Raw genomic sequence first — 92,645 nt, forward strand, 5'->3', positions numbered from 1 at the left:
TCGGAACGAAAGCGATTAATGGTACGGAAGTCCGGCTGTTGGCGCGCGGCGAGCCACATGAACATGATATTTTCGCGAACCGCCTTGGCGATTTGCCGGGAAGAATAGATGCGCTGGGTGTAAGCGTAGATGATGATTTTGGTGAGCATTTTGGGATGGTAGCTATGGCGTCCACCGCCAGGGTATGCGGCGTTGAAAATGGAGTCGCTCAAGTGGTTAACCGCGTCATTCACGACACGCACGAGGTGATTTTCGGGGATATCTGTCTCCAAATCCATTGGCAAGAAAAGTTGATCCATGGTATATTGAATGTACAAAGAAACCGTCTCCTTTCAAATGGTGGGTCGCACTTCCATTTTACCAAGGAACGGTTTCTTTTTGTTTTACAATTTTGAAAACAGAGCTGTCCCTAGCCATTTATGACTTATGGGACAGCCCCTTTTTGCATGCCATTGGGCTAAAGTTTTGCCATGATGTCCAATGATCGTCTGATTTGGTGCATAGGAACGAAGTATGCTTGTCATAATAACCTTAGCGATTCTGTTAATCCCACAAGAGAAAGGTAGAGCTCAGTCGATGCGAAAAATGAACATATGGCTTTTCACTGCTATTTTGCTGATGTCCGCATTGGGAATTCGTTATATGCTTCCTGGGAATACAGCAACCGAAAGTCTAAACCAAAGTACCCCGCAGGTCGAAGAGAAGTCCTTACCCACTTTTAGCACCAATGCTGTGAAATATGGAAGTTATGGCCAAGATGTATATGAGCTTCAAGGCCGACTGAAGTATTTGGGATTTTACAATGGTAAAATTGACAGTAATTTCGGCAGCACCACACTGAAATCGGTAAAATGGTTTCAATCTGAATTCGGGATGAAGGTAGATGGTGTGGTTGGAGCCAAAACCAAGCTGAAACTTTACAATGCTTCAAAACAGTGGTCGCCAACAGAAACGCCGTTGCATAAGGATCAAGGTTCAGGAAATGGTGGCAACAACAACAATACGGCAGACAAAGAGCAGGACAATATGGGCTCAGCCAATTCCATGGGGCTGTCGGAGAACGAAATCAAAATTATGGCTAACGCCGTATATGGTGAATCTCGCGGAGAGCCATTCGAAGGTCAAGTGGCCGTAGCGGCTGTTATTCTGAATCGCGTTAAATCGCCGAGTTTCCCGAACACACCGTCAGGAGTAATTTTCCAGCCAGGTGCATTTACCGCCGTTGCAGACGGCCAGATTTATCTGGAACCGAATGCCCAAGCTAAAAAAGCAGTTGAACAGGCGATAAATGGTTGGGATCCATCCGGTGGATGCCTCTATTATTTTAACCCGAAGACAGCTACATCCAAATGGATCTGGACTCGTCCTCAGGTGAAAACAATCGGGCAGCATATATTCTGTATGTGATGATCTTGGAAGCAACCAGAAGGCGTGACTTCGGTTGCTTCTTGCCTTTTGAATGGGTTAAAATGGTTGTTACGTTTAAGCTTCACTTATTGCACGACAAATGACGCCGTAAAGGGGTTTTGACATTTGAATACATCAGGATTTGAACGAGGAAATCGGAAAGAATTCCGCATACATGTTCTTCCTACGAAGCGGTTTAAGACATATGCGATATCACTTTACGCAGGGGTTCCTCTGCAAGAAGATACGGTTACCAAAGTAGCCTTAACACCTTTCGTACTTCGGCGCGGGACCGAATCCTATCCGGAAACAACGCAATTTCGTGAACAGTTGGAACATTTGTATGGAGCGGGTTTTGGCTTTGATGTTTATAAACGTGGAGATTACCAGATCGTACAGTTCCGTATGGACACCATTAATGATTCCTTTGTTGGCGGGGACGAGCAGTTGTTGGATCGTTCTTTTGCTTTCCTTGGAGAGGTGCTTACACGCCCCGCACAGGAGGATGGACATTTCCGAACCTCTTACGTACATGCTGAGCGGGAGACTGTTCGCAAAATGCTGGAGTCTATCGTCAATGACAAAATGCGTTATGCTGCTGAACGCAGTATTGAGGAGATGTGTAAAAACGAACCTTACCGCCTGCACCCGCTTGGTGAACGCAAAGATTTGCCGGGCATAGATCCAGAAACATTGACAGCTTCGTATCAGGAATGGTTGCAGCAGGCAAGTATGGACTTGTATGTGGTGGGCGACACCACGCTGGAAGAGGTAGAAAGCCTGGTTCAGCGATATTTCAATGTAGACCGTGTGACCTCTTCCGATTATCACACACAGGAAGCGGTTCGTGGAGATAAAGAAGTGCAAACCGTTGTAGAACGGCTTAATGTTAATCAGGGGAAGCTGAATATGGGACTTCGTACGTCCATCACTTATGGTGATCCGCAGTATGCAGCAGCTTTGATGTATAACGGCATTCTCGGCGGATATCCTCATTCCAAGCTGTTTGTTAATGTTCGTGAAAAAGAAAGTCTGGCGTATTATGCCTCTTCCCGTTATGACGGACATAAAGGTATTGCAACGATCCAATCCGGGATTGAAATTCCCAATTACGAAAAAGCGGTCAAAATTATCAAGCAGCAGCTGGATGAAATGAAGAACGGGAATATTACTGATTTGGAAATGTCCCAGACCAAGGCAATGATCCGGAATTTGCTTAGGGAAATGCAGGACTCTGCATTTGAGCTGATCGCTTATGATTTCAATCGGCAGTTGTCCGGCAAAGAGAGAACCGCCGAGGAACTGCTGGACCAGGTAGAACAGATCAGCAAAGAAAATGTTCGTGAGGCGGCAGAAAAATTCCGTCTGGATACGATTTATTTCTTGCGTGATGAGAAGGAGGAATAGTCGGTGGAGAGCATAACTTACGATCGTTTGCAGGAAACGCTTTATTACGAAGTAATGGATAACGGGCTGCATGTTTATATTTTGCCTAAACCGGGTTTCCAGAAAACATATGCCACATTTGCAACCAAATACGGCTCGGTCGACAATCATTTTCAGGTTGAAGGAAAGGAAGAAGTGAAGGTTCCGGACGGGATTGCTCATTTTCTGGAACACAAAATGTTTGAAGAACCAACGGGTGATATTTTTGCCACATTTGCTTCTCATGGAGCGTCTGCCAATGCTTTTACCAGTTTCGACCAGACCGTTTATTTGTTTTCGGCGACGGAACACGTCAATGAAAATATACAAACATTAGTTGATTTTGTGCAAAATCCTTACTTCACCGATCAGAATGTGGAAAAGGAAAAAGGGATTATCGCCCAGGAAATTAATATGTATGCTGATAATCCGGATTGGCGCGTTTATTTTGGCTTGATTGAGGCGATGTATCAGAAACATCCCGTTCACATTGATATCGCAGGAACCGTTGAATCCATTGGCACCATAACCAAAGAAACGTTGTATACGTGCTACAACTCTTTTTATCATCCAAGCAACATGCTTCTGTTTGTCGTGGGTGGAGTAGACCCGCAGGAAGTGCTGGATATGGTTCGTTCGAACCAGGCGGAGAAAAATTATAAGCCTCAAGGTCGAATTGAGCGGATATTTGAACAGGAACCTGAGCAGGTGGGGGAAGCGAGACGTGAATCCAAATTGGCTGTGTCCCTGCCCAAATGTTTGTTTGGTTTCAAGGAAACCGATGTGGGACTTACAGGAGAAGAGCTGTTACGTCGGGATATGACAACCAAATTGATGATGGATTTGCTCTTTGGTTCCAGTACCCCGCTATTTCAAAAACTGTATGATGAAGACCTGATTTCGGACAGCTTTGGACATGAATATAACAGTTCACCGCAATATGCTTTTTCTGCTATTGGCGGGGACACCAAAGACCCGGATCAGCTGCTTGCCCGCATCCGTGAAGAAGTTGATGCTATTGTGGAAAAAGGGTTCGATGCAACCGATTTTGAGCGCGCACGCAAAAAGAAAATAGGTGGATATTTGCGCATGCTTAATTCACCGGAAAACATTGCAAATGAATTCACGCGGCAGCAATTCCGCGGTGGTGATTTTTTCAATATGCTCCCGTTGTATGAATCGCTCACGCTGGAAGAGGTAAACCGCAGATTGAAAGAGCATATTCGTTGGGATCAGCTGGCGATATCGCTTGTCGTGAGTCCTTAATATGGAGAGGGGAACAGGACAATTGAAGCCAATCGGGGAAATGACGGTACTTGTAACAGGCGCTAGCGGAGGCATTGGAGCAGCCATTGCGGAGCGCTTTGCCAAGGTGGGCATGAATGTCGTAATTCACTATATGAAATCGCATGAAGCAGCTAATGAAGCTGCGAGAAGATGTATGGAACAGGGCAGTGGTAAAGTCATGACGGTGTCTGCTGATCTTCGCAGCCGGGAACAGATCGAACGTATGCGTGAGAAGCTGGAATCACATGGGCTGATGCCGGATATTCTGGTGAACAATGCAGGAATATCACATTATGGATTGCTGTCCGACGTTACCGAAGAGATCTGGGATGAAGTTATGGCGATCAACCTGAAAGGCACGTTCTTGTGTACACAGGAAATGATGCCTCACATGATCTCTCAAAGATACGGTCGAATCATTAATGTGTCGTCGATCTGGGGACTGTCAGGTGCCTCTTGTGAAGTGTTGTATTCTACGACCAAAGGCGGTGTAAATGCATTCACCAAAGCTCTTGCCAAAGAGTTGGCTCCCTCTGGAGTGACGGTGAATGCTGTAGCTCCGGGTGCCGTTCAAACATCCATGTTAAACCATCTGGATCAGGATGAACTAAAGATGCTGGAAGAGGAAATTCCTGCAGGAAGACTTGCCCAGCCAGATGAAATCTCATCACTGGTCTACTTCCTTGCACTTCCTGAGTCAGGCTATATTAACGGGCAGATTATAAGTCCAAATGGGGGCTGGCTCACGTAATAACTGAGTCAAATTCAATGTTGATTACTCTTCGGGGTAGTGTACTGATGGAAATTGTTGATTTGAAGCAGATCTTCGATGAATTCAAAAATGCTCGTATATAAAATGGCCGGGAAGCACATATTACAACTGTTGATTTTAAATCTCATGCGACAGCAAAGGAGGATTTATCATGTCAACAGAAAAAACGGTGCTCACGAGTTTTGATACTTGGAAGAAGTTTTTGGGTGACCGCGTACAGCAAGCAGAGAAGATGGGGATGAATGAAGAAACCATCAACAAACTTGCGTATGAAATTGGTGACTTCCTGGATGAGAAAGTAGATCCGGCGAACCCTTCCAACCGGGCGTTGAAAGAACTATGGGAAGTCGGCGACGAGAACGAACGTCGTACGATTGCGTGCCTGATGGTCAAATTGGCCAAACAAAACGCATAGGATTTTCAGATGGAAAGCTCCCGCAAGGGGGCTTTTCTCTAATGATTACACAATGATTACAGACCTGTTCTTGTAATTCATTTTCATTTTATATATCATTAACGTGACCCATTTTTAGAAGATATCTCAGATTGTTGTCCAATGGACACGTTCTGATACTGTCGAATAATGTGGAATAATGCTTTACGGGGTGTTTAAATGGAATCTAAACAATGGTATATGGAGTATAAAATACATAAGAACAGACCTGGTCTATTAGGGGATATTGCCTCAATGCTGGGGATGCTTGAAGTAAATATATTGACCATTAACGGTGTTGAAGGCAAAACCCGGGGCATGCTGCTTGAATCGGACGATGACGAGAAGATTCGTCTGCTGGGTGAAATGCTTGGCAAAGTGAACAGCATAACTGTGTCTGCTTTGCGTCAACCGAAACTGGTGGATATTCTGGCTGTACGCCACGGTCGATATATTGATCGTGATTCTGATGATCGCAAGACATTTCGTTTCACTCGGGATGAACTTGGGTTACTTGTGGACTTTTTGGGTGAAGTATTTAAGAGGGAAGGCAATCAGGTTATTGGTTTGCGTGGAATGCCGCGTGTGGGTAAAACGGAATCCATTATTGCAGGTAGCGTATGTGCAATGAAACGGTGGACATTTGTTTCCTCCACACTTCTTCGTCAGACCATAAGAAGTCAGCTATCCGAGGACGAATTGAACCCAAACAATGTTTTTATCATTGACGGAATTGTGAGTACCATTCGTTCAAGCGAACGTCATTATAATTTGTTACAGGATATCATGACGATGCCTAGCACGAAGGTCATTGAACATCCAGATATTTTTGTTCAGGAGTCCGAATATGATTTTAACGATTTTGACATTATTATTGAACTCCGCAACAGTCCGAATGAAGAAATTATTTATGATACGTTTACGGCCAGCTACACCGACGAACTGTAACGCTCCGTACGGGATCATGAAATAGATAAGCAACAACTATAGAGATAAACATAAGGAGGAGATGGCATGTCTGAACTGGGTCAGCAGTTAAGAGAGGCCCGGCTGCAAAAAGGGATGAGTCTTGACGATGTGCAGGAAATGACTAAAATTCGCAAGAGGTATTTGGAGGCAATAGAGGCAGGAGACTACAAAGTGCTGCCTGGAAGCTTCTATGTTCGTGCATTTATCAAAACCTATGCGGAAACGGTGGGGCTGAATCCTGATGAGCTGCTGGAGGGACATAAGAAAGATGTACCTGCGGAAGAAGCGGAAGCAACAATGGAGCCGGTTATTCAGAAGCGTTCAAGTCGTCCGGTAGAGCGCAGTAACCGCTGGATGTCTGTTGCACTGATGTGGACTTTCCCGGTGTTGATTCTTGTGCTGTTGTACGTGTATATGGTGATGAACAAGGATGATTCCGATACACAAGGGCTGGATCAAACGAAGATCACAGACAGCCAGCAGCAGCCTCAAGATAAACCGGATGAGCCTACAGATAACGGTCAGGCTTCTAATCCTCCGGCTGAATCAGGTAGCGAAGGCCAGGCCGGTGGTAACGGTGGTGGAACGGCAGAGGGACAGAGCGATGGACAAACGGATGGTCAGACAGATGGACAAACAGATGGGCAAACGTCTGATGAAAATCAGAACCCAACGGATACGCCATCAACTGCTGTAACTGTTGCTGAAGACGGGAAATCAGGCAACATTACCAACTTTAAAGTGAACGGCAGCGCAGGACAGCCTGTGACGGTTACGATTAAAGCAACGGGGCATAGTTGGCTGGAAGTGTACAAGGGCGAGAACTCTAGCGGAGAAAAGTTGGAGTACGGCAACACCGCTGAGGGAGACAGCTATACCTTCGAATTGGATAGTGCAGGAATGTACATCAAGTCGGGTTACGCTGCCGCAACTACAATTGAGGTTGCAGGGCAGGTTGTGACAGACGGAAAAGCGACGAACCGCATTCGGTTAAGACTTGGTGAGGATACGTCTTCCACTGGTACAACTGAAGGCACTACGACGAACGGAACAGGAAGCACTACCGAAGGAAGCTCTGGCACTGGCGGCGAATAACCAAAGTTTCTGCGGGAGACACTAACCTTGTCTTAACTTGCAGTCAACTTTTGGTGAAGTGAGGTGGATGGCTGTGACAGTCAGCTGGATCGTAACAGGTTTGGGGATCATTGTCAGCCTCCTGGGTTATTACTTGACTCCAACTGCCTGGGGTTACGGAATTTTGGGTTTTGGACTTGCACATGTGCTTCTGGGTGTGCTCGACATGTTCAGACAGCCTAATCGCAGCCGTTATTAGAATGGCAGCCGCACGGAAAGCATTTTTGGCAACCATCTCAAGTGGCAGCCAAAAATGCTTTTTTTAATTTGAAAACCCTCGTAAAATTAGACTTTTGCTTGGCGTATCCTCTATAATGTTACATAACATATGATTACTGAAAGGGTGACTGGTTTGAGTTCAGAAAATTCATTTGATATCGTGTCCAAAATGGACTTGCAGGAATTGACAAATGCCGTTACACAAACGGAAAAGGAAATTGGCACGCGTTATGACTTCAAGGGCAGCAAGAGCAGTCTGAAACTGGATAAGGATGCGTTAACGATCGTATCTGATGATGAGACCAAACTCAAGGCTGTTATCGATGTGCTTCAATCCAAGATGGCTAAGCGGGGTTTACCTTTAAAAAACATTGATTATGCAAAAGTAGAGCCGGCTTCTTCAGGCACAGTCCGCCAGCGTTTGAATTTCAAGCAGGGAATTGATCAGGATATCGCTAAAAAAATCAATATTTTGATTCGTGACTCCAAGATGAAAGTGAAGAGTCAGATTCAGGGAGATCAGCTCCGGGTAACAGGTAAAAGTAAGAATGATTTGCAAGCAGTGATGCAGTTGTTGAACGGGGCCAATCTACCTCTGGATCTGCAATATACAAACTTTAAGTAATATTTACTCATTGTAACTTGCATGTTTTTTGACACTGCAATTGGCGTATATTATACTAAGTGTGCATTGCTGGCAGATAAGCATCAAAGCCCAGTCATCATCGTTTGCTGACTTTGTGAAAAGCAGTACATCTTCTGAAAGTCACCGGAACGTTTAAAACGGTTTTGCGTTTGAACGGTTGACTTTATTTTTGCGTTTTTACATAGTGAGAGCACTTTAGTGCTGATTTGACAGTGAAACTGTAAATTTCATGTTCCGGATGATGAACACGGGATTAAGATGAATGTTTGGAGTAATGAAGGATAAGAGGGAGGGCGTCTTGTGAATTTACCCAACCGGATTACGCTTGCACGAATTTGCTTAATCCCTTTTTTGATGGTGTTCCTGCTCGTAGATTTTCCGTTCTATCCAGAGCCGTTGCAATTGGGGAGCTTATCGCTTCCGTATAATCAATTGATTGCTGCTGTCATTTTTATCATTGCGGCAAGCACGGATGGAATTGACGGTTATCTGGCGCGGAAAAATAATATGGTCACCAACCTGGGAAAATTGCTTGATCCGCTGGCTGACAAATTGTTGGTTACTGCGGTGCTGATTTCTCTTGTAGAAATGGGTAAGTTGGATTCCTGGATTGCTGTGGTTATTATTAGTCGTGAGTTTGCGGTTACCGGCCTGCGTCAGATTGCATTACTGGATGGTTCGGTTGTTGCGGCAAGTGCCTGGGGCAAACTGAAGACTGTCGTGCAAATTGTCGCGATTGTGCTGCTGCTGTTGAATAATTTCCCGTTCTCATTCACGGGTATTCACATGGACGTTATCGCCGTTTGGGCTGCAGCAATTATTACGATTTGGTCAGGTATTGATTACTTTATCAAAAACAAAAATTTGCTTCATTTATCAAAGGTGTAACGGTTTGCGGTTAAATGGGGAAGCATGAAGAAATGATTTGTACGAAGGGCAATAGGAAATTATCCTATTGCCCTTTGATCACTCACCACGTGTACAGGAGGATGCTGAATGAAGGCAGAAATCATTGCAGTTGGCACAGAATTGTTGCTTGGACAAATTGTGAATACCAATGCCCGATATCTATCCCGTGAATTGGCTGCGATCGGGATTGATGTATATTTCCAAACGGTGGTTGGTGATAATTTAAATCGACTTAGTGACGCGATACGCATCGCTCAGGGTCGTGCAGATGTCATTTTATTTTCAGGAGGCATCGGTCCTACACAGGATGACCTGACTAAGGATGCGATCGCGGCGGTATTGAACCGCAAGCTGCATATAGATCGAATGGCTATGGACAAAATTGAGGGCTTCTTCCGAGATCGAAATGTAGATATGACGGAAAACAATCGTCGTCAGGCAATTGTTATAGAAGGCGGGACACCGCTGGCGAATGAAACAGGCCTTGCCGCAGGAAATGCGATCACTGATAATGGTAAACATTACGTTGTGATGCCTGGACCACCGAAAGAGCTGATTCCAATGTTTGAACAGGAGGTTAAGCCCTGGTTGTTCCAGCATGTACTGACTGAAGAAATGCCCATCTATTCAAAAATGCTGAAATTTGCAGGAATCGGTGAATCGGCATTGGAAGACCGGCTCCTTGATCTGATTGATACACAGACAGATCCTACCATTGCACCGTATGCAAGTGAGGGAGAAGTTACGGTACGTGTATCCACAAAGGCTCCAAGTGAGAGTGAGGCGAAGCTGAAGCTGGATGCAATGGAAGTGCAGATTCGAGAACGATTGCCAGAGCATCTCTACGCGAATGAGGACGTGCCTATAGAGTACACAATTGTGACCATGATGTCTGATATGGGTCTGACCCTTAGCGCGGCTGAGAGCTGTACAGGAGGGCTCGTCATGCAGAGCCTGACATCCGTTCCTGGCAGTGCGTCGATGCTTAAGGGCGGAATTGTATGTTACTCCAATGAAATTAAGGAAAAGCTGCTCCATGTGCCGCATGCCTATCTGGAAGGTGAAGATGCACCGGGCGCAGTGAGCCCGGAAGTGGCCAAAGTGCTGGCAGAGCAGATTCGCATGATTGGGGATGCAGATTTCGGTTTGTCAGTTACAGGGGTTGCGGGACCTGGTTATTCCGAGCGCAAACCGCCAGGACTTGTATTTATCGCTCTGGCGGAGCGTGGTAAAGAGACAGAAATTCATGAACTGCGTATTAATGGCAATCGCGAGACGGTTCGAATCCGTTCAGCGAAAGCGATTCTTTACCGTTTGTGGCGCAAGCTTGTGGAGATGGACTAGTTCACGGCTCGGATTGCATTTGCTAAGCCAAGCAAGTATAATAAAGGAAGACGGAAGAACCGTAGAATTAGGCTTTACAGCCTTGTTTACGGTTCTTTTTTCTGTTTAATGGAAAGTTTCCTTGAGGAAGAGGCGCCTCGGCCTTCACAAAAAAAACGAATGTATGTTCGAAAAAAAGCTTGGCAAACGTGTTAAAACAAGGTATCATTATCTTATAAACAGTAAAGGGTGTGAGCTTATTGTCAGACCGTCGTGCCGCGCTTGATATGGCGCTCCGTCAAATAGAGAAGCAATTTGGTAAAGGATCCATCATGAAACTGGGTGAGTCGACTCACATGAATGTGGAAATTATACCCAGCGGTTCCTTGGCTCTGGATATTGCATTAGGAACAGGCGGCTTGCCTAAAGGCCGTATTGTTGAAATATATGGACCTGAATCATCTGGTAAAACAACTGTTGCATTGCATGCGATTGCTGAAGTACAAAGAGCGGGTGGACAAGCTGCATTTATCGATGCAGAGCATGCTCTTGACCCGCAATATGCAAGCAAACTGGGTGTTAACATTGATGAGTTGCTTCTGTCCCAGCCAGATACGGGTGAGCAAGGGCTTGAAATTGCAGAAGCGCTTGTACGTAGTGGTGCTGTGGATATTGTCGTTATTGACTCGGTTGCTGCATTGGTACCAAAAGCAGAAATTGAAGGCGAAATGGGTGATTCCCATGTCGGTTTGCAAGCGCGTCTGATGTCTCAGGCGCTGCGTAAACTGTCTGGTGCAATTAGCAAATCCAAAACCATCGCAATCTTTATTAACCAACTTCGTGAAAAAGTCGGTGTTATGTTTGGTAACCCGGAGACAACACCTGGTGGTCGTGCCCTGAAATTCTACTCTACAGTACGTCTGGATGTACGTCGTATTGAGAGTATTAAATCAGGCAATGACATCATCGGTAACCGTACCCGTATCAAAGTTGTAAAAAATAAAGTGGCACCGCCGTTTAAACAAGCGGAAGTGGACATTATGTACGGTGAAGGTATTTCGAGAGAAGGCAGTATCATCGACATTGGTACAGAGCTGGACATCGTTAACAAAAGTGGTGCGTGGTACTCTTACGAAGGCGAACGTTTGGGTCAAGGACGTGAGAACGCGAAGCAGTTCATGAAAGAGCATGCAGATATTGCTCAAGTCATTGAGCAAAAAATCCGTGTAGCCAGCAACTTGACTACTGCAGTTCCTGCGCCTACTAGTGAAGATCAACAAAAAGAAGCGGCAGAAGAACAAGAATTATTTGAAATTAACGAATAAGCCCTCTTGACTCCCAAAGCTAGCCTGATTGAGCTTGGCTCAATCTAGCTGCTAAGGTGTTGGGTGTGTACTCTCGCTGTCCAACAGCCTCTGTCCAAATGGACAGGGGCTGTTGGCACGCTTACTGTTAGTGTGAGGCCGGACATCGTTTCCGGCCTTTTGTATTAGCGTTAGATGTCTTCAGTGAGATAGCAGAGCGTTTAGTGAAGCTGCGTTTCCATCGGAGACATGCTAGGCGTATGTAAAGAAGTCTTTTGTTTTGCTGTGTGCTTTCACTTAGGTCATGCAGTTCAGACACAAAATGATGGAAGGGGAGAACTGAATGGATCAACATGATGAAGAATTATACGAAGAAGCAGAACTTGAAGGAATATCGCAATTCCCGGATAACGAAGAACTTACCATCACACGGGTCGAACGAACGAAGAGCAGAGAAGCTCGTTACCGGATTACCTTTGGTTTATATTCAATCACGGTGCTTGAAGATGTAATGATTAAATATCGGATGACCCGAGGAAATACATTTCTGAAGAAGGACTTGGAAGATATCATTGTAGCGGATGAGCGACAGCGGACGTATGTGCAGTCTTTACGATATCTGGAACATAAACCCCGCACTCGTCACGAATTAAGTCAGAAACTTCGTCAAAAAGAGTTTGCTGCACCGTTGATTGAAGAGGCCCTGGATCGGCTTGAGAGGGAGAATTTGGTCGATGATGAACTGTTTGCGAAGGAATGGACACGTCAGCGTATGGAGGGCCAGCGGAAGGGGAAACTGTGGATAAGGCAAGAGCTGCGTCAGAAGGGCATTGCCAGTGAGCTGATTGCTGAAGCGCTGGAAGGTGTAAGTACGGATACAGAATTTGAGACAGCTTTGACCGCCGGACGCAAAAAATGGAATCAGGTCAAAGGAGACATCCAGGAGAAGAAACGTAAAACGCTTCCCTTCTTGATGCGACGAGGTTTTTCCATGGATATGGTGCGTCGGGTCGTGAATTGTTTAATTGAAGAAGATGAGGCGGGGGACCCCGAAGATGACGAAGCATTGTTATGGGATTAGCAGGCTGGACTTACTATACTGCATTCTCTTGACAATTTCTTTCGTCAAATACTAAAATGGACATGAGTCTGTAAGAAATGGACAACCCTTTTTCCTTCCAAAAAAGCGGTTTCTGTTTTTGAAGATTTATACCATTCATGATTATGGGTTTGCCGGAAACGGTGAATAGTGCGTGGAGACATGTACACTTGAAATGAAAATCGGCGGGGGATCGCCGTAAGTATTCGTTATTCCCAAAAATATGTAAGGTTTGAAAACTGCAAATTGACCCAAGGAATGCCTTGGAGGAACCAACGAGGAGGTGAACAGTATGCCAACTGCAATCATGATCGTTCTCGTTGTTGCCGCGCTATTCATTGGGTTCGGAGTAGGATATTTTATTCGCAAATCTCTTGCAGAAGCTAAGATCTCCAGTGCGGAAGAAGCTGCCGTACAAATCGTGGAGAACGCGAAGAAAGAGGCAGAAGCACTGAAGAAAGAAACGGTGCTGGAAGCGAAGGACGAAATTCATCGCATTCGCGCTGAAGCTGAAAAAGACACTCGTGAACGTCGGAACGAAATTCAACGACAAGAAAGACGATTGTTGCAAAAAGAAGAGTCGCTGGATAAAAAATTGGAATCGCTCGAACGCAAAGAAGAGCAAGTGGCTAACAAAGAGAAACGAATTGATGAGACACAGCAGCAGATCGAGATGATCTACAAAAACCAGGTGACGGAGCTGGAGCGCATATCCAACCTCACCATGGAAGACGCACGCAGTATCATACTGTCCAACGTAGAACAGGAAGTTCGTCATGAGACGGCTCAAATGATCAAGGACATTGAACAGCAAGCGAAGGAAGAAGCGGACAAAAAGTCCCGCGAGATTATTACACTCGCCATCCAACGCTGTGCGGCTGACCACGTGGCAGAGACAACGGTATCCGTTGTTACCTTGCCAAATGAAGAAATGAAAGGCCGGATTATCGGTCGTGAAGGACGTAACATCCGTGCGCTTGAAACCCTTACCGGGATTGACCTCATTATCGATGATACGCCAGAAGCAGTTATTCTGTCGGGCTTTGACCCGATTCGCCGTGAAATCGCCCGTACTGCCCTCGAAAAATTGGTGGCTGATGGACGTATTCACCCGGCACGGATTGAAGAGATGGTGGAGAAATCCCGCAAAGAAGTGGATGAGCGTATCCGTGAATACGGTGAGCAAGCTACCTTTGAAGTGGGCGTGCATGGTCTGCATCCGGACTTGATTAAAATTTTGGGCCGGTTGAAGTTCCGTACAAGCTATGGTCAAAACGTCTTGAAACATTCGATGGAAGTCGCTTATCTGGCTGGACTGATGGCTGGCGAACTCGGAGAAGACGTAACCCTGGCAAGACGTGCAGGTCTATTGCATGACATCGGTAAAGCGCTGGATCACGAAGTGGAAGGATCACACGTCGAAATCGGCGTGGAACTAGCGAAGAAATACAAAGAACATCCGGTTGTAATCAACAGTATCGCGTCCCATCACGGGGATTGCGAAGCGACTTCGGTTATTGCGATGTTGGTTGGCGCAGCAGATGCGCTCTCCGCAGCAAGACCAGGCGCACGCCGCGAAACGCTGGAAACGTATATCAAGCGACTGGAGAAGCTGGAAGAGATTTCGGAGTCGTTCGAAGGTGTCGAGAAATCGTACGCTATTCAGGCCGGACGCGAAGTTCGCGTTATGGTACAGCCTGAGAAAATCGACGATGCCGAAGCATTCCGCCTCGCGCGTGACATTACGAAGATGATTGAGAACGAACTCGATTATCCGGGTCACATCAAGGTCACCGTCATCCGGGAAACCCGTGCGGTTGAATACGCAAAATAGAGCATTACGGAAAAGTGGCCGCAGTAGTGGGCCACTTTTCCTGTTGATAGCCTGTTAAAGGCATTTTCATAATAAAATGATGAGCAAGAGATAGAGGTCCTGCGAAGTTTTGGATGCTTTGAAGAAGGCTGCGCTTGGTAGGGATTAAGGAGGCAGTAAAATGAAAGTTTTGTTTATTGGTGATATTGTAGGGAATGTGGGGCGTAAGGCGTTAAAGGAAAACTTACCCTACCTCAAAACGAAGTATAAGCCACATGTAGTCATTGTAAATGGGGAAAATGCAGCGGCAGGCCGGGGCATTACCGGTGCAATTGCGAATGAATTTTTCAACTGGGGTGTGCATGGCATCACCCTTGGTAACCATACCTGGGACAATAAGGACATTTTTGATTTTATAGATGATGAACCTCGCATGATTCGTCCTGCGAACTTTCCTCCGGGAACACCGGGGCGCGGTTACACGGTAGTCAAAGGCGAAGGCAAGGAGCTGGCGATTGTCAATCTGCAAGGGCGTACGTTCCTGCCTGCTCTGGATTGTCCATTTCGCGCTGCCGATGAAATTGTGGATGAACTACGTCAAGATCATAAATGCATTCTCGTCGATATGCATGCTGAAGCAACGTCAGAGAAGATTGCCATGGGCTGGCATCTGGATGGACGTGCATCGCTGGTCGTGGGTACACATACACATGTGCAGAGCAATGATGATCGTATTTTGCCAGGAGGAACAGCTTATTTAACCGATGCGGGCATGGTAGGGCCGCGTGACGGCATACTGGGCATGGAGCGTGAAGCGGTGCTTCGCAAGTTCTATACCCAGCTTCCGGTACGTTTTGTCGTTGACGATGGCAAATGGCATTTCCACGGTGTTTTTGTGGAGATTGATGAAGCCACAGGCGCTGCAACTCGCATTGAGAAAATTCGTCTGATGGAGGACGAGTGGCGCATGGAATAGGGGTAATGTCCCATTTTGCAGGGAAACCCGTCTAAAAAGAAGGAATTTTTTTGCCTCCCGCGAATAACATCTAGTAAGTGGAAACAAACTTTCAACATTCCCAGGGAGGTACTTACCATGGATGTATTAAAAGTTTCAGCAAAGTCCAATCCTAATTCTGTAGCCGGCGCTCTTGCAGGGGTTCTTCGTGAACGTGGAAATGCTGAACTGCAGGCAATTGGAGCGGGAGCACTGAACCAAGCCATTAAAGCGGTAGCGATAGCCCGGGGATTTGTAGCACCAAGCGGGGTTGACCTGATTTGTATTCCAGCTTTTACAGACATTGTGATCGACGGCGAGGACCGAACGGCCATTAAGCTGATTGTGGAGCCCAGATAATACATGCACTTATGCATTGAACCTGTTTACAAGTAGACAGGTTTTTTTGCGTTTTGTTTTTCATAACCGTGTAGAAGGAGAGATTGTGATGCACAACTGGCGAGTAGCCGATTTTCATTGTGATGCTTTGAGTAAAATGCAAATGAACCCTAGCTGTTCATTTGAAAATGCTTCACAGCTGGATGTGAATCTGGAACGTATGAGAGCAGGCAACATTGGTTTACAGGCCTTTGCCATCTATTTGCCCGAAGTGCTGGGCAGAGGCAAGTTTGAACATGTGATGGGCCAGTTGGACATCTACCGCAAACGAGTGGAGATGACCAAAGAACGATCTGAAGGCACACATAGCCTATTATGGCGGGAACAGCTTACGCAGGTAGGGCAGACGGACAAACCATGGGGACTGCTTACACTGGAAGGTGTCGATGGGCTGGAGGGTAATCTTTTTTATCTGGAGTTATGTTATCAGATGGGTGTGCGGATTGTTGGGCTGACCTGGAACTATGCCAATTGGGCAGCGGATGGTGTATTGGAGAAACGCGGGGCTGGACTGACAGAGAAGGGCAGGGAGCTGGTTCACCTGTGTAACCAAATCGGCATGCTGCTGGATGTATCACATCTGACCGAAAAAGGGTTCTGGGAACTTGCTGACCTAAGTAAGCGTCCTTTTATCGCTTCTCACTCCAACAGTTATGCCATATGCCCGCATGTCCGCAATCTGAAGGATGATCAGATTCGAGCCATTATTGCCCGGGAAGGACGTATTGGACTGACGTTTGTGCCTTGGTTTGTGAAGCAGGAAGGCGAAGTGCGTATCGAAGATCTGTTGCCACATATTGAGCAGATTTGTTCCCTGGGTGGGGAGCATCATCTGATGATGGGGTCTGATTTTGACGGGATATCTACGTATATTCATGAGCTTGAACATACCGGGCAATATCCGAAGCTAATTAATACGCTGCTTAAGCATTACAACGAATCACTGGTTCACGGTTGGATGTGGGGCAATGCGATGCGTTATTTAGGAGAAAACCTGCCGGAGAAAAACTTGAAGATGGAACATTCAAAATGAAGAAGCTGTTGGTAAGTTGAAGAGTCTCCTGAAGAGTCTTCTGAAGAAAACGGAATGAAAGCAGAAAAGTCTAAAGTCTATGTTACAGCAGTGAAATTACTAAATTCAGGATATAATGACTGCAAAATAAGTGTATTTCATGAATTTTCAGCAGTTCGTTTTCATTTCACTTCAAAAAGGGGTATAATACCATAGGATTGTTAAGAGCCTGTCTACAGGCCATAGATAAACAAGGAGTGAAATTCACAATGAGCAAAACAGTATCTGTGGGCGTATCTGCCCGTCACATTCATGTATCTCAAGAGCACGTTGAAATTTTGTTTGGTAAAGGCTATGAATTGACTGAGTTTAAACCTCTGTCCCAACCTGGACAATATGCTGCTAACGAAACCGTAGCGGTTATTGGTTCGAAAGGACAGTTTGATAAAGTGCGTATCCTTGGACCTGTTCGTCCTGAAACACAACTGGAAATCTCGATGACAGACTCTTTCGCTATTGGTGTTAAAGCACCTGTACGTGAATCCGGAAGTATCGAAGGTACTCCAGGTATCACAATTAAAGGACCTGCTGGCGAAGTAACCATTGATAAAGGGGTTATCGTTGCTGCTCGTCACATCCACTTCCATACTTCTGATGCTGCTAAATGGGGTATCGAGGACAAACAAATGCTGAAAGTTCGCCTGGGTGGAGATCGTGGTCTGGTACTGGAAAATGTACTGGCTCGTGTATCGGATTCCTTTGCACTGGACATGCATATTGATACGGATGAAGCTAACGCAGCTGGCGCGCGTAACGGCGATACTGCTGAAATCATCGACTAATCACATGGAACAATCTTCAGCCCTGACTATGGGGCTTGAATAAACGTATAAACCTGAGTATATCCACAGCGTCGCTACATTCGACCTGAGGATAGCTCGGGTTTTTGTGTGTTTTCGGGCTGTTCAGCAGACCTGCGCAGATTTCGGGATAGGCGAAGGGGCAGCGGCTTTGGATGTGGAACTACAGCCCAATTCATGTTATAATTTGCTGTAATGCTCTTTTGATGTATAAAGCGTGCAAATCACGTGAAACAAGATGAAATAACGATTTTTTATTAATAGAGGCTGTAAGGAGTGACCGAAGGAAATGGCTAAAGACTCAAAAAAGGATTACTCCCAATATTTTGATTTCTCCGATGCCAAAGTAATTTCGCAAGATGAATTCAGCAAAAAGATAAGAATCCGGGGCCGGGAGATTAACATCAAGTCGGAACCCAATCATCGTCAGGAGAAACAACGGGGCAAGGAAGACGTCCAGGTGCTTTACGAAACGGCCGTACCCGATGAACTGAAAAACGTGGGGAAAGGCAAACACTATATCGTATATACGTATGGATGCCAGATGAACGAGCATGATTCAGAGACCATCAAAGGATTGCTTGAATCGATGGGGTATCAGGCTACTGAGGATCGCAAAGAGGCAGATATTATTCTGTTAAACACGTGTGCAATCCGGGAAAATGCGGAAGATAAAGTGTTTGGTGAGCTGGGCCACCTGAAAACCCTGAAAACTGAGCGTCCAGGCTTGTTGCTGGGTGTGTGTGGTTGCATGTCACAGGAAGAGGGCGTTGTGAACCGGATCATGCAGAAGCATGGCTTTGTGGATATGATTTTTGGTACACACAATGTACATCGGCTGCCACATCTGATTCAGGAAGCGCTGTTTAGTAAAGAAATGGTTGTTGAGGTATGGTCCAAGGAAGGCGATATCATCGAGAACCTGCCGAAAAAACGTGAGGGCATGCGCGGCTGGGTGAACATTATGTATGGTTGCGACAAGTTCTGTACATATTGCATCGTCCCGTTCACACGGGGGAAAGAGCGCAGTCGACGTCCGGAAGATGTTATTGCCGAAGTTCGTGAACTGGCAAGACAAGGCTTCAAGGAAATCACACTGCTTGGTCAGAACGTTAACGCCTATGGTAAGGACTTCACGGATCTTAAGTACAGCTTCGGTGACCTGATGGATGATATCCGCAAAATCGATATTCCACGAGTCCGGTTTACGACCAGCCATCCACGTGACTTCGATGATCATCTGATTGAGGTGCTTGCGAAGGGCGGGAATCTGGTGGAACACATCCATCTGCCTGTGCAGTCTGGCAGCACGGAAGTGTTGAAACGTATGAGCCGCAAGTACAGTCGGGAACACTACCTGAAGCTTGCTGACAAAATCAAAACTACGATTCCGGATGTCGTGTTAACCACGGATATTATCGTTGGTTTCCCTGGGGAAACGGAAGAACAGTTTGAAGATACGCTGTCACTGGTCAAGGAAGTCGGTTACGACTTTGCCTATACATTCATCTACTCTCCGCGTGAAGGTACACCTGCTGCGGTGATGGAGGACAACGTGCCAATGGACGTGAAGAAAGAACGTTTAAAACGCTTGAACGAGACGATTAACGCATACAGCCACAGCAGCAATGAAAAGCAGCGTGGCAAGGTTGTTGAGGTGCTCGTCGAGGGTGAGAGCAAACGGAATTCCAATGTTCTGGCAGGGCGTACACGCAGCAACAAGCTGGTGCATTTTGAAGGACCTAAAGATTTGATCGGTACTTTCGTACATGTGGAAATCACCGATCCAATGACTTTCTATATTCGAGGCAACCTGCTCTCAGAGCCAGTAGCCGCCAATCAGTAATACACAAACCTAATAAGATGAATGTCTTTTTGCACTTAGCGGGTTACGGCCTAGCGTAGCGAAGGTGACGGAATCGATTCTACAGAAGCGAAGCGTTCGCCTTTGTCTCCAAATTTTAACCACAGACCATTACAATCTGAAAAATTTGGAGACAACAGCGATCGAAAGAACGATCCGTAACCGCAGCGGTCACTCAAGCAGTCAACTAAGCTTAGTGCAACATCGAGTATTCATCTTATATCATCTCATAGAATGGAGCGATTTCGAGTGGCGCAGGAAGAAGTGCAGTACAACCAGTATGGAATGCCTACCTACGATACGCGCAATCTGGTCATACGCGACGACATTATGGGAAAAGCCAAAGAATTGGCTGATATGCTTGGAACGAGCGAGGAAGTGAAGCAGTTCCAACAGGCAGAGTCCAAAATTCGTGATCATGAACGCATTCAGCAATTAATTGCAACGATCAAGAAGAAACAAAAAGAAATCGTTGCTTTTGAAAGCTTCAAAAATGCAGACATGGTCAGCAAAATTGAACAGGAAATTGAGGATCTGCAGGAAGAGCTGGACAGCATTCCGCTGGTTACAGAGTTCCAGCAAAGTCAAAGCGATATCAATTATTTGCTTCAGCTTGTTATTTCTGTAATTCGGGATACCGTCTCCGAGAAAGTGAACGTGGAGGCAGGAACGGATTCACCTCCGACCAGCTGCGGGTAAATGAAGTGAAGGGTGCGGACGCAGTCCGTACCTTTTTTGATCATATCATGCTCCACGTTGTGGGGTTATTTTGTGGTGGGCTGTTCAAGACAACTTCACTGGATAAGACCTGTTCCGTAAGAGCAGGCTTAATATAATGACGAAGCACTTTAGATCAACTACGAAGAGAACCAATGCTGGGAATCATCATCATAACAACATACATCATGGGCTTTATACTTAAAGTGCACTAAAGGGGAAATCAATAATGGGTATTTTGGACAAAATGGTTGAAGAAGGAAGCGGAAGATTTTGGGGTTTTCTCGGTTGTCGTTTTATTAAAGGCGACGGGAAAGAAGTTCAGATCGCGCTGACAGCGGGCGAACACCACACCAACTCCATGGGGATTATTCATGGGGGTGTGTTGACATCCCTGATGGATCAGGCAATGGGCATGGTAGCTACAGCCGCAATGGAGGTAGACAGTTGTGTGACGACCAATCTGAATGTACATTTTTTGGCACCTATGAGACAAGGCGAATTAATCGTGACGTCCACAATACTGCATCAGGCTGGTCGCAGTGTGACGGCACAATCCGAGGTGCGTGATGCATCGGGTACATTGGGATGCATGGCAACCGCAACATTCCGCGTAGTGCGGGCAAAAACGCCAAGCACGGAATCTCAAGGTTGACAAAAGATATTATTATGTCATAATGAAAATATCAAAATGAGAATAGTCGGTGGTGCCCATGAGCGAAAACTACGAACAATTCAATGCTGAAAGCGATGAACAGGCAGCACGTGCCTATAGTTCCAAGAAATATCGTACCCCCGATGGTGTTCCCGCAGATATCGTCATGTTCACCTTGACCAAGCGGGAGCGCAAGACGGTAACCAAGACACTTCCCATTCGGGAGTTGAAGGTGATGCTGATCAAACGCAAAGGTTGGCCTTTTGCCGGAAGATGGGCATTGCCAGGTGGATTTTGTCAGGAAAATGAATCCATCTATGGTGCTGCAAAGCGCGAGTTAATGGAAGAAACAGGTGTGGATGGCGGACATCTGGAGTATTTGAATGTATATAGTCAGCCTGGGCGTGACCCCAGAGGATGGATTATCTCACATGCGTTTTTTGCGCTGGTAGAGGAATGGATGCTGGAACACCGTCAGGCGGCGGATGATGCCGAGGATGTGGGATTGTTTACAATTCAGGAAGCCTTGCAAGAGCTTGAGCTTGCCTTCGATCACCGGACAATTATAGAAGATGCGTACCGACGTATTCAGCAGCAAATGCTGGAAACGACGATTGCACGACAGTTCCTGCCTCGTGACTTTACACTAAGCGAGCTATACCAAGTGATTCAGAGTGTTGTACCTGATTTTGAAGAGCCAAACTTCATTCGTAAGATCACTTCAACTCGCAGTCGTAAAGGCATTGTGGAAGAGGTTCGGGATGAGGAGGGCAACCTGTTAAGCTCCAATCAGTACTCACAGCGTCCGGCACAGTTATATCGCTTTACGGAGCTTGTACCTCGTCTTTCGATCTATACTTAATTTGCAAGGGAATCATAATGGATTGAATCAGGATCAACCTATTCTCAAAAAGGGAGTGTGGACGATGAAAGCACTGATTGTAATCGATTTTACACGTGATTTTGTGACAGGTTCGTTGCCTGTAGGGCAGCCTGCTGTGGAGATTGAGGAGACGATCGCAGCATTAACGGAGGCTTATTGCAATAATAAGCATGAGGTTATTATGGCTGTGGACTTGCATGAAGAGAGTGATCCTTACCATCCGGAAACGGTCCTTTTTCCGCCCCATAACATCAGGGGTACGGAGGGAAGACAGCTTTATGGTCGTCTGGCTCAGGTCATGGAAGAACGGAAAGCTCAGATCCGATGGATGGATAAAACAAGATACAGCGCATTCTGCGGTACAGATCTGGAGCTGCGACTGCGTGAACGTGGAATAACAGACATTGCACTGATCGGTGTATGTACGGACATTTGCGTACTGCACACGGCAGTGGATGCTTATAATAAAGGTTTTCACATAACGGTATATGAAGATGCCGTAGCGAGCTTCAATCAAGCGGGACATGATTGGGCGCTTGGGCATTTTCGTTCCAGCCTTGGGGCTCAGGTGATCCAAGCGAGGGATACCGTTCTCGCAGGCTTGAACCTGTAAACGAACCTTTGATCCTATCCTCATATCCTGTTAAAACAACTGTTATGTTGCTGGGGAATATGGTGAATAGGAATAAACCGGAGACTTATGCAATGGTACGTTTACGTTTACCAGAATCATGAATCCTGAGCAATGAGTCTCCACATGTTGACCCGTGTCTGCAGGCTGGGCCTGCTGGCACAAGCGGAAGTCAGAGAGGATGAGACAAATGCAGACGACTAGCCTGGCTTTACATACGGATAAATATCAAATCAATATGATGTACGCCCACTGGGTGAATGGAACTCACAAACGAAAAGCGGTGTTTGAAGCCTATTTCCGCAAGCTTCCTTTTGGTAACGGATATGCCGTATTTGCCGGTTTGGAACGGATTGTGAATTATATCAGCCAGCTTCGTTTTACGATGGAGGACATCAAATATTTATCCAAACAAGAGGAAAATTACGATCCGGTCTTTCTGGAAGAGTTGCTCCAGTTTTCATTTCAGGGGACAATTCATTCCATGAAGGAAGGGGCGCTCGTTTTCCCTGATGAACCGCTCATTCGGGTAGAAGGCTCCATTATGGAGACACAACTGGTGGAGACGGCGATACTTAACTTCATGAATTATCAGACGTTAATTGCAACGAAGGCATCCCGGATTAAACAGGTGGCGAGTCAGGACACATTGCTCGAATTCGGAACACGACGTGCACAGGAAGCCGATGCGGCCATTTGGGGCGCGCGTGCCTCGTATGTGGCCGGATTCCATGCTACGTCCAATATGCTGGCTGGAGAGCGCTTCGGAATTCCGACAGCAGGAACACATGCCCATTCATGGGTGCAAAGTTTTATGAGTGAGCAGGAGGCGTTTGACGTCTATGCCAAAGTACTGCCAGATCAAGTGACACTGCTGGTAGATACCTTCGATACATTGAACAGTGGTGTTCCCCATGCCATCAACACAGCCAAGAAGCTGGAGAGCCAAGGCAAAAAGATGAACGCGATTCGTCTGGATAGCGGTGACCTTGCGTATCTATCCATTCAAGCCCGGCAGATGCTGGACGACGCTGGACTGGATTACGTCAAGATTGTAGCTTCTAACGACCTGGATGAAAATACAATTTTCAACCTTAAAGCTCAAGGAGCTCGCATCGATACATGGGGAGTGGGTACACAGCTAATTACCGCTTCCGACCAGCCTTCTTTGGGTGGTGTGTACAAATTGGTGGAGCGTGAAGTGGACGGTGTTATGCTGCCTACAATCAAAATCTCGGCCAATCCCGAAAAAGTCTCCACACCAGGTAAAAAAGAAGTCTTCCGGATCATTGATCCGAAACATGGCAAAGCGATTGCAGATTATATCTGCTATCCAGGAGAAGAACAGCCGCTGCAGGGCGGGCCGCTCAAGCTGTTCAACCCGCTACACCCTTATTTGAAAAAGACGGTAACCCGCTACGAAGCAGTGAATATGCTGGAACCGATCTTTGTGAATGGGCGCAAAGTGTATGAACTGCCTACCCTGGATGAGATTCGTAGTTATCACCGGGAGCAGATGGATCTCTTCTGGCCTGAATATCTACGTAAACTCAATCCTGAGATTTACCGTGTAAATATCAGCCCTGCGGCATGGAATATGAAGCAGAAGCTCATTGCTGAACACGTGCAATCCACCGAAGAATAAATCAAGTATGGGGCATAACCGGAAGGAAGAAAACCGGGTTATGCCCTTTTGGTTCCCACTTTTTCAGCAGTGTGTGTCCAACAGGACGAGGGACAGTGTGTCAAACATCATGGACAGACAGCACATGAACTGCGGTATACTGTAACTTCAAACTGACGCAGGCTCACTAGGAAATGAAGCAATTATTTCTCGGGAAAGCGCAGGAGACGCCAAATCCCGCATCATTCCGAGCTTGCCTTTCGACATAATCCATTTCTGTGACTGCTGTTTCAACTGTGTATCGGTCGGGGATGAAAGAAAGAGGAGATCCAAGGAACCTTGGCCGCTGACCGTATTTTTGTGGCTTGGGATTTATCCGGCAATTTTCGCTTGAAGAGCTTGAGTCTGACGGATTCCCCACTTATGTTTATTTGAGCTGAAGGCGAACAATTCACCAAGTGAATAGAAATATATGTAAATTAACACTAAGGAGAGATATCAAATGGAAAATACGTTTCCTGCCTATGTTGTACGTAAAGAAGAACAGGGTGGCCTGAAGGCTGCTATGGAGAAACTGACGAAAGAAGATTTGCCTAATGGTGACGTAACTTTACAGGTTCAATACTCAAGCGTCAATTTTAAAGATGGACTAGCCACAACAGAAAAGGGTGGTGTGGTTCGAGAATATCCGATCGTGCCGGGAATCGATCTTGCAGGAATTGTAGAGGAATCCGTGAGCGGTCGGTTTGCACCTGGGGATCGGGTGATCAGCACAGGCTTCGAGCCGGGCGTGTCTCATTTTGGCGGGTATAGTCAATATGCGCGTCTGCGCAGCGAATGGCTCGTTCCTCTACCCCATGGACTCAGTGAGAAGGAAGCGATGGCGATTGGAACGGCAGGCTTCACGGCAGCACTTTCGGTAGATGCTTTGCTGCGGGCTGGAGTGACTCCGGAGATGGGCAATGTTCTGGTGACAGGAGCTACCGGAGGGGTAGGCAGTATGGCGGTGGCTATTCTGGCGAAGCTGGGATTTGAAGTCACTGCAAGTACAGGCAAAAAGGATCAACAGGAGCAGCTGCTTCGGGATTTGGGTGCTTCTCATGTCATTTCCCGCGAAGAAGCGGATGCGCCAGCCAAGGGTGCAATGGGCAAACAGCTCTGGGCAGGAGTAATTGATCCTGCAGCAGGTCCTGCACTGGCTGAGCGTCTGAAACAGATTCAATATGGAGGGGCTGTTGCCGTATCAGGATTAACCGGAGGAGCTGCCTTCGAGTCCACCGTATTTCCGTTTATTTTGCGGGGGGTTCAATTGATTGGGATTGATTCAGTCTATTGTCCGATGGAACGACGGGAACGGATATGGAAGCTGCTTGGCGGAGAATGGAAGCCGGATCGTGCACTTGAGCTGGGGATTCAGGAAATCTCATGGGCACAGCTGCCTCAGACACTGGAGACGATCCTTAAGGGTGGTGCCGTAGGTCGTACTGTGGTTAATACGATGTCTGAGGTGCCTGCCGAATAAGATTCTTTTCCCCTAGACATGCTAACTCTACCTGAGAGCGTCACGGTGCATGTGGCGGGAAAGGAAGGATGAGTATGCGTGATAGCGGAAAAGGATTGCACCCTAACTCTGGACGTGTGAAGTCTGCCCTGTTCAGTGCAATTATGGTGATGTGTGTATTATCCCTAGTGGCTTGTTCAGCATCATCTGTTGAGCAGGAGCGGAAAATATATACCCGACAAGCGACGGATGAAGGCATTGTACGGGCAAAGAGCCAGGGCCACGGGTTAAACGGTCGATTGATTCAGGAGCTGGATGACGCTTTTGCTGCAAAAGGCATCAAATTGATGAATAACATGTTCGCAGACGACGGTGAGGGCGGAATCTCTTATGTGTATCTGTTGAATGGAAGTGGCAGACATATTGTAAAGGTCCACATTTTCAGTGATGTCGGTACACGAATTGCCCGGATGAATGAAATGTATGGTAATGATAGCGATGAGGCTGTAATGGAAAATGTTCTTGGCAGAACAACGATTCGCAGCAAAGATTACGTTTCATTGGTCTATACGGCTTCAGGTGGAGAAAAGGATGATTATGAAGAGGACGTCATGCAGGTATTCCAGCATGTGCTCGAGCAGCTGAAGTAATGGACTCGCCTAAAATAAACCCGGAAAACCCGTCTGATCCTTCAGACGGGTTTATATATTTCACGCATGACATGCCTAAGTTCCGGCAAAATAAGCTTTTCCATTGCCAGTTTGACCGCTCCCTTGGAGCCTGGCATAGAGAATACGGCTGTGCGCCCAATCGTTCCGGCAACCGCCCGGCTAAGAATGGCAGCAGAACCGATATCCTCGGTATAACTGAGGAAGCGAAAGATTTCTCCAAAGCCCGGCAGCTCCTTATCGAGTAGTGAGGATACCGCCTCGTATGTCGTATCACGGGGGGCTATTCCAGTTCCACCGCTGAGCAGCACGGCTTCGATATCGTCACGAACCGCTGCATCTTGCAGGATGCTTCGAATGGTTTCGGTCTCATCCGGTGTAATGATATAATCGACGATCTGATAGCCTGATTCAGTCAGCAGCTTATGCATAAGCTGCCCGCTTGTATCCGTGTCCTTGGTGCGGGTATCCGAAACGGTTACAATCATGCAGGATACCGTGTCAGGTGCTTCCTGACGATGTTGTTCCACTGAATTGGTCATAACCCATCCTCCTCTAATCAACATGTTCTCATAGCATAGACCATTCAGTAGATGGAGGCAATGGACGTATAGAGAAGAGAAGGTCAGGATTGCGCAAAGATTGCAGGATAGTGTACACTCGCTAGGATAGAGATAGACCAGTTTCATTGGACAAATAGAGAGGTGAACTATGATGAGTGAATTAAAAGTAAATGAATCATCCATACCTGTATATATATTGTCAGGATTTTTGGGAAGTGGCAAAACGACACTGCTTGTTCAATTGATCGAACATTGGCAACAACAGGATCTCCGACCTGCAGTGGTCATGAATGAATTGGGTGAAGTCAACCTGGATGGTCAGATGGTCGATTCTAGCGTTCCGATGACAGAAATGTTGGGAGGATGCATCTGCTGTACCGTGCGCGGTGACTTGGGGCTGCAACTTGCGGATCTCGTGCAGGAGGAATCGCCAGATGTCATTATCATCGAAGCAACGGGAGCGGCGAACCCGATGGAGATATTGGATGCAGTAACGGAAACTTCACTCTATATGCGACTGGAGCTGAAAAGCCTAATTACCGTGGTGGATGCCGCGCATCTGTCAGGACTGTACCAGGAGCAGAAGGGACAAACCTTCAAGCTGATGCAGGAGCAGATTCGCTGTGCTTCGGTACTTCTTCTGAACAAAACGGACCGGGTGAATGATCAGCAGCTAGCAGATCTGAGGGACCTGTTAACACGCTGGAATGGTTTTGCTCCCGTCATCCCTACGGTGAAGTGTGAAGTCGATATGGATGTGCTGCTTCAAAGTGGAGATAACGTACATGCCTATCAATCTGTCGATGAAACGAGTAAAGACGCGAAAAAGGAACAGCACGTTCATTCCGAAGCTTGTGCAGAGCATGGCTGCAGCCATGCTCATGAACATGAACATCATGAGCATATGGATCATAATCACGAAGCCCATCAACATTCCGACGTGAATGTCCATGGTCATTCTCAGGATCACGACCATAGTCATGCCCATCCCCATGCTTCGCATGAGCATGTCATGGTGTACACGCACTATTTCACCCAGGCGGTGAACAGTGAAGCTTTTGAGCGTTTGATTGCTGAGTTACCACGGGATGTGTACCGGGCAAAAGGGATTTTATCTTTTAGTGATACGTCCAGTCGGTTTTGGTTCCAATATGCTTATCGGGAATCGGATTATATGAAGATCACGCCTCAGGGGGATGTGCCGAACGTAGCTGTGTTTATAGGTGAGCACTTTGATCAAACGGTCATCCGCAACCAATTGCTGGAATTAGAAGCGATAAATGAGGCTTAATGATTCAAGGTTCCTCCAGACGGGGTATTAAGAAGCATAGCAAACTTAGTCTGGGAGGTAACTTTAAATGACACAACAACAATATCAGCAATGTATCGATGCTTGCCTGGAGTGTATGAATGCTTGCAACGTATGTTACATATCGAGTCTGAAGGAATATGATCTGGCAATGTTGCGTGATTGCATTCGTTTGGATCGGGAATGTGCAGAAATCTGCAGCTTTGCTGCTCAAGCCATGACACGCGGAAGTGATTTTATCTCCGAAATTTGCGAGCTGTGTGTGAAGGCATGTGAAGCTTGTGCTGCTGAGTGTGGCAAACATGAACATGATCACTGTCAGGCTTGCGCGGAAGCTTGCCGCAAATGTGCAGAGGCTTGCCGTATGATGGCCGCAGTAGCGTAAATATAAACTCAATTAAATTAAACATACAAAGCCGAGTCATCTGCATGATATTAGGCTGATCCCCTCATAGTAGGAAACGAAATAAGGACATCGGACGGATGGACTTCAACGTTGCCTGCTGGAGGGGATTTTTTACGAATACAGCAGGATAAGAAAGAATCTTCACAATCCGATGGTGAGATCAACTATCGCCAGCAGGGCCTTCATTGGCAAATGCATGTAACAGGTTGCCAAAGCAGATTGTGATCTGTATAATGATGGCAATGAATTGAAACGATGAATATCCGTGATCGGGAGAGTAACCAGAATTCATGCATGACAGCGAGCCGGGGCAGGTGGAAGCCGGTATGACATGACCTGAGTGAAGCGCACCCGTGAGATGGTTGTCCGAAGCAATGCCTACATTCTTGAGAGGGTGCAGAGCATGGATTAGAGGGCAATCCGGCAGGCGGCCGTTAATCGCACCGAGCGGAGCAGGCTGGGAATGTATGTCAATGTGTATTCACGACCTGCTCACCTAGAGTGGTACCGCGGGAACTGTGAAGATCAGCTCTCGTCTCTGATATAGAGACGAGGGCTTTTTTTGTTTTTGATATTACGGCTAAATACGATAATGAATAGGAGTGTTCAACATGTTGATGAAACAGGCAGCAGCACATATTGCTCCCTTAACGGGACTGGAGCAAGACGAGGTCTTGAGATTATTGGAGGTTCCACCACAGGCGGAGCTGGGAGATGCAGCGTTTCCCTGTTTTACTTTGGCCAAGTCACTGAAGAAAGCGCCCGCGGTGATCGCGGCGGATATCGCAACTGGATTGCAGACAGTTGGGCTGGATGCTTCACCAGCAGGTCCCTATGTGAACATACGTTTCAATCGGGAAGATCTGGCGCCGAAGCTGCTGCAAGAACTGGGACATCAAGCATTTGGCAAGCTGCAACTGGGTGCAGGTGCACGCGTCGTAATCGACATGTCGTCGCCCAACATTGCCAAGCCGTTCGGAATTGGTCATCTGCGCTCCACCGTGATTGGGGCAGCATTGTATCGGTTATATAACGAGGCAGGCTATACTTCGGTCAGTGTGAACCATCTGGGCGATTGGGGAACGCAGTTCGGCAAACAGATTGCAGCTTACAAACGTTGGGGCAATGATGAAGCGCTACAGGCTGAGCCGATTCGGACATCATTGGAACTGTATGTGCGTTTTCATGAGGAAGCGGAGAATGATCCATCTCTGGAGATGGAGGCAAGAGATTGGTTCCGCAAGCTGGAGCAAGGGGATGAAGAGGCGCAGCGGTTATGGGCCTTTTTTGTAGAGGTGAGCATGAAAGAATTCAACCGGATGTATGAGCGTCTGAATGTACAGTTTGATCATACGCTGGGTGAAAGCTTTTATAATGACAAGATGGGTGCGGTGGTCGAAGAACTGAAAGGCAGAGGGTTGCTGGAAGAGAGTGAAGGGGCTTTGGTGGTACGTTTGGAGGAGGAGAATATGCCGCCATGCCTGATTATCAAAAAGGATGGGACCACCATCTACCCAACGCGGGATTTGGCAACAGCAGTTTATCGTCATGATGTGATGAAGGCGGATAAAATGTTGTACGTGGTCGGGGGTGAGCAGAAGCTTCATTTCCGTCAGGTATTTGCGGTATTATCCCGGATGGGGTATGCGTGGTCTGAGATTTGTGAACATATTCCGTTTGGTTTGATGCGTTTCGAGGGACGGAAGATGTCTACCCGCCGGGGTAAAGTCGTCTTCTTGCAGGAGGTACTGGATGAGGCGGTTGCTCGGGCATTGCAGATTATCCAGGAGAAAAATCCGAATCTGCCAAATCCGCAGGAGGTTGCGGAAGCGGTGGGTGTAGGTGCAATTGTATTCGGTGATCTGCGTAATAACCGGTTGAACGACGTCGATTTCTCGCTCGAAGATGCGGTGAGCTTTGAAGGGGAGACGGGACCTTATGTGCAATACACACATGCCCGGATTAACAGTGTTCTTGCGAAGGCAGCAGAGGTAGAACGCGTGGAAAATGAAAACCATTCGGAAGAGGCAAACAGCATAAATGCTGCAGCCATCACCGAGAACAAGCCAGTCATTGTCGGTGACACTTCTTGGGCATTGCTGAAACTGCTGGCGGATTATCCGCAGCATCTGGAAAAAGCAATTCTTCGCAACGAGCCTTCGGTCATTGCCAAATATGCGATCGATGTTGCCCAAGCCTTCAACCGCTTCTATCATGCAGAACGGATTGCCGACGCGCCGGCGGACGTGAAACCCTTCCGGGTGGCGCTAACAGAGCGTACGGCGGAGCGTCTGGCCTACAGCCTGTATTTACTTGGGGTCCAGGCTCCTGAACGGATGTGACACTTATGGGATGGATGGGAATTGGAAGATTCGATAAAGCAGGAAAAGCCGCAACGGACTCAACAGGACGAGATATATCACTTCAACGTGTGAGCAAACGACTTGGGGATGTGCAGGTACTGAATGATATCAATTTGGAAGTAGGCAAGGGAGAGTGTATCGTCCTGGTGGGCAGAAATGGCTCAGGCAAAAGCACGTTGCTGCGTGTGCTGGCAGGCATATTACTGCCTGAAGCCGGTTCGCTGAACAAGCCCTTGCATGGACGGGTTATGTATGCACTCGATGGACTGCCACGTTTGCCCTTTACCTCAAGAGAGTACCTGTGGGAAATGGGACGAATACGTGGCATGCGTCCTGAAATACTGCGTCAGCGGATAAGTGAACTGAGCGAGCTGTTATTCTTGGGCACGGCACTGGATCAAAACCTGCCACAGTTGTCCAAAGGTACCTTGCAGAAGGTGAATCTGATTCAGGCTCTTTTGCCTGGCCCTGATGGGTTATTGCTGCTTGATGAACCATTGTCCGGTCTGGACGTCCCGGCGCAGGAAGCGATCGTAGCCTTGCTCGGACAGTGGAAAAAGGAAGGCAGTCAAATCGTTACAGCTTGCCATGAACCCTTGCTTATAGAACGTCTCGCGGATCAGGTCATCGTATTACACAAGGGAACAGTGCTGCGTCGCTGGAATCAGGAAGATTTACAGCAAGCTGGAGAGCCCGCTGTGAGCATCCAAAGTGTGATGGAAGGACGGGAACAATCCGTTATCGATGCGCTGCTTATTGAACAACCGGGAGTCATTGCATGCCATCGCAGCGTAGTTCATCAGGATTATGGAGGCGAAGTATGGGATTGGAGGGTGTCACGCAGTTCGGCAGACCGGATCATTGGAAAGATTCTGGCTTTGGGCGGTTCCATCCTTTCCGTGCATCCGGAAGAGAGCCGATTACATATGGAAGGATTGATGGAGGGGCGTCATCCGGGTGAGGCTATGAACAGGGATAAGGCAGAGTTCCTTTCCTCCATGTCTACGGTAAGAGGTGACCTCCAATGATCCACTTGACCCGTTATTTGTTAAAACATTACATACGTTCACAGAAATATGTTGCGCCGGTGATCTTTTATATCATTACAATGCTGCTCATCTATTCCTACAAACCTAATCCTGTTGCGGACAGTTACAGCGTTACGGCCATGCTTCTTTTTTTTGGTGCGGCCTGGCTGGGCTTAACGGTAATGAACACGGAACCTGCGGGGCAGTATCAATTGCTCGTTCTCCATGCAGGAAACAAACGCAAGGTTGTCTTTGCACAATTGATCTGTGCGTTAATCATGCAATTCGGCCTGACAGCAATTACCGTGCTATATCCTGTTGTTACGGGCATGTTTGGAAGACTGCCGAGTGCTGGGGAGTGGACCATGGCTTGGGCCGGGCATCTGGCGTTGTCGCTTCTGGGTCTGGGACTCAGTGTTTTCTTTCAAAAATCATACATTCCCATGCTGAGCCGCAGTATGCCGCCGTTCATTGTTGTACTGTTATTATCGTTAGTCCAAGGTTCATTAAGCGGACGTTTGCCTGAATTCATGCAATGGGTTGTCAAAGTCTTGCCTCCGGCATTTTATCTGGTCCGTGAAATGATGTTATTTGAAGAATCAAAGCTGGGGGCTGTTCTTCTGACGACAATGTGGGCTATACTCTATGCCGTAGTTCTGCTCATCATTCATATCTGGCTATCGGGAAAAAGGGATTTGCGGAGTTAAAGGCTATTATTCCCCTTAACTTGAATGTTGCTCTGTGTTTCGTTACCATAGAGGGACGTTGGAATGCAAAGTAATGTACGGAGATAAAGGGGGCGCTCGCTTATGCAAAATACAGACATGCAGCATGGTGACATGCTGGACAGCGAACACTCCAGAGAATTGTTTGCCTATTACGGATTGGCTGTATATTATGGACAGGCGCTTGAACAGCAACTGGTCAATCTGATTTTATTAATGAAATTGTCTCAGGGCAAGGTTGTATCCGAAGAAGATCTGGAAGATCTGTATGAACGAAAGATGAGCAGTTCACTCGGGCAACTCATTCATGAGGTGCGCCATCATTTTACCTTTTCTGAGGAAGAGACTCGCCAGTTGAATGAACTATGGAAGCAGCGTAACAGCATTGTACATCACTATTTCAAGGAACGGATTCATGAGACATTCAGTCCTGAAGGACGATCGCGCATGATTAAGGAACTGGAAGATTTCAAAGATCGTGCGCAGAAGCTGGAGATTAGTCTTCAGCAGTACACAGGTGCCTGGATTGCAGAGCTGGGATTGGATGCCGAATCCGCGGCAGCGTTGCACACACTCGAACGTATGCATGCAGTGAGTATGAACGCCCGGGCGCTGGAAGAGGATGAATGATTGTGATGGAAGGCAAGTCCCGAATTCGTAAAATAAAAAGTAAACACTGGCTGGCAATCTCCATTGCATCACTCGTGTTGATTGGAGTCATGTGGACTATAACTACGGCGTTGCTTATCTGGACGTACACTGATGAGGAATCCTCCAGACAGAGTGATGCAGCCATTATCCTCGGTGCAGCCGTAGAAGGGGAGAACCCTTCACCCGTATTTCGCGAACGTATAGAGCACGCCATTTTATTATATCGCCAGGGGACGATCAGCCATCTGCTCTTTACTGGTGGTTCCGGCCGGGCTGGAGAGCGTTCTGAAGCCGAAGTTGGACGAGAATACGCCGTTGCACATGGTGTAGCTCTGGCAGATATTCAAATTGAGACGGAATCGAAAATTACGGAGGAAAATCTGGTGAATTCGTTTAGTGTCGGGGAACAGGCGGGATTTCACACCTACACGATTGTAAGTGATCCGTTACATATGAAACGGGCGATGAAGCTTGCTAGCAGACTCGGCATGGATGCTGTTCCGTCCCCAACACGAACGACGGCTTACCAGACCTGGCGCACCCAATTTCCTTTTCTGGCAAGAGAGACGATATTATATATGGGGTATACGGTCAAGGGATGGATCGACAATCCGCAGCAGCACGGAAAGTGACTGACTGCGCGATTGTCTTTTTTTTTGCGCAAGTTTCCCATTGTATCTATGTTCCGGGATAATTGATCGCTGCAAAAATAAAAAACCGATCTGCCGCTGACCAAGAGGTCCGCGGGCATATCGGTTGGTTGTTGGATTATATTCACAATTATTCCCGTGCTAACTTACACGCTGCCTCCAGCAAAGGAGGAAGTGGTTCGAATGGCCTCGCCTAGTAGGTTATTTCCATTCGTATCTGGTGCTGCTTGAGCACCTTGCTGTAGCTGATACATCTGATAATAGCGTCCTTTAAGTTCCATTAATTCATCATGTGCGCCTTGTTCAACAATACGTCCGCGATGCAGGACCAGAATCTGGTCTGCTGAACGAATGGTGGACAGACGGTGGGCGATGATGAAGGTGGTGCGTCCTTTTTTGAGGACTTCGAGCGCATTTTGAATTAAGGCTTCCGTTTCGGTATCAATGTTCGCCGTAGCTTCATCGAGTATCAGGATCGCCGGATCGAAGGCCAGTGCACGAGCGAAGGAGATCAATTGCCGTTGTCCGGCAGATAACGTGCTTCCTTTTTCGATAACGGGCTCGTCGAATCCTTGCGGAAGATGGGCGAGAATTCGCTCAGCCCCTACGTCACGCAGCGCCTGTTCAATCTGTGCACGCGTAATCTTCTCATCTCCGAGACTGACATTGGACGCCACGGTACCCGTGAACAGGTATGGATCTTGTAATACGATGCCCATATGTTCGCGAATCCACTGTTTAGGCAAATCCTTGACGTTCTGACCGTCGATTGTAATCTTGCCTTTCTGTGGATCATAGAACCGGAACAGCAGGTTGATGATCGAGCTTTTACCCGAACCGGTATGGCCCACCAGGGCGACCGTTTGACCTTGTGATGCTTTGAACGAGATATTGTTCAGGACATAATCCTTTTTGTAAGCAAAGGATACATCGTCAAACACGACATTACCTTTGTATCTCGGCATGGAGCCATCAGTTACCGGTTCACCTTGCTCATCCATCAACTCAAAGACACGTCCAGCTGATACAAGGGAGGAATCCAGGTTGGCCAGTTGGTTCACCATACCTGTAATCGGCTGGAACAAACGGCCGAGGACGTCAACAAATGCATACAGTACACCCAGCGAGATGATACTTGTGCCGTCCAGCACACTGGAGCCGAAGTACCACAGGACAACCGCAAACGCCATATTCCGCAGTACGTTAACCAGATTGTGTGAGGTGAAAGCGTTCAGGTTGAGCATTTTGTTCTGGTGTTTCATATAATCATCATTCAGATCCTCAAATTCCTGCTTGGTCTGTTTCTGATGACGGAATACCCGGATAATGGACATCCCCTGAATGGATTCGTTAATAATCGCATTAATCTCGCTCAGCCGTGAACGGATAATCGTATTGTAACGAGTCGCGATTTTACGATAGAGCACAATCCACAGCACCAGCATCGGTACAACGAACAGAGAGATTAATCCGAGGCGGAAATCCAGCAGGAAGAGCGCAACATACACTCCCGCAATGGTAATGATTCCTGAGAAAAAGTTGGACAGAACTGCAACGAACAGATCCTTGACGGCTTCGGTATCGTTGGTAACCCGGGAAACCACTTTACCTGCAGGCAGGTTATCGAAAAAGTGTACCGGCAATCGTTGGATGTGTGCATACACATCGTTCCGAAGTCTTTGAATGACTTTGTTGGCAGACGATTGCAGCCAGTATGTTTTACCAAACTCCATAATGACAGAGATGACAAGGAAGATCAGGTAATACACAATCAGTTGATAGATGCTTGGCATTTCCGGTTTGTAAAAGGCAAAGAGTTCACCAGCGGATAGAGGCACCGCCGCATATTGACCCGTCACTTCGCCTGCACGTGTAACCGTCAGTGTTCCGTCTGCATAGGTTCGATCTCCATCGGGCGCACTAACGGGTTCATTCACAAAATAAAAACTTCTTCCAGCCTGCAGTACGCGTACCGCGGTACCTTTCGTTTCATCCGGTTCAAACCGGCCTTCACGTTTGTAGTTCTTTCCATTGTAGACGGCCGCTTCGTCAGAAGCAGTGGTCTCATAGAAAGGCTGCTCAATAGCGAGCAGATGATTGTCGATCATGGACTTGGCGATGAAAGGGCCGGCAAGCTCAGCCGCAACTCCGATCGTAAGCATAATTAAAGCGGCAATAAACGTACCTTTGGCTTTCAGGGCGTATTGAAGCAGCCGTTTGCCTGTATTAGACTTCAAAGCGTTGACCTCCTACGTGGACAAATTAGACTCCACCTGTTGCCGTTCATACTGTTCACGGTACCAGCCGTTCATAGCAAGCAGTTCCTGATGGGTTCCTTCTTCCGTAATTTTACCGTGCTCCAGTACGATGATCCGGTCAGCGTGTTCGATAGCGGACAGGCGGTGAGTCGAGATCAGCGTTGTTTTGTTTGAGCGTTTGTTACGTATATTTTCAATAATTTTGGCTTCGGTTCGTGCATCGACGGCAGATAAGGCATCATCCAGAATCAAAATGTCCGGATCGGCGATAAAGGCACGCGCCAGCGATACCCGCTGTTTCTGTCCACCGGACAGCGCAATTCCTTTTTCACCAACGAGTGTGTCCAGACCATCGGATAACGTACCCAGATCCCCATCAAAAGCTGCGGTACGAATCGCTTCCATAATTACGCCATCATCTGCACCCGGCTTGCCGAATTGAATGTTCTGACGGACGGATTTGGAGAACAGTACCTGTTCCTGAGGAACGTATCCTATCCAGCTGTGCAGGTCGTCTTTGGCGATATCCTGGATTGGATGACCGGAGATGCTTAACTTACCCGATCCGGCCGGGTATTCATGAAGCAGTTGTTTGAGCAGGGTGGACTTGCCGCTACCTGTACGTCCCACGATACCAAGTGTCTGCCCACGTCGAAGCGAAAAGCTGACATGACTGAGATTGTCGATGGTAGAACTAGGGTAACGGAAGGTGACGTCCTGCATCGCAATCTCTTCCGGATTCGTAATGTGAGCAGGTTGCTCAATGTCTTTGACGGCAGGTTCTACAGATAACGTCTCGTTGACACGATCGAGTGAGGCACTACCACGCTGCATCAGGTTAATCAATTCGCCAATGGCGAACATAGGCCAGATCATCATCCCCAGGTACATATTGAACGATACGAGATCACCCAGGGTAATTTCATTATGAAAAACAAGATAAATGCCGTAGGCAAGCGCGATCACATAACTGAGGCCGACACATAACCGGATGGTGGGTTCAAACAGTGCGTCCATCTTGGCAACAGCCAGATTTTTGCGGTACACATCTTCGGTTACATCGGCGAACCGTTTCTCGTCCAGACGTTCCTGGACATAGGCTCGCACGACTCGAATGCCGGCAATCGATTCAAGCACCTGATCGTTCATGTCCCCGAATGCATCCTGTGCCAGTGTGTATCTTTGGTGCACAGCTTTACCATAGATCATCATGGCGATGGCGATAAAAGGCAGAGGCAAAATTGCAGCCAGGGTCAGCTTCCAGCTAACCAGAAAACCCATGGCGAATAATACGGTTGCCAGAAAAGCAGTGGAGTCGGTTAACGTCAGCATGCCGAAGCCTGCTGTGGTGGCAATGGAACGAAGATCATTCGTAGCACGTGCCATCAGATCGCCAGTTCTGTTTTTCTCAAAAAAAGGCGGGGTCATCCGCAATAAATGGTCCATAAAGCGTGACCGCAGCAAGCGTTCAACCAGATTGGCACCGCCAAAGAGTTTGTGCATCCATATGTACGTTGTCAGATAGATAATGATGACCGATCCTAGAATAAGTAAAATGTAACGTGTGAGTGAGGCGCCGGTAATGGAACCGCGTACAATCTCGTCAATGGCATTGCCCAGAAGACGAGGTGGCAGCAGTTCAATGATGCCCACCATAATAAGCAAGGTGACACCAATGAGGTATCGTTTGCGTTCCAGCCGGAAGAACCAGGCCAGATTTTTAAGTACAGAGAACAAGTGGTATCCCTTCCTTTCAAGTTCGTGAAATGCATGTTCCGTTCATGTTTAGCCAGCTGAACCCACAAAAAAAGACATACCGCACGCAGGCGGTATGTCTTGGGTATCATTCATACGGCAGCATGGCTCCGAGAGCAGAGCCACCACCGTAGATAAAGTTCGATTGTGAGAGTACAAAACAGCAAACCTGATTAGAGGCTTCTGTGATGCGGTCTTATGAACGGAATAACGATTTCATGGGTGCTCCGGTATTTAGTTGTGTGCTGAATTGATGTAGATCGTCATAGTTAAACACCGTAATCACCCTTTCTTTTTTGGTAATAAATTGCATGTGGATCTCGTATGTTTGCATCTTAACACCGACTTTTACAATCTGTCAAACGTTTTTCAAAACAGAAGATGCTGCGGATTGTGATGGAATAATGAGGCGTGAATCAACTTTTTTTATGTATTTGGGGTGGTTGAGGTTTGTAATCAGGCCATTCTAGCGATATGATGGAACATATATATAGAGAAGGAGCTGACACCAAATGAGTACCATACATGTATCTGACCGCGCTGCTCGCTGGTATAAGGAAGAACTGAATTTGAACGAAGGAGACAGCATTCGATTCTTCGCCCGTTATAGCTCCGGCGGAGGTCTTCATCCCGGCTTTTCCCTCGGGATCGCTGTGGAGGAACCGAGACATCCTGCGGATCAAACGAAGGTATCGGGTATCCAATTTTTTATGGAAGATCATGATTACTGGTATCTGAAGGGTCATCAACTTCATGTAGATGTCGTTGAAGAAGGACAGGATATCGAATATCGCTACACTGAGATTTAAAGTGATATCTCTGCGTATATAGAATGGCTCATCACCGGACGCACCAATTTTCGAACAGGAGGAGATACGAAGTGAATCCGCCAGCCCGAGATTTGGCCCAGTATATCGCGAACCGCTCTCATATTGTTGTAAAGGCGGCGGTTCGGGCCGAGAATGAAAAAGGTGAATTATTGCTGATTCAGCACGCTGAACACGGACATTGGCGTATTCCTGCGGGACAGATGCGCCCGGGAGAAGCCATTGAGGACACTGCGCACAGGGAACTGTGGGAAGAGACGGGGTGGACCGCCACTCATATGACACTTGAAGGTTTGCACTCCGGTCCGAATCTGAGACATTTGCATGCCAGTGGGGATGAAGAATATTTTGTTATTGCCCTGTTCAGGGCACACATTGTTCAGGATTCGCTCGTAGAATCACGAGTGAATAGCGAAGCCGGACTTAAGTTTTTTGATCTCAAATCGTTGCCTAGGCTGAATGATCTTAGTCGCTTATTGCTGAGGTACTCCGAGATAGAATAATACAACAAAGAAGAAGCCTTTCCTCCCGGGAAGGCTTCTTCTTTGTTATGGCAATCAGCAATCGATGGACCAATATCCATGAGTACGATGACCCTTATCATAAACTAGGGTTTCCTACTTAGACTTGATCGAGTGGTTCTTCATCATCCATCGCAAAATCAAAATCGTCAATATCGAATACCTGCACAGGGGATGCCGATTCAATGATACGTGCAATCAATTCGACCTGATCAGTAAGGATAGGGGTATCCAAACGCTGTGAAGTGAGAAGCAGTTCGGTCTCAATTGGATCAAAATATTCACCATATTGTGCGGTATCAATCGCATTAATGATGGCAATGGAGACCTGATCACCAAACAGGATGGACGGACTTTTGGCCCAGGGAACAGCAAGGGCACGCTCTATTTTTTTCTTATTCAACGGTTCTTCAAAATAAGAAATGATTTCGTTAATCTTGGATTTCACATGCTGGTCATCTGCCGGATTATCCATCAAAGGGTCAGGGCTGGTCTGGAATTCATATAACTCAAGGATGGTGGTATAAGGAACAATATATTCAACAGGCGCCGGCGGCGCGAGTAATTGACCGTAAATTGCCACCATCACGGCTTCTGTAACAAACTGACGTGACATGGGTTCCTGAATCCTCCTGCGGCCATTAATAGTTGCGAGGTGAATCAATTTAATACGGAATGAAGGATCATTCAATTGATTTCTCTGCTATGGACTTGGGTGCTTGAATTGCATGAATAGAAGTATATCATACAACGGTGGGAAAAACAGCCAGTCGGCAGAAGGATGTCAAGTCCCAACTTTGATCATGATTTTCCCAGCAGTAAGGATAAAATCCCTGCTGCAATCAGGGGGCCGACCGGCACACCCTTGAACAAGGCAACGCCAAGCACAGTACCTATAAGCAGCCCGGCAACGACGGTAGGCTGTGTACTCATCAGTGTAGCTCCTCGTCCTCCCAGATAGGCAACAAGTAATCCGACACCAATGGCGAGCAATGATTTCCAGTGCAGAAAAGACTCTCCAATCGTCTGCAAACTGATCTTGCCGCTGGCAAGTGGTGCCATAACACCAATAGTCAGGATGATGATACCGATCGTGAGTCCATACTTTTCCAGCCAGGGAAAAGCCTGATTCAGGTTCAGTACCCGCAGCAACAACAGAAATACCATGGCTACGGTTACGGGTGTATTACTGCTGATAATACCTAGCGCCGCAAACACGAGCAACAGCAGTGAGGTCATATCCATTGATTTCATTCCCCTTCGGTCTGCCCGCGATGACGACCTACGATATGTTCTGCAATATATCTTCCATGCCAGCGCCCGGATTCGATAAACACTTCATTGGCGTTGCGTCCTGATGCGATTACTCCGCCAACGTATATACCTGGTACGCTGCTCTCCATTGTCTGCGGATTATATACTGGTTTATCCATATCCTCGGACATCTCGACACCTACGGAAGAAAGCAGTTTGCGGTCAGGACGGAAACCGGTCAAGGCCAGCACAAAGTCATTTTCCAGTTCACTTGTTGATCCATCAGAATGCAGCAGACGAATGGAATCGTCCAAAATTTCATTTACACGTGAGCCAAGATGAAGTGAGATTTTGCCTTTTTGCACCATACTTTCGAACAATGGACGAACCCACGGTTTAATGTGCTCTGAAACACCGTTCCCACGATAAACCATGTCGATATGTGCGCCGACACGAACGAGTTCCATGGCAGCATCGACAGCTGAATTACTACCTCCAATGATGGCGACACGTGTACGTGTATAAGGATGAGCTTCGCGGAAATAATGAGTGACTTTATCCTTGTCTTCTCCAGGGATGCCAAGATAGTTAGGGTGGTCAAAATAACCTGTAGCAACAACAACATTTCGTCCTTCATGAACGACTGTCTGCCCACGACGATTGACTGTATGTACCTCGAACGAGCCATCGTCCTTGTGTTTGATTTCTTGGGCTTCCTCATAATTATGAACGCGAAGACCGAAATGTTCGGCTACCTTGCGATAATAGGCGAGTGCCTCGTAACGAAAAGGTTTGTCGTTCGGAGTGCTGAACGGAACATTCCCAATCTCTAGCAATTCCGCTGTACTGAAAAACTGCATATGGGTTGGATACAGATAAATAGATTGGACGATATTGTATTTCTCAACAATGACAGCGGACAGTCCCAGCCGCTCACATTCAATGGCAGCAGACAGACCGCATGGGCCTCCGCCGATAATAATGACATCTTCCATGTTCTTAATCCTCCTTATTTCAAGCATTATAATCCTACCGTAAATACGGGCTCAATGCCAGTTCTAGAAGGATTCTGACGCAAAGATATGATCTTGATGCTGGGGAATTGACTTAGGAGAGGGAAAAGACTAATATCAAATTAGATAATCATCTAAATGGAAGTGAGTTGAGTGAAATGCAACTGGAGAAGATTGTGGCTTACCATAAAGCCCTGGCTGATCCTACCCGGCTTCGGATGCTGCTGCTGTTGTCCCAGGGAGAACTTCACGGTCAAGCGCTTGCTGAGAAGCTTAACCTGTCACAGCCAACCGTTACACATCATGCATCCAAGCTAAGAGAAGCGGCGCTAATCAAGGAACGAAGAGAGAAAAATACGGTGTTTTTCTCGCTTAATCCCTATTTTATTCGGGAGCATGCGCAGGCTTCAGTTGATTTTATTTTTAGACAAGAGGAGGTTGCCGATATGAGTGATGTGAATGAAACGCTGAAGGCATCCGTGATGCGAAATTTTTTCTCCAAGGATGGACGACTGCGCCAAATCCCGGCTCAATATAAGAAAAAGCTGATTGTGCTGGGTCATTTGGTGGAGCAGCTTGAATTCGGACGGAAGTATACAGAGAAAGAGATCAATACGTTTATTCAAAATTATCATGAGGATTTTGCCACCATTCGTCGGGAGTTTATCATGCACCAGTTCATGTACCGTGAAGATGGGATCTATGAGCTGAATCCGAAGGAAATGTGGACACGGTGGGATCAAGTGAAATAAGTGAATAAATAATTAGACTTGACAAAAGCAGTTGAAGCTGTGTAACATGATGGATAATTCTACAAGGGAGGCGATGTTAAATGACAAATCTAATGGCAGTATACGTTAATTTGAATATGAACAGCGTCTCCGGAACGGATCAATGCATGTAATTTTACGGCAGTTGGCAGTATTGTTCGCAATATTGTCCTTGTACGTAAAATAAATTAACATGCACAAATGAAGCCACGGGTGACGTACCCGTGGCTTTTTGTATGCCGAAAATGGGTTGTTTCTGGATAACGAGTATTGGATTGTCGTAATGATGCGTCCAATATGAATACCGTACAAACAACCATCCATTCGGCTAACTTCTTATTGCCGCGGGTGCAGTGCTGCTCGTGGCTTATTTGCTTTTGATGCCGGATCGGAGCGTTCAGTGTTGATCGTTGTCAATGTCAATGAAGGATAAAACACCAAATATCGGGAGGAATTTTTATTTTGAATAACACGATGGAGAAATACGGCTGGTCTGCAAAGTGGCAGGAGCTGTGGCAGCAGACGGGGATGGAAGAACAATCAAGAAAACCAGCAAGAATTATTGCGGATCACGGGCAATTGCTTCGGCTGATTACGTCTGAGGGAGAATGCTGGGGACGGGTATCCGGACGGATGCGTCATGATCATCTGGAAACGGGCGTTGTGCCTGCCGTTGGGGACTGGGTCGCTGTTACAGGGCAAGCTGGAGAAGAAGCCATCATTCACAGCATTGTGCCGCGTCAGAGCAGGGTATCCAGACAAGCCGCTGGTTCAGTGACCAAAGAGCAATTGATTGCGGCGAATGTGGATACATTGCTGATCGTTGCTGCTCTTAATCATGATTTTAATCTGAGACGGCTCGAAAGGTACATTATGATGGCCTGGAATGGTGGCGTCAGACCGGTCATCATTCTAAGCAAAAGCGATCTGTGTGAGAATGTGGAAGAACAAATTTCGCTGGTGGAGGGCATTGCTCCAGGGATTGAAGTGTTGGCATTGTCAGCTGTTCAGGATCAGGGCAAGTCTTTACTTGAAAAATTTCTGTCTCCAGGCACAACGGTTGCCTTGACGGGTTCTTCCGGTAGTGGCAAGTCTACTCTGGTCAATTGGATGATGGGTGAAAGTGTACAGCTCACGCAGGCCGTTCGTGAGGATGACAGCCGTGGACGGCATACGACCACTCATCGGGAATTGTTCGTACTGCCGCAGGGAGCGGTATTGATTGACACGCCGGGAATGCGTGAACTTAATCTGTGGGATGAAGGTCAGGATGGTTTGTCTCACGCCTTTGGTGAAATTGAGCAGCTCGCTGCGGAATGCAGGTTCCAGGATTGCACCCATACCCGGGAAGCCGGTTGCGCAGTGAAGGAGGCCATTCAGGCAGGTTCATTGGATGAAAAAAGGTTGGGTAACTACTTGAAAATGCAAAAGGAACTGAAGTTTCAACAACGCAAAGAAGAGATAGCCTCCAAACGACGGACCGCTTCAAGCAAACCTGTCAGTTCCCGCAAACCAAAACATGTTCGCAGTACAAAAGACTGGGAAGAGGCCTGAGACCAGGTGGGCATCCCTTTGTATCCTGCATAGGATAGGTTAGGAGGGATGTCACCATGCCTGATTACAGCATCATCGTGGACCTGTCGGATCACATGTTATATCTTTTGGATGGCTCGCAGGTGGTTAAGGGCTATCCTGTCGCAATAGGCAAGATGCTTACGCAAACGCCAAACGGCGTGTTTACAATTATTAACAAGCAGGAGAATCCTGGAGGGCCATTTGGCGTTCTTTGGATGGGGTTATCGGCGCCGCATTATGGAATTCATGGAACCAATGATCCTTCATCCATTGGCAAGTCCGTTTCCCATGGATGCATACGCATGTATAACTCGGATGTGCTGGATCTGTCTTCCAAAGTGCCGGTAGGCACACTAGTAACGATCCGGCCCTAGGGCCGGATTTTTACGCCAACGAATAGAAGCGCTTAGCGATATCCATAGAGAAGGACCAGACTCCTCCATTGATCTAGAGAATCAATTCGGATAATGGTCCATGTGGATGGATTTGGAATTAATACGCATTGCACATATACTATTGTAAAGCCACGGAAGTGATGAGAGAAAGTGAGTGATTACATGCGGATTAGACCGGCGCGTGAAGGGGATGCGAAAGCCGTAGCTCATGTACATACAGAGAGTTGGAAGACGACATATCGGGGGATCGTGCCTGATGATTTTTTGGATAATCTGACTACGGAATCAAGGCTGTCCCAATGGGAGCGAAATATTCGCTCTGGCGAAAAGGAACAGATTCTGGTGGTGGCTGAACAGGACAACGGGGAAATTGTCGGATTTGCCTGCGGTGGAAAGGAACGTGAAGGCAAGTTGCCTTACGATGCTGAGCTATATGCCATTTATTTACTGAAAGAAGTGCAACAAACGGGGATTGGCCAGCAGCTGGCAAGACACGTCGTTCGTTATCTCCATTCCCTGAACATGGGGAGTTTGTTGATCTGGGCACTGGAGCAAAATTCAGCCTGTCGTTTCTATGAAAAGATGGGCGGAATCCCTGTCCAAACACAGCAAATCCGGATTGGCGGTCAAGATCTGGCAGAGGTTGCTTATGGCTGGGAGGACTTGACGCTATTTGGAGGAAAAGACCTGACCAGACAGTAGGATGATGAAAATATGGCTGAATATGTAGCTGAATATGTAGACCATTGATGCGCTTTTTCCTAGGTGAGGATGAAAGGATTCAACTGTTCTTCACGTTTGCGTAATCCTTAACAAGGTTAATGAACTACTACACCGCTTTGAGGTGTGACATTCAATCTTGATTGGGAGGCGTTATTCATATGACTTTAATGGAGACAGAACATACAACATGGACGAAACAATTTATTAATGGCGAATGGGTAGAAGGCTCCGGCGAGAAAACACTGGAAAATAAAAATCCGTACACGGGAGAGGTCATCGCAACCTGGCGATCCTCGAACAAGGAAGATATAGATCAGGCATATGAGGCCGCCCAAAAGAGCTCGGTGGAATGGAAGAAATCCCTGCCAGCGGTAAAAGAAGGTGTACTTCGCAAAGTGTCGGCTCTCATGACAGAGCGCAAAGAGGAAATTGTAAAGCTGCTGATTACGGAATCCGGAAGCACACGCATCAAGGCTGAGGCAGAGTTTGCTTCTGCGAAACGGATTGTGGATGAAGCTGCTTCGTTCCCTTATCGAATGAAGGGGGAAATTCTACCTTCAAATACACCAGGGAAAGAGAATCGTGTTGTGCGCGAGCCCAAGGGAGTCATTGGTGTCATCGGTCCTTGGAATTTTCCTTTGCATTTGTGTCTACGTTCTGTAGCTCCGGCTATTGCTCTGGGTAATGGAGTCGTTATTAAGCCGGCGTCCGATACCCCGATTACAGCTGGCTGGCTTATTGCGGATCTGTTTGAGCAAGCAGGATTACCTGAAGGCGTACTGAATGTGGTTGCTGGAAGCGGGAGTGAGATAGGCGATTATTTTGTAGCGCAACCCATACCTAAAGTCATTTCCTTTACAGGCTCCACAAAGGTGGGGCAGGGCATCGGCAAACTGGCTGGTGAGCATTTGAAAGAAACTGCGCTTGAGCTTGGTGGCAACAATGCGATGGTTGTCCTGGAAGACGCGGACATTGAACGTGCTGCGGAGTCTGCGGTGTTCGGTAAATTCCTGCATCAGGGGCAGATCTGTATGGCCCTTAATCGTATTATTGTGCATGCTGATATTTACGACAAGTTCGTAGAATCTTTTCTCGCTAAAACAAAAAAAATTCAGGCTGGTGACCCTGCCGATGCCCAAACGCTGGTTGGCCCGCTTATTCGTGAGAAGGAAGTGGAACGGCTGCTTGACTTGATTAAAGGAGCCAAGGCGGAAGGAGCCAGATTGCTGCTGGGTGGTACAAGCAAAGGCAGTGTGCTGGAGCCCACCGTGCTCGCGGATGTGCAACCGGATCAGCATATTGTACAACAGGAACTGTTTGGACCTGTCGCGGTAATCATGAAAGCGCAGGATGAGCAGGAGGCCGTGCGCCTGGCAAATGATACGCCTTATGGATTAAGCGGCTCGGTATTTACCCGAAATCTCGAAAGAGGGTATCAAATTGCTCAGCAGATTGAATCGGGCATGGTGCATGTCAATGATCAATCCGTGAATGATGAGGCTCATGTCATGTTTGGTGGCGAGAAATCCTCAGGTATTGGCCGTTTCGGTGGCGATTGGGCTATCGAGAAATTCACGCGGACTCGCTGGATCAGCATTCAGCATCAATATCGGGATTATCCTGGAGTGCAATAGTTCGACAGCTAGCGTGGCTTAGAAACTACTTTGTTTTATAATCAGATAGGTTTCGGTAAAGCGTGACAAAGATCGCGCAAAACCCGCCTCAAGCTTGATGGGGCGGTCTTTTGCATGTTTTTACATGCTTGAAAAACAGGTGAGGAAATGATGTGGAAAAGCTGTTTGGAGCTTCTGAAATCTGGTTATTTATGGGTACACGGGCAGAAGAGATCCGTAAATCCAATAGGTAAAGGGGCCTGAACTTCATGTCCATTGACCGTTTCATTCTGAGAAAGCTGAATACTTGTCAGGAAGAAAATACACGTGATAATCTGGTTCGATTGTTTGTCATTCGAATCCAGAAGGCCGAGATGGAAGAAGAACACGAAACCGCCTATGTCGTCAGCAGATTGCATTAGAGATAGATAAAAGGGATTCGATACACAAAAAAGGAAGCTTGTCCTCGACGGCAAGCTTCCTTTTCCTTATGTTCGCGAATGAATGAATTCGCAGTTTCCAAGTTGAAGCAAACAACTGACTCATCTTAATAAAGTGATAAGGCGAGGGAGTCATTTTCGCTACGGCTGTGAAGAATGGCTTCACCACCGACAATCTCAATACTAATCAATGATTGCAGACATTTCTGTAAAGCACGTTTACCATTGCTGATCTTATGCTCAAGGGCACTGCTGAGCAATCGGAGTGTCTTTTGCACAGGTTGTTTGTTTTCTTGATTGAAATATACAGGGATTGATTTGTTTTGAAAAGTTATTAGTGTTCTCACTAGAAATCACCTCACGAGAGTTATTTCTTACTGGTTATATTAAATACCAATGCTTAAAATTACCTTAAAATCAGCTTATGAAAACATAAAGGTGGGCAATGTTTGAAAAGTGTTCACAATTCAATTGTGGGCGAAGCAATAAAAAGTCCCGAAAAACCAGCTTGTCATTTCCATTTATATGGAAGGAATTCGTGTGTTTTCGCATCTTTGCAATAATTAACGTGACTACTGCCTCGAAAGTTCTGAGTCGAATGGACGATATTTTAATATATACGTGGGTCATATGTAACAAAATTACAGGTTGCACATTGCAAACAGGGTGTTTATGTAAGAAAATAGGGATGGAATAGCGTTTCATCTACTTTCTTTTGATTTAATTTGACACTAGGACAATTTACATATGAGACCATGGGAGGGATTATTTTGATTCTTACCGTGTATTCCGGCCGGGAGGAAGGCGAGTGGTTCGACATCGAGGTCCCGGATGAATGTACTATTGAACATCTGAAGACATTGCTGGGGGTTCGTATATTCGGCCAGGCACCAGGAGAGGGCATTCAGTACATCCTTGAAGCCAAATTTCCGGAAGGATTGTGGTTCTCACCACAGAACGCACAACAGTTAATGGAAACTGGGCTGCGTCAAGGAAGTTGTGTGCGAGTCCAGCGGGCATTCTCCACCACTTCTGAAGAAGCGCCTGTCTATGGAAGACGTTCATTGTTTCAGCGGGACAGCAACGAATGAACGTTCTGAACGTATATATTGATTACGGCAATGAAATAAAGGAGGTCTTCTCTTCGTGAATGTGTTATATCAGCGTTCTCCAAGAATGACACCGGTTCTCAAGGAAGAAAAGCTGGAGATTCTAAGGCCTCCGGCTGAACCCAACAAACCTACATTTTCAATGATTTCTATTATAGTACCCATTATGATGACGATGGTTAGCATCGGTTTCTACGTATATATCAATATGAGCGGCAATACGGGCAATAGCAGTTATATGATGTTTCAGATGATGACGGTTATGATGATGCTTACGTCATACACCATTCCGTTTTTTGTGTATCTAAGCAACAAGAAGACATATCGCCAAAAGCTGGAAGAGCGTACAGCCATGTATCGTGCACAGCTGGAGAAGCACCGTGAAGAACTGAAGGAAGCCCAAGCGGAGCAAGTAAAAAGTCTGTATGAGATTCATGGGGATCCCAATGTATGTCTGCAAGTGGTGAAAAACCGCAACAGTTCGCTATGGGAACGTTCGCCTGAGGATGATGACTTCTTGCAGGTGCGAATTGGCACGGGCGAGATTCCGTTTCGAATCAAACTGCAGGTTCCTCGTGTGGACGGGTATGAAAAGGATGAGTTGATTGAAGCGGCTCATGAATTGGCTGCGGAATTCGAAACGGTGCCTGATGCGTCGATTACATTACCACTATTTCAGTCCAAAGTGATGGGCCTGGTCGGTAATCGAGAGGAAGTGCTCGCTTCATTACGGGTGATTATCTCACAACTGACGGTTCGTCATTCACCGGATGAATTAAAGATTGCTACCTTTTACGAAGAAAAGGAAACAAAGGAATGGGATTGGCTGCGCTGGCTGCCCCATATCTGGGATGAAGATCAGGGACAACGCTATATGGCCGACAGGCACAGCGGTGCGCATCAATTGGCGGACAGCTTGTTTTCCGTGTTGAACCGGAGACGTAATAATAAGGAAGATCGCTATAAGAAAACCGTGCAAACGCCATGTTACGTGGTAGTTCTCTCGGATACTCAACTAATAGAAGAAGAACCGCTACTTCCCTTGCTGCTGGAATCGGCCCAGGAGATCGATGTATGTACCATCATACTGGCAAACCGCAAGGAATCACTACCGATGCATTGTCAGTTAATTATGGAGGCTTCGAAAGGCAAAGGGCTTTATATCAAAAAAACCGAGGATGCCGACGTGATCAGGCAAACGTACACGCCGGATGTGATCTCCAGAGAGTCCGCAGAGGCACTCTCTCGTTATATGTCACCGATTCGTCTGAAACGTTCCTCGGCTTCGGATATACCACAGGTGCTTCCACTGTTCGATATGTTAAGTACATCACGAGTGGAAGATCTGGACGTGGTTACACGCTGGGGCCAGACACGATACCCGGACACCCTTCCCGTACCTATGGGCGTGCGAGCTGGCGGTAAGAAAATTGCGATTAACTTACATGATAAAATCGAACGTCAGGGTCATGGACCGCATGGTCTGATCGCAGGGACTACCGGTTCAGGCAAAAGTGAAGTTATCCAGTCGATTGTGGCCTCTCTGGCAGCAGAGTTTCACCCTCATGATCTGGCCTTTATGTTGATTGACTATAAGGGCGGCGGAATGTCGAATACATTTGTGGGCTTGCCTCACGTCGTCGGTACGATTACCAATCTGGATGGAAACTTGATTGAACGCGCGAATATTTCACTTCGGGCCGAGTTGGTCAGAAGGCAAAAAATCTTAAATGATGCAGGAAATCTCCAGCACATTGATGAGTATTATAAAATTCTGCGTTCCAGGCATGAACAGCCGTTGCCGCATTTAGTTATCATCATTGACGAGTTTGCGCAGTTGAAGCGGGATCAGCCGGAGTTCATGGATGAATTAATCAGCATAGCGGCCATTGGCCGGACACTGGGTGTACATCTGATACTGGCAACCCAAAAGCCTGCTGGTGTGGTCGATGATAAAATCTGGAGCAATTCCCGTTTCCGTATCTGTCTTCGTGTTCAAAGCGAAGGGGACAGCCGGGATATGATCAAAATTCCGAATGCGGCCTGGATCACCAAGCCGGGTCGGGGATATTTTCAGGTGGGCAGTGATGAAGTGTTTGAGGAAATGCAATTTGCCTGGAGTGGTGCGCCGTATAATCAACAGGAAGATACAAGCACGGTATTGCCTGTGATGGAGGTGCGTTTAAACGGGAAGCGTGAGCCACTGTTGACTGGAGAGCGCAGAGCTGTGCTCAAAGGTGAGGATGTGCCCAAGCAGCTCCAGGTATTTATTGATTATGTGGCAGAAGCGGCTGCAGAGGCGGGGATCACCCGATTGCCAGGACCCTGGTTGCCACCTTTGCCTGAGACACTGGAATGGGAGAGCCTCAGCGACTGGCAGGAAGAAGAGAATCGTGAGGCATTGCTTGACGGCGGTGCCAGCGGCCTGAAACCTGTGGTTGGCCTGCTGGATGATCTACCTAATCAGCGACAGCAGCCGCTAGCGCTTCCGGTGGATCAGGGACATCTGGTTGTATACGGTATGCCTGGTCTGGGAAAAACGACGTTTGTTCAAACCTTGCTGATGTCACTGGCCCGTTCTAAGCGGACTGAACCTTGGCATGGATATATCATCGATATGGGCCGGATGATGAAGGATTTCGGTGGCCTGCCTCAGATCGGTGCTGTAATGATGTCTGAAGAGGAGGATCGGATCAAGCGCTTGTTCCGCTATATCCTGAAACTCTCTGCACAACGCAAAGATATGATCTCGGAAGCCGGGGTTAAGACGATATCAGCTTACCGTCGCACAGCCCATGCCGCCGTGCCGCAAATTGTAGTGGTTATCGATGGATATCTTTCCTTCCGGAATGCGTATCCTGAGGAGAATGAACTTCTGGAAACGATCCTTCGTGAAGGCGGCAGCCTGGGAATTACATTTATCCTCACGGCCAATCGTGTCACGGATGTATTTGAGAAATTCAGAAGCAATATTCCCAATGCGGTATCATTTGAATTATCTGATCCAAGCGACTATTATTACGCAGTAGGACGGCCATCCAAGGCACCTAGCCAGCTTCCGCCTGGAAGAGGACTAGTCAAAGGACAGGTTCCTCCATTGATGTTCCAGGCGGCACTGCCGTCATCCGGAGCAGATGAGGGCAAGCGTTCTTCCACTCTGCGCAACATGATTGCAGAAATCAGAGAAAGCTGGAACGGAGAAGAAGCGCCGCAGATTGCACCGCTCCCGGAAGAGGTGAAGCTCAAAGATGTGCTTATCCGTACAGGGACCTTCGGGCAAGTCGGAGACATCTCTTCTTTAACCGTACCCGTAGGTTTGCTGACCGATGATCTGGAACCCTTCCAGCTGAATCTGCGCGAAGGGCCGCATTTCATGGTTACGAGTCCGATGGAAGGCGGCAAAACGACATTTTTGCTGACCTGGATGTTATCACTTGCGTATCATGCGTCTCCTGAAGACGTGCAAATATACACGGTTGATATGCGGTATGGTTCCGGAGGACTGGGGGAAATCAGCAGTTTGCCCCATGTCCGTGGACATGTATCCCGTGAAGAACAGCTTGCACCTGTGATCCAACAGTTGTACGATGAAGTTCTAAAAAGAGGCGAGCTAACCGGTGGTCCGGAGATCGTTCTCGTTATCGACGATGCGGATACGTTATCCAAGCAATTAAATGATTTTAATGTGAAGGATCAATTGGGAGCGATCGTTCGTCAAGGCAGGGATCGAGGCATACATGTGATTCTGTCAGGAGTTCCGGCAGACTTCCCAACCTTTGGATCTGACTGGGTGAACGATGTGAAGGCTTCCCAGAGCGGATTGTTGTTTGGGACTTTAGACCCTAATGATCTCTCGTTCTTCCGTATACCTTATTCGGAATCCGGGGGGAGTTCAACTGGGCTGAAGGTACTGCCTCCGGGTCAAGGTTATTATGTAAAACGTAAATATTCCAGGGTTAAAGGTGCAATTCCATGTGATGGCACCTGGAAAATGACCGATTGGATTTCTGAAATTCGTGACCGATGGCATGTTGTAGTTTGAGGGGAGGTGGCTCATAATGTTGACGGTTCATGATTCCAAGCAAAAGGTAGTCACTTTGCAAATAAAAGAGCTTTTTTTCCTGGCCGGTATTCTCGGTTCAGACCGCTTGCTTGGCGTGGAAGATCCGTTCCGCGGATATATGGCGGAAGACATTGCTTTGGAGTGGGAGCGCGTAAAAACATCCCTGCTCGACAAAGGATATCTGATTCAGGATCAGGGCAGCAATGAGCTGATCATGACACCGACCGTTTTCTCCAGGGTAGCCATTGCGGGACTGTCCGACAGGGCTTGCTGGATTCGCTACACGCACAGCGGCAAGTCGTATGAAAGTTATGTGCACTGCACGGATGAACGTGTCGTTGAAGTATCCCGTGTTGCAGACGAACCGGATTCGTTCCGGCTAAGTGATTTGGGAAATGTTCGTGAAGCGATTGATTTTCTGATTCAAAGGATGAACTGGAGTGGTCATTCTCCGGCGGAAAAGCCGGCTCTAATGTGCTCCAAGAAAAAATTCTATGATGTGATGAATGATCTGAAGAACAAAGAATTACAGGCAGTGGCGGATGAGTTGGTACAGGAGACGAGCGATCCCGAGGGGTCACTTGCACTTGCACGCTGTCTGGTGAGCAAGGAATCAGAGGGAGAACTGCGGTTGCTCGTATGGAATGGAGAAGAATGGAAATCACAGTCTGCGGCTTTCGCTGCAAGCACGGTATCCAACTGGCTGTTTCGCATGAGTACTGCCGCTTCGGATGATTGGCTTGTTGCAGCACTGACGACGAGAGAACAGTTTCACGAGATGCTGCTGGACTGGCTTAAACAGCCTGCAGGGGAAGAGGAAAGGTGATGGTAAATGCGCATTCGTGTGGAACCGGATGTGCTTCGGGCACTGAGCAGGCAGATTCAGTATGCGGCGGAGCAAATACAGCAAAAGATGACAGTATTGGATCAGGCGATTCATTCGCTGGAGTGGGATTTTGAAGCCCGCGCCGCGGTAATGAATGAATGGAATCACAGCAAGCGACTCTGCGAAGCAGCGGTACGTCGTTTTATGGACTTGAGCGTACAGCTGGGACGCAAGGCCGTGTTATTCCAGCAGGTGGACATGGAGTATCGTACAGTGTTGAGTCATGTGAACACAGCCTATGGCAATGCGGTCAATATGTTGAATGTTCTTCAGACGGAGCGTGCAGGAGAAATTATGCCTGCGCATTCGGCAGCTGCTGCTGTTGTATCCGACCCGTTTTCCGCGGTAGCGGCAGTATACCGTGTCCAGGATGCTGCGCCGCCTGACGGCTCACCGGCGACTCTGATCCAGGCCATGCAGCCTGAACCTGTGGCATGGAGATTCACAGATCCCTCCTTTCGTGGGAGAAGAGGAACCGAACCTGTGGTTTCTTGAACCCACGGGCTACAAGGCTGAGTAAGCAAGACAGCAGAAAGTGAATTTTTTATAAACAGGATGTTAAGTGAAGTTTAGAATGCCAAAAATGGGGTAAATAGGATTAGGTCCTTCGGCTTTTGTCCGATCGATCCTTGTATAGTACAATTTGAACAAGCGAATTTAATTGCACAAACCAAGGAGGAATTTACAAATGGCAGGACGTATTTTAGTTACCCCAGAACAGCTTGATCAGGTTTCCAACCAATTTAAACAAAGCGGTGAGCAAAGTCAGCAAATCGTATCTACATTGACTCAATCCATCACAAGCATGGAAGGACAATGGGAAGGTATGACGAAACAACGCTTCTTCCAGGAATTCCAGGAAGCCAGCAAACAAATGCAATCTTTCGTTCAAACGTTGAATAGCATCAGCGCGGAACTGACGGCTATTGCCAACAAATTCCGTACGGCTGACCAAGCTCGCTAATCTGCGATACATAGTTCGGGCAGGTTCCGTATCCGAATTCGCCCAGAATCATAAGCAGGAAGCAAGCTGAAGACTTACAACTACAGCAAAAACCGGGCGTTTTCACAACACCCGGTTTTTGTTGCACTATGACAGAATGACAGAGAGAGGGATGAGCATGTCTTTTCAACCAAATCCCGGGGATGAAGTGGTGATTAACGACATTGCCTATACCATTGGGCAGCATCCGGCTGCGCCCGGTCTGGCTTACGCCCAAGCCGGAAGGCAGGGAATTGTCTATCAATTGTTACCCCGTAACGGTTCCATAAGTGGGGCCAAAGCACTAAAAGTATTTTTTCCGAAATTTCGTATCCCGGCTATGGTGTATCAGTCTGAGCATATGGAGTCTTATAGTGAACTGCCAGGTTTGCAGGTATGCAAGCGTGATGTGCTCACTCCGGAAAGAAACGGAGCGCTCATTGGAGAACATCCCGATCTGTTGTATGCGGTATTGATGCCGTGGGTGCATGGTCTGACCTGGTTCGATGTAATCAGCGATCAGAAACAGCTGACAGCGGAGGAAAGTCTGAAGCTGGCAAGAGCCCTGGCCGGGACCGGTTCGGCCATGGAACAGCGTGGACTGGCTCATTGTGATTTGTCCGCACCCAATGTGATGATTCCGTTTTTTTCCGAAGTGGAGAACCTGAGAGGGGTTTCAGCAGTTGAACTGGTAGATGTAGAGCAGATGTATGGCTCCAGAATGGATCGTCCAGATGCATTGCTTGCCGGTTCACCGGGGTATGCGGCCCATCGGACAGTGCACAGCGGTTTGTGGAGTGCGTATGCCGACCGTTTCGCGGGAGCAGTTATCATTGCTGAAATGTTAAGCTGGTCTGATGCAGCGATTGTGGAAAAAGCATGGGGAGAAAGTTATTTTGACCAGCACGAAATGCAGACGGTAAATGAACGGTATTATGCCATGAGAGAGTCGCTCCAGAAGCGCTGGGGCTCCAAGGTATCCGATCTGTTTATTCGTGCCTGGGAGAGTCATGATCTCAGCAGCTGCCCTACATTTGGCGAATGGTTCGTAGCGTTGGCTGCTGTGGACATCCATCTGGCAAACGCAGCATCAGTTGAAGAATCTGTAGTCAAGACTTCAAAACAGACGGATGCGGTGGGGACGGATCAGATCAAAGGGACAGAAGCAGCAAGCAGTTCATTGGATAAGCTGGGAAATACGGATCTGAACATGTCCGCTGCCGAACATCCACCTGGTCAGGAAGCGGTTGTAAACCGTCTCTTCCTTCAGGCGAGAGCATTGGAGGATGAAGGCAAACCGGCTGCGGCGTTGGAGGTATACCGTTCACTGCATCATTTTATTCCGAATAACAGTGCGATGCAGATGGAAGTTGAGGCTGCGATTCAAGAGCTGAACGCCAAGCTGAATCCCACGAATGATGAGGCCGCACAGCCAGTCAAGGTTCCTTTTTACCGTTCCAAAAAATTGATGATTTCTTCGGCTGTGTTGATTGTTCTGTTGGCTGGAACTGTGCCGACGGTTAAGATACTGGCTGATCAGGCCGAGGTTAAACAGAAGGAGCAGGAGGCAGCTGCCAAACAGGCAGAAATGAAGGCTGCGGAAGAGGCTGAAGCTGCGAGGGCGACGGCTCTGAAGCAACAGGAAGAAAAAGAGAAGCAAAAAGCGGCAGATGCGGCGAAGCTTGATGCCGAGGAAAAGAGAAAGCTTGCTGAAGCGGAGAAAAAGCAGGCAGAGGCCAAGAAGAAGGAAGAAGAGCGTAAGGCGCTTCAGGCCAAGTACGACAAGCAGGCGAAATATGAGGCGTACCTTGCTGACCAGAAACAACAGAAGCTTGAAGCAGCCAAGAAGGCAGAACAGGAAAAGTACGACAAACAGGCAAAATATGAAGCCTATCTGGTCTGGAAAAAAGAGAATGACTCCAAAATTGCTAAGCAGGAAGCCGAGCGCAAGGCAGCAGCCGAGGCTCAGCGCAAACAGGAGGCGGCCCAGAAAGCTGCGCTCAAGAAAAAACGTGCCCAAAATGTCGTCACACTGATTGCCCATTACAATAAAACATATAATGCGCAAAAAGGAAGAAAAATTGAGAACGCCGAATCCTACGCGCGTGATTTCAAAAATCTGTACAACACGGATGCAACTTATTTCAAAGGTGTCGGTAAAGTGGCAGCACGAATGAATGCGATCAATAAATTCCTGAGCGATACCGATTATACATTGCCCAACTTGTAAAATAACGTGAACGACGGAGGTGACACATCCCAGATGAACTACACGATTCAAGCATCCCAGCGCACACCTGCACTGATTATCTATTTAATTGATATTAGCGCCTCCATGAACATGGTTCTGGACAATCGTCGGCGGATTGATGTCGTCTATGATGCTTTATCTCTGGCAATTCGCCAAATGGTGTTTCGATCGACCAAGGGGAACCGATTGACGCCTCGCTACAGGATTGCCATTCTGGCATACAGCGACGATGTGTACGATCTGTTGAACGGGATTAAGGGCATCGACGAAATCGCTGCTGTGGGCTCCTTGCCCGATTTGACGCCAAAAAGATTCTCGGATTCAGCGAAGGCTTTCCTGCAGGCGGAGAAAATTCTGCAGGCTGAAATTCCGAATATGCAGGATTGTCCTGCGCCGTTAGTATGTCACATGACCGATGGGGTAGCCACAGGCGAAGATCCGGAGCCGATTGCCAAAAGAATTATGGGCATGAGCGTGCCTGATGGCAATGTACTCGTCGAGAATATTTTTATATCCGATCATCTGCTGGAAGGCCCTATTGCGGAGCCGAGAAGATGGAAGGGCATATCCCAGGAGACGACCCTTCAGGATGAACATGGGGAGAAGCTGCGCAATATGTCCTCGGTTTTGCCGGAAAGTTATCGTGAAATGCTGGTTGAGGCGGACTATTTGCTTGCACCCGGCGCACTTATGATGCTTCCTGGTACTTGTGCAGAACTGGTATCCATCGGGTTTCAGATGTCCGCTGCTACGCCTGTGAGATAGGAGGGGAATCATGAGAGCGATGCGTTTGGCAACATTGTCTGCTGGAGATAAAGGGAGCCATGCCGACCCCTATCAGGGCAACTTTCGCTATGTGAGTGTCCAGACAGGGGAACAGCCGCTGAGCCGTTATCAAGGTACATTCAAGTGCAGGTATGGTTATGGAAGAGCGGCGGAGACCGTTAATCAGGGAGACACCGGACAGGATTTTGCTGCTGTTCGCATGAATGGTAATGTGTGTACTTTCGTATTATGTGATGGAGTAGGCATGAGTTACCTGGGTGATTTTGCTGCACGCTTTCTAGGGAACGCCTTGCTGGAATGGCTGGATACAACTCAACATCCTTCTTTGGAAGCTATGGAGCGTCTGCTTCATGACTTGACAAGTCCGGCATCCGAACAGCTGGAGAAGTTGCAGCCTTTGGAAAACTCGCCGTTACTGCTGCGGGAAGTGCTGATGGAGAAGCGAAGCAGGGGAAGTCAGGCCATGTATGTGTGTGGACGCATCGAGCTCTCAGCGGGCAATCGAAAAAGCAAGGTGTGGCTGGCCTGGCAGGGGGACTCCCGTATCCGTCTCTGGCGTAACGGTCAGGAGCAATCGGCAGCATTTCAGGTAAACTGCCGTACGAATGAGCGTTGGTCTACCCTGGAAGGGCCGGTGGGTGGCAAACCGCATATCTATGAGGCGAAACTGTCTGCGAATGAAGCGACTCGCCTTCAGCTGTACACGGATGGCCTGAATGACCTGGATGCCATTCAGGCTTATATTCCCGATGAACACATTCAGGTGCTGCTGGATGCCAGACATACGGGTGGGCTTGAAGATGATGCCGCTTTCATTGAGCTGGAATGGTGAGGTCGAATGTAGTATTAGGGGATAACTCTGATCAAGCTGCTGAAAATAGTGAGCATCACCTGCGAAAAAACTTGTCCTTGTTGATTTAAAAGACACTCTTTTTGGGTAATCTTGTGAAGAATCTACTTACAGATATTGCATGAACGTACATTCTTACATAATTACTGAGCGAGAAGGAGTGGAATGGATAATGACACAACATAACGGCAAGTCTCGGTTCGAAGGCAAGGTCGCTATTATTACTGGAGCTGGTTCGGGGATCGGTAAAGCTACAGCGCTTAAGCTGGCGAGTGAGGGAGCATATGTTGCGCTGCTCGATCTGGTTAATGATCGGATCTCCGAGACGGAAGCAGAAATTAATAAGCTGCGCGCAGGTGCGGCAAGAGCATTCGATGTAGATATCTCCGATCCTGCCCGCGTGGAAAAGGCAGTTCTGGAAACCATCGAATTGTTCGGCGGGTTGGATATCGTTTTTGCCAATGCAGGCATTAATGGCGTATCTGCGCCGATTGAAGAGATTCAGGTTGAGGATTGGCAGCAGATTATGACGACGAATCTGAACGGAACTTTTTTTACGATCAAGTATGCACTGCCTCATATGAAGAAGCGTGGTGGCGGAAGTATCATTATCACGAGCTCCATTAATGGCAATCAGCGCTTCTCCAGCTTCGGCATGTCGGCGTACAGTACATCCAAGGCGGGACAGGTTGCTTTTGCGAAGATGGCTGCGCTGGAACTGGCGAAGTTCAAAATTCGTGTCAATGTTATCTGTCCTGGAGCGATTGCAACGAATATTGACCAAAGTACGATCAAAACGGATGAGTTGCATCAAATTGTCATTCCGATGGAGTTCCCTGAAGGCCAACAGCCGCTGGCTGACGGGCCGGGTCAACCTGAGCATGTTGCTGATCTGGTCGCTTTCTTGGCTTCAGCGGAGTCCAGACACATTACAGGTGCGGAAATTGTCATTGACGGTGCTGAGTCGCTGTTGAGCTAAATGAGCATTTTGCATCCATCCCAAGAGCGTGAGGGAGTTAAATCGAAGGATGCAACATGTTGAGATGCATGGATCTATGAAGTCGTTCCTCTGGAACGGCTTTTTTTGTTATAATGCTAACATTGGAATAGACACGTGGTACATCAATTAGGAGAGATGAGATGAAGACGGATTTACCGATACAGCAGATTATTCCTAAGCTGAGGCAGTTATTTCAGGATAAGGATACAGGTGTATTAATTGCGGAGCCGGGTGCGGGCAAAACGACGATTGTTCCGCTGGCTTTGCTGGAGGAGCCATGGGTTGAAGGACGGAAAATTATTATGCTGGAGCCCCGGAGACTCGCCGCTCGTTCGGCCGCTGCACGAATGGCGGCTTCACTTGGTGAAAAGGCGGGACAGACGGTAGGGTATCGGGTGCGGATGGATACTCGGGTGAGCCAATCCACTCGTATTGAAGTAGTGACAGAAGGTGTATTGACTCGGATGCTTCAACAGGACCAAGGACTGGAAGATACGGCGATGATTATCTTTGATGAGTTTCATGAGCGCCATCTGCATGGGGACCTTGGTTTGGCGCTTGCACTTGAATCCCGGGCCATGCTGCGTCCGGATCTGAAACTGCTGTTGATGTCGGCAACGCTGGACCCTGCTCCTGTCTGTGCATTGCTTGGAGAAGGAACCAGATCGATTAACTGTCCGGGACGTACATTTCCCGTGGAGACTCGATATTTATCCAAACCGGCATCCGATCAGATAGAGACTTTTACCGCGCAGGCCGTCGTTAAGGCACTGGCAGAAGAGGAAGGAGATGTGCTGGTTTTCCTTCCGGGTGCAAAAGAGATCCATCGCACAGAGCGAGAGCTGTCAAACGGCATGCTTCCTGCTCATGTGCAGGTTCATTCCTTATATGGCAGCATGCCGATAGAACGGCAGGATGAGGCTGTGCGACCCGCAGAAGAGGGCAAGCGGAAGGTTGTGCTGTCTACGTCCATTGCCGAATCCAGTCTTACCTTGGCCGGAGTCAAGGTTGTGGTGGATGCGGGGCTGAGCCGTGCGTCCGTATTCTCGCCGCGGACCGGCATGAGTCGGCTGGTTACCCTGCCGGTGTCCAAGGCGTCAGCCGATCAGCGGCGGGGGCGCGCGGGGCGGATTGCACCGGGCGTATGTTACCGGCTATGGAGCGAAGAGGCCCATGGCGCGCTGCCTGAGGCAGCAAAGCCGGAGATTGCCTCCGCGGACCTTGCGCCGCTGGCGCTGGAGCTTGCCGCCTGGGGTGTCCAGTCCCCTGCAGAGCTGCAGTGGCTGGACACCCCGCCTGATGCCGCCTACGGCCAGGCACAGGCGCTGCTGCGCCAGCTGGGCGGCCTGGACGACGCAGGCCGCATCACGCCCTTCGGGCGGCGGATGAACACGCTTGGCGTGCATCCGCGACTGGCCAGCATGCTGCTCCGCGCGGCGGAGCTTGGGCTGGCCAGCTACGCCAGCATGCTGGCGGCACTGCTGCAGGAGCCTGCCGGCCTCCGCAGCAGTGGCAGTGCAGGCGCGGGCACCGATCTGCGCCCGCGCGTGGAAGCGCTGCTGACTGCGGACAGCAGCGGCATGCCCCAAGCGGCAGCGTCTGTCGCAGACGTCGCTGCCGTGCGGCGCATGCTCCAGGAGAGCCGCCAGCTGTGCTCGGCTCTCGGCCCGGCGGCCGATCCGGTACGGCCGGATGAGGACAGCTGCGGATGGCTGCTGTCCTTCGCTTACCCGGACCGGATCGGGCAACGCCGGGAGGACGGCCGCTATCTGCTGAGCAGCGGCCGCGGTGTGCGGCTTGCAGCGACAGAATCGCTGAGCCGTTCAGCTTATCTGGTCGCAGCCGAGGCCGACGACCAGGGCGCGGATGCGCGCATCCTGCTGGCTGCGCCAGTGCAGGAGAAGAGATTGCTGGAGCTCGGTCCACATCTGCTTCATGAAGAGGTACAGGTAGCCTGGGACCGAAACACTCGCAGTGTGCGTGCACACAGAAGGCTGCGAATTGGAGCCATTACGTTGAAAGAAAGCAGCATTGCACAACCACCCGAAGATCAGGTGCTGGAAGCATTGCTTTCCGGAATACGCATTGAAGGGCTGGATTGTCTGCCCTGGACAAAATCATCCCGGCAGTTAGCGGACAGGATGCGCTTTTTGCATCATCATTTGCCGGAGTGGCCCGATCTCATTGAAGATGATCTGACGGAAGAATTGGCCGAGCATCTCAGCCCTTTTCTGGCAGGCATGCGATCCGCTGTGGATCTCAAGCGACTGTCGATGCAGGATGTGCTGCTCGGCGGACTGAGCTGGGAACAGCGACAGCAATTGGATCGTGAAGCTCCTACACATATTCAGGTGCCTAGTGGCTCGCGCATTCCTGTGGATTACAGTCGACCTGAAGATCCTGCGCTCGCGGTGAGACTGCAGGAGATGTTTGGACAGCAGGAGACCCCGCGTATTGGCGGAGGTCGAGTACCACTAACTATACATTTGCTGTCCCCGGCGCAGCGGCCTGTACAGGTCACACGAGATCTAGCCAATTTTTGGCGAGAGACTTATTTTGAGGTGAAGAAAGACTTGAAAGGCCGTTATCCCAAGCATTATTGGCCGGATGATCCGCTCGAAGCAATAGCGACTAACCGGGCTAAACCGCGAGTTTAGCAAGAAAAACGGGTCTTCAAACCTCGTCTGGAAGTTGGGCGTGAACACGTCCTGAACGGGTGAGTGTGCGGCTGGTTGATGAGGCAGTGGAGCGCTAACGAACCTGAGACGTGTTATACAGGCGCTTGAAGCACCTGCAGAAGTGTAGCGAATCTGAGACACGTTATATCGGATTTTGGGGCCATTTGGGGCGTTTTTTAGGGCGTTTTAGGGGAATAACGTGCCTGGTGTTCCTTACGTTTGAAAATTAGAGCATAAGGTCCAAATAAGACGTCCTGTGTTCTTTAGAAAATTTATGCTAATCCCACTTTGTCCGTCTGCCCGATTGCTCTGAAAAAAAAGATGTTAATCTTACTTGGCACTTGGATCCTCCTGCCTGATTGCTTGGCATAGGAACCGACACCAGATCAGGATTGGCATATCAACGGTTATTTGCTGTATTCGACTTTGTTCACACTGCATGCATCTCCCGGCGCGGTGCCATCTGAATATCATTGGTCTTCAGCAACTTAGGTTTTCAAGGATATGATATTGCGATTGAAACGTTTGAAAGCAAACAAGGCGGGTAATAACATAGCGAACCACTCAATTCGATGAGGAGGAATTCACTATGCAGAAGAAAATCGTAGGTGTGTTTAATACAGAACGTGAGGCATCATCGGCAATCGAGGGACTGAAAGCGCAAGGATTCACTTCAGACGAAATATCAGTAGTCACGCAGGATCGAGATGAATTGAAGGCGATTCGTGAAGAGACAGGTACAAAAGCACCCGAAGGTGTAGCTGCAGGCGCGGCAACTGGTGGGGTACTCGGTGGAGTAGCCGGATTGCTCGCAGGCATTGGAGCATTGGCGATTCCGGGCATAGGCCCCATTCTGGCTGCAGGCCCAATTGCCGCAGCATTTACCGGTGCCGCTGTAGGTGCTGGAGCTGGCGGACTGGTAGGTGGACTCGTCGGTCTCGGTATTCCGGAGGAGGATGCCAGACAGTATGAGGAATACGTGCAAAGTGGTAAAATTCTGTTGCTCGTGGACTCTACGGATCGGGACACGGATGTTTATGAGGTGTTTAGCAATAACAGCTATGTGAACCGGAACAGTATTGATGTCCATCGCGAAGATGTGCCTGCTGAGCGTCCGGATCTAGATATGGAAGAGCGCAGACTGGAAGCCCAGAATAAGGCCGCTCGATTTGGCAACAATACTTTTCTATAATTCGTAACGAACAAAGACAGGATTCTTTCACTGGAATGACATATGTGAATCACCAAATGGTCATCAGCCGGTTTCCTTAGAGGAAGCCGGCTTTTGTACCTGTGTACCATGCCTGAATTAGCAAGTGGGCAGGTGTTAATCCTGCCAGGCAGGGAATAACAATACATACAGTAATACAGCCAAGGCCAGCCCAATCACCAGCAACATCAGTGTCAGGAACCGGATCAATCCCGTGGATGCCTGAAACGTCTGTGAATTAATCTGATTGCGTTTTCGGTGGTAAGCGGAGGCGGAGCACAGGATAATCAAAATACCGCTGACCAGGGAAGTAATACCGATGATAATTGCTGCGATATGGGCTATCCGATCATATGCTGTTGAATTGAAGCCAAATCCGGCTGCAAGAAAGCCGACCCCGACCATGGCAATACCGGTTCGCACCCAGGCCAGAAAGGTTCGTTCGTTAGCCATATGCTGCTGTACATATTTGGAGTCAATGGTGGTTATGTCTTGGTCTGTGTCTGAGATGTGAATCACCCCGTTCATAATATATGGCTTTATTGTACGTTTTTTTCATAGCAAAACCAAGAAAGGGGGCTGTCTGTTTATGCCTCGTAAAGAACGAATTGCAGAAATTGAGAGTCTGAGGGGAATTGCTTTTGCAGCAGTCGTCCTTCAGCACTCCATAGCTCATTATTCCCTGGTCCCGGAAGCGGGACTGGAAGACGGCGTATTGCTCGCAATGCTGCTGATGCTGTCCAAATTTGCGGTACCCCTGTTTATTTTTATCACAGGCATGGTGCTCTTCTATAACACAGGAGACAAGCTGCACTATGGACGGTTTATGAAGAAGCGATTAACCGATGTAATCATTCCTTATATCATCTGGTCACTGATCTACTTCACACTCGCGCCTCGCGGCTGGAACGGCTTTGGTTGGCAGGATATCCCTGACCTTGGCTTAAAATTAATTACGGGCAAAACGTCCTCGCATTTTTGGTACATTATTATGCTGATTCAGTTTTATCTGTTGTTTCCCCTGTTTTTGCGAGCGATCCGCTATGTCTATAATCGATATGAGGCAAAGGGGCGCACCATAGCTCTTCTAGTCTCCGGGGTGGTGTACCTTGTGCTCGCAGATCAATTGAGAAATATCGCCAAGTTCATGGAAGGGCTGAATATCCCGGTGCTGACCGATGCCTTTACAACCTATGCCGACCGTAATTTCCTGTATTTCTTTTTTTATTTTGTGCTTGGTGCGGCAGCCGGGATATCGGTCCAACGCTGGAATGAGTGGATTCAGCGTTTACGCTGGGTATATTGGGCTGTGTTTATTGTACTTGGACTTCGGTTTATATATATGTTAATGCAGGAGTTCCAGAAGCCGGAAGGTATACAGATCACGTTCTATACCGTCAGTCTCATCCGGAAGGATATGATCTTATTCCTCATTGCATCTATCATGGTGATGTATCAGCTGGCTAGCAAGCTACACAATAACCGAGTAACACGATTGCTGGCGTGGATTGGCGGGGTTTCGTACGGGGGCTACCTGATGCACATGCTGTTGTTGCGCTTCAGCTACATTCCGGATGAACAGTTTTATGTGGCACTGGGTTTAAACCCCGTAGTGCGCATGATCATCACCTGGTTGCTGGCACTTACATTATCCTGTGTACTCACATGGCTTATCTCCCGCGTAAGCTGGGGCAAGTGGATTGTGGGAAGCGTATCGAAGTCCAGACCTGATTAACAGGTGAATACATCATTATATGAAAAATTCAGAACAGTTCACAGCTTACAGCGATGCGTACGAAAAGATCAGTTCTTACAACATATGATCTTGCGAACCTAGCGAAGTTCTTAAAGTTCTTAAAGTTTTTTAAGTCCTTTAAGTCCTTTAAGTTTCTATGCTCTCTCTAATTTCTCGTAATTCTCAGGCTCTCTAAGTTCTCTAATTTCTTTAAGTTTCTAATCTCTAAAAGTTCTCAACTTCTCTAAAATTCTCGAAGTGCTCTAAAAGTTCTAGACGCTCGTCCATTTGCAAAAAAAAGAGAGTTGAAGGTCAACAAAAACGAAGGCAACAATCTTAAAAAAGTGACGCCTTGATCAAGAGGTTAACTTTCGAAATAAATTTTAAAATTTCACTACATGAAAAATTCATAACAGTAAACCCAATATCCCGCTCTATCTTACGTTCCTGCACATCCATTCATTTTCTTGCTCGCTTCCCTAAGCCCAAGGATTAAAGGAAGAAAGACGGATAAAGATGGCAGAAGGGGAACATAAGTTTTATAATACTAGATATATAGAGCTGACAGGAGGGGAATGGACGTGGCTTTTATGATTGCGCAGCGGGCATTTATTAAGCTGTATCTGATTACGATGGTTGAGCAGCACAGGGGATATGGCTATGAAATGCTGGAGGCTATGAAGCAGGAGTTCAAAGCCTACGGATATGTACCACCCCAGAGCGAGATTTACCGGGCACTGCATGAATTGGTTCAACAGGGTATCTTTTATCGTACAAAGAAGCTGAAGGGTAGTGATCCGAAGGTCGATTTTCAGGAAATCGTTTTATATCACTTCACGGATGATGGTGCGGAGAAAGCCGAATTATATAAAAAACAGGTCAAAACCGATCTTGATCGTTGTCTCGGCATGTTACACAAGGCAGAAGAGGACAATTACGGAGTGAAAGGAAGATAAGCATGGACAGACACTTACAGTGGGGTGTACTTGGTACATCCACAATAGCGAAAAATGCAGTCATTCCGGCGATCCAGCAATCCGAACGTGGTGAGGTGCTGGCGATCGCCAGCCGCAGCAAGGAAAAGGCGGAAGCTCTTGCGAATGAACTCGACATTGCCAGAGCGTATGGCAGCTACGAAGAACTCATTGCCGACCCGGATATTGAAGCCGTATATATTCCTCTGCCGAACCACATGCACAAGGAGTGGACCATCAAGGCTGCTCAGGCTGGAAAGCATGTATTATGTGAGAAACCGGCTGCGCTGAACGCGGATGAAGCAGTGGAAATGATTGAGGCCTGCCAACAGCATGGCGTTCTTTTTGCAGAAGCGATCATGTATCGATATCATCCCAAGCATAGACGTGTGCAAGAGATTATAGCCAGCGGGGAGATTGGTACTGTCAGAGCCCTCCATGGCAATTTCACCTGTAATACCGCTGATGACAAAGACAATGTTAGGTTCAAACGGGAGATGGGCGGAGGATCATTATTTGATCTTGGCGTATATCCAATCTCTGCAGCTCGGATGTATCTGGGGCAGGAACCGGAAGCCGTAACGGTACATGCTTTATTCTCGGAAGAGCATGATGGCGTCGATATGATGGCGTCGGGACTGGTGGAATTTCCGAATTCGGTAGCGTTAACCTTCGACTGCGGTATGTGGGCGTCCGGGCGAGCCGAAATGGAGATTCTCGGTACGGATGGACGGATTGAACTACCTAAGGTATTCGGCTGGGAGAACAGTGATATTCCACCACAGATTATCGTGCACACCGATTCGGTTAGCCGTGAGGAACGTGTATCGGTATCTAACTCCTATGTTTTGCAGGTGGAAACCTTTGCAGCCGCGGTGCTTGAAGGAGAAGCGTTGCCGTTCAGTCCGCAAAATACCATTCAAAATATGCGCGTCATTGATGCCTGCCTGGAGTCGGCACGAACTCGTCAACGGGTGAAATTGATTGATTAAAGCAGGAACTAACATGATATCGCCTAATAGAACGTAATACAAAATGATAAACATGATCGAAATAGTAGACTCCATCCTCCAGGATGTGAGTCTTTTTGCTGTATCATAATGTCATATTTATGTATATTTACAAAAATAAACTTTAAATTTGATATTTCCCCCAAAATGATGTGATATAAATAGTAAATAGATGGCTTGTTCACTATAATCTAGCAGAACGCACATCCTTATAGATTTCACATCTCATATCAATTACATAGTGACAACGTTCATCCATTTTAAATCATTGGGAGGCTGAATTTATGAAAAAGTTTTTGTCCACAGCTCTGCTCGCAGTTATGTTAACGATTGTCTTCTTCACGGGTTCACAGATCACTCCGGTTGGGCAGCAGAAGGCTTCGGCTGCAACGTGTACCATCATCAACACGTTCACTGGTGTGGCCAACTATCTGAGCGCCAACGGCAAACTGCCATGCAACTACATTACCAAGGCACAGGCAACGGCACTGGGATGGGTATCGTCCCAAGGTAATCTTGCTACGGTTGCTCCGGGCAAAAGTATCGGTGGAGACGTGTTCAGCAACCGGGAAGGCTTGCTTCCAGCAGCAAGTGGACGAACTTGGCGTGAAGCGGATATCAACTATACTTCCGGCTTTCGTAATTCTGACCGCATTCTGTATTCCAATGATGGCTTGATCTACAAAACGACAGACCACTATGCATCCTTTACTCGCTTGAAATAAGGAAGGACAACACAGACATGAAGAGGGTCATACTGAACGGTGAGGAATTTTCCAGCACGGCAGAGCTGCATGAGCTATTGAAGCAAAAGCTCGAACTGCCAGACTTTTACGGTGCGAATCTCGACGCCTTGTGGGACTGCCTTACAGGCATGATTGAGCTGCCGCTTGAATTAACCTGGACAAACTACCAGATTAGCAAGGAACGACTGGGGAATGAGGCAGAGAAGGTATATCAGCTGATGTTCGAGGCGGAAGAAGAGGGTATTGGATTCCAATTGAAGACTGAGGACTAGTATATGGATCATAGTTACAATTTTGGTGCAAAGTGAACAGACCCTGGGGTCTGTTTTTTTGTGTTTTGTGGAGATGACTCGTTAAGTAACCGTAAAAAAAGAAGGCCTAAACCCATCGTTAAAAATATTTTCACGAAAGGGTTGATTTTCGCATATCATACGTTAAAATAAAATTAACATTAAAATTATTTTCACGTTGAAGGGCGGAGTAATCATGAGTGAAGGTACAGTCGCACAAAAGCAGGGGATCGGGGAATTAATTCGGATCAGGCCTTATATGCAATTTATGCTGAGCAAGATTGTTTCCAGATTCGGCGATTCAATTGATTCCATTGCCTATAGCTGGATGGTGTACATTCTCACGGGTTCAAAGCTGCTGATGGGAACACTGCTGGCTGTCAATTTTTTGCCGAGTATCTTTCTGGGGCTGTTTGTCGGCGCGCTGGTGGATCGCATGTCGCCCAAAAAGGTGATTGTACTGACGAACACGGGTCGAGGATTATTTGTTGGCATTACAGCCCTTCTGTTCGGTCTGGGTGAGCTTCAAGTCTGGCATCTGTTCGTCATCACCATTCTGAATTCTCTTCTGGAGTGTTTCGCGTCACCAGCCGAAGTATCCAGCGTACCGCGGTTGCTTCCCAAATCAATGCTGCTGTCCGGTAATGCCATGGCCTCATCTGCAACCCGGGTTGCGGAACTTGCAGGGCTTGCAGTGGCGGGTACGTTAATTGCAGCGGCAGGGATCACATGGACGATTCTAATCGATGCTGTTTTGTTTGCCTTGAGTGCACTCCTGATGAGCCGTGTGGGTTACCCGAGAGCTTCAACATCCTCTAACAATGAAAATGAATTACTTGATTCATCTGATTCTCCTCCAGCACGAAAAAGCATATTCTCTGAAATGACGGAAGCCTTTCATTTTATGCGTAAACATGTGTTATTGCTGATCGTCTCGATTCTGTTTGCCTTTGTGAACTTCTGTCTGATGCCATTCAATGTTCTTCGCACGCCATATGTCATTGAAACGTTGCATGCCGGAGCGGGAGGATTAAGTCTGCTCAGTGGGCTGATTGTGGGAGGCATGGTAGTCAGCGGCTTATGGCTGTCTCACCGAGGATCGAATTACCGTAAAAGTGTGCTGGTCATTGCCGGGATTGTCATGTTGGGGCTCAGTTATGCCATGACTGCACTCCCCGCTTACTTGACGTCCTACCAACTGCCTGTTGCTGCTGTCTTTTGTCTCATGATGGGCATGGGAATTCCGCTCGCCACGACACCCCTTGCGTCCTATCTCATGGAAGTTACGCCTTCCGAGATGCTTGGCAGGGTATATGCTCTTCAAAGTATGCTCGTCATGAGTGTGTCTCCAATTGGGAGTCTGATTTCAGGAGCTCTTGCAGATTGGGTAGCATTACCGATTCTGTTTATGGTGTTTGGTGTTTTGCTTGCCATGTCAGCTGCTTTAGTGCTTTTGAGCAAGACTTTTCGCACTGTTTTATAATTAGGCAGCCTGAATCTTGTTATCTCCGGTCTGTTTTGACCGAAAGCCTGTTCGGACGGTATAATATACACATGATGGGCAACAGGTACCCCGGAAATGAGGATACAGGTATGCAGCGCAAAGTACTTTCAACAATTGAAGAAATCAAGGTCTACTCCGATCCGTATCGGATACAGATCATGAATATGTTTAATAAACAGGGCAGACCCTCTACGGTCAAAGAAATCGCGGACCAGATGGGCGAAGTACCAGCCAAGGTACATTATCATGTGAAAAAACTGGAGAAAATCGGTCTGCTCACCATCGTATCGACTCGTGAAATTAATGGAATCATCGCTAAATATTATGAACCCTTCAAGGGAGAAATCCAGCTCCGTAACGAAGATGAAGAGAATTCACCTTTGAAGGAGGTATTTCGTTCCGAAACCTTCAAATTGTTAAATGAAATGTATGACCAGAGCCGTCGGCGATTTATGAATCAGGCGGAAAACGGGGACCGCATGTTCATCTCGGATATGACGTTGTATGCTAGTCGGGAAGAAGTAGAGCAGCTGTACAACGATATTACGAAGATGTGTGAACCCTATTTAACGAAAGACAGGCATAATGAGGACCAGGAGGTCTTTCATTTATTCAGTTCCCTATCGAAAGATACGGTGAGTAAGCCAGCTTCGGAAACCGATGGGAAATTGAAAAAGAAGGCTTCATCCGATAAGGGCAAGTCTGCTGCCAAAACGTTAAGACCTGCTACAAAGCGGGAGGAATCCTCGTCTGGTGGTCAGTCGGAAGAGTAACAGGAGCATATTTCATCGCTATATTGAAGTTTCAACCTGTATTAAGATGATATGCTGGACCACGAAAAAAGCCGCCATTGGCGGCTTTTTCATGCGCAATTTGGCATGATGGATAACATGTATCTATTTTTGCGTAAACGACTTCCATTCGTTCATAAACTACATGTTTTCATCATAGTCTTTCACGTCACGTTTGGCTGCTGTTGCAGGAGAGTTCGATGTGCCATATTCCTCGACGGCTTCCCAGGCGTCAGCGTTATCGAACTTGCCAGCATTGCGCTGTCTTACTTCTCCGGCACCACTCGGCGGCATCGTCATAACTTCCTCTTCAACAGGCCGTTCGTTGCTTAACTCGCGGTTAGGTGTATCATCGATACAGTAGGCTGTGTAAGGGATCGCTTCAAGTCGTTCAAAGGGAATATCCTTACCACAGGTCACACATGAGCCATATGTTCCCTGTTCAATTCGCTCCAACGCTTCGTTTACCTGATTGAACTCGTCGGTTAACGTATCATCGATCGCCAAGTCACGGCTTCGCTCAAACGTTTCCGTACCAGCGTCTGCCGGGTGATTATCGTATGATGACAGTTCGCCTGTTGAATCTTTCAGGGATTCGGCTGGAGCACCGTCCTCCATACTGGATTCAAAATGGCGCTGTAGGTTTTCACGTTGTTCCAAAAGAGCGCTTTTCAGCTCTTGAAGTTGATCTTTGGTTAATGTACTCATAAGAACATGCTCCTTTCCCGCAATGGGGTTGTAGTCAGTCCTTACCCGAATTTCTTAAGAAGCAATCAGTTTCGCGTGCAAAGAGGGGCGTTCGATTTTATATCTGGCGGATAATGTGTTATAAAAAATAGAGAGAGAAAATGCGGCGGTATCGAAGAGCTTCTTGATGCATACCGCAGCGCGTTTGATAATGGAGGGTTGTCAATATGGATGAACATATGAAACGAAGATTGGACAAACAAAGACAATTGTTCAAGCAATTGGGCGTGCAGCTCGACGCTTTATCAATTCATGAAAAACAATTCAACTATAAACTTCGTGGTTATGATCCGGATGAGGTGGATGCCTATCTGGATTTGGTTATTAAAGATTACGAACGTTTCTATGCCAATATAGCGGATCTGATGGACAAGTGGCAAGAACAGCAATTAACGATTCGGGATCTGAAGTCATCGGCGAAGCCTGTGGAAGATCCAACGAAGATTGATCGCAAGCAACTGGATGATATTGTGAAGCAACTGGAATACAGCGTTCGGCAATTAAAAATTCGGGCACGTCCTGAACAGGATCTGTTCTCCGAGTAAGCCTACACATCCGGGATGATATAAAATCAGCATTTTAATGCTCAACTAAAAGGTGGTTAATCATGAGTACTCATTTTTCGGTCAGTGTGCATTGTTTGTTGTTGTTGTCTCTCAGCGCGCCTGAACGAATCACTTCGGCACTGATTGCTGGGAGTGTGAATACCAACCCTGTCGTAGTCAGACGTATTCTGGGCGGGCTGAAAAAGGCAGGACTGGTGGACTCCTCACCGGGAACAAGAGGGTTCTATCTCGCCAAGCCTTCAAGCGAAATCACATTGGCCATGATCTATCAGGCTGCCAAGGATGAAGGCCCATTGTTTCCGATTCACGGTAACTGCAATCCGAATTGTGATGTCGGCCTTCATATTGATAGCCTTCTGACCAATCTGTACCAGGTTGCCGAAGCAAAGGTGGAGCAGTTTTTTGCATCCATTACCCTTGAAGATATGGAACGTTCCTGTTCCCAGATGGAAGTTCTTCCAACACATGCTGAATAAAGCGTAATGTAAGGGAAAGGGAAGGTGTGCTGTACTATGAACATTATTGTTATCTCGGACACTCATTTACCTCGAAGAGCACGTACGTTACCCGAACCCCTGCTTGAGGCGCTGGCAAATGCCGATCTGATTCTCCATGCCGGTGACTGGTCGGACTGGGATGTATACAAGCTGCTCAGCACTTATGCACCCGTTGAAGGTGTTGCAGGCAATACGGATCCACCTGAAATAGGTCAAAAACTCGGCTTCTCTCGCATCGTTGAGGCGGACGGTTTGCGTTTTGGTCTAGTACATGGTCATCTCGGAACGAAGTCTACCGAGCAGAATGCGATTCACACCTTTGCAGGGCAGCAGGTGGATGCCGTGATTTTTGGACACTCACACATTCCGGTGATGCATACGGTTAATGATGTGCTGATCTTTAATCCGGGTTCGCCTACGGATCGGCGACGCCAGCCGCAGTATTCCTTTGGTATCCTAACGACAAATTTGGGGAAATTGCAGGCGGAACATGTTTTTTTTGAAGCAAAATAGAAGTTGAAAACCAGGCATCTCGAATCAGAAGGATCTTCTGTTATTCGGGGTGCTTTTTGCTATGTGTGTGTTTAAAAGGAACCTGCAAGTTATCTCTGAATGGGGAATATGGTCTGCTGTTTATCTGTCGTTCATCTCTTCGCGTTGACCCCTATGGAGGCATTCGCATGAATGCTACAATGCGTTTACAACCATAAATTGAATACGTTTACATAAGGAGATGAAGGTTGATGAAGTTATCTGTATTCACTGTTGCCACACCGGACTTGACGGCAGATGAATTGGCTTCTGCTGCAGCCGCAGCTGGCATCGAAGGAATCGAATGGAGATATCGTGGAATACCGGCAGACGCTTTGTCCGAAGAACCTTCCTATTGGAGACATAATCGTTGCTCGATCGATCCGGACCAGTGGCAGGAACAGGCACCTGCATTCCGTGAAGCGGCAAAAAAGCATGGCAGACAATCGATTGCATTGGTGCCGTATCTGAGCTGTGGGGATCTGCTTGCTACCGAGCAGGCGTTTCAAACCGCTCAAGCCTTGGGAGCATCCATGATGCGTGTTGGGGTTCCTGGTTATGACCGCAAAACCAGCTATCCTGAATTGTACAAACAAGCTGTGCATTATCTAAGTGAAGTTCAAGAAATGGCTCAACAGTATAAGGTAAAGGCTGTCGTGGAAACTCATCATCAAACAATTGCACCTACTGCATCACTGGCTTATCGGCTTGTGCAATCGCTGGACTCACAGCATGTAGGCGTTTTGTACGATCCAGGCAATATGGTGCATGAAGGGTATGAGAACCATCGTATGGGGCTGGAATTGCTGGGACCTTATCTGGCGCATGTGCATGTGAAGAATGCGGGCTGGTTCAAGGATGCATCGAACATGAATTCAAATTCCAGTGTAAATGAACAGAATACAGAAATTTCGATAGCTTCAGCCTGGCATTGCCAGTGGACCCCGTTGACCGAAGGGGTGGTGAACTGGTTGCAGGTATTCCGTGACCTGAAATCCGTTGGATATGATGGGTATTACGGGATTGAGGATTTTAGCGGAGTCTTGGAATCGAAGGCGATGTTACAGCACTTTGCAGATGTGTTTGCCGAAATCGAACGTCGTGTAGACGAGGAGGTACAGGTATGAGTTTGGTTCGAGTAGCCGTCATTGGAATCGGGAATATGGGTGCAGCGCATGCCAGAACGTTGGTAGCAGGAGAAGTGCCAGGTGCAGAACTGGTGGCTGTGTGTGATGTGAGAATAGAAATGGAGAGCTGGGTATCCAGCAACCTTCCGGCTTCAGTCACCTATTGGCAGGATGCGGAGCAGATGATGTCATCGGGGACGATTGATGCGGTCATTATAGCAACCCCGCATTATGATCATCCCGAAAAGGCCATTCAGGCTTTTCAGTATGGCTTGCATGTCATGATTGAGAAACCTGCCGGCGTGTACACGAAACAGGTACGCAAGATGAATGAAGCGGCTGCTGCCAGCAACAAAGTGTTTTCCATGATGTATAACCAGCGAACCAATCCTTTATATATCAAGCTAAGGGATCTGATTGCCTCGGGGGAACTGGGTGAGGTGCGGCGTACCAACTGGATTATTACGAACTGGTATCGCTCCCAGAGCTATTATGATTCGGGTGGCTGGCGGGCAACGTGGGCTGGTGAAGGGGGCGGTGTCCTGATCAACCAGGATCCTCATCAACTGGACCTGTGGCAATGGACTATTGGCATGATGCCGGTTCGTATGCGTGCCTTCTGTTCATTCGGCAAATACCGGAACATTGAAGTGGAAGATGATGTAACGGCATATGTCGAGTATGAAAATGGAGCAACAGGTGTATTCGTGACCACGACGGGTGAAGCACCGGGCACCAACCGATTCGAAGTTAATGGGGATCGTGGCAAAATTGTCATTGAAGATGGTCAGTTGACCTTCTGGCGTCTTCGTGAACCCGAGCCTGAATTCAATCAAAGGTTTACCGGAGGATTTGGACAGCCGGAATGCTGGAAATGCGAGGTGCCGATTAGCGGTGTAGAAACCGGACATCCTGGACTGATTCGTAACTGGATCGATGCGATCCGAAATGGAACCCCGCTCATCGCTCCCGGAGAAGAGGGGATCCATGGCTTAACATTATCCAATGCCATGCTGCTGTCGACCTGGACCGATAACTGGGTAGATCTGCCGATCGATGAGGATTTGTTCTATGAGCATTTGCAGGAGCGGATTGCCAGTTCAAATACAAAGAAAGACAAGACGGGAAGCAGCAGTCAGCCTGCCGATCTGTCACAGACCTTTAAGTAGTGTTAATTTGCACAAATGCAAAATCCAGAGACTCATTTCAATACGTAATCATATAAGGACAAATTCAATGCCCATAAGGGAAGGATGGATAAGACATGGCAAAAGACGGAATGTTCTATGCTCCAAAGAGTATGAAAAAAGAGGTTGTATGCGGTCCAGGTGAATTTACCATTGCTGCTGTGGCGTTGGATCATGGACATATCTACGGTATGGTTGGCGGGCTGGTGGAGGCCGGGGCAACGCTCAAATGGGTATATGATCCTGATCCGGCTAAAGTCGAAGCTTTTCGGAAACAATTCCCACAGGCACAGATCGCTGCATCTGAAGCGGATGTACTTGCTGACGATGAAGTGCAGCTCGTAGCCGGAGCAGCCATACCGTCGGAACGTGCACCACTCGGCATGAGAGTCATGGCCGCAGGCAAGGATTATTTTACGGACAAAGCCCCCTTTACCACACTGGATCAACTGTCTCTTGCACGTGAAGAGGTTAAACGCACAGGGAAAAAGTATATGGTCTATTACAGTGAACGTCTGCACGTGGAAAGTGCGGTCTATGCCGGACAACTGATCGAACAGGGAGCGATCGGCAAGGTTGTACAGGTTATGGGGACGGGGCCGCATCGATTGAATGCGGGTGGTCGACCTGAATGGTTCTTTCAGCATGAAAAGTATGGCGGCATCCTCTGTGATATTGGGAGTCATCAGATCGAACAATTCCTGACGTTTGCTTCTTGCACGGATGCAGAGGTAGGGTTCAGCAGGGTGCATAACTTCAATCACCCACAATTCCCGGAACTGGAGGACTTCGGCGAAGCCTCTCTGATCGGTAACAACGGCGCTTCCGGTTACTTCCGGGTAGACTGGTTTACACCGGATGGCCTGGGCACATGGGGCGATGGGCGAACGGTTATTTTGGGAACGGACGGATACATTGAACTGCGCAAGTATATCGACGTGGCGAGAGAGCGTGAAGGCGATCAGGTGTATCTGGTTAATCATGAAGGGGAATATCGTTATAGTGTCAAAGGACAGATCGGTTATCCGTTCTTCGGTGAACTGATCCGGGATTGTCTCGATCGAACAGAGAATGCGATGACACAGGAACACGCGTTTAAGGCAGCAGAACTCTGCTTGATTGCGCAGCATAAGGCGATGAGTGAGAGAGTGGTATGGAGTAGTGGGGTGAAGTAAAGGGTTTTATTTAAAATAGTAATTAGAATTTGTAATTGGAGAGCAGCCAGGTGTAAAGGCTGCTCTTTTGTTTGTTGTAGTACCTTCGCAAATGGAACAATATGGTTTATTATGAAAGTAGTTCAGAAACTGAGCTGAATATGTGGTGTTTACGAAGTACATACATTAAATGTTATGGGAAATCCCTGAAGGGCTATAAAATAACTAAAAACCAAAGACAAATTGTCAGGAGTGTTGAGTATGGTCCAATGGAATGACTTAAATCAGGAATCAAAAAACAGGTGGGAAGCCATAGCAGAGTTTTGGGATGATTATATGGGTGATGAAAGCAATAGGTTCCATCGAGAATTAATAAAGCCTTATACAGAAGAATTATTACAAATTGAACCGAGTCATGAAGTTTTAGATATTGCCTGTGGGAATGGAAACTTTTCGAGAAGGCTGTCTGAGTTAGGAGCCAAAGTCACTGCATTTGATTACAGCTCGAAAATGATTGAACGGGCCAAATTAAGAACGAAAGAAAAATATAACATTCGATATACCGTGATTGATGCAACGGATTCAACCGCTTTGTTAGAATTAGGTAAGGGTAAATTCGATCGAGCAGTGGCAAATATGGCATTGATGGACATATCCGATCTTAGCCCTTTAGTAAGATCTTTACATGAACTGATTAAAGACGACGGAACAGTAGTTTTCTCAATTCCGCATCCTTGTTTTCAAACTCCAAAAATGAGAAAGATTCAAGAAACAGAAGATTTGAATGGAGAATTAGTTACGAGAAGTAGTATTCAGACATTTGATTACTTAACTCCCGAACCGTATCAGGCAATCGGTATTCGAGGGCAGTCTGTTCCGCATTTTATGTTTCATAGATCATTAACCTTTTACTTTAATTTATTTTTTTCGTCAGGATTTATCCTTGACGGATACATAGAACCAAGCTTCAACAAGGAAACTAATGATGGGAAATTCGATTGGTATGATATTCCTGCAGTATGTATATTTAGATTCAGGAAAGTTTAAATGTAGCATAGTGTATTCGAAGATGTCAGGGACATCCGATAACATTGCATTCACGTATCGCAGCCTTGCGGCTGCTCGGTCGCCAGAGGCATTTGGAGGAAGCAAATTCAGGCGACAACCCTGCGAACCGTCTTGCGGCCGCCCCCTTATAGGGGCTTAAGGTTCTCAGGTTCATGAATACAGGAACATTATATGAAATCAGGAAATACCCATATAAAGGAGTTAGACAGGAAGTTCTAATTTCTTTTCCATTAGATAAGTTGATTAGTAATTGTTTACAAAGGGGGTTAACATGAAAATCTTTTCACCGAAAGTAACTATAGCTGGGGGGAGACGGCATACCGTTGCAGTTAAATCTGACGGAACGGTTATGGCTGTAGGTGATAATAAATGTGGCCAGTGCAATATAAATGGCTGGAGCGATATTGTATCAGTGGCGGCTGGTAACGTCCACATGGCGACGAACACGGGTAATTCTCATACAATCGGTCTTAAATCTGATGGTACAGTAGAGGCTGTGGGTTGGAATAAGCATCATCAATGTGATGTAAATGATTGGCGAGATATTCAAGCAGTAGCAGCAGGGTGGAGTCGTACCGTCGGACTTAGATCAGATGGCTCTGTGGTGGCTGTGGGTAGAAATACTGAAGGACAGTGCGATGTAGGTGGCTGGAGTGATATGGTGGCAATAACTGCTGGTGACTGGCATACTGTTGGTCTTAAATCTGACGGAACGTTGATGGCTGTGGGCAATAATCGGAACTCTCAATGTAATGTAAACGGATGGTTCGATATTATAGCTTTAGCTGCGGGGACGAATAAGCATAACCAATGTAAGGTAAGTGATTGGCGCGATATAGTGGCTGTAGCGGTGGGGAGTTATCACACTATCGGGCTCAAATCTGATGGTACAGTGGCGGCTGTGGGTTTGAATAAACACGGCCAGTGCAATTTGCATGACTGGCATGACATTGTGTCAGTAGCAGCGGGATGTGCTCATACTCTCGGACTTAAATCAGATGGCACGGTAGTTTCAGTGGGTGATAATGAATATGGTCAATGTAATGTAGATGACTGGGGTTGTATTTAAATTCCTGGAAATTAAGCGTTGTAAGAATCTTCGAGGATGCCCCTGACATCATATAACATCGTATTCAACGCTGCGGATCGGCAAGCCGATCCTTGGTCCGATAGAGGCAATTCGGAGAAGCAGATTCACCGGACACATCACACCGCCCAACTGCCGCAAGCGGCAGCCGGACCTATGGTCCTTAAGGCGCTGGAACGTCGTGAATACAGGAACGTTATATGTAATAGCCGCAAAGAAATAATAAAAAAATTTAAATTACTTTGGAGGTAGAGTTTTCGAATACACACTTATGTATAGGAGGAGGCGAATGATATGACGATAATGCCTGTTATAGTAATGGTCTTTGTATTTGTACCTACCATTGTACTCATGGTAAGCATGCCTTATTTAACAAGAGAGACGATTAGTTTTGGGGTCACCGTCAGCCCTGTACAATTCCACAGTGAACCTCTGCGCAAGATGCGGAAGTCTTATGCTAGGATTAGTGCTGCCTTGCATATCATCCTTTTCATTGTTTGTATCATCTGCCTAATATACGGTGATGAACATTCCAAGCAACAAAGTTGGATCATTGTCACTTATTCACTCGCCATGGTCGTAATCTCCCTAGTCTTAAACATTAGCTATCATTTCAAAATGAAAAGGTTACTACCTATGCTGCCTATTGCTCCAGAACCATCGATCATGGCAGTGGACACTGGATTTCGGAAAAGAAACATTGGCTTGTCTAGTATTTGGTTCCTCATACATGTTTTAATTATTGTTGTTAGTATTGTAACTGTGCTACGCAACTACGATCTGATTCCTGATCAGATTCCGATCCATTTCAACAGCAGTTGGAACGTAGACCGCTATGCAGCTAAATCTTATAGTTCTGTGTTTATGCCTACGATAATACAAGTGTTCATAACACTTTTGTTCATATTTGAGAATTGGAGTATTCGTAGAGTGAAGCATCAGGTTCAACCCACTGATCCTAACCGTTCCATCAGACAAGACGTAACATTCCGCCGTACTTGGTCAATTTTTATGATTACAGCAAGCTTCTTAATAGTTATCCTGTTTTCCGTCGTGCAACTAAATATGATATCTCTGCTTAACATCAATTTCGCTATCCCCATTATCCTAATCATAATAGCCTTTATCATCCTATACGCCTTCGCCTTATCGTTCTGGGCTGGTCAGGGCGGAAGCCGCTTGGAGCGATCTGCCGATTACTCCAATGTCAGACCTGTCCATGATGATGATAAATGGCTATTAGGTATGATTTATTTCAATCGCAAAGATCCAAACCTATTCGTCGAGAAAAGGTTCGGGGTCGGCTGGGGATTAAATTTCGGTCACCCAGTAACCTGGCTGATTTGGCTCGGAATTATTGTACTGTTAGTTGTGGTGCGGTAACAAGGCTTTGAGGTTAATACTCACCGGAGAATTCTAGCTTTCAACAAATAAATATTTTCGCTTCCAAATTAGACGCCATCCATTAGACAAGCAGATTCTGTATATAGCCTTTCATTTTCTTCTTAGCTCGTTGAATTTTTTGTAACAGCAGCAACAGTATCATTAAAAGCATCAGCAATCTCCCTGCTCGTATAACTACAAATCACATTCAATATTAAATACTGTCGCTCTACGCCCCTTGGTCGTCCCGATGTATAATCATAGGAGATAACTCGGCGGACGACACACGAGCCGACCTAAGATAAGAGCTATCTATGGTCGGCTCGCGTCGTGAATACAGGAACGTTAGGTGTAATTATTGTGAAAATGAAATGAGGGGCACGATGAAGTGGGTCATATGTTTAGCTGGAGATGAAAAGAAGCTCTATGAACTTTCAAAGTCACTCAAGTAAATCAGGGAGGCAGAGACATCGGATAACATTACTTTCCTACATCGTCGCTGAAGCTCCTTGGTCGCCAAGAGGGATATTGAAGAAGCTTATTCAGGCGACACATTCAACCAGGTAAGTCTATCGACCCGGCAACCTTGTTGCCTTAAGCCGCTTGAACGTCAGGAGTACGGGAACGTTATATGAAAGATATTCAGATCTAAATCAGAAGGGATTCAAACATAATGATCAGAGTCGATGTAGCTTATTCCTTAATTACTGATCCAACCAATTCCAAAATATTAATGGTAAGGAATGTAGATGATTGTAGTGACCGATGGTCACTTCCAGGCGGGGCTGTTGAAAGAGAAGAATCATTAGACCAAGCAGCAATAAGGGAAGCTAAAGAAGAAACTGGACTAGATATTAAAGTTCGTGGAATAGTGGCAGTAAATGAATGTAAATTTCCGAAAAAAGAAAAACATGTAATATTTATAACATTTAAAGGTGAGGTAATCGGTGGAAATGAAGAAATAGTTAGACCTAATGAAATTTCTGAAATAGCTTGGATTGATATAGAGAAGGCTGAACAATTAATGCCTTACTATAAAGATGGATTAAGAAGATTAATAGATGGATATAAAATAACATATTTTAACGAAGGCAATAAGTAATTTGTGAGTTGTTCGAAATGGCATATCCTTCATATAACAAAATATGCACACTGCGGGCCATTCGTCCTTTGCTCTGCCAGGAGTGTTTTCGAGGAAGAAGAATCGGGCAGATACATCGATTCCCCTAAGATAAGAGCTATCTAAGGGGAATCGACGTCGCGAATACACCAACGTTAAGCGAAATACTACGAGGATTACTATGAAGGAATTACTTGAACCTAATACTTTTATTCTTTATATAATCATTTGTTCCTATAAGAAGATTCATTTGTGAAAATTGGTAGAAAAAGGAATATTTCCAATGAAGTTTCAATAAGTTACTGGAACGAATAAATAATTGTGATCTTAGTGATTACGCTTTTGAAGATGAAGAATTATTTTCATTACTGAAAGGCAGGGAAGTCGAATCAGCCGGATAACCGCTGCGAGTCTAAGTCTGGCGACCCGTTCTCTATCGTCACTTAAGGTTCTCAGGTTCGTGAATACAAGAACGTAATCTAAAACTGCTGAAGACATGTGTGAATAACATCATTATTAATAAATCATAAAGGAAAAGATGTAGAGATGAAATTTAAATATCGTCTATTTTTTCCATTAATTCAATGTTGTTTAGTTATAGCAGCACTCCTCATAGACAATAGTATTCGTAGTGGATCAGGGGAAGGAAATAATCAAATAATAGCCAACGCCTTGACCAACTTAGAATTCTATTTAAAAGCTTTGTTTGGATATGATGACATTGTTAATTATAATTTTAGATTCTTAACTACATGTTTAGGGATATTGATTTGGTTTTTGATAGGGTATTTATTAGACTTAATTATTCACTCACGACATAAAGCTTAGTTAAGAAAATCCAAAGAATAGGAACTAATGAATGAAAAGACATTCAGAAGTAAATAGACATGGAACAATTTTATGGGCGTTACAGGAAGTTAGTAGCATCAAATAACATAATATTCACGTATCGGACATGTGTCCTCGATCCGGCAGTTACGGACACCAAGCATGCACTGGTCGTGATATAGGAACGTTATACGCAAGTTTGTGAAACCTTTATGAAATAACTAATTTCTCAAAATCTATTTTTAAACCATATTTGTAAAGAAAATCGACACCTAATATTGCATCGAAGCCATATGGTTCTTTGGTAAGTCCTAGTTGGATAGTAAAATCTTCAAGCACAATACTATTGATAGAGAGATCTGAGACAATCTGCTGATAACATAATTCACTTGAATCCCTACTCCATACATCCGTAAGATTTTCCGTTGATAAAGTCTATATCTATGCCAATTGGTTCTACAAGATCGTATCAAAAATAGTTGTGGAGCATCCGGTATCCAGAAGAGTTGATTTATTCTTGTAAGATAGAGGAAGAGTAACAATAGGCAAACCATTTACAAGATGGATTTTAATCGAAGGCCTCTAATCCCGGTAAAGGGTTGCTCGATGACTTCAATAAATTCATTTCCGGTGTAAAAGACATAGAGTTCTCTAGTTGGTTCTGACAAATGAAGTTTCTTATAGGAGGCCCAAGCACGCTTAGGGTCGTCATTATCAGAAACAACTGACATTTCTTCAATCGTTCTTATATGGTTATTTGATTGAGTGGCAAGAGCTTCAACTAGAACCCAATGATTAGGGTAGATTTCACGGATATGACTCCATTTCATACATGAACACCTCCGAAAAGAGTTATATTTTCATTGTACAACCCCATTTTGAAACATTCAATGATAGTGATTTCGAAGGAACGAACCAGCGTATAACAACGTTTTCTTACTGCGTCGCGTTCGCTCCTAGATCTGGAGAGGATCTTCAATGAGGATAATCAGGCAGACAACCCTGCGATGCTAAGTGGCGGAGCCACCCAGTCACTAAGCTCTTTTAAGCCTCTCGTGTTCAGGAACACATAAACGTTATGCGCCATTACCGATAAATATTAAAGATAATATTTAAGGAGGAAATTTATAGGAAGTAAAATACTCTTATTATTTTTTATTACGATAATGTTTTCATCTTGTCAAAATATTAGTCAATCGACTACTTTGAACAGCGAAACTAAATCAATAATGAATTCTGAACTGCCTCCTGATGTAGTGAGTACAGGTAATGGAACAGAACCGAAAGAAATAACTGAAGGTCGATCAGATGCTTCTAACAATGAAGTGTTATCCATGAGCATTGGGAACCTTGATTTGAAAGGAGAATTTTATGATGAAATGCTTCGAAATCCTATAGATCATGATTATGAAGTGGAATTTAATGAATTGCAAAATTCCAAAGAGATTATTACAACATTGGGATGGGGGGCGTTGGAAAGCAAATATACAGAGATTTGGGATAAAGAATTGAATCAAATATATAAAAAGCTTCTTTCTAAGTTGGATAGAGAACCAAGAGAAGCACTAATTGAATCGCAGAAAGAATGGTTACAGTATCACTTAAAAGAAACAAAATTTGTAGAGAAGACATTCATTTATAATGGTTACCTTGGATCAAAAGGATCGGTAAGCCTAGTCACGGTTATACGGGAGAGAATTAGGGAAAGAACATTGCAATTATTTGAATATCGATATTTGCTAGATGGTGAAGTTGAGTTTTTATACCAAAGTAAAAAATAGAGGTGAATCTTAGGTTTTTAGATGATGCATCGAAGACAGTAACGGCGCATAACAATGTATTCATGTTGCGGGGCTACCCCCCCCCTTGGTTATCAGATGTATAATCATGGAAGAACACTCAGACAACAAACGAGCCAGCTTAAGATAAGAGCTATCTAAGGCTGGCTCGTTTCGTTATACAAGAACGTTATATGTTTCGGAACGACGAAAAAAAGAAAAAACAATAAAGGAGATTACCTCAATGTGTACAAGTTTCGCTGTTCATTTAGACAAGACATTTATTGGTATGAACTTCGACATTTCTCGAAGACCAATCAAAATTGTTTTGATTGGTGAAGATCAACTATTAGTTTTTCAGAATGATGATGGACAATTTTATCCAGCATTCGGTTTGAATAGTAGTGGTACATTTATGAACTTATTAATGGTCGATCCAATTGAAGAAGGCAAATATAGACGTGGAAAGAATTGCGTACATATTATGAAATTGTTTGATGAAATTCTTTCAGGACGGATTGAGTTATCTCAATTAAGTGAATATTTAACCAATAACGTAATTGTTAATGTCCCGAGTCATAGTGTCCACAGTTTAATAGCCGGGAGAAATCGGAAGACATTTATTGTTGAACCTGGAAGAAAGAATATTGATATTAACTCTTCCGATAGGGACTTCATGGTACTAACTAATTTTCCTGTATCGGATAATTTCGATAATGAATATAAAACTTTTGAAGGACCAGGAAATGATAGATATATAAAGGCCTACGAAGTCATTACAAATAACATAGAAACATTTAATATCGCAACAGGCCTTAACTTGCTTATGGATACTGCTCAGCAAAGTGGGATTATCCAACCCAATTTTCGCTTATATTTGTTCCAGAAGAAAGTAAAGTTCATTTTACTCTGAATGGAGATTTTACAAAGATATTTGAATTCTCATTTATCAATAAGCAAATTCAGAGTAATGAAGGTTTTACAAGCAATAATAGTCTTAAACTTACCAAAAAAGGTGTGTTGCTTTCAGAACTTGAAGATTGGTAATGACTGTACAGATATAGGAATAGGATGAATGGTTTGAAAGGTGGTGAAGTTCTAGATCATGAAACCAGAAATGAAGTATAAAATAATGATATTTCTTTCAAGTATAAGTTTCCTCACAACCATGATTGGAATTCTATATTTGATCGGCGTGCCATTCTCAGAGCCAGCAATTATTGGAGTCGTAATTGGTACAGTTTACGGATCATTCGCGAAAACAATTGATTATAAGAGCAGAGATAAATATATAGGAATAATCTCTGTAATTGTATTGATAGCTATTCTTCTTTTAATAAATAAAAATAATACTGAATTTGTATTGAAAATATTATTGATATCTCCATTATTATTTTTGATTATTTTAGTATATGACTACTTTAATAAACAATCGTATTTTAAGTATTTAAAGAATACAGAGAACCAGAATAATGTTATGTAATTTTAGGAAGTCAGCCCCATCATCTGACACTATCCCACACGGAGCGGGTCGACACCGTCGTTTCTCGATCAGGTAGGAGCCAAATATGGTTTGAGGAGGTATTTCATAATGGGGAGGCAGAAGCAACTGGACATATCCGCACCACCTAACCGCATCGCGGTCGCCCTTCGGGCTTAAGGTGTTGGGACGTCGTGAACACGGTAATGTTATCCGAAAAACTAATACTATTATAGAGTGGATTTAAATATCAATTTTAGTAAAAGGTGGTGATTGTTGTGTCTCACAACAGACAACTTACAAGATCTCAGAACGCAGCAATTGAATATATAAATCATTGCACGAGATCCCAAAAAAGTGAAGCTCAAGCATCACTCAAAGAAATTTTTCAGTTATCCAATATTCCTTGGAACACTTTTGAAGAAGCAGTTCATAAACTTAAATCCCATGCAAGGGTGGCTTTGCATTTTCATCCTGATCGTCCGGTTGTAGATATGAAAAGTGTGGCTCAATCATTATTAGAGCAAGGGATCTATAAAAGTCAGTTCGAGACTCTCATATCTAATGGTAGCGTATCTGCTTATTCAGGTGGTGCAAGGGATCTTTGGGAAGAAAAATTATTTGGCGGAGCATATCAGTTAGAGGGTACAACCAACATTGAAAGGCCAAAGTATGGGGCTCTTGATTTGTTTTTGCATCCAGATGGGCCGTCTCCACGATTCGGCTCTTGTTATTTTCTTTTAAAACCGCATGCTTCACATCGCTGTACGTTCACTTACGGCGGCTCTCAAGATGATCCGAAGGAAAAGGGGACATATGAGGAATTAGACGATATTTTATCTGCGCTTTTTACGGATGCTTTCTTTCGGGATTATGCTATTGGAGAAAAAGATCTTACTCCTAAAAAATTGATAGATCAGTTATTGTACAATCTGGAACGTCCGTTAGAGGATCCCTCAAAACTGGCCCCACATCGAAATCTTAACCATTTTATCGAAACTCAAGTTCATGGAGATATAGTTCTTGAAGATGATGTGGAAATTTTAGTAGCTGACCCATCGTTCAAAGGAACAAAAATAGGGAATTACTTAGAGCAAATCTGCATCAAATATTCCATTAAACTATTCTGGTATATGGGATTTGCGATGCGTGCGGAGGAAGTGCCCTCTGATTTTAGGGGTCCAACCATGCCCTCATTAGCTAAGCGAATTGCAAGGAATGGTAACATCGATGCAAGTCTGATCGGGAATGCAGTCAACGATTTGAAACGCAATCCTGATCTCTGGTCTGACAGAGGTAACTATGAAGAAGTGCTTCAGGAATTAAAATACATGTGGCATGTACTCGTTCGATATGGTAAATCGATGGATTCCATTTTCAGTAATAGCATCAGCGATAATAAAAACCTCTAGAAATTCTTATACGTACAACCTAATTGATTTAATAGTGCATCTATTTGGTGGATTAATAATTACAATATTATTCTTAGCAATGAACATGGAATAGATCTATTCTTTTCGAACGAAGTTATTATCTTTTACAAAATTGGTCTAGGTATTTTGCAGTTCGAAGAAGTCGTAGACACTCAAACATAACCCATGCAAAGGAAGATGAGCATATGGATAAAGGGAAAATTATATTTCTGAATGGCGTAACCAGTTCAGGTAAAACTTCAATCGTAGAAGCGATGCAAAATTACTCTGATCCCTTTTTTTATGTTGTGGCCAATGATCTTTTTGAAAATACGATTGGTGATAAACATTTGCAAACAGACTACTGGAAGTATTTAAGCGAAGCCATCATTATGATGTATCATACAGCAAAATTATTTTCGGATCATGGAAAGAATGTTTTAATCGATGGGATACTTGTTGAAAAACCGGAATTAAAGCCGCATTATGGTATAGTCCAAGATATATTTGCTGGATATCCTTTGGATATCATTGAGGTGTACTGCCCGTTAGATCTTTGTCGTAAGCGAAATATAGAACGTGGTGACAGAAGAGAAGATCAATCGGATGAGCAAAATAAAATAATGTCGCAACACATCCGTTATAGCTGCTCAGTCGATACGAGTTTGAATACGGCGGAAGAATGTGCAGAAATGATTATCACATCAGTATTCAAAAAATAATTATCGAAAATTTTTATTTAAGGAAGAGAATCAGGCAAACATACTTCAAACTTTCATTGAAGGGAAGGAAGAAGTATGGGGTGGCCATTCGATGATTACAAAATTTATATCATATGGGGGATTAAAATGAAGGTTGTTTTTAGAAATTTCGATGAATCTTATTATGAACAAGTTTGTGATTTTTTGATTGAATTATCAAAAGATGACCGTAGGCATATAAATTGGAACTGGGCAAGGTGGGAGTGGATGTTTCACCATCCTGAATTCAATCGAGACTTAATGGATAAGATTGGCTTGTGGTATTGTACTGACGAGTTAGTAGGTATAGCAACCTATGACCACTATTTTGGTGAAGCATTTTTTGCTACTAAACAAGAGTTTGAAGAATTAGAACAAGATATATTAGAATATACAACTACAACTTTCAGTAATGAAAATGGCGTTGGGATTGCGGTGAATGACAAAGATACTCACACTCTAGATTTATTGCGCAGTAAGATGTTTGTGGAGAATGATCTGACTGAGAACATACTTGAACTTACACTAGAGAATGTTAGCCTTGATTATGTAATTCCTGAAGACATAATAGTAAAAAATATGGATGTTAAAAATGATTTATTTAAGTATCAGAAATTACTTTTGAAGGGCTTTAACCACGAAGGTCCTATGCCTGTTGATGAAGTCAGCATTGGTAGGAAAAAAAGAATGTTGTCAGCAAGAAATATGAATTCATTCCTACATATTGTTGCTGAAAATGAAGATGGGGAATATGTTGCTTATTGTGGCCTATGGTACAGTCAAAAAACGGATTATGTTTATGTAGAACCTGTATGTACAATTCCAGAGTATCGGCAGAAGGGACTTGGAAAAGCAGTAGTTTTAGAAGCCTTGAAAAGAGGTCGGTCCTTAGGTGCTGAAAAGGCATATGTTATTTCGGATAGTTCTTTTTACAAGTCATTAGGCTTTCAACAGCATTCTCATTATACTTTCTTTTGGAGTTACATCTGACTTAAGCCATTATAGGATGTTGTTTGTATGACCCGATACAATAGGCCGCTTGGACGTCAGATACGGGAACGTTATGAGAACGTCGAGCAAATCAGAACGAAACGGGGAAATCTTATTATGACAATTATAAGTATTGAAGGAGCAAGCGCAGCAGGGAAGACTACTACTTCGGCTGCGCTTGCGCTTCAAAATAGTGCATTTCATATTCCTGAAATTGCTACATGGTGGAAGAAACCTGAACAAGAATATCCTGAATGGTTTTTTGAACGACAACTTGATCGATGGAACATTGCTATTGAGAAAGAACAAGATGGAGATGTGATAATCGATATCGATTTATTTCAACCCTTTTGGTACAACTGGGCATTTAATTTCACTTTGTTCGATGGACAAACTTTAAAATTTGTTGAAGAATTCTATAGACCTTTGATAAGTCAAAGAAAATTAGGGTTTCCTGATAAATATTTTATTCTCTATACCAATGAGATTAATCTAAGGGCAAGAAAAGCAAACGATAATACTAGATTGAGAAGAGGCTTCGAATTAAATTTGAAATTCATTGAACCTCAGAAGAGATACTTTCAAGCTTTGAACGATTTTTACCCTGGATTAGTTTGTTTTATTGAGTCGATCAATATCGATAGTAACGTCAGGAAGATAAGAAGTGAGTTGCCAAGTTGTAAGAATGATCATAGATATTCGATAGAGCTTTTTGACTTTATGGTTGATTGGTTACGGATAAATCAGGCACATAATGAGAGTGATCTCGAAGAAGGAGAAAGTGCAGAAGACGAAATTGGAAAGGGAATGTAGTGGAAGAAAGGATGAAAGCATGAACATTCAGGACGTCCCAATTGAGATAATAGAAAAAATCGGAAAAGTCCAGAAAATTACTTTTCCCAGGCAAGGTCATACTTCTATTGTGGCTATTCTGGATACGCTCGATAAAAAGTACATAATTAAAAAGACAGAAAACGATCTCTATAATGAATGGTTATTAGAAGAATACAAGGTGCTTCAATATCTTTACCATACGGGACTACCAGTTCCGAGAGCATATTCGTATCATGTTGATAATAAATCGAGATGGCTTTTAATGGATTATATTGATGGAATAAGTTTGAGAGAATTCCTATCTAAAGAGCCCAATCTCAAAGATAAAGAAACAGCTATCTTTAACTTTGGCCTTTGTTTAAAGAAAATACATGAATGTTCCTGCCCTATTGAATTATTGGAAAATGATCATCCTTGGTTAGATACAATGCTTAATAAAGCAGAATATAATCTTAATCACTTTGCTGTAGACGGATCAGAAGAATTACTTAAACGGTTGAAAGAAGTAAGACCCAAACCAATAGATAACACTTTAATTCATGGCGATTTTACAATTGATAATGTATTAATTAAAGAATGCAACATAGTTGGAGTTATTGACTGGTCAGGAGCGGCGTACGGGGATCCAAGATATGATGTAGCATTGGCAATTAGACCCAAATGTAATACTTTTGATAATGAAAGAGATAAAGAAATATTTTATAACGCATATGGCAAGTTACGAATAACGGATGAAGAATATAACTATTTTGAAGACGGAATATATAGCTTCTTTTAGTATCGCTTCGGAGCGTGCTCATCAGATAACACTATCTTCAGGCAGACACTTCCATACCGACTAACCGCATTGAGGCTAGGAAACTACCCCTTAAGTCGGTGGAGGGTTCATGAATACAGAATCGTTATAAGCTACACATATTAGGAGGTCAACTATGTTAGATCATAAAGAAATCTTACCGATTATTCGAAGGTTTGAAGAGAATGAATTAAATTATTCACTTGGTGGAAGTGGATTGTTATATTATTTTAATTTATCAAATACAGTGAATGATTGGGATCTCATAGTTGATTGTCCAAAAGATATGCTGCTTAAAGTTATAGATGGATATGATTGGATAGAACAGGATAGTGGTGACTACCCTTTTGCAAGTGAATACAGGATACATATTCCTTCATTAAGAATAGATATTATTGGAGGATTTGCTTTTTATGCTGAAGGAGAAGTAGTTTGTTTACCTACATCTCATATTCAAAATAGAACATGGGATGGAATAAAGGTATCCAATCTTGAGATCTGGTATGTGGCTTATTATTTAATGGGAAGAGAAGCGAAATCGAATTTGATCTTAGGTCACTTACAAAGACATAAAGAAATTGTAGATCAACATGTAATAAGAGATTTATTAATGAGGAATGGTTTAAATTATGAAATTAGAGAAGAACTTCGTAAGTTAATTCAATGATGGTCCCTACACCTAAACCATAAATATTTAATGTGCTCTTACAGTAGTGTTGTCTACAAGGATCGATTACGAAAAGCCATTAATTAACAAATGAACAGCAAACAAAATTTATACCAGATGAGGTGAACAGAATGAACAAGCATATGGTCTATGAAACAAACAGCTCCTATTGGAATACAAAAGGAAATGACTTTTTAAGAGCAATTGTGCTTCCTTTTTATGGAGCATTTGTCACAGAAGAAAAATGCCAACTTTTTGGCGATGTCTCAGGAAAAAAGATGTTAGAGATAGGCTGTGGAGATGGTCAATCGTTGCAATATCAGGGAGAGCGTAAAGCAGCTGAACTATGGGGGATGGATATATCAGAAAAACAAATTGAGAAGGCGACGCAACATTTGACTTCGTGTGGTCTTTCGGCAAAATTGATTTGTTCTCCCATGGAAGAAGAATGTAACATTCCCCTAGATTATTTTGATTTTGTTTATTCGATTTACGCCATTGGCTGGACAACTGACCTTGAGGGTACTTTTTGTCGGATCGCTTCTTATTTGAAAAAGGACGGCATATTTATTTTCAGTTGGTCTCATCCTATACATAAATGTATTGTTGAGGAAAGTAATAGATTTTCTTTTAACAAGTCTTATTTTGATGAATCTTGGTATTCGGTCGCTCCTGATTTTTGTCAAGGCGAGCTAACGTTGTCTGATCGTAAACTATCAACCTTTATAAATGCGTTAGCAAAAGCAGGGTTTGTTATTGAACAAATGATTGAAGAAACCGAGAATGAAATCATACAATTGCACGATGAAAACAATAATGATTTGGTAAAAAGAGCGAAGATGTTTCCTGTAACCTTCGTTATCAAAGCAAGAAAACTTTGAAATTACTGAATAGATCAAAAAAATAGTATCTTTGGGGGTTACTCATGGTAACGATAAAATTACATACAGAGAAACCTATTTTACAATCTAAACTACTGGCTCTTTATGAAGATGCTGGTTGGTGGCCTAACCGGGATGAGAATGGAATATTAAAGTTGCTTGTAAGTGGTGTTGCAGTAGGAGCTTGGGAAGATGATAAGTTAGTGGGTTTCTGTAGGTCTATTTCAGACGGAATATATCGGGCTTATGTTGAAGATGTTGTTGTAGTAAGCACTTACAGAAATAAAGGGATAGGAGAACTAATGGTCAAAAGACTTTTAGATGAATTAAAAGATATTGACGTTATTAGTTTGTTTTGTACAGAGGATTTGGATGGTTTTTACGAATTGTCAGGATTTAAACGCACAAAGCAAATTGTAATGCATTATAAGAATCAGATGTAGACATCGGACTTCGTATGTATGATTGTAGAAAGCTTAGATGAAATCACAAGCAGAGTCTAAAACCTAGGAATAAAGGAGAATGCGACAATGTTTAAATACGAAATTGATGATTCTTCTTATTTATCGCTACTGGAGATTAAAGATGCAGAAAAATTATATAATTTGATTAACAAAAATAGAGATCACATAGGTGAGTGGTTGAAGTTTCCTAGTATCACTGTTGAAGCGAATGATTCAAAAAGTTTTATAGAAAGAACACGTATAAGATATGCCAAGGAAGAAGGATACTGGTTAGGAATATGGAGCGAGGATAAACTTGTGGGTTCTATTGGTTTCTTATATTTGGATCAAGAAAACAAAAAAACTGAAATTGGCTATTGGCTAGGTAAAGAATATGAGGGTAATGGAATAATTACTAAATCTATTAAAGTACTTATAAATTATGTTTTTGAAGAACTTAAATTAAATAAAATTGAAATTGGAGTAGCTACAGAAAATTTTAAGAGCCGTGCAATTCCTGAGAAATTAGGGTTTAAACGTGAAGGTGAACTAAGAGATTACGAGTATATCAATGGAAGGTTTCTAGATAGAATAATCTATGGATTGAAAGCTAATGAATTGAGAACGGAATAGTGATTTTTATAGAAAACATATGACATCATCTGAGATTAAATTCTTTCAAGGGCTTATGCCCTTGTCGCTCAATGTATAATCTGGGAAGTTGACTCTGACGACACGTGAGCCGACCTAAGATGGAGCTATCTAAACCTAATTTAGTGACAGGAGGCGAAAGTTTGATTTCTGAGGAAAAGCTTAAACGGGTTGAACTTGTTCGTGCTCTTGTTCTTGAAACGCTACATATTATAGAGAATACCTCCAAGAAAGAGGAAGCGTTGGTTAATCTTTTCGGGGTTTCTAGCTTCGCTTCTTTACTTGCCATACGAAGAGAACAAAGTTCGGAAATTGCTGCGATCGCAGGGTTGCTCCATGATTTTTATTTCGACAGATTGTCAAACCAAGTGCGACAGTTCCTCTGTGAAAGATTCGTGAGCGGTTCTCCAACCCAAGCATTTTCGT

The 92,645-nt window shown here is 45.8% G+C and carries 91 protein-coding genes and 1 pseudogene; 81 read left to right on the forward strand and 11 right to left on the reverse strand.

Annotated features, from left to right (window positions below):
- Positions 1-317: transposase (locus P5G61_RS28680; protein WP_435874301.1), on the reverse strand; the 317-nt coding region annotated here is incomplete at its 3' end.
- Between the two features lie 259 nt (positions 318-576).
- Between P5G61_RS28680 and sleB the strand changes: the two genes are divergently transcribed.
- The 26 genes from sleB (at position 577) to P5G61_RS28810 (ending at position 26,530) form a co-directional block, all read left to right on the forward strand.
- Positions 577-1,407, forward strand: coding sequence for a spore cortex-lytic enzyme (sleB, locus tag P5G61_RS28685; RefSeq protein ID WP_024630277.1), 831 nt, complete (start codon positions 577-579; stop codon positions 1,405-1,407).
- 126 nt (positions 1,408-1,533) lie between these two features.
- The gene (gene yfmF / locus P5G61_RS28690) at positions 1,534-2,814 is read left to right on the forward strand and encodes an EF-P 5-aminopentanol modification-associated protein YfmF (RefSeq protein WP_301249661.1); all 1,281 of its coding nucleotides are present in this window, start codon (positions 1,534-1,536) and stop codon (positions 2,812-2,814) included.
- Between the two features lie 3 nt (positions 2,815-2,817).
- Positions 2,818-4,098, forward strand: coding sequence for an EF-P 5-aminopentanol modification-associated protein YfmH (gene yfmH / locus P5G61_RS28695; protein ID WP_079346909.1), 1,281 nt, complete (start codon positions 2,818-2,820; stop codon positions 4,096-4,098).
- 1 nt (position 4,099) lies between these two features.
- Positions 4,100-4,870 (forward strand): elongation factor P 5-aminopentanone reductase, encoded by a 771-nt coding sequence (gene ymfI / locus P5G61_RS28700; protein WP_094936462.1) that lies wholly within the window; start codon positions 4,100-4,102, stop codon positions 4,868-4,870.
- 172 nt (positions 4,871-5,042) lie between these two features.
- Positions 5,043-5,306 carry a DUF3243 domain-containing protein gene (locus tag P5G61_RS28705; RefSeq protein ID WP_094936463.1) on the forward strand — a complete coding sequence of 88 codons (264 nt, stop codon included), beginning with the start codon at positions 5,043-5,045 and terminating at the stop codon, positions 5,304-5,306.
- Between the two features lie 198 nt (positions 5,307-5,504).
- Complete coding sequence (locus P5G61_RS28710; protein ID WP_301249663.1) at positions 5,505-6,272, forward strand: DUF3388 domain-containing protein; 768 nt, start codon at positions 5,505-5,507, stop codon at positions 6,270-6,272.
- Between the two features lie 66 nt (positions 6,273-6,338).
- Positions 6,339-7,388 carry a helix-turn-helix domain-containing protein gene (locus P5G61_RS28715; protein WP_301249665.1) on the forward strand — a complete coding sequence of 350 codons (1,050 nt, stop codon included), beginning with the start codon at positions 6,339-6,341 and terminating at the stop codon, positions 7,386-7,388.
- Positions 7,389-7,461: 73 nt separating this feature from the next.
- The gene (locus P5G61_RS28720) at positions 7,462-7,626 is read left to right on the forward strand and encodes a hypothetical protein (protein WP_167434746.1); all 165 of its coding nucleotides are present in this window, start codon (positions 7,462-7,464) and stop codon (positions 7,624-7,626) included.
- A 153-nt stretch (positions 7,627-7,779) separates the two neighbouring features.
- Positions 7,780-8,271, forward strand: coding sequence for a YajQ family cyclic di-GMP-binding protein (locus P5G61_RS28725; RefSeq protein WP_017689115.1), 492 nt, complete (start codon positions 7,780-7,782; stop codon positions 8,269-8,271).
- A 321-nt stretch (positions 8,272-8,592) separates the two neighbouring features.
- Positions 8,593-9,180 carry a CDP-diacylglycerol--glycerol-3-phosphate 3-phosphatidyltransferase gene (pgsA, locus tag P5G61_RS28730; RefSeq protein WP_024630284.1) on the forward strand — a complete coding sequence of 196 codons (588 nt, stop codon included), beginning with the start codon at positions 8,593-8,595 and terminating at the stop codon, positions 9,178-9,180.
- A 108-nt stretch (positions 9,181-9,288) separates the two neighbouring features.
- Positions 9,289-10,545 carry a competence/damage-inducible protein A gene (locus tag P5G61_RS28735; protein ID WP_301249666.1) on the forward strand — a complete coding sequence of 419 codons (1,257 nt, stop codon included), beginning with the start codon at positions 9,289-9,291 and terminating at the stop codon, positions 10,543-10,545.
- A gap of 239 nt (positions 10,546-10,784) precedes the next feature.
- Positions 10,785-11,849: a recombinase RecA gene (gene recA, locus P5G61_RS28740; protein WP_024630286.1), complete on the forward strand. Its 1,065-nt coding sequence runs from the start codon at positions 10,785-10,787 to the stop codon at positions 11,847-11,849.
- A 322-nt stretch (positions 11,850-12,171) separates the two neighbouring features.
- Positions 12,172-12,909: a regulatory protein RecX gene (locus P5G61_RS28745; protein WP_024630287.1), complete on the forward strand. Its 738-nt coding sequence runs from the start codon at positions 12,172-12,174 to the stop codon at positions 12,907-12,909.
- Between the two features lie 310 nt (positions 12,910-13,219).
- Positions 13,220-14,761 (forward strand): ribonuclease Y, encoded by a 1,542-nt coding sequence (gene rny, locus P5G61_RS28750; RefSeq protein WP_285079470.1) that lies wholly within the window; start codon positions 13,220-13,222, stop codon positions 14,759-14,761.
- 160 nt (positions 14,762-14,921) lie between these two features.
- A complete protein-coding gene (locus P5G61_RS28755; protein WP_301249668.1) occupies positions 14,922-15,716 on the forward strand; it encodes a TIGR00282 family metallophosphoesterase in 795 nt (264 codons plus the stop codon).
- Positions 15,717-15,833: 117 nt separating this feature from the next.
- Positions 15,834-16,094, forward strand: a complete 261-nt coding sequence (locus P5G61_RS28760) for a stage V sporulation protein S (protein WP_007430104.1) — start codon at positions 15,834-15,836, stop codon at positions 16,092-16,094.
- Positions 16,095-16,182: 88 nt separating this feature from the next.
- Positions 16,183-17,166, forward strand: a complete 984-nt coding sequence (locus tag P5G61_RS28765; protein ID WP_301249674.1) for a dipeptidase — start codon at positions 16,183-16,185, stop codon at positions 17,164-17,166.
- A gap of 248 nt (positions 17,167-17,414) precedes the next feature.
- The gene (gene pduL, locus P5G61_RS28770) at positions 17,415-17,987 is read left to right on the forward strand and encodes a phosphate propanoyltransferase (RefSeq protein ID WP_062326117.1); all 573 of its coding nucleotides are present in this window, start codon (positions 17,415-17,417) and stop codon (positions 17,985-17,987) included.
- A 307-nt stretch (positions 17,988-18,294) separates the two neighbouring features.
- Positions 18,295-19,851 (forward strand): tRNA (N6-isopentenyl adenosine(37)-C2)-methylthiotransferase MiaB, encoded by a 1,557-nt coding sequence (miaB, locus tag P5G61_RS28775; protein ID WP_301249675.1) that lies wholly within the window; start codon positions 18,295-18,297, stop codon positions 19,849-19,851.
- 252 nt (positions 19,852-20,103) lie between these two features.
- Positions 20,104-20,568 (forward strand): YlbF/YmcA family competence regulator, encoded by a 465-nt coding sequence (locus P5G61_RS28780; RefSeq protein ID WP_373456183.1) that lies wholly within the window; start codon positions 20,104-20,106, stop codon positions 20,566-20,568.
- A gap of 247 nt (positions 20,569-20,815) precedes the next feature.
- A complete protein-coding gene (locus P5G61_RS28785) occupies positions 20,816-21,241 on the forward strand; it encodes a PaaI family thioesterase (protein WP_024630293.1) in 426 nt (141 codons plus the stop codon).
- A gap of 58 nt (positions 21,242-21,299) precedes the next feature.
- Positions 21,300-22,103, forward strand: coding sequence for an NUDIX hydrolase (locus P5G61_RS28790; RefSeq protein ID WP_062326181.1), 804 nt, complete (start codon positions 21,300-21,302; stop codon positions 22,101-22,103).
- Positions 22,104-22,167: 64 nt separating this feature from the next.
- Positions 22,168-22,737, forward strand: a complete 570-nt coding sequence (locus P5G61_RS28795) for a cysteine hydrolase family protein (RefSeq protein ID WP_301249676.1) — start codon at positions 22,168-22,170, stop codon at positions 22,735-22,737.
- A gap of 208 nt (positions 22,738-22,945) precedes the next feature.
- Positions 22,946-24,400 carry a nicotinate phosphoribosyltransferase gene (locus tag P5G61_RS28800; RefSeq protein WP_301249677.1) on the forward strand — a complete coding sequence of 485 codons (1,455 nt, stop codon included), beginning with the start codon at positions 22,946-22,948 and terminating at the stop codon, positions 24,398-24,400.
- A 481-nt stretch (positions 24,401-24,881) separates the two neighbouring features.
- Entirely contained in the window at positions 24,882-25,901 is a 1,020-nt protein-coding gene (locus P5G61_RS28805; protein WP_301249678.1) for an acrylyl-CoA reductase family protein, read from the forward strand.
- A 68-nt stretch (positions 25,902-25,969) separates the two neighbouring features.
- Positions 25,970-26,530 (forward strand): hypothetical protein, encoded by a 561-nt coding sequence (locus P5G61_RS28810; protein WP_301249679.1) that lies wholly within the window; start codon positions 25,970-25,972, stop codon positions 26,528-26,530.
- Between the two features lie 41 nt (positions 26,531-26,571).
- On the opposite strand, the gene P5G61_RS28815 is transcribed toward P5G61_RS28810, so the two are convergent.
- On the reverse strand, positions 26,572-27,090 hold the full coding sequence (locus P5G61_RS28815) for a MogA/MoaB family molybdenum cofactor biosynthesis protein (RefSeq protein ID WP_079346873.1): 519 nt from the start codon (positions 27,088-27,090) through the stop codon (positions 26,572-26,574).
- Between the two features lie 172 nt (positions 27,091-27,262).
- Between P5G61_RS28815 and P5G61_RS28820 the strand changes: the two genes are divergently transcribed.
- From P5G61_RS28820 to P5G61_RS28850, 7 genes are all read left to right on the forward strand, one after another.
- Complete coding sequence (locus tag P5G61_RS28820) at positions 27,263-28,402, forward strand: CobW family GTP-binding protein (RefSeq protein ID WP_301249681.1); 1,140 nt, start codon at positions 27,263-27,265, stop codon at positions 28,400-28,402.
- 67 nt (positions 28,403-28,469) lie between these two features.
- Positions 28,470-28,805 carry a four-helix bundle copper-binding protein gene (locus tag P5G61_RS28825; RefSeq protein ID WP_079346869.1) on the forward strand — a complete coding sequence of 112 codons (336 nt, stop codon included), beginning with the start codon at positions 28,470-28,472 and terminating at the stop codon, positions 28,803-28,805.
- Positions 28,806-29,437: 632 nt separating this feature from the next.
- Entirely contained in the window at positions 29,438-31,168 is a 1,731-nt protein-coding gene (argS, locus tag P5G61_RS28830) for an arginine--tRNA ligase (protein WP_301249682.1), read from the forward strand.
- 5 nt (positions 31,169-31,173) lie between these two features.
- A complete protein-coding gene (locus P5G61_RS28835) occupies positions 31,174-32,217 on the forward strand; it encodes an ATP-binding cassette domain-containing protein (protein ID WP_301249683.1) in 1,044 nt (347 codons plus the stop codon).
- The gene (locus tag P5G61_RS28840; protein ID WP_301249684.1) at positions 32,214-32,924 is read left to right on the forward strand and encodes a hypothetical protein; all 711 of its coding nucleotides are present in this window, start codon (positions 32,214-32,216) and stop codon (positions 32,922-32,924) included. Before P5G61_RS28835 ends, P5G61_RS28840 begins: the two co-directional genes overlap by 4 nt.
- Positions 32,925-33,026: 102 nt before the next feature.
- Positions 33,027-33,572, forward strand: coding sequence for a hypothetical protein (locus P5G61_RS28845; RefSeq protein ID WP_079346860.1), 546 nt, complete (start codon positions 33,027-33,029; stop codon positions 33,570-33,572).
- Entirely contained in the window at positions 33,569-34,225 is a 657-nt protein-coding gene (locus P5G61_RS28850) for a YdcF family protein (protein ID WP_301249685.1), read from the forward strand. The genes P5G61_RS28845 and P5G61_RS28850 overlap by 4 nt, the downstream gene beginning before the upstream one ends.
- A gap of 164 nt (positions 34,226-34,389) precedes the next feature.
- Here P5G61_RS28850 and P5G61_RS28855 read toward each other — a convergent pair whose 3' ends face one another.
- Both P5G61_RS28855 and P5G61_RS28860 read right to left on the reverse strand, forming a co-directional pair.
- Complete coding sequence (locus P5G61_RS28855) at positions 34,390-36,480, reverse strand: ABC transporter ATP-binding protein (RefSeq protein ID WP_301249687.1); 2,091 nt, start codon at positions 36,478-36,480, stop codon at positions 34,390-34,392.
- Between the two features lie 12 nt (positions 36,481-36,492).
- Entirely contained in the window at positions 36,493-38,238 is a 1,746-nt protein-coding gene (locus tag P5G61_RS28860) for an ABC transporter ATP-binding protein (protein ID WP_301249688.1), read from the reverse strand.
- Between the two features lie 530 nt (positions 38,239-38,768).
- Here P5G61_RS28860 and P5G61_RS28865 point away from each other — a divergent pair.
- Together P5G61_RS28865 and P5G61_RS28870 are read left to right on the forward strand one after the other, a co-directional pair.
- Positions 38,769-39,065: a HesB/YadR/YfhF family protein gene (locus P5G61_RS28865; RefSeq protein ID WP_024630313.1), complete on the forward strand. Its 297-nt coding sequence runs from the start codon at positions 38,769-38,771 to the stop codon at positions 39,063-39,065.
- 71 nt (positions 39,066-39,136) lie between these two features.
- A complete protein-coding gene (locus tag P5G61_RS28870; protein ID WP_024630314.1) occupies positions 39,137-39,586 on the forward strand; it encodes an NUDIX domain-containing protein in 450 nt (149 codons plus the stop codon).
- Positions 39,587-39,704: 118 nt separating this feature from the next.
- On the opposite strand, the gene P5G61_RS28875 is transcribed toward P5G61_RS28870, so the two are convergent.
- The 3 genes from P5G61_RS28875 to P5G61_RS28885 all read right to left on the reverse strand — a co-directional run bounded on the left by P5G61_RS28875 (position 39,705) and on the right by P5G61_RS28885 (position 41,853).
- Positions 39,705-40,220 carry a hypothetical protein gene (locus tag P5G61_RS28875; RefSeq protein ID WP_024630315.1) on the reverse strand — a complete coding sequence of 172 codons (516 nt, stop codon included), beginning with the start codon at positions 40,218-40,220 and terminating at the stop codon, positions 39,705-39,707.
- A gap of 185 nt (positions 40,221-40,405) precedes the next feature.
- Positions 40,406-40,849 carry a DUF441 domain-containing protein gene (locus tag P5G61_RS28880; RefSeq protein WP_301249690.1) on the reverse strand — a complete coding sequence of 148 codons (444 nt, stop codon included), beginning with the start codon at positions 40,847-40,849 and terminating at the stop codon, positions 40,406-40,408.
- Between the two features lie 5 nt (positions 40,850-40,854).
- A complete protein-coding gene (locus P5G61_RS28885) occupies positions 40,855-41,853 on the reverse strand; it encodes a YpdA family putative bacillithiol disulfide reductase (protein ID WP_301249692.1) in 999 nt (332 codons plus the stop codon).
- A 176-nt stretch (positions 41,854-42,029) separates the two neighbouring features.
- Here P5G61_RS28885 and P5G61_RS28890 point away from each other — a divergent pair, with 176 nt between their 5' ends.
- From P5G61_RS28890 to P5G61_RS28915, 6 genes are all read left to right on the forward strand, one after another.
- Positions 42,030-42,623, forward strand: a complete 594-nt coding sequence (locus P5G61_RS28890) for a DUF2087 domain-containing protein (protein WP_024630318.1) — start codon at positions 42,030-42,032, stop codon at positions 42,621-42,623.
- Between the two features lie 492 nt (positions 42,624-43,115).
- Complete coding sequence (gene rsgA / locus P5G61_RS28895) at positions 43,116-44,195, forward strand: ribosome small subunit-dependent GTPase A (RefSeq protein ID WP_435874303.1); 1,080 nt, start codon at positions 43,116-43,118, stop codon at positions 44,193-44,195.
- Positions 44,196-44,251: 56 nt separating this feature from the next.
- A complete protein-coding gene (locus P5G61_RS28900) occupies positions 44,252-44,590 on the forward strand; it encodes a L,D-transpeptidase (protein WP_301249694.1) in 339 nt (112 codons plus the stop codon).
- 183 nt (positions 44,591-44,773) lie between these two features.
- Positions 44,774-45,313, forward strand: coding sequence for a GNAT family N-acetyltransferase (locus P5G61_RS28905; protein WP_301249695.1), 540 nt, complete (start codon positions 44,774-44,776; stop codon positions 45,311-45,313).
- Between the two features lie 179 nt (positions 45,314-45,492).
- Complete coding sequence (locus P5G61_RS28910; RefSeq protein WP_301249696.1) at positions 45,493-46,968, forward strand: aldehyde dehydrogenase family protein; 1,476 nt, start codon at positions 45,493-45,495, stop codon at positions 46,966-46,968.
- Positions 46,969-47,216: 248 nt separating this feature from the next.
- A complete protein-coding gene (locus P5G61_RS28915) occupies positions 47,217-47,369 on the forward strand; it encodes a hypothetical protein (protein ID WP_179132691.1) in 153 nt (50 codons plus the stop codon).
- A gap of 125 nt (positions 47,370-47,494) precedes the next feature.
- On the opposite strand, the gene P5G61_RS28920 is transcribed toward P5G61_RS28915, so the two are convergent.
- The gene (locus P5G61_RS28920; RefSeq protein WP_024630323.1) at positions 47,495-47,734 is read right to left on the reverse strand and encodes a hypothetical protein; all 240 of its coding nucleotides are present in this window, start codon (positions 47,732-47,734) and stop codon (positions 47,495-47,497) included.
- Positions 47,735-48,157: 423 nt separating this feature from the next.
- On the opposite strand from P5G61_RS28920, the gene P5G61_RS28925 reads away from it, so the two are divergent.
- The 11 genes from P5G61_RS28925 to P5G61_RS28975 all read left to right on the forward strand — a co-directional run bounded on the left by P5G61_RS28925 (position 48,158) and on the right by P5G61_RS28975 (position 63,184).
- Positions 48,158-48,478, forward strand: a complete 321-nt coding sequence (locus tag P5G61_RS28925; protein ID WP_079346825.1) for a hypothetical protein — start codon at positions 48,158-48,160, stop codon at positions 48,476-48,478.
- A gap of 55 nt (positions 48,479-48,533) precedes the next feature.
- Positions 48,534-52,538 (forward strand): type VII secretion protein EssC, encoded by a 4,005-nt coding sequence (essC, locus tag P5G61_RS28930; RefSeq protein ID WP_301249697.1) that lies wholly within the window; start codon positions 48,534-48,536, stop codon positions 52,536-52,538.
- Between the two features lie 16 nt (positions 52,539-52,554).
- Positions 52,555-53,385: a hypothetical protein gene (locus P5G61_RS28935; RefSeq protein ID WP_301249698.1), complete on the forward strand. Its 831-nt coding sequence runs from the start codon at positions 52,555-52,557 to the stop codon at positions 53,383-53,385.
- Between the two features lie 6 nt (positions 53,386-53,391).
- Positions 53,392-53,940: a WXG100 family type VII secretion target gene (locus P5G61_RS28940; protein WP_079346819.1), complete on the forward strand. Its 549-nt coding sequence runs from the start codon at positions 53,392-53,394 to the stop codon at positions 53,938-53,940.
- A 193-nt stretch (positions 53,941-54,133) separates the two neighbouring features.
- The gene (locus tag P5G61_RS28945; RefSeq protein ID WP_017689071.1) at positions 54,134-54,409 is read left to right on the forward strand and encodes a WXG100 family type VII secretion target; all 276 of its coding nucleotides are present in this window, start codon (positions 54,134-54,136) and stop codon (positions 54,407-54,409) included.
- Positions 54,410-54,566: 157 nt separating this feature from the next.
- Entirely contained in the window at positions 54,567-56,657 is a 2,091-nt protein-coding gene (locus P5G61_RS28950; protein WP_301249699.1) for a serine/threonine-protein kinase, read from the forward strand.
- 33 nt (positions 56,658-56,690) lie between these two features.
- Entirely contained in the window at positions 56,691-57,443 is a 753-nt protein-coding gene (locus P5G61_RS28955) for a vWA domain-containing protein (protein ID WP_024630329.1), read from the forward strand.
- A 10-nt stretch (positions 57,444-57,453) separates the two neighbouring features.
- The gene (locus P5G61_RS28960; protein ID WP_301249700.1) at positions 57,454-58,296 is read left to right on the forward strand and encodes a protein phosphatase 2C domain-containing protein; all 843 of its coding nucleotides are present in this window, start codon (positions 57,454-57,456) and stop codon (positions 58,294-58,296) included.
- A 190-nt stretch (positions 58,297-58,486) separates the two neighbouring features.
- The gene (locus P5G61_RS28965; RefSeq protein WP_435874302.1) at positions 58,487-59,293 is read left to right on the forward strand and encodes an SDR family oxidoreductase; all 807 of its coding nucleotides are present in this window, start codon (positions 58,487-58,489) and stop codon (positions 59,291-59,293) included.
- Positions 59,294-59,454: 161 nt separating this feature from the next.
- Entirely contained in the window at positions 59,455-61,971 is a 2,517-nt protein-coding gene (gene hrpB, locus P5G61_RS28970; protein ID WP_301249702.1) for an ATP-dependent helicase HrpB, read from the forward strand.
- 610 nt (positions 61,972-62,581) lie between these two features.
- A complete protein-coding gene (locus P5G61_RS28975; RefSeq protein ID WP_079346808.1) occupies positions 62,582-63,184 on the forward strand; it encodes a general stress protein in 603 nt (200 codons plus the stop codon).
- Between the two features lie 135 nt (positions 63,185-63,319).
- On the opposite strand, the gene P5G61_RS28980 is transcribed toward P5G61_RS28975, so the two are convergent.
- Positions 63,320-63,655 (reverse strand): YidH family protein, encoded by a 336-nt coding sequence (locus P5G61_RS28980; protein ID WP_293017544.1) that lies wholly within the window; start codon positions 63,653-63,655, stop codon positions 63,320-63,322.
- 136 nt (positions 63,656-63,791) lie between these two features.
- On the opposite strand from P5G61_RS28980, the gene P5G61_RS28985 reads away from it, so the two are divergent.
- From P5G61_RS28985 to P5G61_RS29015, 7 genes are all read left to right on the forward strand, one after another.
- Entirely contained in the window at positions 63,792-64,937 is a 1,146-nt protein-coding gene (locus P5G61_RS28985) for an acyltransferase (protein ID WP_301249703.1), read from the forward strand.
- Positions 64,938-65,518: 581 nt separating this feature from the next.
- Positions 65,519-65,893: a replication termination protein gene (locus tag P5G61_RS28990; RefSeq protein ID WP_301249704.1), complete on the forward strand. Its 375-nt coding sequence runs from the start codon at positions 65,519-65,521 to the stop codon at positions 65,891-65,893.
- 2 nt (positions 65,894-65,895) lie between these two features.
- Entirely contained in the window at positions 65,896-66,903 is a 1,008-nt protein-coding gene (locus P5G61_RS28995) for a Gfo/Idh/MocA family protein (protein ID WP_301249705.1), read from the forward strand.
- A gap of 302 nt (positions 66,904-67,205) precedes the next feature.
- On the forward strand, positions 67,206-67,646 hold the full coding sequence (locus P5G61_RS29000; RefSeq protein WP_285079433.1) for a ribonuclease: 441 nt from the start codon (positions 67,206-67,208) through the stop codon (positions 67,644-67,646).
- Positions 67,647-67,663: 17 nt separating this feature from the next.
- Positions 67,664-67,939, forward strand: coding sequence for a barstar family protein (locus P5G61_RS29005; protein WP_024630339.1), 276 nt, complete (start codon positions 67,664-67,666; stop codon positions 67,937-67,939).
- Positions 67,940-68,153: 214 nt separating this feature from the next.
- Entirely contained in the window at positions 68,154-69,440 is a 1,287-nt protein-coding gene (locus P5G61_RS29010; protein WP_301249706.1) for an MFS transporter, read from the forward strand.
- A 110-nt stretch (positions 69,441-69,550) separates the two neighbouring features.
- Complete coding sequence (locus P5G61_RS29015) at positions 69,551-70,234, forward strand: ArsR/SmtB family transcription factor (protein WP_301249707.1); 684 nt, start codon at positions 69,551-69,553, stop codon at positions 70,232-70,234.
- Positions 70,235-70,393: 159 nt separating this feature from the next.
- On the opposite strand, the gene P5G61_RS29020 is transcribed toward P5G61_RS29015, so the two are convergent.
- Positions 70,394-70,960: a TraR/DksA C4-type zinc finger protein gene (locus tag P5G61_RS29020; RefSeq protein WP_301249708.1), complete on the reverse strand. Its 567-nt coding sequence runs from the start codon at positions 70,958-70,960 to the stop codon at positions 70,394-70,396.
- 206 nt (positions 70,961-71,166) lie between these two features.
- Here P5G61_RS29020 and P5G61_RS29025 point away from each other — a divergent pair, with 206 nt between their 5' ends.
- The 10 genes from P5G61_RS29025 to P5G61_RS29070 all read left to right on the forward strand — a co-directional run bounded on the left by P5G61_RS29025 (position 71,167) and on the right by P5G61_RS29070 (position 80,701).
- Positions 71,167-71,544 (forward strand): DivIVA domain-containing protein, encoded by a 378-nt coding sequence (locus P5G61_RS29025; RefSeq protein WP_024630343.1) that lies wholly within the window; start codon positions 71,167-71,169, stop codon positions 71,542-71,544.
- Between the two features lie 62 nt (positions 71,545-71,606).
- Positions 71,607-72,041, forward strand: coding sequence for an Rrf2 family transcriptional regulator (locus P5G61_RS29030; protein ID WP_301249709.1), 435 nt, complete (start codon positions 71,607-71,609; stop codon positions 72,039-72,041).
- Between the two features lie 36 nt (positions 72,042-72,077).
- Positions 72,078-72,575 carry a metallophosphoesterase family protein gene (locus P5G61_RS29035; RefSeq protein ID WP_301249710.1) on the forward strand — a complete coding sequence of 166 codons (498 nt, stop codon included), beginning with the start codon at positions 72,078-72,080 and terminating at the stop codon, positions 72,573-72,575.
- A 230-nt stretch (positions 72,576-72,805) separates the two neighbouring features.
- A complete protein-coding gene (locus P5G61_RS29040; RefSeq protein ID WP_301249711.1) occupies positions 72,806-73,720 on the forward strand; it encodes a sugar phosphate isomerase/epimerase family protein in 915 nt (304 codons plus the stop codon).
- Complete coding sequence (locus P5G61_RS29045) at positions 73,717-74,889, forward strand: Gfo/Idh/MocA family protein (protein WP_301249712.1); 1,173 nt, start codon at positions 73,717-73,719, stop codon at positions 74,887-74,889. Before P5G61_RS29040 ends, P5G61_RS29045 begins: the two co-directional genes overlap by 4 nt.
- Before the next feature lie 95 nt (positions 74,890-74,984).
- Complete coding sequence (locus P5G61_RS29050) at positions 74,985-76,082, forward strand: Gfo/Idh/MocA family protein (protein ID WP_301249713.1); 1,098 nt, start codon at positions 74,985-74,987, stop codon at positions 76,080-76,082.
- A gap of 240 nt (positions 76,083-76,322) precedes the next feature.
- Positions 76,323-77,108, forward strand: coding sequence for a class I SAM-dependent methyltransferase (locus P5G61_RS29055; RefSeq protein ID WP_301249714.1), 786 nt, complete (start codon positions 76,323-76,325; stop codon positions 77,106-77,108).
- Between the two features lie 292 nt (positions 77,109-77,400).
- On the forward strand, positions 77,401-78,198 hold the full coding sequence (locus P5G61_RS29060) for an RCC1 domain-containing protein (protein WP_301249715.1): 798 nt from the start codon (positions 77,401-77,403) through the stop codon (positions 78,196-78,198).
- A gap of 312 nt (positions 78,199-78,510) precedes the next feature.
- On the forward strand, positions 78,511-79,599 hold the full coding sequence (locus P5G61_RS29065) for a DUF1648 domain-containing protein (protein WP_301249716.1): 1,089 nt from the start codon (positions 78,511-78,513) through the stop codon (positions 79,597-79,599).
- A 673-nt stretch (positions 79,600-80,272) separates the two neighbouring features.
- Entirely contained in the window at positions 80,273-80,701 is a 429-nt protein-coding gene (locus tag P5G61_RS29070; RefSeq protein WP_301249717.1) for an NUDIX hydrolase, read from the forward strand.
- A gap of 1,400 nt (positions 80,702-82,101) precedes the next feature.
- Here the strand turns inward: P5G61_RS29070 and P5G61_RS29075 are convergent.
- Positions 82,102-82,377: a hypothetical protein gene (locus P5G61_RS29075; RefSeq protein WP_301249718.1), complete on the reverse strand. Its 276-nt coding sequence runs from the start codon at positions 82,375-82,377 to the stop codon at positions 82,102-82,104.
- 297 nt (positions 82,378-82,674) lie between these two features.
- Between P5G61_RS29075 and P5G61_RS29080 the strand changes: the two genes are divergently transcribed.
- From P5G61_RS29080 to P5G61_RS29135, 12 genes and pseudogenes are all read left to right on the forward strand, one after another.
- Positions 82,675-83,328, forward strand: coding sequence for a lysozyme inhibitor LprI family protein (locus P5G61_RS29080; protein WP_363325774.1), 654 nt, complete (start codon positions 82,675-82,677; stop codon positions 83,326-83,328).
- A 241-nt stretch (positions 83,329-83,569) separates the two neighbouring features.
- Positions 83,570-84,238: an isoprenoid biosynthesis enzyme family protein gene (locus tag P5G61_RS29085; RefSeq protein WP_301249721.1), complete on the forward strand. Its 669-nt coding sequence runs from the start codon at positions 83,570-83,572 to the stop codon at positions 84,236-84,238.
- Between the two features lie 839 nt (positions 84,239-85,077).
- Positions 85,078-86,217 carry a DUF3626 domain-containing protein gene (locus P5G61_RS29090; RefSeq protein WP_301249733.1) on the forward strand — a complete coding sequence of 380 codons (1,140 nt, stop codon included), beginning with the start codon at positions 85,078-85,080 and terminating at the stop codon, positions 86,215-86,217.
- Between the two features lie 206 nt (positions 86,218-86,423).
- On the forward strand, positions 86,424-86,939 hold the full coding sequence (locus P5G61_RS29095) for a phosphotransferase-like protein (protein WP_301249722.1): 516 nt from the start codon (positions 86,424-86,426) through the stop codon (positions 86,937-86,939).
- 126 nt (positions 86,940-87,065) lie between these two features.
- Positions 87,066-87,947 (forward strand): GNAT family N-acetyltransferase, encoded by an 882-nt coding sequence (locus P5G61_RS29100; RefSeq protein WP_301249723.1) that lies wholly within the window; start codon positions 87,066-87,068, stop codon positions 87,945-87,947.
- A 117-nt stretch (positions 87,948-88,064) separates the two neighbouring features.
- Positions 88,065-88,760, forward strand: coding sequence for a nucleoside/nucleotide kinase family protein (locus P5G61_RS29105; protein ID WP_301249724.1), 696 nt, complete (start codon positions 88,065-88,067; stop codon positions 88,758-88,760).
- Positions 88,729-89,559 (forward strand): phosphotransferase family protein, encoded by an 831-nt coding sequence (locus tag P5G61_RS29110; RefSeq protein ID WP_301249726.1) that lies wholly within the window; start codon positions 88,729-88,731, stop codon positions 89,557-89,559. Before P5G61_RS29105 ends, P5G61_RS29110 begins: the two co-directional genes overlap by 32 nt.
- A gap of 154 nt (positions 89,560-89,713) precedes the next feature.
- A complete protein-coding gene (locus tag P5G61_RS29115) occupies positions 89,714-90,244 on the forward strand; it encodes a hypothetical protein (RefSeq protein ID WP_301249728.1) in 531 nt (176 codons plus the stop codon).
- 131 nt (positions 90,245-90,375) lie between these two features.
- The gene (locus P5G61_RS29120) at positions 90,376-91,125 is read left to right on the forward strand and encodes a class I SAM-dependent methyltransferase (protein WP_301249729.1); all 750 of its coding nucleotides are present in this window, start codon (positions 90,376-90,378) and stop codon (positions 91,123-91,125) included.
- 44 nt (positions 91,126-91,169) lie between these two features.
- Positions 91,170-91,568, forward strand: coding sequence for a GNAT family N-acetyltransferase (locus P5G61_RS29125; RefSeq protein ID WP_079344091.1), 399 nt, complete (start codon positions 91,170-91,172; stop codon positions 91,566-91,568).
- 87 nt (positions 91,569-91,655) lie between these two features.
- The gene (locus P5G61_RS29130; protein WP_301249731.1) at positions 91,656-92,201 is read left to right on the forward strand and encodes a GNAT family N-acetyltransferase; all 546 of its coding nucleotides are present in this window, start codon (positions 91,656-91,658) and stop codon (positions 92,199-92,201) included.
- Between the two features lie 161 nt (positions 92,202-92,362).
- A pseudogene (locus tag P5G61_RS29135) lies at positions 92,363-92,645 on the forward strand (hypothetical protein); the annotation flags it as partial.

This window comes from Paenibacillus vandeheii, assembly GCF_030433635.1.
GTDB lineage: Bacteria > Bacillota > Bacilli > Paenibacillales > Paenibacillaceae > Paenibacillus > Paenibacillus vandeheii.

Coding starts and splice junctions, on each gene's coding strand:
- P5G61_RS28810 (WP_301249679.1), top strand. CDS start 25,970: ATGAGTATGCGTGATAGCGGAAAAGGATTGCACCCTAACTCTGGACGT.
- P5G61_RS29100 (WP_301249723.1), top strand. CDS start 87,066: ATGAAGGTTGTTTTTAGAAATTTCGATGAATCTTATTATGAACAAGTT.
- P5G61_RS28985 (WP_301249703.1), top strand. CDS start 63,792: ATGCCTCGTAAAGAACGAATTGCAGAAATTGAGAGTCTGAGGGGAATT.
- P5G61_RS28975 (WP_079346808.1), top strand. CDS start 62,582: ATGCAGAAGAAAATCGTAGGTGTGTTTAATACAGAACGTGAGGCATCA.
- P5G61_RS29050 (WP_301249713.1), top strand. CDS start 74,985: ATGGCAAAAGACGGAATGTTCTATGCTCCAAAGAGTATGAAAAAAGAG.
- P5G61_RS28765 (WP_301249674.1), top strand. CDS start 16,183: ATGCACAACTGGCGAGTAGCCGATTTTCATTGTGATGCTTTGAGTAAA.
- pduL (WP_062326117.1), top strand. CDS start 17,415: ATGAGCAAAACAGTATCTGTGGGCGTATCTGCCCGTCACATTCATGTA.
- P5G61_RS29065 (WP_301249716.1), top strand. CDS start 78,511: ATGACGATAATGCCTGTTATAGTAATGGTCTTTGTATTTGTACCTACC.
- P5G61_RS28850 (WP_301249685.1), top strand. CDS start 33,569: ATGATTGTGATGGAAGGCAAGTCCCGAATTCGTAAAATAAAAAGTAAA.
- P5G61_RS29075 (WP_301249718.1), bottom strand. CDS start 82,377: ATGAAATGGAGTCATATCCGTGAAATCTACCCTAATCATTGGGTTCTA.
- P5G61_RS29025 (WP_024630343.1), top strand. CDS start 71,167: ATGGATGAACATATGAAACGAAGATTGGACAAACAAAGACAATTGTTC.
- P5G61_RS28805 (WP_301249678.1), top strand. CDS start 24,882: ATGGAAAATACGTTTCCTGCCTATGTTGTACGTAAAGAAGAACAGGGT.
- P5G61_RS29115 (WP_301249728.1), top strand. CDS start 89,714: ATGTTAGATCATAAAGAAATCTTACCGATTATTCGAAGGTTTGAAGAG.
- P5G61_RS28835 (WP_301249683.1), top strand. CDS start 31,174: ATGGGATGGATGGGAATTGGAAGATTCGATAAAGCAGGAAAAGCCGCA.
- P5G61_RS28815 (WP_079346873.1), bottom strand. CDS start 27,090: ATGACCAATTCAGTGGAACAACATCGTCAGGAAGCACCTGACACGGTA.
- ymfI (WP_094936462.1), top strand. CDS start 4,100: ATGGAGAGGGGAACAGGACAATTGAAGCCAATCGGGGAAATGACGGTA.
- P5G61_RS28780 (WP_373456183.1), top strand. CDS start 20,104: ATGGAGCGATTTCGAGTGGCGCAGGAAGAAGTGCAGTACAACCAGTAT.
- P5G61_RS28705 (WP_094936463.1), top strand. CDS start 5,043: ATGTCAACAGAAAAAACGGTGCTCACGAGTTTTGATACTTGGAAGAAG.
- P5G61_RS28875 (WP_024630315.1), bottom strand. CDS start 40,220: ATGTCACGTCAGTTTGTTACAGAAGCCGTGATGGTGGCAATTTACGGT.
- hrpB (WP_301249702.1), top strand. CDS start 59,455: ATGAAGACGGATTTACCGATACAGCAGATTATTCCTAAGCTGAGGCAG.
- P5G61_RS29035 (WP_301249710.1), top strand. CDS start 72,078: ATGAACATTATTGTTATCTCGGACACTCATTTACCTCGAAGAGCACGT.
- P5G61_RS28865 (WP_024630313.1), top strand. CDS start 38,769: ATGAGTACCATACATGTATCTGACCGCGCTGCTCGCTGGTATAAGGAA.
- P5G61_RS29055 (WP_301249714.1), top strand. CDS start 76,323: ATGGTCCAATGGAATGACTTAAATCAGGAATCAAAAAACAGGTGGGAA.
- sleB (WP_024630277.1), top strand. CDS start 577: ATGCGAAAAATGAACATATGGCTTTTCACTGCTATTTTGCTGATGTCC.
- P5G61_RS29095 (WP_301249722.1), top strand. CDS start 86,424: ATGGATAAAGGGAAAATTATATTTCTGAATGGCGTAACCAGTTCAGGT.
- P5G61_RS29105 (WP_301249724.1), top strand. CDS start 88,065: ATGACAATTATAAGTATTGAAGGAGCAAGCGCAGCAGGGAAGACTACT.
- P5G61_RS28760 (WP_007430104.1), top strand. CDS start 15,834: ATGGATGTATTAAAAGTTTCAGCAAAGTCCAATCCTAATTCTGTAGCC.
- P5G61_RS28710 (WP_301249663.1), top strand. CDS start 5,505: ATGGAATCTAAACAATGGTATATGGAGTATAAAATACATAAGAACAGA.
- P5G61_RS29010 (WP_301249706.1), top strand. CDS start 68,154: ATGAGTGAAGGTACAGTCGCACAAAAGCAGGGGATCGGGGAATTAATT.
- P5G61_RS29030 (WP_301249709.1), top strand. CDS start 71,607: ATGAGTACTCATTTTTCGGTCAGTGTGCATTGTTTGTTGTTGTTGTCT.
- argS (WP_301249682.1), top strand. CDS start 29,438: ATGTTGATGAAACAGGCAGCAGCACATATTGCTCCCTTAACGGGACTG.
- P5G61_RS28800 (WP_301249677.1), top strand. CDS start 22,946: ATGCAGACGACTAGCCTGGCTTTACATACGGATAAATATCAAATCAAT.
- P5G61_RS28880 (WP_301249690.1), bottom strand. CDS start 40,849: ATGGATATGACCTCACTGCTGTTGCTCGTGTTTGCGGCGCTAGGTATT.
- P5G61_RS29020 (WP_301249708.1), bottom strand. CDS start 70,960: ATGAGTACATTAACCAAAGATCAACTTCAAGAGCTGAAAAGCGCTCTT.
- P5G61_RS29040 (WP_301249711.1), top strand. CDS start 72,806: ATGAAGTTATCTGTATTCACTGTTGCCACACCGGACTTGACGGCAGAT.
- P5G61_RS28935 (WP_301249698.1), top strand. CDS start 52,555: ATGTTGACGGTTCATGATTCCAAGCAAAAGGTAGTCACTTTGCAAATA.
- P5G61_RS28825 (WP_079346869.1), top strand. CDS start 28,470: ATGACACAACAACAATATCAGCAATGTATCGATGCTTGCCTGGAGTGT.
- P5G61_RS29060 (WP_301249715.1), top strand. CDS start 77,401: ATGAAAATCTTTTCACCGAAAGTAACTATAGCTGGGGGGAGACGGCAT.
- P5G61_RS29085 (WP_301249721.1), top strand. CDS start 83,570: ATGTGTACAAGTTTCGCTGTTCATTTAGACAAGACATTTATTGGTATG.
- P5G61_RS28790 (WP_062326181.1), top strand. CDS start 21,300: ATGAGCGAAAACTACGAACAATTCAATGCTGAAAGCGATGAACAGGCA.
- P5G61_RS28905 (WP_301249695.1), top strand. CDS start 44,774: ATGCGGATTAGACCGGCGCGTGAAGGGGATGCGAAAGCCGTAGCTCAT.
- P5G61_RS28820 (WP_301249681.1), top strand. CDS start 27,263: ATGAGTGAATTAAAAGTAAATGAATCATCCATACCTGTATATATATTG.
- P5G61_RS28785 (WP_024630293.1), top strand. CDS start 20,816: ATGGGTATTTTGGACAAAATGGTTGAAGAAGGAAGCGGAAGATTTTGG.
- P5G61_RS28980 (WP_293017544.1), bottom strand. CDS start 63,655: ATGGCTAACGAACGAACCTTTCTGGCCTGGGTGCGAACCGGTATTGCC.
- P5G61_RS28845 (WP_079346860.1), top strand. CDS start 33,027: ATGCAAAATACAGACATGCAGCATGGTGACATGCTGGACAGCGAACAC.
- P5G61_RS28745 (WP_024630287.1), top strand. CDS start 12,172: ATGGATCAACATGATGAAGAATTATACGAAGAAGCAGAACTTGAAGGA.
- P5G61_RS29070 (WP_301249717.1), top strand. CDS start 80,273: ATGATCAGAGTCGATGTAGCTTATTCCTTAATTACTGATCCAACCAAT.
- P5G61_RS29130 (WP_301249731.1), top strand. CDS start 91,656: ATGTTTAAATACGAAATTGATGATTCTTCTTATTTATCGCTACTGGAG.
- P5G61_RS28900 (WP_301249694.1), top strand. CDS start 44,252: ATGCCTGATTACAGCATCATCGTGGACCTGTCGGATCACATGTTATAT.
- P5G61_RS28955 (WP_024630329.1), top strand. CDS start 56,691: ATGAACTACACGATTCAAGCATCCCAGCGCACACCTGCACTGATTATC.
- P5G61_RS29005 (WP_024630339.1), top strand. CDS start 67,664: ATGAAGAGGGTCATACTGAACGGTGAGGAATTTTCCAGCACGGCAGAG.
- P5G61_RS28910 (WP_301249696.1), top strand. CDS start 45,493: ATGACTTTAATGGAGACAGAACATACAACATGGACGAAACAATTTATT.
- P5G61_RS28915 (WP_179132691.1), top strand. CDS start 47,217: ATGTCCATTGACCGTTTCATTCTGAGAAAGCTGAATACTTGTCAGGAA.
- P5G61_RS28890 (WP_024630318.1), top strand. CDS start 42,030: ATGCAACTGGAGAAGATTGTGGCTTACCATAAAGCCCTGGCTGATCCT.
- P5G61_RS29015 (WP_301249707.1), top strand. CDS start 69,551: ATGCAGCGCAAAGTACTTTCAACAATTGAAGAAATCAAGGTCTACTCC.
- P5G61_RS28840 (WP_301249684.1), top strand. CDS start 32,214: ATGATCCACTTGACCCGTTATTTGTTAAAACATTACATACGTTCACAG.
- P5G61_RS28795 (WP_301249676.1), top strand. CDS start 22,168: ATGAAAGCACTGATTGTAATCGATTTTACACGTGATTTTGTGACAGGT.
- P5G61_RS29120 (WP_301249729.1), top strand. CDS start 90,376: ATGAACAAGCATATGGTCTATGAAACAAACAGCTCCTATTGGAATACA.
- rny (WP_285079470.1), top strand. CDS start 13,220: ATGCCAACTGCAATCATGATCGTTCTCGTTGTTGCCGCGCTATTCATT.
- P5G61_RS28885 (WP_301249692.1), bottom strand. CDS start 41,853: ATGGAAGATGTCATTATTATCGGCGGAGGCCCATGCGGTCTGTCTGCT.
- P5G61_RS28945 (WP_017689071.1), top strand. CDS start 54,134: ATGGCAGGACGTATTTTAGTTACCCCAGAACAGCTTGATCAGGTTTCC.
- P5G61_RS28735 (WP_301249666.1), top strand. CDS start 9,289: ATGAAGGCAGAAATCATTGCAGTTGGCACAGAATTGTTGCTTGGACAA.
- P5G61_RS29045 (WP_301249712.1), top strand. CDS start 73,717: ATGAGTTTGGTTCGAGTAGCCGTCATTGGAATCGGGAATATGGGTGCA.
- P5G61_RS28755 (WP_301249668.1), top strand. CDS start 14,922: ATGAAAGTTTTGTTTATTGGTGATATTGTAGGGAATGTGGGGCGTAAG.
- P5G61_RS29125 (WP_079344091.1), top strand. CDS start 91,170: ATGGTAACGATAAAATTACATACAGAGAAACCTATTTTACAATCTAAA.
- P5G61_RS28715 (WP_301249665.1), top strand. CDS start 6,339: ATGTCTGAACTGGGTCAGCAGTTAAGAGAGGCCCGGCTGCAAAAAGGG.
- P5G61_RS28950 (WP_301249699.1), top strand. CDS start 54,567: ATGTCTTTTCAACCAAATCCCGGGGATGAAGTGGTGATTAACGACATT.
- P5G61_RS28995 (WP_301249705.1), top strand. CDS start 65,896: ATGGACAGACACTTACAGTGGGGTGTACTTGGTACATCCACAATAGCG.
- P5G61_RS28960 (WP_301249700.1), top strand. CDS start 57,454: ATGAGAGCGATGCGTTTGGCAACATTGTCTGCTGGAGATAAAGGGAGC.
- P5G61_RS28940 (WP_079346819.1), top strand. CDS start 53,392: ATGCGCATTCGTGTGGAACCGGATGTGCTTCGGGCACTGAGCAGGCAG.
- rsgA (WP_435874303.1), top strand. CDS start 43,116: ATGGAGAAATACGGCTGGTCTGCAAAGTGGCAGGAGCTGTGGCAGCAG.
- miaB (WP_301249675.1), top strand. CDS start 18,295: ATGGCTAAAGACTCAAAAAAGGATTACTCCCAATATTTTGATTTCTCC.
- P5G61_RS28965 (WP_435874302.1), top strand. CDS start 58,487: ATGACACAACATAACGGCAAGTCTCGGTTCGAAGGCAAGGTCGCTATT.
- P5G61_RS29000 (WP_285079433.1), top strand. CDS start 67,206: ATGAAAAAGTTTTTGTCCACAGCTCTGCTCGCAGTTATGTTAACGATT.